General features: G+C 68.3%; 104 protein-coding genes, 3 pseudogenes and 1 riboswitch (1 of these 108 only partly in view). Of the genes and pseudogenes, 54 read left to right on the top strand and 53 right to left on the bottom strand.

Annotated elements, in window-relative coordinates; translation table 11 throughout:
• A partial coding sequence (locus SB786_RS04975) for an IS3 family transposase (RefSeq protein ID WP_410726464.1) occupies nucleotides 1-477 on the top strand: 477 nt, incomplete at its 5' end.
• Between the two features lie 253 nt (nucleotides 478-730).
• On the opposite strand, the gene SB786_RS04980 is transcribed toward SB786_RS04975, so the two are convergent.
• Nucleotides 731-1,309, bottom strand: a complete 579-nt coding sequence (locus SB786_RS04980; RefSeq protein ID WP_410726465.1) for an AidA/PixA family protein — start codon at nucleotides 1,307-1,309, stop codon at nucleotides 731-733.
• 472 nt (nucleotides 1,310-1,781) lie between these two features.
• Here SB786_RS04980 and rimO point away from each other — a divergent pair, with 472 nt between their 5' ends.
• The 4 genes from rimO (at nucleotide 1,782) to SB786_RS05000 (ending at nucleotide 6,099) form a co-directional block, all read left to right on the top strand.
• Nucleotides 1,782-3,143 (top strand): 30S ribosomal protein S12 methylthiotransferase RimO, encoded by a 1,362-nt coding sequence (rimO, locus tag SB786_RS04985; RefSeq protein WP_410726466.1) that lies wholly within the window; start codon nucleotides 1,782-1,784, stop codon nucleotides 3,141-3,143.
• A 3-nt stretch (nucleotides 3,144-3,146) separates the two neighbouring features.
• A complete protein-coding gene (locus SB786_RS04990; protein ID WP_410726467.1) occupies nucleotides 3,147-4,073 on the top strand; it encodes a sugar kinase in 927 nt (308 codons plus the stop codon).
• A gap of 187 nt (nucleotides 4,074-4,260) precedes the next feature.
• Nucleotides 4,261-4,803 (top strand): hypothetical protein, encoded by a 543-nt coding sequence (locus SB786_RS04995; protein WP_410726468.1) that lies wholly within the window; start codon nucleotides 4,261-4,263, stop codon nucleotides 4,801-4,803.
• Between the two features lie 111 nt (nucleotides 4,804-4,914).
• Nucleotides 4,915-6,099 carry a cystathionine beta-lyase gene (locus tag SB786_RS05000; protein WP_410726469.1) on the top strand — a complete coding sequence of 395 codons (1,185 nt, stop codon included), beginning with the start codon at nucleotides 4,915-4,917 and terminating at the stop codon, nucleotides 6,097-6,099.
• Between the two features lie 77 nt (nucleotides 6,100-6,176).
• Here SB786_RS05000 and serB read toward each other — a convergent pair whose 3' ends face one another.
• A complete protein-coding gene (gene serB / locus SB786_RS05005; protein WP_410726470.1) occupies nucleotides 6,177-7,022 on the bottom strand; it encodes a phosphoserine phosphatase SerB in 846 nt (281 codons plus the stop codon).
• A 188-nt stretch (nucleotides 7,023-7,210) separates the two neighbouring features.
• Complete coding sequence (locus SB786_RS05010; protein WP_410726471.1) at nucleotides 7,211-8,152, bottom strand: LysR substrate-binding domain-containing protein; 942 nt, start codon at nucleotides 8,150-8,152, stop codon at nucleotides 7,211-7,213.
• 123 nt (nucleotides 8,153-8,275) lie between these two features.
• Between SB786_RS05010 and SB786_RS05015 the strand changes: the two genes are divergently transcribed.
• Complete coding sequence (locus tag SB786_RS05015; RefSeq protein ID WP_334041739.1) at nucleotides 8,276-9,292, top strand: zinc-binding alcohol dehydrogenase family protein; 1,017 nt, start codon at nucleotides 8,276-8,278, stop codon at nucleotides 9,290-9,292.
• 160 nt (nucleotides 9,293-9,452) lie between these two features.
• Nucleotides 9,453-10,004 (top strand): DUF6013 family protein, encoded by a 552-nt coding sequence (locus SB786_RS05020; RefSeq protein WP_410726472.1) that lies wholly within the window; start codon nucleotides 9,453-9,455, stop codon nucleotides 10,002-10,004.
• Between the two features lie 161 nt (nucleotides 10,005-10,165).
• Here SB786_RS05020 and SB786_RS05025 read toward each other — a convergent pair whose 3' ends face one another.
• Both SB786_RS05025 and SB786_RS05030 read right to left on the bottom strand, forming a co-directional pair.
• Nucleotides 10,166-10,969 carry an ABC transporter permease gene (locus SB786_RS05025; protein ID WP_410726473.1) on the bottom strand — a complete coding sequence of 268 codons (804 nt, stop codon included), beginning with the start codon at nucleotides 10,967-10,969 and terminating at the stop codon, nucleotides 10,166-10,168.
• Nucleotides 10,966-11,667: an ATP-binding cassette domain-containing protein gene (locus SB786_RS05030; RefSeq protein WP_410726474.1), complete on the bottom strand. Its 702-nt coding sequence runs from the start codon at nucleotides 11,665-11,667 to the stop codon at nucleotides 10,966-10,968. The genes SB786_RS05025 and SB786_RS05030 overlap by 4 nt, the downstream gene beginning before the upstream one ends.
• Nucleotides 11,668-11,818: 151 nt before the next feature.
• Between SB786_RS05030 and SB786_RS05035 the strand changes: the two genes are divergently transcribed.
• Nucleotides 11,819-14,116 carry an AsmA family protein gene (locus SB786_RS05035; RefSeq protein ID WP_410726475.1) on the top strand — a complete coding sequence of 766 codons (2,298 nt, stop codon included), beginning with the start codon at nucleotides 11,819-11,821 and terminating at the stop codon, nucleotides 14,114-14,116.
• A gap of 131 nt (nucleotides 14,117-14,247) precedes the next feature.
• Here the strand turns inward: SB786_RS05035 and SB786_RS05040 are convergent, their stop codons facing one another.
• Nucleotides 14,248-14,700, bottom strand: coding sequence for a lipocalin-like domain-containing protein (locus tag SB786_RS05040; protein WP_410726476.1), 453 nt, complete (start codon nucleotides 14,698-14,700; stop codon nucleotides 14,248-14,250).
• Between the two features lie 168 nt (nucleotides 14,701-14,868).
• Between SB786_RS05040 and SB786_RS05045 the strand changes: the two genes are divergently transcribed.
• A complete protein-coding gene (locus SB786_RS05045) occupies nucleotides 14,869-16,461 on the top strand; it encodes an ABC-F family ATPase (RefSeq protein WP_410726477.1) in 1,593 nt (530 codons plus the stop codon).
• A gap of 75 nt (nucleotides 16,462-16,536) precedes the next feature.
• Here the strand turns inward: SB786_RS05045 and SB786_RS05050 are convergent, their stop codons facing one another.
• Nucleotides 16,537-17,583, bottom strand: coding sequence for a zinc-dependent alcohol dehydrogenase family protein (locus tag SB786_RS05050; RefSeq protein ID WP_410726478.1), 1,047 nt, complete (start codon nucleotides 17,581-17,583; stop codon nucleotides 16,537-16,539).
• 133 nt (nucleotides 17,584-17,716) lie between these two features.
• On the opposite strand from SB786_RS05050, the gene SB786_RS05055 reads away from it, so the two are divergent.
• The gene (locus SB786_RS05055) at nucleotides 17,717-18,181 is read left to right on the top strand and encodes an Lrp/AsnC family transcriptional regulator (protein ID WP_006753484.1); all 465 of its coding nucleotides are present in this window, start codon (nucleotides 17,717-17,719) and stop codon (nucleotides 18,179-18,181) included.
• Between the two features lie 34 nt (nucleotides 18,182-18,215).
• Here the strand turns inward: SB786_RS05055 and SB786_RS05060 are convergent, their stop codons facing one another.
• Nucleotides 18,216-18,581 (bottom strand): hypothetical protein, encoded by a 366-nt coding sequence (locus SB786_RS05060; RefSeq protein ID WP_006753485.1) that lies wholly within the window; start codon nucleotides 18,579-18,581, stop codon nucleotides 18,216-18,218.
• Nucleotides 18,582-18,815: 234 nt separating this feature from the next.
• Here SB786_RS05060 and SB786_RS05065 point away from each other — a divergent pair, with 234 nt between their 5' ends.
• From SB786_RS05065 to SB786_RS05075, 3 genes are all read left to right on the top strand, one after another.
• A complete protein-coding gene (locus SB786_RS05065; RefSeq protein ID WP_410726479.1) occupies nucleotides 18,816-20,252 on the top strand; it encodes an aldehyde dehydrogenase family protein in 1,437 nt (478 codons plus the stop codon).
• 127 nt (nucleotides 20,253-20,379) lie between these two features.
• Nucleotides 20,380-21,570 (top strand): NAD(P)H-dependent flavin oxidoreductase, encoded by a 1,191-nt coding sequence (locus tag SB786_RS05070; protein WP_410726480.1) that lies wholly within the window; start codon nucleotides 20,380-20,382, stop codon nucleotides 21,568-21,570.
• 65 nt (nucleotides 21,571-21,635) lie between these two features.
• A complete protein-coding gene (locus tag SB786_RS05075) occupies nucleotides 21,636-22,277 on the top strand; it encodes an OmpW/AlkL family protein (RefSeq protein ID WP_410726481.1) in 642 nt (213 codons plus the stop codon).
• A gap of 77 nt (nucleotides 22,278-22,354) precedes the next feature.
• On the opposite strand, the gene SB786_RS05080 is transcribed toward SB786_RS05075, so the two are convergent.
• Nucleotides 22,355-22,558 (bottom strand): DUF1289 domain-containing protein, encoded by a 204-nt coding sequence (locus tag SB786_RS05080; protein WP_410726482.1) that lies wholly within the window; start codon nucleotides 22,556-22,558, stop codon nucleotides 22,355-22,357.
• Between the two features lie 356 nt (nucleotides 22,559-22,914).
• Here SB786_RS05080 and SB786_RS05085 point away from each other — a divergent pair, with 356 nt between their 5' ends.
• From SB786_RS05085 to SB786_RS05100, 4 genes are all read left to right on the top strand, one after another.
• Entirely contained in the window at nucleotides 22,915-24,009 is a 1,095-nt protein-coding gene (locus tag SB786_RS05085; RefSeq protein ID WP_410726483.1) for a polyamine ABC transporter substrate-binding protein, read from the top strand.
• An 86-nt stretch (nucleotides 24,010-24,095) separates the two neighbouring features.
• Nucleotides 24,096-25,256 carry an ABC transporter ATP-binding protein gene (locus tag SB786_RS05090; protein WP_410726484.1) on the top strand — a complete coding sequence of 387 codons (1,161 nt, stop codon included), beginning with the start codon at nucleotides 24,096-24,098 and terminating at the stop codon, nucleotides 25,254-25,256.
• The gene (locus SB786_RS05095) at nucleotides 25,253-26,182 is read left to right on the top strand and encodes an ABC transporter permease subunit (protein WP_410726485.1); all 930 of its coding nucleotides are present in this window, start codon (nucleotides 25,253-25,255) and stop codon (nucleotides 26,180-26,182) included. The genes SB786_RS05090 and SB786_RS05095 overlap by 4 nt, the downstream gene beginning before the upstream one ends.
• A complete protein-coding gene (locus tag SB786_RS05100; RefSeq protein WP_006760064.1) occupies nucleotides 26,179-27,000 on the top strand; it encodes an ABC transporter permease subunit in 822 nt (273 codons plus the stop codon). Before SB786_RS05095 ends, SB786_RS05100 begins: the two co-directional genes overlap by 4 nt.
• 101 nt (nucleotides 27,001-27,101) lie before the next feature.
• Here the strand turns inward: SB786_RS05100 and SB786_RS05105 are convergent, their stop codons facing one another.
• Genes SB786_RS05105 through SB786_RS05115 form a run of 3 tightly spaced genes read right to left on the bottom strand, consistent with a single transcriptional unit; the run spans nucleotide 27,102 to nucleotide 30,564 of the window.
• Nucleotides 27,102-27,908 carry a sulfite exporter TauE/SafE family protein gene (locus tag SB786_RS05105; protein WP_410726487.1) on the bottom strand — a complete coding sequence of 269 codons (807 nt, stop codon included), beginning with the start codon at nucleotides 27,906-27,908 and terminating at the stop codon, nucleotides 27,102-27,104.
• A gap of 18 nt (nucleotides 27,909-27,926) precedes the next feature.
• Nucleotides 27,927-29,606, bottom strand: a complete 1,680-nt coding sequence (locus SB786_RS05110) for a TIGR01244 family sulfur transferase (RefSeq protein ID WP_410726488.1) — start codon at nucleotides 29,604-29,606, stop codon at nucleotides 27,927-27,929.
• A gap of 28 nt (nucleotides 29,607-29,634) precedes the next feature.
• Nucleotides 29,635-30,564: an MBL fold metallo-hydrolase gene (locus tag SB786_RS05115; protein WP_410726490.1), complete on the bottom strand. Its 930-nt coding sequence runs from the start codon at nucleotides 30,562-30,564 to the stop codon at nucleotides 29,635-29,637.
• A 204-nt stretch (nucleotides 30,565-30,768) separates the two neighbouring features.
• On the opposite strand from SB786_RS05115, the gene SB786_RS05120 reads away from it, so the two are divergent.
• The 5 genes from SB786_RS05120 (at nucleotide 30,769) to SB786_RS05140 (ending at nucleotide 34,400) form a co-directional block, all read left to right on the top strand.
• Nucleotides 30,769-32,166 (top strand): sigma-54 interaction domain-containing protein, encoded by a 1,398-nt coding sequence (locus tag SB786_RS05120; RefSeq protein ID WP_410726492.1) that lies wholly within the window; start codon nucleotides 30,769-30,771, stop codon nucleotides 32,164-32,166.
• 72 nt (nucleotides 32,167-32,238) lie between these two features.
• Nucleotides 32,239-32,766 (top strand): M949_RS01915 family surface polysaccharide biosynthesis protein, encoded by a 528-nt coding sequence (locus SB786_RS05125; protein ID WP_410726494.1) that lies wholly within the window; start codon nucleotides 32,239-32,241, stop codon nucleotides 32,764-32,766.
• Nucleotides 32,767-32,924: 158 nt separating this feature from the next.
• Nucleotides 32,925-33,485: a DUF2975 domain-containing protein gene (locus SB786_RS05130; protein WP_138847669.1), complete on the top strand. Its 561-nt coding sequence runs from the start codon at nucleotides 32,925-32,927 to the stop codon at nucleotides 33,483-33,485.
• Between the two features lie 8 nt (nucleotides 33,486-33,493).
• The gene (locus SB786_RS05135) at nucleotides 33,494-33,718 is read left to right on the top strand and encodes a helix-turn-helix domain-containing protein (RefSeq protein ID WP_011656947.1); all 225 of its coding nucleotides are present in this window, start codon (nucleotides 33,494-33,496) and stop codon (nucleotides 33,716-33,718) included.
• On the top strand, nucleotides 33,693-34,400 hold the full coding sequence (locus tag SB786_RS05140; protein WP_410726497.1) for a hypothetical protein: 708 nt from the start codon (nucleotides 33,693-33,695) through the stop codon (nucleotides 34,398-34,400). Before SB786_RS05135 ends, SB786_RS05140 begins: the two co-directional genes overlap by 26 nt.
• A 57-nt stretch (nucleotides 34,401-34,457) precedes the next feature.
• On the opposite strand, the gene SB786_RS05145 is transcribed toward SB786_RS05140, so the two are convergent.
• The 4 genes from SB786_RS05145 to SB786_RS05160 all read right to left on the bottom strand — a co-directional run bounded on the left by SB786_RS05145 (nucleotide 34,458) and on the right by SB786_RS05160 (nucleotide 41,457).
• Complete coding sequence (locus tag SB786_RS05145) at nucleotides 34,458-35,489, bottom strand: MerR family transcriptional regulator (RefSeq protein WP_410726499.1); 1,032 nt, start codon at nucleotides 35,487-35,489, stop codon at nucleotides 34,458-34,460.
• Between the two features lie 123 nt (nucleotides 35,490-35,612).
• The gene (locus SB786_RS05150; protein WP_410726501.1) at nucleotides 35,613-37,208 is read right to left on the bottom strand and encodes an efflux transporter outer membrane subunit; all 1,596 of its coding nucleotides are present in this window, start codon (nucleotides 37,206-37,208) and stop codon (nucleotides 35,613-35,615) included.
• A gap of 2 nt (nucleotides 37,209-37,210) precedes the next feature.
• Nucleotides 37,211-40,351: an efflux RND transporter permease subunit gene (locus tag SB786_RS05155; RefSeq protein ID WP_410726503.1), complete on the bottom strand. Its 3,141-nt coding sequence runs from the start codon at nucleotides 40,349-40,351 to the stop codon at nucleotides 37,211-37,213.
• Nucleotides 40,348-41,457 carry an efflux RND transporter periplasmic adaptor subunit gene (locus tag SB786_RS05160; RefSeq protein WP_410726505.1) on the bottom strand — a complete coding sequence of 370 codons (1,110 nt, stop codon included), beginning with the start codon at nucleotides 41,455-41,457 and terminating at the stop codon, nucleotides 40,348-40,350. Before SB786_RS05160 ends, SB786_RS05155 begins: the two co-directional genes overlap by 4 nt.
• Nucleotides 41,458-41,648: 191 nt before the next feature.
• On the opposite strand from SB786_RS05160, the gene SB786_RS05165 reads away from it, so the two are divergent.
• Nucleotides 41,649-42,269 carry a TetR/AcrR family transcriptional regulator gene (locus tag SB786_RS05165; protein WP_410726507.1) on the top strand — a complete coding sequence of 207 codons (621 nt, stop codon included), beginning with the start codon at nucleotides 41,649-41,651 and terminating at the stop codon, nucleotides 42,267-42,269.
• Nucleotides 42,270-42,341: 72 nt separating this feature from the next.
• Here SB786_RS05165 and SB786_RS05170 read toward each other — a convergent pair whose 3' ends face one another.
• Nucleotides 42,342-44,075 carry a ClcB-like voltage-gated chloride channel protein gene (locus tag SB786_RS05170; RefSeq protein WP_410726509.1) on the bottom strand — a complete coding sequence of 578 codons (1,734 nt, stop codon included), beginning with the start codon at nucleotides 44,073-44,075 and terminating at the stop codon, nucleotides 42,342-42,344.
• A 115-nt stretch (nucleotides 44,076-44,190) separates the two neighbouring features.
• Entirely contained in the window at nucleotides 44,191-45,267 is a 1,077-nt protein-coding gene (locus SB786_RS05175; RefSeq protein ID WP_410726511.1) for a YeiH family protein, read from the bottom strand.
• 113 nt (nucleotides 45,268-45,380) lie between these two features.
• Between SB786_RS05175 and SB786_RS05180 the strand changes: the two genes are divergently transcribed.
• The 8 genes from SB786_RS05180 (at nucleotide 45,381) to SB786_RS05215 (ending at nucleotide 53,220) form a co-directional block, all read left to right on the top strand.
• A complete protein-coding gene (locus tag SB786_RS05180; protein WP_410726513.1) occupies nucleotides 45,381-46,274 on the top strand; it encodes a LysR family transcriptional regulator in 894 nt (297 codons plus the stop codon).
• 163 nt (nucleotides 46,275-46,437) lie between these two features.
• Nucleotides 46,438-47,202: a sugar phosphate isomerase/epimerase family protein gene (locus SB786_RS05185; protein ID WP_410726515.1), complete on the top strand. Its 765-nt coding sequence runs from the start codon at nucleotides 46,438-46,440 to the stop codon at nucleotides 47,200-47,202.
• 28 nt (nucleotides 47,203-47,230) lie between these two features.
• A complete protein-coding gene (locus SB786_RS05190; protein ID WP_410726517.1) occupies nucleotides 47,231-48,223 on the top strand; it encodes a sugar kinase in 993 nt (330 codons plus the stop codon).
• Between the two features lie 160 nt (nucleotides 48,224-48,383).
• Nucleotides 48,384-49,664, top strand: coding sequence for an MFS transporter (locus SB786_RS05195; protein ID WP_006762032.1), 1,281 nt, complete (start codon nucleotides 48,384-48,386; stop codon nucleotides 49,662-49,664).
• Nucleotides 49,665-49,669: 5 nt separating this feature from the next.
• Nucleotides 49,670-50,635, top strand: coding sequence for a 2-hydroxyacid dehydrogenase (locus SB786_RS05200; protein ID WP_410726519.1), 966 nt, complete (start codon nucleotides 49,670-49,672; stop codon nucleotides 50,633-50,635).
• A 322-nt stretch (nucleotides 50,636-50,957) separates the two neighbouring features.
• Entirely contained in the window at nucleotides 50,958-52,001 is a 1,044-nt protein-coding gene (locus SB786_RS05205) for a LacI family DNA-binding transcriptional regulator (RefSeq protein ID WP_410726521.1), read from the top strand.
• A gap of 54 nt (nucleotides 52,002-52,055) precedes the next feature.
• Nucleotides 52,056-52,844, top strand: coding sequence for a YhfC family intramembrane metalloprotease (locus SB786_RS05210; protein WP_410726524.1), 789 nt, complete (start codon nucleotides 52,056-52,058; stop codon nucleotides 52,842-52,844).
• A 13-nt stretch (nucleotides 52,845-52,857) separates the two neighbouring features.
• Entirely contained in the window at nucleotides 52,858-53,220 is a 363-nt protein-coding gene (locus SB786_RS05215; RefSeq protein WP_410726526.1) for a DUF3022 domain-containing protein, read from the top strand.
• A 43-nt stretch (nucleotides 53,221-53,263) separates the two neighbouring features.
• On the opposite strand, the gene SB786_RS05220 is transcribed toward SB786_RS05215, so the two are convergent.
• Entirely contained in the window at nucleotides 53,264-53,695 is a 432-nt protein-coding gene (locus SB786_RS05220; protein ID WP_410726528.1) for a PGDYG domain-containing protein, read from the bottom strand.
• Nucleotides 53,696-53,823: 128 nt separating this feature from the next.
• Entirely contained in the window at nucleotides 53,824-54,366 is a 543-nt protein-coding gene (locus tag SB786_RS05225) for a Spy/CpxP family protein refolding chaperone (RefSeq protein WP_410726530.1), read from the bottom strand.
• Nucleotides 54,367-54,717: 351 nt separating this feature from the next.
• Here SB786_RS05225 and SB786_RS05230 point away from each other — a divergent pair, with 351 nt between their 5' ends.
• Nucleotides 54,718-55,182, top strand: a complete 465-nt coding sequence (locus SB786_RS05230; protein ID WP_175784545.1) for an Lrp/AsnC family transcriptional regulator — start codon at nucleotides 54,718-54,720, stop codon at nucleotides 55,180-55,182.
• Between the two features lie 436 nt (nucleotides 55,183-55,618).
• On the top strand, nucleotides 55,619-56,719 hold the full coding sequence (locus SB786_RS05235; RefSeq protein ID WP_006755042.1) for a saccharopine dehydrogenase family protein: 1,101 nt from the start codon (nucleotides 55,619-55,621) through the stop codon (nucleotides 56,717-56,719).
• A gap of 101 nt (nucleotides 56,720-56,820) precedes the next feature.
• Here SB786_RS05235 and SB786_RS05240 read toward each other — a convergent pair whose 3' ends face one another.
• Together SB786_RS05240 and cydX are read right to left on the bottom strand one after the other, a co-directional pair.
• A complete protein-coding gene (locus tag SB786_RS05240) occupies nucleotides 56,821-57,438 on the bottom strand; it encodes an AAA family ATPase (protein WP_410726533.1) in 618 nt (205 codons plus the stop codon).
• Nucleotides 57,435-57,581 carry a cytochrome bd-I oxidase subunit CydX gene (gene cydX / locus SB786_RS05245; protein ID WP_410726535.1) on the bottom strand — a complete coding sequence of 49 codons (147 nt, stop codon included), beginning with the start codon at nucleotides 57,579-57,581 and terminating at the stop codon, nucleotides 57,435-57,437. The genes SB786_RS05240 and cydX overlap by 4 nt, the downstream gene beginning before the upstream one ends.
• A 179-nt stretch (nucleotides 57,582-57,760) precedes the next feature.
• On the opposite strand from cydX, the gene corA reads away from it, so the two are divergent.
• A complete protein-coding gene (corA, locus tag SB786_RS05250) occupies nucleotides 57,761-58,738 on the top strand; it encodes a magnesium/cobalt transporter CorA (protein WP_410726537.1) in 978 nt (325 codons plus the stop codon).
• 9 nt (nucleotides 58,739-58,747) lie between these two features.
• Here the strand turns inward: corA and SB786_RS05255 are convergent, their stop codons facing one another.
• On the bottom strand, nucleotides 58,748-59,035 hold the full coding sequence (locus tag SB786_RS05255) for a YciI-like protein (protein WP_006759492.1): 288 nt from the start codon (nucleotides 59,033-59,035) through the stop codon (nucleotides 58,748-58,750).
• 451 nt (nucleotides 59,036-59,486) lie between these two features.
• Between SB786_RS05255 and SB786_RS05260 the strand changes: the two genes are divergently transcribed.
• The 8 genes and pseudogenes from SB786_RS05260 (at nucleotide 59,487) to SB786_RS05295 (ending at nucleotide 63,684) form a co-directional block, all read left to right on the top strand.
• Complete coding sequence (locus SB786_RS05260) at nucleotides 59,487-59,975, top strand: aminoacyl-tRNA deacylase (protein ID WP_006759493.1); 489 nt, start codon at nucleotides 59,487-59,489, stop codon at nucleotides 59,973-59,975.
• A 270-nt stretch (nucleotides 59,976-60,245) separates the two neighbouring features.
• Nucleotides 60,246-60,440 (top strand): annotated as a pseudogene (locus SB786_RS05265) (helix-turn-helix domain-containing protein); the annotation flags it as partial.
• A 7-nt stretch (nucleotides 60,441-60,447) separates the two neighbouring features.
• Nucleotides 60,448-60,779, top strand: a pseudogene (locus SB786_RS05270) (helix-turn-helix domain-containing protein); the annotation flags it as partial.
• A gap of 158 nt (nucleotides 60,780-60,937) precedes the next feature.
• Nucleotides 60,938-61,235 (top strand): annotated as a pseudogene (locus SB786_RS05275) (SDR family oxidoreductase); the annotation flags it as partial.
• Between the two features lie 349 nt (nucleotides 61,236-61,584).
• The gene (locus SB786_RS05280; RefSeq protein ID WP_410726539.1) at nucleotides 61,585-62,004 is read left to right on the top strand and encodes an organic hydroperoxide resistance protein; all 420 of its coding nucleotides are present in this window, start codon (nucleotides 61,585-61,587) and stop codon (nucleotides 62,002-62,004) included.
• A 67-nt stretch (nucleotides 62,005-62,071) separates the two neighbouring features.
• Nucleotides 62,072-62,398 (top strand): DUF4148 domain-containing protein, encoded by a 327-nt coding sequence (locus tag SB786_RS05285; RefSeq protein WP_410726541.1) that lies wholly within the window; start codon nucleotides 62,072-62,074, stop codon nucleotides 62,396-62,398.
• A gap of 72 nt (nucleotides 62,399-62,470) precedes the next feature.
• Nucleotides 62,471-62,800: a DUF4148 domain-containing protein gene (locus SB786_RS05290; RefSeq protein ID WP_410726543.1), complete on the top strand. Its 330-nt coding sequence runs from the start codon at nucleotides 62,471-62,473 to the stop codon at nucleotides 62,798-62,800.
• 140 nt (nucleotides 62,801-62,940) lie between these two features.
• The gene (locus SB786_RS05295) at nucleotides 62,941-63,684 is read left to right on the top strand and encodes a GNAT family N-acetyltransferase (protein WP_410726545.1); all 744 of its coding nucleotides are present in this window, start codon (nucleotides 62,941-62,943) and stop codon (nucleotides 63,682-63,684) included.
• 101 nt (nucleotides 63,685-63,785) lie between these two features.
• On the opposite strand, the gene SB786_RS05300 is transcribed toward SB786_RS05295, so the two are convergent.
• The 4 genes from SB786_RS05300 to SB786_RS05315 form a co-directional block, all read right to left on the bottom strand.
• Nucleotides 63,786-64,241, bottom strand: a complete 456-nt coding sequence (locus tag SB786_RS05300) for a MarR family winged helix-turn-helix transcriptional regulator (RefSeq protein ID WP_410726546.1) — start codon at nucleotides 64,239-64,241, stop codon at nucleotides 63,786-63,788.
• 134 nt (nucleotides 64,242-64,375) lie between these two features.
• Nucleotides 64,376-64,516: a hypothetical protein gene (locus SB786_RS05305; RefSeq protein ID WP_410726547.1), complete on the bottom strand. Its 141-nt coding sequence runs from the start codon at nucleotides 64,514-64,516 to the stop codon at nucleotides 64,376-64,378.
• Nucleotides 64,513-64,884 carry a GFA family protein gene (locus tag SB786_RS05310; protein ID WP_410726548.1) on the bottom strand — a complete coding sequence of 124 codons (372 nt, stop codon included), beginning with the start codon at nucleotides 64,882-64,884 and terminating at the stop codon, nucleotides 64,513-64,515. The genes SB786_RS05305 and SB786_RS05310 overlap by 4 nt, the downstream gene beginning before the upstream one ends.
• Before the next feature lie 180 nt (nucleotides 64,885-65,064).
• A complete protein-coding gene (locus SB786_RS05315) occupies nucleotides 65,065-66,165 on the bottom strand; it encodes an NAD(P)H-dependent flavin oxidoreductase (RefSeq protein ID WP_410726550.1) in 1,101 nt (366 codons plus the stop codon).
• Between the two features lie 212 nt (nucleotides 66,166-66,377).
• Between SB786_RS05315 and SB786_RS05320 the strand changes: the two genes are divergently transcribed.
• Nucleotides 66,378-67,511, top strand: a complete 1,134-nt coding sequence (locus tag SB786_RS05320; RefSeq protein ID WP_410726552.1) for a hypothetical protein — start codon at nucleotides 66,378-66,380, stop codon at nucleotides 67,509-67,511.
• Between the two features lie 287 nt (nucleotides 67,512-67,798).
• Here the strand turns inward: SB786_RS05320 and SB786_RS05325 are convergent, their stop codons facing one another.
• The 15 genes from SB786_RS05325 to SB786_RS05395 form a co-directional block, all read right to left on the bottom strand.
• Entirely contained in the window at nucleotides 67,799-68,011 is a 213-nt protein-coding gene (locus tag SB786_RS05325; protein WP_006757922.1) for a hypothetical protein, read from the bottom strand.
• A 123-nt stretch (nucleotides 68,012-68,134) separates the two neighbouring features.
• Nucleotides 68,135-70,717, bottom strand: a complete 2,583-nt coding sequence (locus tag SB786_RS05330) for an EAL domain-containing protein (RefSeq protein ID WP_410726554.1) — start codon at nucleotides 70,715-70,717, stop codon at nucleotides 68,135-68,137.
• A gap of 63 nt (nucleotides 70,718-70,780) precedes the next feature.
• Nucleotides 70,781-74,509: a response regulator gene (locus SB786_RS05335; RefSeq protein ID WP_410726556.1), complete on the bottom strand. Its 3,729-nt coding sequence runs from the start codon at nucleotides 74,507-74,509 to the stop codon at nucleotides 70,781-70,783.
• Between the two features lie 59 nt (nucleotides 74,510-74,568).
• A complete protein-coding gene (locus SB786_RS05340) occupies nucleotides 74,569-75,804 on the bottom strand; it encodes an ABC transporter substrate-binding protein (protein WP_410726558.1) in 1,236 nt (411 codons plus the stop codon).
• Between the two features lie 334 nt (nucleotides 75,805-76,138).
• A complete protein-coding gene (locus SB786_RS05345) occupies nucleotides 76,139-76,576 on the bottom strand; it encodes a hypothetical protein (protein WP_410726560.1) in 438 nt (145 codons plus the stop codon).
• 188 nt (nucleotides 76,577-76,764) lie between these two features.
• Nucleotides 76,765-77,688 carry an ABC transporter permease gene (locus SB786_RS05350; protein ID WP_410726562.1) on the bottom strand — a complete coding sequence of 308 codons (924 nt, stop codon included), beginning with the start codon at nucleotides 77,686-77,688 and terminating at the stop codon, nucleotides 76,765-76,767.
• Nucleotides 77,688-78,560, bottom strand: coding sequence for an ABC transporter permease (locus tag SB786_RS05355; protein ID WP_034176443.1), 873 nt, complete (start codon nucleotides 78,558-78,560; stop codon nucleotides 77,688-77,690). The genes SB786_RS05350 and SB786_RS05355 overlap by 1 nt, the downstream gene beginning before the upstream one ends.
• A 46-nt stretch (nucleotides 78,561-78,606) precedes the next feature.
• On the bottom strand, nucleotides 78,607-79,686 hold the full coding sequence (locus tag SB786_RS05360; protein WP_410726564.1) for an ABC transporter ATP-binding protein: 1,080 nt from the start codon (nucleotides 79,684-79,686) through the stop codon (nucleotides 78,607-78,609).
• Between the two features lie 49 nt (nucleotides 79,687-79,735).
• Nucleotides 79,736-80,902 (bottom strand): ABC transporter substrate-binding protein, encoded by a 1,167-nt coding sequence (locus tag SB786_RS05365; protein WP_410726565.1) that lies wholly within the window; start codon nucleotides 80,900-80,902, stop codon nucleotides 79,736-79,738.
• Nucleotides 80,903-81,188: 286 nt separating this feature from the next.
• Entirely contained in the window at nucleotides 81,189-81,764 is a 576-nt protein-coding gene (locus tag SB786_RS05370) for an RBBP9/YdeN family alpha/beta hydrolase (RefSeq protein WP_410726566.1), read from the bottom strand.
• Nucleotides 81,765-81,796: 32 nt separating this feature from the next.
• The gene (locus SB786_RS05375; protein ID WP_410726568.1) at nucleotides 81,797-83,125 is read right to left on the bottom strand and encodes an MFS transporter; all 1,329 of its coding nucleotides are present in this window, start codon (nucleotides 83,123-83,125) and stop codon (nucleotides 81,797-81,799) included.
• A gap of 162 nt (nucleotides 83,126-83,287) precedes the next feature.
• Nucleotides 83,288-84,343, bottom strand: a complete 1,056-nt coding sequence (locus tag SB786_RS05380) for a 3-keto-5-aminohexanoate cleavage protein (RefSeq protein WP_410726570.1) — start codon at nucleotides 84,341-84,343, stop codon at nucleotides 83,288-83,290.
• 116 nt (nucleotides 84,344-84,459) lie between these two features.
• A complete protein-coding gene (locus SB786_RS05385) occupies nucleotides 84,460-85,308 on the bottom strand; it encodes a TauD/TfdA dioxygenase family protein (RefSeq protein ID WP_410726572.1) in 849 nt (282 codons plus the stop codon).
• Nucleotides 85,309-85,318: 10 nt separating this feature from the next.
• Nucleotides 85,319-86,299 (bottom strand): quinone oxidoreductase family protein, encoded by a 981-nt coding sequence (locus tag SB786_RS05390; RefSeq protein ID WP_410726574.1) that lies wholly within the window; start codon nucleotides 86,297-86,299, stop codon nucleotides 85,319-85,321.
• A gap of 33 nt (nucleotides 86,300-86,332) precedes the next feature.
• Entirely contained in the window at nucleotides 86,333-87,274 is a 942-nt protein-coding gene (locus SB786_RS05395; RefSeq protein ID WP_410726575.1) for a universal stress protein, read from the bottom strand.
• Nucleotides 87,275-87,529: 255 nt separating this feature from the next.
• Between SB786_RS05395 and SB786_RS05400 the strand changes: the two genes are divergently transcribed.
• The 3 genes from SB786_RS05400 to SB786_RS05410 all read left to right on the top strand — a co-directional run bounded on the left by SB786_RS05400 (nucleotide 87,530) and on the right by SB786_RS05410 (nucleotide 92,513).
• Nucleotides 87,530-90,223 (top strand): LuxR C-terminal-related transcriptional regulator, encoded by a 2,694-nt coding sequence (locus tag SB786_RS05400; protein WP_410726577.1) that lies wholly within the window; start codon nucleotides 87,530-87,532, stop codon nucleotides 90,221-90,223.
• Nucleotides 90,224-90,478: 255 nt separating this feature from the next.
• Nucleotides 90,479-91,603, top strand: coding sequence for a porin (locus SB786_RS05405; protein WP_410726578.1), 1,125 nt, complete (start codon nucleotides 90,479-90,481; stop codon nucleotides 91,601-91,603).
• 205 nt (nucleotides 91,604-91,808) lie between these two features.
• Nucleotides 91,809-92,513: a glutathione S-transferase N-terminal domain-containing protein gene (locus tag SB786_RS05410; protein WP_410726580.1), complete on the top strand. Its 705-nt coding sequence runs from the start codon at nucleotides 91,809-91,811 to the stop codon at nucleotides 92,511-92,513.
• A gap of 227 nt (nucleotides 92,514-92,740) precedes the next feature.
• Here the strand turns inward: SB786_RS05410 and SB786_RS05415 are convergent, their stop codons facing one another.
• A complete protein-coding gene (locus tag SB786_RS05415; protein WP_410726582.1) occupies nucleotides 92,741-93,283 on the bottom strand; it encodes a MarR family winged helix-turn-helix transcriptional regulator in 543 nt (180 codons plus the stop codon).
• A gap of 130 nt (nucleotides 93,284-93,413) precedes the next feature.
• Between SB786_RS05415 and SB786_RS05420 the strand changes: the two genes are divergently transcribed.
• A complete protein-coding gene (locus SB786_RS05420) occupies nucleotides 93,414-94,610 on the top strand; it encodes an MFS transporter (protein ID WP_410726583.1) in 1,197 nt (398 codons plus the stop codon).
• 33 nt (nucleotides 94,611-94,643) lie between these two features.
• Here SB786_RS05420 and cobM read toward each other — a convergent pair whose 3' ends face one another.
• The 4 genes from cobM to cbiE are packed head-to-tail and all read right to left on the bottom strand — an operon-like array spanning nucleotide 94,644 to nucleotide 98,476.
• The gene (gene cobM / locus SB786_RS05425; protein ID WP_410726585.1) at nucleotides 94,644-95,372 is read right to left on the bottom strand and encodes a precorrin-4 C(11)-methyltransferase; all 729 of its coding nucleotides are present in this window, start codon (nucleotides 95,370-95,372) and stop codon (nucleotides 94,644-94,646) included.
• 43 nt (nucleotides 95,373-95,415) lie between these two features.
• The gene (locus tag SB786_RS05430; RefSeq protein ID WP_410726587.1) at nucleotides 95,416-96,156 is read right to left on the bottom strand and encodes a cobalt-precorrin-6A reductase; all 741 of its coding nucleotides are present in this window, start codon (nucleotides 96,154-96,156) and stop codon (nucleotides 95,416-95,418) included.
• Nucleotides 96,153-97,241 carry a cobalt-precorrin-5B (C(1))-methyltransferase gene (locus SB786_RS05435; RefSeq protein WP_410726589.1) on the bottom strand — a complete coding sequence of 363 codons (1,089 nt, stop codon included), beginning with the start codon at nucleotides 97,239-97,241 and terminating at the stop codon, nucleotides 96,153-96,155. Before SB786_RS05435 ends, SB786_RS05430 begins: the two co-directional genes overlap by 4 nt.
• Nucleotides 97,241-98,476, bottom strand: coding sequence for a precorrin-6y C5,15-methyltransferase (decarboxylating) subunit CbiE (gene cbiE, locus SB786_RS05440; RefSeq protein ID WP_410726591.1), 1,236 nt, complete (start codon nucleotides 98,474-98,476; stop codon nucleotides 97,241-97,243). Before cbiE ends, SB786_RS05435 begins: the two co-directional genes overlap by 1 nt.
• Nucleotides 98,477-98,680: 204 nt before the next feature.
• Nucleotides 98,681-98,873: riboswitch (cobalamin riboswitch) on the top strand.
• 106 nt (nucleotides 98,874-98,979) lie between these two features.
• Between cbiE and cobG the strand changes: the two genes are divergently transcribed.
• From cobG to SB786_RS05465, 5 genes are all read left to right on the top strand, one after another.
• Nucleotides 98,980-100,353 (top strand): precorrin-3B synthase, encoded by a 1,374-nt coding sequence (gene cobG / locus SB786_RS05445; protein WP_410726799.1) that lies wholly within the window; start codon nucleotides 98,980-98,982, stop codon nucleotides 100,351-100,353.
• Nucleotides 100,346-100,972 (top strand): precorrin-8X methylmutase, encoded by a 627-nt coding sequence (locus SB786_RS05450; RefSeq protein ID WP_175699839.1) that lies wholly within the window; start codon nucleotides 100,346-100,348, stop codon nucleotides 100,970-100,972. Before cobG ends, SB786_RS05450 begins: the two co-directional genes overlap by 8 nt.
• Entirely contained in the window at nucleotides 100,969-101,703 is a 735-nt protein-coding gene (locus tag SB786_RS05455; protein WP_006762425.1) for a precorrin-2 C(20)-methyltransferase, read from the top strand. Before SB786_RS05450 ends, SB786_RS05455 begins: the two co-directional genes overlap by 4 nt.
• A complete protein-coding gene (gene cobJ, locus SB786_RS05460) occupies nucleotides 101,700-103,436 on the top strand; it encodes a precorrin-3B C(17)-methyltransferase (RefSeq protein WP_410726593.1) in 1,737 nt (578 codons plus the stop codon). Before SB786_RS05455 ends, cobJ begins: the two co-directional genes overlap by 4 nt.
• A gap of 350 nt (nucleotides 103,437-103,786) precedes the next feature.
• Nucleotides 103,787-105,139 carry a chitinase gene (locus tag SB786_RS05465; protein ID WP_410726595.1) on the top strand — a complete coding sequence of 451 codons (1,353 nt, stop codon included), beginning with the start codon at nucleotides 103,787-103,789 and terminating at the stop codon, nucleotides 105,137-105,139.
• Between the two features lie 119 nt (nucleotides 105,140-105,258).
• Here the strand turns inward: SB786_RS05465 and SB786_RS05470 are convergent, their stop codons facing one another.
• From SB786_RS05470 to SB786_RS05485, 4 genes are all read right to left on the bottom strand, one after another.
• Nucleotides 105,259-106,002, bottom strand: coding sequence for an IclR family transcriptional regulator (locus SB786_RS05470; RefSeq protein WP_126227855.1), 744 nt, complete (start codon nucleotides 106,000-106,002; stop codon nucleotides 105,259-105,261).
• A gap of 60 nt (nucleotides 106,003-106,062) precedes the next feature.
• Nucleotides 106,063-107,229 carry an acyl-CoA dehydrogenase family protein gene (locus SB786_RS05475; protein WP_006755563.1) on the bottom strand — a complete coding sequence of 389 codons (1,167 nt, stop codon included), beginning with the start codon at nucleotides 107,227-107,229 and terminating at the stop codon, nucleotides 106,063-106,065.
• Nucleotides 107,230-107,323: 94 nt separating this feature from the next.
• A complete protein-coding gene (locus SB786_RS05480) occupies nucleotides 107,324-108,625 on the bottom strand; it encodes a CitMHS family transporter (protein ID WP_410726597.1) in 1,302 nt (433 codons plus the stop codon).
• Nucleotides 108,626-108,749: 124 nt separating this feature from the next.
• On the bottom strand, nucleotides 108,750-109,916 hold the full coding sequence (locus SB786_RS05485; protein WP_410726599.1) for a CaiB/BaiF CoA transferase family protein: 1,167 nt from the start codon (nucleotides 109,914-109,916) through the stop codon (nucleotides 108,750-108,752).
• 269 nt (nucleotides 109,917-110,185) lie between these two features.
• On the opposite strand from SB786_RS05485, the gene SB786_RS05490 reads away from it, so the two are divergent.
• Together SB786_RS05490 and SB786_RS05495 are read left to right on the top strand one after the other, a co-directional pair.
• A complete protein-coding gene (locus SB786_RS05490; RefSeq protein ID WP_410726601.1) occupies nucleotides 110,186-110,425 on the top strand; it encodes a hypothetical protein in 240 nt (79 codons plus the stop codon).
• A 162-nt stretch (nucleotides 110,426-110,587) separates the two neighbouring features.
• Entirely contained in the window at nucleotides 110,588-111,016 is a 429-nt protein-coding gene (locus SB786_RS05495) for an NUDIX hydrolase (RefSeq protein ID WP_175739854.1), read from the top strand.
• A gap of 27 nt (nucleotides 111,017-111,043) precedes the next feature.
• On the opposite strand, the gene SB786_RS05500 is transcribed toward SB786_RS05495, so the two are convergent.
• Together SB786_RS05500 and SB786_RS05505 are read right to left on the bottom strand one after the other, a co-directional pair.
• On the bottom strand, nucleotides 111,044-111,310 hold the full coding sequence (locus tag SB786_RS05500; protein ID WP_410726602.1) for a low molecular weight protein tyrosine phosphatase family protein: 267 nt from the start codon (nucleotides 111,308-111,310) through the stop codon (nucleotides 111,044-111,046).
• Nucleotides 111,311-111,367: 57 nt separating this feature from the next.
• A protein-coding gene (locus tag SB786_RS05505; protein WP_410726603.1) for an RNA-guided endonuclease InsQ/TnpB family protein crosses the window boundary here: on the bottom strand, nucleotides 111,368-112,254 show its 3' portion. 166 nt of this gene lie beyond the right edge of the window; 887 of the gene's 1,053 nt are visible here — the last part of the coding sequence; its start codon lies beyond the right edge, outside the window — the gene reads right to left on this strand; it ends in the stop codon at nucleotides 111,368-111,370.

Raw genomic sequence — 112,254 nt, forward strand, 5'->3', positions numbered from 1 at the left:
TGGACCGACGAGGGCTGGCTGTACTTGGCCGTGGTGCTCGACCTGTTTAACCGGGAGGTGGTGGGTTGGTCCATCAAGTCGCGTATGACGGCGGATCTCGTGACGGACGCGCTGACGATGGCCTGGTTTCGCCGCCGTCCCGCGCCGGGCGCACTCTGCCACTCGGATCGGGGCAGCCAGTATGCGAGTCACGAGTTCCAACGCAAACTGGCCGCCTACGGTATGCGCTGCTCGATGAGCCGCAAGGGAAATTGCTGGGACAACGCCCCGACGGAAAGCTTCTTCAACAGCTTGAAGAACGAACGGGTTCACGCCACGCGCTACCGGACGCATCAGGACGCGAAGGCCGATCTGTTTGAATACATTGAAGTGTTCTACAACCGCAGTCGTCGTCATTCGTCGCTCGGCTTTGTTTCTCCGGAGCGGTTCCTTCGGGACTGGATCAACGCTCAGCAGACCAAGGACGCCGCGGCATAACTCGGGACCGTTGGAAGGCGAAAAACCGAGGGAACCTCAAAGATCGCCAAGAAGCCATGTATTCATGACGCGTTAGCCGTCGTGCTTGGCAGAATCGCTGACCGTGCCCGCCGCGCCGCCGGCCGTATATGTGGCGCGACGACGCGTTGACGAACGGTTGCCGCCTGATCAGCGGTGTCGAGCGTGACGGTCCCCGACAGACGTGCCCACTCGATCGAAGTGAGCACGTGTCACGCAACGCGCAAGCTTCGGCTCACAGCTCCAAGGTGGTAATCGTCGGATCCCATTCGTAATAGCTATGAAACTTTTGCGTTTCCCCATCGGGCGCGAGCGTATACAAGGCAAACCGGATCCAGAAACTTTCCGTTCCGTTTCCAATGACGCGCGTGTCAAAGAGCGAGAACGACCTCGGAACATGGATCGCATCAAGTCCGTCCTTCGTCTCCGGATTGGGCTCTGCTGCTCGCGCCAACGTATAGCCGCGGTGCGTCAGCCCGATTCCCGGGCGCAAATCCAATACGTTATCGCCACTCTGATGGACGAGATCATAGACAATGACGGCGTAGCGTGAATTGGTGTGAATCGTTGTTCCGGTAAAGTTGACGGAATCGAATTTCTTTGCATAGAACTTGATATTCCATGCCCCTTGATTCTCGGACGGGCGATAGGGGTCGTCGCACAGCAGGTACTGGTGACTGTGCCCGACCTGGATAGGACGATCTTTTACGGACGACACTTTTCCATGTGCTTCCTCGATTACCTTTTCTGCATTAATAACCGAGAGTAACGTGATTTCCTGAATGCCGGCGTCAACGCTAGGTCCCTTGTACATTTCATTTCCTCAGGTAAGTTGATGGTTCGCGTTCCTGGTCGGGCGTGTATAAGCCCGTAATCCTGGATTTGCGGCGTGTTGTTCAATGCTCACGCACAACAAACGTACATGCAGGAAAACAGTAGATCCATTACGGGCAATTACGCGCGTGCGGCATCGAAACGCAGTGCAATTAGAAGCAGTTAAGGCGTCTCGATATTTCGACCCATTGCGCTATCTACATAACGGGAATGACACCATCCGAGCCGTCGCTTCGTGGGTTCGGGTCGGTTTTCTGTCCCCACTACCGTCTTTTTTCCCGCGTCGTCAGGTACGCTGGATACAGACCGTCCCTTACACGACCGTCAATGACGGGCACGGAGCTGACGAGCACCCGGCATGGGGCGCGCCGGCTGCCGCTGCGGGATTTTGGCTCGCCGACCCATAAATCGCTGTAAACTCACGCTTTTGCCGCCACGCCCCCACATTCCCGATGTCCCAATCCCCCAAAGTAGGGTTCGTATCCCTCGGGTGCCCGAAAGCCCTCGTCGACTCCGAACAAATCATCACGCAGCTGCGCGCCGAAGGTTATGAAATCTCCGGCACCTACGACGGCGCCGACCTCGTCGTCGTCAACACCTGCGGTTTCATCGACGAAGCCGTGCAGGAAAGCCTCGATGCGATCGGCGAAGCGCTGACCGAGAACGGCAAGGTGATCGTCACCGGCTGCCTCGGCGCGAAGTCGAGCGCGAGCGGCTCGAACCTCATCGAGGAAGTCCACCCGAAAGTGCTCGCCGTCACCGGCCCGCACGCGGTGGGCGAAGTGATGCAGGCCGTGCATTCGCACCTGCCGAAGCCGCACGACCCGTTCGTCGATCTCGTGCCGGCCGCCGGCATCAAGCTCACGCCGCGCCACTACGCATACCTGAAGATCTCCGAAGGCTGCAACCATCGCTGCACGTTCTGCATCATCCCGTCGATGCGCGGCGATCTCGTGTCGCGTCCGGTCGCCGAAGTGATGCTCGAGGCGGAGAACCTGTTCAAGTCGGGCGTGAAGGAACTGCTCGTGATCTCGCAGGACACGAGCGCGTACGGCGTCGACGTGAAGTACCGCACGGGCTTCTGGAACGGCAAGCCGATCAAGACGCGCATGACCGACCTCGTCGCCGCGCTCGGCGAACTCGCCGCGCAGTACGGCGCGTGGGTGCGCCTGCACTACGTGTATCCGTATCCGAGCGTCGACGAAGTGATTCCGCTGATGGCCGAAGGCCCGTTCAAGGGCCACGTGCTGCCGTATCTCGACGTGCCGTTCCAGCACGCGCATCCGGACGTGCTGAAGCGCATGAAGCGCCCGGCCAACGCGGAGAAGGTGCTCGAGCGCGTGCAGAAGTGGCGCGAGATCTGCCCGGACCTGACGATCCGCAGCACCTTCATCGCCGGCTTCCCCGGCGAGACGGAAGAGCAGTTCGAAACGCTGCTCGACTTCATTCGCGACGCGGAACTCGATCGCGTCGGCTGCTTTGCGTATTCTCCGGTCGAAGGCGCGACCGCGAACGAACTGGACGGCGCGCTGCCGGACGACGTTCGCGAAGAGCGCCGCGCGCGCTTCATGGAAGTCGCCGAGGAAGTGTCGGCCAAGCGTATCCAGCGCAAGGTCGGCAAGACCCTCAAGGTGCTGATCGACGAAGTCAGCGACGAAGGCGGCATCGGCCGCACGGCGGCGGATGCGCCGGAGATCGACGGCGTCGTCTATGTCGAGCCGGCGACGAAGGCGTCGAAGCGCTACAAGGTCGGCGATTTCGTGTCGGTGAAGATCACGGGCGCGGACGGCCACGACCTGTGGGGCGAGGTTTAAGCGATGACCGCCGCATTTCCGCAGATCCTCGCGCTCGGCGAGGCGATGATCGAATTCAACCAGTCGCAGCCGGGCCGTCCCGAGTTCCTGCAGGGCTTCGGCGGCGACACGTCGAACTTCTGCATCGCCGCGGCGCGGCAGGGCGCGTCGACGGGCTTCGTGTCGGCGATCGGTGACGATCCGTTCGGCCGCTTGCTGACCGGCATGTGGGCGGCGGAGCATGTGGACACGACCTACGTGCGGATCGACCGCGCGGCGCCCACCGGCGTGTATTTCGTCACGCACGGCGCCGCCGGCCACCAGTTCGACTATCTGCGCGCGGGCTCCGCGGCGAGCCGCTACACGGTGGCCGACCTGCCGCTCGACGCGCTGGCCGCGGCGAAGGCCGTGCACCTGTCGGGCATCAGCCTCGCGATCAGTGCGACCGCGTGCGACGCCGCGTTCGCGGCGATCGACCATGCGCGCAGCAACGGCGCGCAGGTCAGCTTCGACACGAACCTGCGCCTGAAGCTGTGGCCGCTGCCACGTGCCCGCGCGGTGATGCGCGAGGCGCTGCGCCAGACGGACATCTGCCTGCCGAGCTGGGACGACGTCACGGCGCTCACGGGCGCGAACGATCGCGATGCGATCGTCGATGCGATGCTCGAACACGGGCCGCGGGTCGTCGCGTTGAAGCTCGGCAAGGAAGGCGCGTATGTCGCGACCCCGAACGAACGGCGCGTGGTGCCGGGCTTCGCGGTCGAGGCCATCGACGCGACGGGCGCGGGCGACTGCTTCGGCGGCGCGTTCGTCGCGCGGATCGTCGCGGGCGACGATCCGTTCGCGGCCGCGCGTTATGCGAACGCGGCGGCGGCGCTGTCGACGACGGGCTACGGCGCGGTCGCGCCGATTCCGCACCGCGATGCGGTGGAACGCCTGGTGCAGGGCTGACGCGGATCCCGCGCGCCGGCCATGCGACGCACTCATTCGAACCTTCGGATGACGCGCGACCTGAGCGGGGGCGGGCGGCACGCGTACCACATCGGCGGCTGCTAAACGCTCGTGACGATGTGCATCGGCGACGAGCAACTCATCGCCGCGTTTTTCGAGCGAATCTGAAGCAAGGGAGCAACACAAGGTGGGTCGATATCTGGAATGGCAACGGGCGCTGGTAATCGCCGGCGCGCTGGCGGCGGGCCTCGCGATGCCTGGCGTGGTCGCGGCCCAGGCCGCCGCGTCGGGCGCGCAGCAGGATGAAGCGGCGCCCGTACGGCCGCTGCGGCCGAACCCGGAATTCGCCCGGCTGCCTCGCTACGAGGGCACGCTCGGCGACCGGCCGATCGTCGCGCATCTCGGCCCGAAGACGGACGAGGAAGGCGTGCACGGCGAATACCAGTTCACGGACACGGGCGAGGTGATCCTGCTCGCCGGCGATCGCGACGGCGACACGCTCGAAATCGAGGAGTCGAACGACGGCACGAACATCACGGGCGTGTGGATCGGGCGCTTCGATGCGACGGGCGAGCTGAAGGCCGACAGGATGAACTCGGACGAATCGGATCCGCAACCGGTCGTGCTGCGCGCGGCGCCGGGCAAGCGCGCGGCGCTGCAGGTACGCGACGGCCGCGTGCAGGAAATCGAGACGGTCGGCGGCATCTTCAATCTGCGCACCGACGACTGAGCGCGCTGGCTCGGTGCGTGCGGCGCGCATTGTACCGGGCCAACCGCGCCGAATTTGGCTAATCTAGCGACACATTCCGCAACCGAACGGCCTTTCCCCCGGCCTCCTGCCATGACTGCATCCACTCCGAAGCGCGCACTCCAGACCCGCATCGTTCAACCCGACGACGTCATTCCGGACGGCTTCCGTTCGTTCGTGCCGCCGGTTGCGCGTGCATCGACGGTCGTGTTCCCCGATCTCGCGACGATGCGCGCGCTGGTCTGGCACGACGACAACCAGTGGCGCTACGGCCTGCACGCGACCCCGACGTCGCTCGCGCTCGCGCAGCGCCTTGCCGAGATCGAGGGCGGCACGCACGCGCTGCTGCAGCCGTCGGGCCTCGCGGCGATCATGAACGTCTATTTCGGGATCATGAAGGCGGGCGACGACGTGCTGATCCCGCACAACGTCTACGGGCCGAACGCCGATTTCGGCAACTGGCTCGCGAAGGATTTCGGCATCACGGTGCGCTTCTACGACCCGCTCGTCGGCGCCGGGATTGCCGACCTGATCCAGCCGAACACGCGCTTGATCTGGATCGAGGCGCCGGGCTCGGTGACGATGGAAGTGCCCGACGTGCGCGCGATCACGACGGTCGCGCAGGCGCGCGGCATCGTCACCGCGATCGACAATACGTATTCGGCCGGGCTCGCGTTCAAGCCGTTCGAGCATGGCGTCGACATCTCGGTGCAGGCGCTGACCAAGTATCAATCGGGCGGCAGCGACGTGCTGATGGGCGCGACGATCACCGCGAACGCCGAACTGCACGCGCAACTGAAGCTCGCGCGGATGCGCTGCGGGATCGGCGTTTCGGTCGACGATTGCTCGCTCGTGCTGCGCAGTCTGCCGAGCATGCAGGTGCGCTTCGATGCGCACAGCAAGAGCGCGCTTGCGCTCGCGCAATGGCTGAAGGCGCGGCCGGAGATCGCGGCCGTGCTGCATCCGCAGTTGGCCGACTGCCCGGGACACGCGTCGTTCGTGCGCGACTTCACCGGCGCGGGCGGGCTGTTCTCGGTGATATTCGACGAACGCTACAGCAGCGAGCAGATCGATCGTTTCGTCGAGGCGCTCGAGCTGTTCGCGATCGGCTGGAGCTGGGGCGGCGCGTGCAGCCTCGCGATGCCTTACGACGTGGCGTCGATGCGTGCGGACTGGCCGCATCGCGGCACGCTGGTGCGTTTCTACGTCGGTCTCGAGGACGAAGCCGACCTGCGCGCGGACATCGAGCGCGCGATGCAGGCGACGCTCGGTCGATAACGCAACCGCAGCGGAAAAACACAACGCCGGCGCGAGGCCACCTCGCGCCGGCGTTTTTCATGGGCGGCTTGCGCGGATCAGAACAGCCGCAGCAGCCCGTCGAGGCCGACATGGTCGAATGCGACGGTGGCCGCACCGCGCACGACGGGCTTCGCGTGGAACGCGACCGACAGCCCGGCTTCGGCCATCATCTTCATGTCGTTCGACCCGTCGCCCATTGCGATCGCGCGGCTCGGCTCGATGCCGAGCGATGCACAGGTTTCGCGGAGCAGGCGCGCCTTCACGTCCGCGTTGACGATTTCGCCGAGCACCTTGCCGGTCAGCTTGCCGTCGACGATCTCGAGCGTGTTCGCATGCGCGTAGTCGAGGCCGAGACGTGCCTTCAGGCGCTCGGTGAAGAACGTGAAGCCGCCCGACACGAGCAGCGTCTTCAGGCCCGCGGCCTTCACGCCGGCGAGCATCGTCTCCGCGCCCGGCGACAACTGCAGCCGTTCCTCGTACACGCGCTCGAGCGCGTGCGCGTCGAGGCCCGCGAGCAGCGCGACGCGGCGCGTGAGGCTTTCGTTGAAGTCGCGGATCTCGCCGCGCATCGCCGCTTCGGTGATCTCCGCGACCTGCGTTTTCAGCCCGCAGAAATCGGCGATCTCGTCGATGCATTCGATCGTGATCAGCGTCGAATCCATGTCCATCACGGCGAGCCCGAAGTCGCCGAGCGTGCGGCCGGCTTCGACGAAGCCGAAGTCGAGCGCATGCGTGCCGCAGTACGCGTCGATGTCGAGACGCTGCGCGGGGTTCGCGTTTTCGATGCGCAGCGCGTGATCGTCGGTCTGCACGATGCGGGTGCCGCGCGACAGCGCGAGCAGCGGTTTGTGATGCGCGTCCGACAGCGGCGCGAGACTCTGGATGACGAGGTTGTGGGTCATGGCGGAATGATTGAAAGCGAATGAAACGCGTGCGCGGCCGGCATGCGACCGCCTGCGAACGCGGGCCCTGTCCGGCGTCGGGCCGCTGCGCCGCGGACGCGCCATTGTAGCCGGTTGGTTTCCGTTCGCGGCCGGATCGCCGCGGATGACGGCCAGCGCCGCCGCCAGCGCCGCTCACGGGCTGGCGTTCAGCGTTCGTCCGCGCGATCCCAGTAAGGCGGATCGCCGAAGTGTTCGGCCAGGAACGCGATGAACGCGAGCGTCTTCAGCGGCACGTGCGCGCGGCTCGGATAGACGGCCCAGATCGCGACGTCGTGCGCGAACGGGTAGTCGTCGAGCACGGTGACGAGCGTGCCGTTCGCGAGCAGGGGGCCGACGTCCCAGGTCGACTTGATCGCGATGCCGAAGCCGTCGACGAGCGCTTCGCGGATCGCCTCGCCGTTGCTCGCGACGAGCCGGCCGCCGACCCGCACGGTGAGCGGGCCCTGCGGCGTGACGAACGACCAGTCGCGCTGGTCGCCGAGGATCACGCATTCGTGCTGCGCGAGGTCGGCCGGATGGCGTGGCGTCCCGTGTTCGGCGAGATACGCGGGCGAGCAGCACAGCACGCGCCGGTTCGCGGCGAGCTTGCGCGCGACCAGCGTCGAATCCTTCAGCGCGCCGAGGCGGATCGCGACGTCGTAGCCGTCGTCGACGAGATCGACGATCTCGTCGGAGAGCCGCAGGTCCAGCGACACGGACGGGTAGCGGCGCAGGAACGCGGGGATCACGGGCGCGACGTGCTGGCGGCCGAACGACGACGACATCGACACCTTCAGCCGTCCGTACGGTTCGCTGCGGCCGTGGCCGACCGACGCCCGCGCGGCGTCGGCGGCCGACAGCAGCGCCTCGGCCCGGGCCATGAAGACTTCGCCGTCCTGCGTGAGGCTGATGCGGCGGGTGGTGCGATGCAGCAATCGCGCGCCGAGCTGACGCTCGAGCTGTGCGATGCGCGCGCTTGCGACCGCGGCCGACACGCCGAATTCGCGCCCGGCCGCCGTCACGTTCGCGAGCAGCGCGGCGCGCACGAACAGGCCGACGTCGAGCAGGTCGAGCGGCTTGTCCGGGGCCGGAATCGGATCGGAGCTCATTGTTCTGAAATTCCTGAAAATGTTTCAGGAAATATAGCGGTTTTATCGAAGGATCGGGCGGCCTACGATGGCATGCATGGGGCTGCGCCGCGGCCCGCCCGATTTCCCCGAAGGAGTTTCGTGATGAAAGCCGTTGGACTGACCCGCTACCTGCCGATCGACGACCCGCAGGCGCTGCTCGACGTGGAACTGCCGCAACCGGTGCCGGGCCCGCGCGATCTGCTCGTGAAGGTCGAGGCGATTTCCGTGAACCCGGTCGACACCAAGGTGCGCGCGCCGAAGGCGCAGGTCGAGGCGGTGCCGCGCGTGCTCGGCTGGGATGCGGCCGGCACGGTCGTCGCGGTCGGTGCCGAGGTCACGCTGTTTCGGCCCGGCGACGAGGTGTTCTACGCGGGCAGCATCACGCGCCCCGGCGCGAACAGCGAATTCCACGCGGTCGACGAGCGGATCGTCGCACGCAAGCCGCGCACGCTCGATTTCGCGGCGTCGGCCGCGTTGCCGCTCACCGCGCTGACCGCGTGGGAGGCGCTGTTCGACCGGCTGCGCGTGTCGCCGCAGGGCGCGGACGCGGGCAAGTCGGTGCTGATCATCGGCGGCGCGGGCGGCGTGGGTTCGATCGCGATCCAGCTCGCGAAGACGCTCGGCAAGCTGCGCGTGATCGCAACCGCGTCGCGTCCGGCGTCGGCCGAATGGGTGCGCTCGCTCGGCGCGGACGACGTGGTCGATCATTTCGGCGACCTGCCCGCGCAGTTGCGTGACATCGGCCATCCGGAGGTCGACTACGTGTTGATCTTCAACGACACGGACCATCATTTCCCGGCCGCGGCGGAAGTCATCCGGCCGCAGGGCGGCATCTGCACGATCGTCGAGAACGGCAAGCCGGTGCCGGTCGAACTGCTGAAGGCGAAGAGCGCGGCGTTTCACTGGGAATTCATGTTCACGCGCGCGATGTTCGAGACGCCGGACATGATCGAGCAGCACAAGATCCTGAGCGAGGTCGCCCGGCTCGTCGACGGCGGCACGCTGCGCACGACCGTTGGCGAACAGCTCGGCACGATCAACGCGGCGAACGTGCGGCGCGCGCACCAGTTGCTCGAGGCCGGGCGCGCGATCGGCAAGCTGGTGCTGAGCGGCTTCTGAGCCGGCGTCGCGCGTAAGGGAGGCTGCGTCGCGAACGCAAGCGGGGTAACACCCGATGCGTTTGCGGCGCATTGCATGCCGCTTGGCGGTAGACTGGCAACGCATCATGCATCGAAAACCGCGCGGCACGCGCGTGCCGCCGCATTACAAGGAGGTCAGCATGAGCCAACGCAGCTTGTCAGTCGCCGCATCGTGGTCGGCCGTGTTCGCGGCGGCGTGCGTCAGCGCGAGCGTATTCGCGGCGCCGCCGGTCAAGGGCAGCCTGAAGGGCGGCGGGACAGGGCAGCTCGAATACACCGTCAAGGTCGACTCGAAGACCTTCGGCAATACGCAGGAGACCCGCAAGATCCGCTCGGGCGAAACCGACGACTTCAACTGGAAGTCGGTGCCGCCGGGCGGCGCGGTGGCGATGCCGGACGGTTGCCCGAACGCCGACAATCTGCCGCGCGACGCGAACGGCGCGATGGTGCGCCAGACCCAGGTGCGGCTCGCGCCATCGGTCGACGCGAAGGGGATCGCGAACGTGCAGATGAGCTTCCAGGCGGCCGCGCCGAAAGGCACGCGCAACGCGAGCACGGGCGGCAAGTCGCTGCAGTGCCCGGACGTCGTGTCGGTGAGCCAGGTCAAGTGGGTATCGATTTCGACCAATGGCGGTTCGAAGACGGTCACGATGAGCGACGGCACCAAGGTGACGGTGTCGATCAAGCACTGAGCGCTGCGCGCGGGCCGGCCGCGGCCGGTGCGCGCGCAACCAATCGCGGTGCGTTGCAGAGCCGCGCGTGACGGCTGCGTTGCGTCAAGCCGTCGGAAAACGCCGCGCTGCCCGTTGATCGCACGCCGTGCGAAGGCCGCGTGCGTTGCGGCAGGCGTGCGTCACTGCGCGCGTTCCTCGAGCCGCGACGCGAGAAAGCGATGGTCGGCCGAGAACAGCCGGCGATACGTCATCAGCACCGCGCCGACGGTACCAAGGGCGGATGCCGCGGCGATCAGGAACATGATCACGATCTGGTAGCGCACGGCCTGCAGCGGCGACTGGCCGGCCAGCACCTGACCCGTCATCATCCCCGGCAGGCTCACGACGCCGACCACGGCCATCTGGTTGAGCGTCGGCAGCATGCCCGCGCGCACGGCCTGGCGCGCGGCGTCCTGCGCGGCTTCCCATCGTGTTGCGCCGAGCGCGAGTGCGGTCTCGACGCGGTCGCGCCGCGCGGTCAGTTCTTCCATCATCCGCTCGACGCCGAGCGACACGCCCGTCAGCGTATTGCCGAGGATCATCCCGAGGATCGGGATCGCATATTGCGGCGCGTACCACGGATGAATGCGGATCACGACGAACAGGCCGATCGCCGCGACGAACCAGCTGCTGAACCAGATCGACGCGATGCTGTCGACGCGTTGTCCGCGATACGCATGCTTGCCGCGACCGGCGCCCGCAAAGCCGGCGATCAACGTCATCAGCGCGGTGATCGGCAGCACGACGCTCCAGTGCGGGTGGCCGAACACCCAGCCAAGCACGTAGCCGATCGCGAGCAACTGCACGACGGTGCGCACGGCGGCGAGCGCGAGCTTGCGCCCGAGCCCGAGCGACAGCGCGGCCGAGATCGCGCCGTTGACCGCGACGAGCGCGGCCGCGATACCGACGTCGACGAGGCTCAGGTCCTGCAGCGATGGGCTCATTGCGCCGCCTGCGTCGCGCGCGCGGTGTGCAGCACGCCGGCCTGCATCACGAGCCGCATCGTGCCGATCCGCGCGGCCTGCGCCGGATCGTGCGAGATCCACATGTACGCGCGCGCGTCGGGTGCCGCGTCGAACCAGGCGCCGACGAGCGCTTCGATCGCGCGCGTCGAGTCGGGGTCGAGCGCGGACGTCGGCTCGTCGAGCAGCAGCACGTCGGGATCGAGCTGCAGCACGCGCAGCAGCGCGGCGATCTGCGCTTCGCCGCCCGACAGTTCGCTCGCCCGCTTGTCGAGAAAGTCGGCGCCGCGACCGGCGCGCGCCGCGAGCGCTTCGGCGCGCGCACGGTCGAACGTCGCGTCGCGATAGATCGCGAGCGAGTACGGATAGCGCAATTGCGCTTCGACGGTGTCGTCCATCTGCGCGGGCCGCTGGCGCACGTACGCGACACGGCGCCGGTAGCCCGGAATCGCACCGCGCCGGATGCGCTTGCCGCGCCACAGGATGTGACCGCCGTCGAGCGGATCGAGCAACGCGAGCGCGCGCAGCAGCACGCTTTTGCCGGAACCCGACGCTCCCGTGATAGCAATTCGCGATCCCGCGGCGAGGCTGAAGTCGGTCGGCGTCAGCAACGTCTTGCCGCTGCTGGCGTCGCGGCGCGTGATCTGTTGCGCTTCGATGAGGCCGGTGGGGACGGTCATGTCACAAATGAAAAAAAGCGTTAATGGCGCCGAAGCGTTGCCGCAGCGTGCGCCATAATACCGATTGAAAGCCGCCGGTGTCGTGTTCCGTTCACTCACGCAAGGGGCCCGACATGGCGCGCAAATTCTGCAGAACAACAACGGAACCGCCATGACGCTAGCTCGAGCCATTGGCAAGTCGGGTGCATGGATCGTCGGTATCGTCGCACTGGTCATCGCGGCAACCGGCATCTTCATTTTCACGTTCGACTGGAACCACGCGAAACCGTGGGTCAACGAACATGTGAGCACCGCACTTGGCCGTTCGTTTGCGATCCACGGCGATCTGAAGGTCGACTGGCATCGCCCGCAAGGCGAGACCGGCTGGCGCGCGTGGGTACCCTGGCCGCGCTTCTCGGCCACGCAGCTCGAGATCGGCAACCCCGACTGGGCGAAGGGCCCGAAGTTCGTCACGCTCGACGCCGCCCACTTCGATCTCGCGATTCTCCCGCTCTTCACGCACCAGATCGTCATTCCGTCGATCGACGCCGTCAATCCCGCAGTCGACCTCGAGCGGCTCGCCGATGGCCGCAACACGTGGACCTTCGAATTCAAGCAATCGGGCAAGCCGACGCGGTGGAACCTGCGGCTCGACAGCTTCGCGTTCGCGAAGGGGACCATCGTCTATCGCGACGCGATCACCAAGGCCGATCTCACGATCGCGGTGGATACGCTCGGCCATCCGATTCCGATCGGCGACGTGCTGAAGGAGCAGGAACAGACCTCGCTCGCGGCGTCCGCCCAGCATGTCGGCAAGCAGGGGGCCGCGCAGATGGCCGCGAAGGCGCATGCGGAGGCCGCGTCCGCCGCGTCGGGCGCATCCGCGGCGCAGGGCGCGAGCGCGGCGTCGACGGCCGTGGTTGCATCGGGCGCGGCGTCTGCCTCCGCGGCCAGGCCGGTCTCGTCAGCATCGACGGCCGTGCCGGCATCCGCCGCGAGCGGCGCATCCGGCGCCGCGGTGCCCGCGAAATCGGAGCCGACGTATGCGTTCGGCCTGAAGGTCGACGGCCGCTACAAGAACGTGCCGGTGACCGGCACCGGCAAGGTGGGCGGCGTGCTGGCGGTCGAGAGCGCGACGCAGCCGTTCCCTCTGCAGGCCGACGTGAAGGCCGGCGATACGCGGCTCGCGATCGTCGGCACGCTGACCGATCCGCGGCATCTCGCGGCGCTCAACCTGCGGCTGTGGCTGCAGGGCACGTCGATGTCGCACCTCTACCAGCTCACCGGCATCACGCTGCCCGACACGCCGCCGTATGCGACCGACGGACGGCTGATCGGCAACTTCAATCCGCCCACGAGCACGTTCCGCTACGAGAACTTCAAGGGCCGCGTCGGCGGCAGCGATCTGCACGGCACGCTCACCTGGGCGCAGCGCAAGCCGCGGCCGAAGCTGTCGGGCGAAGTCGTGTCGAACCTGCTGCAGTTCTCCGACCTCGCGCCGGTGATCGGCGCCGACTCGCCCGCCAGCAAGGCGAAGCGCGGCGACACGACGCGTCAGCCGCCGGACCGCGTGCTGCCGGTCGCGGCGTTCCGCACCGAGCGCTGGAGCGCGATCGACGCGGACGTGAAATTCACCGGTCGCAGGCTGATCAAGAGCCCGCAGTTGCCGATCACCAACCTGTACACCCACATCCTGTTGCATGACGGCGTGCTGACGCTCGAACCGCTGCAATTCGGCGTCGCTGGCGGTACGCTCGCGACGAATGCGCATCTCGACGGCAGCCGCACGCCGCTCAAGGGCCGCTTCACGCTGAGCGCGCGCCACCTGAAGCTCAAGCAGCTGTTCCCGACGCAGAAGGTGATGCAGACCGCGCTCGGCGAGATCAACGGCGACGCGTCGCTGTCGGCGACCGGCAACTCGCCGGCCGCGCTCGCCGCGACGTCGACCGGCGAGGTGAAGGCGCTCATCACGGACGGCCGCATCAGCCTCCTGCTGATGGAGGCGGCGGGCCTGAACGTCGCGAACGTCGTCTACGAGAAGCTGTTCGGCACCCGCGACGTGAAGATCAATTGCGCGGCGTTCGATTTCGTCGCGAATGACGGCATGCTCGAGCCGAAGGTCTTCGCGCTCGATACGGACGACGCGCTGATCAACGTCGACGGACCGGTCAATCTGCGCGACGAATCGGTCGACCTGAAGATCCATCCGCATACGAAGGGTTTCCGGATCTTCTCGCTGCGCTCGCCGCTGTACGCGAAGGGCACGTTCAAGAACCCGAAGGTCGGCGTCGAGGCGGGCGCGCTCGCGCTGCGCGCCGGCGCGGCGGTCGGGCTCGGGCTGATCAACCCGTTCGCGGCGCTGATTCCGCTGATCGCGCCGAGCAATAACCGCGACGTGCCGTGTTCGCAGCTGTTCGCGCAGATGAAGGCCAAGGCGGTGCAGAAAGAAGCGGCGAAAGCCGGCAAGTGACCCGCGACGGCGGTGCGGCACGCGGCACGGCGTCGCGCCGGCCGGCTGCGCTCGTTGCGCTCGTTGCGCCGCCGGCGCGGTCGCCCCGTCTGGTCCCGTCACCGTCGCGACGTGTCCTCAGCGGCCGCTGCTCAGCGGCGGGCGCGTACCCAGACGAGTACCGCGTCAACCTGCTGGCCGCGGATGACGACAGGCTCGGCGGTGCCGAGTTGCAGCCGGTCGCCGTCGATACTGACGACGCGCTGCTGAGCGTTGCCGATCCAGTTCGGATACAGGCTCACATCCATTTCATGGGTCAGCGTGCCGTTGTCGTCGACGCTAAAAGGGCCTGAATACGCGATGTAGCCGTGGGCGGCGGCGGCGCGTTCCTCGACGCTGCCGCCCTGCAGGTCGCCGTCCGCATACGGGGGCCGGCCGGACGCCATTAACTGCGCGGACATGTAGCCGTCCGGCGTGTACAGGATCCAGCCGCGCGCGTCGCGGCCGAGCGGGTAGGTGATGGTGCCGCCGTCGCGCGGGCGGATTTCGTAGGAAACGAGGCGCCATGCGCCGACGAGTTGTTCTCGAAGCTGGCTGGTTGGCATGCGGGGTTCCGGTGTGACGGCGATGGCGCGTATGCCGTCGTGTTGACGGGGCAGCCCGGCACCGGGCAACGACCGTACCACGGGGGCCGCGGCGGTGCGGTCGGCAGTTTCTCCGACACCTGCTAAAATACACGGTTTTCCGTCGATTTCTCTCTTACGGGACCTGCCGTGCTTTCTACTGCCAACATCACGATGCAATTCGGGCCGAAGCCCTTGTTCGAGAATATCTCGGTCAAATTCGGCGAGGGCAACCGCTATGGTCTGATCGGCGCGAACGGCTGTGGCAAGTCGACCTTCATGAAGATCCTCGGCGGCGACCTCGAGCCGAGCGGCGGCAACGTCGCGCTGGAGCCGAACGTGCGGCTCGGCAAGCTGCGCCAGGACCAGTTCGCGTATGAAGACGTGCGCGTGCTCGACGTCGTGATGATGGGTCACACCGAGATGTGGGCCGCGATGGCCGAGCGCGACGCGATCTACGCGAACCCGGAAGCCACCGACGACGACTACATGCACGCGGCCGAGCTCGAAGGCAAGTTCGCCGAATACGGCGGCTACGACGCCGAGGCGCGCGCGGGCGCGCTGCTGCTCGGCATCGGCATCGAGGAGAAGTTCCACAACGGCACGATGGCCGACGTCGCGCCGGGCTGGAAGCTGCGCGTGCTGCTCGCGCAGGCGCTGTTCTCGAAGCCGGACGTGCTGCTGCTCGACGAACCGACCAACAACCTCGACATCAACTCGATCCGTTGGCTCGAGCAAACGCTCAACGAGTACAACTCGACGATGATCATCATCTCGCACGATCGTCACTTCCTGAACTCGGTGTGCACGCACATGGCCGACATGGACTTCGGCACGCTGAAGGTCTGGCCGGGCAACTACGACGACTACATGCTCGCGTCGGCACAGGCGCGCGAGCGCCAGGCTGCGGCGAACACGCGGGCGAAGGAACGCGTGGCCGAGCTGCAGGACTTCGTGCGCCGCTTCTCGGCGAACAAGTCGAAGGCCCGCCAGGCAACGAGCCGCGCGAAGCAGATCGACAAGATCAAGATCGAGGAATTCAAGCCGTCGTCGCGTCAGAACCCGTTCATCCGCTTCGAGTTCGAGAAGAAGCTGCACAACGTCGCGGTGGTCGCCGAAGAGATCACGAAGAAGTACGAGCGCACGATCTTCCAGAACTTCAACCTGTCGGTGCAGCCGGGCGAGCGCATCGCGATCATCGGCGAGAACGGCGCGGGCAAGACCACGCTGCTGCGTTCGCTGCTCGGCGCGCTGCCGCTCGATCACGGCACGGTGAAGTGGTCCGAGAACGCGAATGTCGGCTACATGCCGCAGGATACGTACGAGGAGTTCCCGAACGACATCACGCTGATGGACTGGATCGACCAGTACCGCAAGGACGGCGATGACGAGACGATGGTGCGCGGCACGCTGGGCCGCCTGCTGTTTTCGTCGGACGACATCAAGAAATCGGTGAAGGTGCTGTCGGGCGGCGAGAAGGGCCGCATGATCTGGGGCAAGCTGATGCTCGGCCGCCACAACGTGCTGCTGATGGACGAGCCGACCAACCACATGGACATGGAGTCGATCGAGTCGCTGCAGATCGCGCTCGAGCAGTTCGAAGGCACGTTGATTTTCGTGTCGCACGACCGCGAGTTCGTGAGCGGGCTGGCGAACCGCATCATCGAAGTGAAGACGGACGGCACGCTGTTCGACTTCGGCGGGAATTATGAGGAGTTCCTGACGAGTCAGGGGCAGGAGTAAGTGTCCGGGCGGTCATGCCCGGCCTGATGTACCGGAAGCCCGCCAGGTGGAAGCCCGGCAGGCTTTTTCGTATCGTCAGCCCGAAAAATCCGTCACAACGGTCACACCGGCGCCTTCGAACCGGTTCATGTTCATCAGCGCATCAATCGACTGGCCGAGACTGATTTCCTTGCCGATCAACCGGTTCGGCGCGAGCGTGCCGGCGTGCACCATGTCGAGCATCGCGTCGTAACGATGCGCCTGCATCCCGTGGCTGCCGAGAATCTCCAGTTCGTGCGCGATGACCTTGCTCATCGGCACGGCCGGCGTCGCATGCTCGCCGAGCATCAGCCCGACCTGCACATGCTTGCCGCGGCGGCGCAGATTGCTGATCGAGTTGAAGCAGGTGGTCGGATGGCCGAGCGCATCGAGCGACACGTGTGCGCCGCCGCGCGTGATCTCCTTCACCGCATCGACCACGTCCGCGACTTGCGACGCATTGACGGTCGCCGCTGCGCCGACCGATCGCGCGAGCGCGAGCGCCTGGTCCGAAATGTCGATCGCGACGACGTTCGCACCGATCGCATGCGCGATCATGATCGCCGACAGACCGACGCCTCCGCAGCCGTGCACGGCCACCCACTGGCCGGCGGACGTGCGCCCCTGGTCGACCACCGCGCGAAATGACGTCACGAAGCGGCATCCGAGGCTCGCCGCGGTCGGGAAATCGAGCGCGTCGGGCAGCCGCACGAGGTTCAGGTCCGCGTGATGGATGCCGACGAACTGGGCGAACGAGCCCCAGTGCGTGAAGCCTGGCTGAAACTGTTGCTCGCATACCTGCTGGTTGCCGGAGTGGCATTCCGGGCAGTGTCCGCAGCCGCCGACGAACGGCACCGTGACGCGGTCGCCGGCCTTCCAGCGCGTGACCGCCGCGCCCGCCGCGACCACGACGCCGGCGAGTTCGTGCCCCGGCACATGCGGCAGCACGATGTCCGGGTCGTGTCCCATCCAGCCGTGCCAGTCGCTGCGGCACACGCCGGTCGCCTTCACTTCGATCACGACGCCGTCGGGTGCCGGCGCCGGATCGTCGACATTCATCAGCCGCGGCGTCGCGCCGAACGCTTCATAAACGACTGCTTTCACTATCTCCTCCTGGATCGAACCAATCTTTCAATATAGCCGGACGAAAGCGCATTTATCTTTCATTTTGCGATTGAGAAACGGGTATTCTTGAGATAGCCTCGCGAGGATCGGGCGCCTGGCGCAAGGAGCTTTCATGGAACAACTGGACAGGATCGATCGCGGCATGCTCGACATGCTCCAGCAGGACGGGCGCGTGTCGAATGCGCGGCTCGCCGAAGCATTCTCGCTGAGCGAGACGTCCTGCTGGCGCCGGCTCAGGCGGCTGGAGGAAGCGGGGTTGATCGCGGGCTATCACGCGCGGCTCGACCGCCGCAAGCTCGGGCTGGGCGTGATGGCGTTCGTGCAGATCGTCTGCACGCAGCACAGCGAGGAGGTGACGGCCGAGTTCGAGCGTCTGATTCAGGCGAGCCCGAACGTGCTTGCATGCGACAACACGACCGGCGAAGCGGATTTCCTGCTGCAGGTGGTGGCAGCCGACCTCGACGACTACAGTCATTTCGTCGAAAGGGTGCTGCGCAGATTGCCGGGCGTGCTGAGCATCCGCTCGAACCTGTCGCTGCGGCAGTTGAAGTCGACGCAGCGGCTGCCGATAGCGTGATGGCGCAAGCCGGTGCGCGCGCATGCGCGAGCGGTCAGTCGGCCAGCCGCTTGTCGGCGAGTGCCTTGCAGCAGTCTTCGTACACCCATTGCACGAGTTTCGCCCGGTAGTCGAGATCGTCGGTATCGACGATTTCCTCGACCGCGTCGCGCGCCCATGACGCGTCGACGAAGCCGGCGTGCCGCTTGGCGATGTCCTGCGCCAGCGCGGCCAGCTTCGCGATCGCGAGCCAGTCGGCCTGCCGGTGATGGCGGTCGAGCCAGCGGTGCGCGGCCTGCACCTGGAAAGACGCGTCCGGCCAGGATTCATTCAGATAAAACGCGCCGAGATTGCCGCAGGTGAGCCAGCACAGCAGTTCCAGGCGATCTTGCGAACCGAGGGTACGGGATGCGTCGGTCATGGCAGCGCTCGCGAAAGGCATCGACTTCGGGTGGCGCGGCCTGCAGCGGCCGGCGCCGATACTAAAAACATAGCACGATGCAGACCACGTCGTGCACCGGCGTGGCGTGGATGCCGCAGCCGCGGGAAGCGGGTGTACGGCGCACCGTCCGTCTGCGCTTGCGGCCGCGTTCGACGTCATCGCCGCGCCGCGCCGCACTCGTTAGAATGGCCGTTTTCCGGGAGACAGGAAGCGATGAAAATCTACGACCAGTTCTACATCGACGGCGCATGGCGCAAACCGGCCGGAACGGGCACGATCGACGTGATCGACTCGGGCACCGAGGCCGTGATCGGCCGGATTCCCGAAGGCGTCGCGTCGGACGCGCAGGACGCGATCCGCGCGGCGCGCGCGGCATTCGACGCATGGGCCGCGACGCTGGCCGCGACGCGCGCGGGCTATCTGCGCAAGATCGTCGAGCGACTGCAGGCGCGCAGCGAGGAACTCGCGCAGTCGATCACCGGCGAAGTCGGGATGCCGATCAAGCTGTCGCGCGCGATCCAGGTCGGCGGCCCGATCTACAACTGGAAGGCATACGCGAAGCTCGCCGAATCGTTCGAATTCGAGGCGACGGTCGGTAACTCGCTGGTCGTGCGCGAGCCGGTTGGCGTCGTCGCGGCGATCACGCCGTGGAACTATCCGCTCAACCAGGTCACGCTGAAGGTCGCACCGGCGCTCGCGGCCGGCTGCACGGTCGTCCTGAAGCCGTCCGAAGTCGCACCGCTCAACGCGTTCATGCTCGCCGAAGCGATTCACGAAGCGGGCCTGCCGCCGGGCGTGTTCAATCTCGTATGCGGTTATGGCCCGGTCGTCGGCGAGGTGCTGGCGACGGATCCGGACGTCGACATGGTGTCGTTCACCGGTTCGACGCGTGCCGGCAAGCGCGTGGCCGAACTCGCGGCCGCGGGTGTGAAGCGCGTCGCGCTCGAGCTGGGCGGGAAGTCGGCGTCGGTGATCCTCGACGATGCCGATTTCGCGACGGCGGTGAAGGGCACGGTCAATGCGTGCTACCTGAACGCGGGCCAGACCTGTTCGGCGCACACACGGATGCTGGTGCCGGAGGCGCGCTACGACGAGGCGCGCGAGATCGCGAAGAAGGCGGCCGAAGCGTATGTCGCGGGCGATCCGCGTGAGGAAACGACGCGCCTCGGCGCGCTCGCGTCGGCCGCGCAGCAGCAGCGCGTGCAGGCGTATATCCAGCGCGGGATCGACGACGGCGCGGAACTCGTGACGGGCGGCACGGGCCTGCCGGAAGGGCTCGCGAAGGGCTTCTTCGTGAAGCCGACGGTGTTCGGCCGAGTCGATCCGAAATCGACGATCGCGCAGGAGGAGATCTTCGGGCCGGTGCTGTCGATCATCACGTATCGCGACGAAGACGAAGCGGTGCGCATCGCGAACGATTCGCCGTACGGGCTCGGCGGCGCGGTGTGGGCGGGCAGCGACGAGCGCGCGATGCGCGTCGCGCGCCGCATCCGCACGGGTCAGGTCGACATCAACGGCGGCATGTGGAACGGCGCCGCGCCGTTCGGCGGCTACAAGCAGTCGGGACACGGCCGCGAGAACGGCGTGTACGGGCTCGAAGAGTATCTCGAGTACAAGTCGATGCAGCTCAAGCCGGCGAATCCGGCCTGAGCGTTTTACCCCGCATGACCCGAAACGGCACGCTCGCGTGCCGTTTTTTATTGACGGCCGTCAAGGTGCGCGCCGGTGGATCGTCGATCATCGCGTTTCCGATTTTCGATGTTTCGACGAGGTTCAGATGACCGCACGCACTTCCTTCCCGCCGCTCAAGATTCGCGGCCGCTCGTTGCTGCCCGTGGTGCAGGGCGGCATGGGCGTTGGCGTTTCCGCGCACCGCCTCGCCGGCAGCGTCGCGCGCGAAGGCGCGCTCGGCACGATCGCCAGCATCGACCTGCGTCATCACCATGCGGATCTGCTCGCGCGCTGCCGCGCGAATCCCGACCGCGCGACGCTCGAAGCCGCGAACCTCGACGCGCTTGCCCGCGAGATTCGCCTCGCGAAAACCTACAGCGAAGGGCGCGGGATGATCGCGGTCAACGTGATGAAGGCGGTGAGCGCGCATGCGGACTACGTGCGCGTCGCGTGCGACGAGGGCGCGGACGCGATCGTGATGGGCGCCGGCCTGCCGCTCGATCTGCCCGACCTCACGCAGGGTCACGACATCGCGCTGATCCCGATCCTGTCGGACAGCCGCGGCATCGCGCTGGTGCTGAAGAAGTGGATGAAGAAGGGGCGGCTGCCCGATGCGATCGTGATCGAGCATCCCGCGCATGCGGGCGGTCACCTCGGCGTCACGCAGATCGACGACATGCACGATGCGCGCTTCGATTTCGCGCGGGTGCTCGACGAGACCGCGCAGGTGATGGCGTCGCTCGGCCTCGCGCGCGACACGGTCCCGCTGATCGTCGCGGGCGGGATCAACAGTCACGACACGGTACGTGCGGCGCTCGCGGCCGGTGCGAACGGCGTGCAGGTGGGCACCCCGTTCGCGGTGACGGAGGAGGGCGATGCGCATCCGAACTTCAAGCGCGTGCTGGCCGATGCGCTGCCCGATGACATCGTCGAATTCGTCAGCGTGACGGGGCTGCCGGCGCGCGCGGTGAAGACGCCCTGGCTCGATCGCTACCTGCGCAACGAAACGCGCATTCGCGACAAGCTTGGCGCATTCCGGCAGCGCTGCCCGACGGCGCTCGAATGCCTGAGCGTCTGCGGGCTGCGCGACGGCATCGAGAAGTTCGGCCATTTCTGCATCGACACGCGGCTCGCGGCCGCGCTGCGCGGCGACGTCGCGAACGGCCTGTTCTTCCGCGGCCGCGAAGCGCTGCCGTTCGGCAACGCGATCCGCAGCGTGCGCGATCTACTCGATCTGCTGCTGACGGGCCGCGCGGCGGAGCCTGCGACAAACCGTCCGATGTTTACGCTGGCTTGACGAATATCAAGATGCTCGAAAGACCCTACAGGGAGAATGGAATGCATTCTTCAGGGGTCCGCACCATGCATAAAACGATTCGAACTTGTGTCACCGCCGCCGCCATCGCGGCCAGTCTCGCCGCGCTGCCTTCGCTATCGCACGCGGCTTCGCCGGGCGACGGTATCAACCAGGGTGACGTACTGGTCCGGCTGCGCGCGATCAGCATCCAGCCGAACGAACGCGCGAGCGACACGCTGGGCGCGATCAACACCGGCGTGAACAACGCGATCGTGCCGGAGCTCGACTTCACGTACATGATCCGCGACTACCTCGGCGTGGAACTGATCCTCGGCACGTCGCGCCACCAGATGACGTCGAGCCTCGGCAATCTCGGCGGCGTGGGCGTGCTGCCGCCGACGCTGCTGCTGCAGTACCACTTCAACCATGCCGGCAAGGTGCGCCCGTATGTCGGCGCGGGCCTGAACTACACGTACTTCTACAACAACGGGCTCAACGTCGGCGGCGAGGGCGTGTCGATCAACAAGAGCAGCTTCGGTCCGGCGCTGCAGTTCGGCGTCGACGTGCAGATCACGAAGAAGGTGTTCATGAACGTCGACGTGAAGAAGATCTGGATGAGCACCGATGCGACGCTCGGCGACAAGGGCATCGGCACGCTGCACATCGATCCGCTGATCGTCGGCGTGGGCGTCGGGATGAAGTTCTAGGCGCGTTCGGAAAAGAACAGAGTTGGGGTTGAAGCGGCATGGCAGTCGGCATGCCGCTCTTTTTTTGTGCGGCGGATTTACAGCTTGTCGTACTGGAAGCGCATCGCGGTGCCTTCACGCGTGATGCGCGCCCACACGGCCCGCTTTTCGTCTTCGCTCAGGAACACCCAGTTCGATACTTCGGCGGCCGTGCGGCCGCAGCCCTTGCAGACTTCGTCGAAGAGGGTCGAGCACACGCCGATGCAGGGGCTGTCGGGCAAGTCGTGGAGATTGGAGGCCATCGGAAGGTTTTGCGCCGTGAAATCGTCAGGGCGTCATTTTAATGCATGGAGGCCGGGCGGCCGGCCGGATGCCGGAGCGCCGCCGGTGCGCACGCGGTTTCGCCACCGCTTTCTTTTCCTGATGGACAGGCGTCGATTAACCGATAGAATTCCCCCGGAACGCCCCGCCGTGCGGGCCGCTCACGCGGCTCGCGACGGGAATCTGTTCCGTTTGCGCGACACGGGCATGATTTTTTTGTGACGGCGCGCGAATGATGGTAGCGTTCGGGGTTTTCGAGGGGCGGCGTGCCGGAATGCGCCGCCATGACGAGGCAGACGGCAAGCCGGACACGCGGTCCGGCCGGAGGGAGAACGGGATGAAAGCAAAGGTAGTGGGCCGGTTCGCAGCGCTCGCGCTGTGCGTGGGTGCGTCGGCCGCAGCGGCGAAGGATACGCAGCTCAATATCTATAACTGGTCGGACTACATTGCGAAGGACACGATCCCGAACTTCGAGAAGCAGGCGGGCGTCAAGGTTCGCTACGACAACTACGACAGCGACGACACGCTGCAGGCGAAGCTGCTGACGGGCAGTTCGGGCTACGACATCGTCGTGCCGACCAGCAACTACGCGGGCAAGCAGATCGCGGCCGGCATTTTCACGCCGCTCGACAAGTCGAAGCTGCCGAACCTCAAGCACCTCGATCCGCAACTGATGGCGCTCGTCGCCGGCGCCGATCCGGGCAACAAGTACACGGTGCCCTGGGCATACGGCACGACCGGTCTCGCCTACAACCTGACGAAGGCGCAGCAGGCGCTCGGCAAGGTCCCGCTCGACAACTGGGACATCCTGTTCAAGCCGGAAAACCTCTCGAAGCTGAAGACCTGCGGCGTGTCGGTGCTCGACGCGCCCGACCAGATGTTCGCGGCGGCGCTGCACTACATCGGCAAGGATCCGATGAGCACGAACCCGGCCGACTACAAGGCCGCGATGGAAGTGCTGAAAAAGATCCGCCCGTACATCACGCAGTTCAACTCGTCGGGCTACATCAACGACCTGGTCGGCGGCGACATCTGCTTCGCGTATGGCTGGTCGGGCGACGTCGTGATCGCGAAGCATCGCGCGCTCGAAGCGAAGAAGCCGTACAAGGTCGAGTACTACATTCCGAAGGGCGGCGCACCGGTCTGGTTCGACGTGATGGCGATCCCGAAGGACGCGAAGAACAAGGACGCCGCGCTGCAATGGATCAACTACATCGAGGATCCGAAGGTGCACGCGGCGATCACGAACGCCGTGTACTACCCGAGCGCGAACGCCGAGGCCCGCAAGTACGTGCGGCCGGACGTCGCGAACGACCCGGCCGTCTACCCGCCGGCCGACGTCGTGAAGACGCTGTTCCTGCTCAAGCCGCTGCCGCCTGAAATCCAGCGTCTGCAGACGCGTCTGTGGACCGAGCTGAAATCGGGCCGCTGACGCGAGCCGAAGTGAGCCAGCAGTCATGAAGCCCCTGGTGCCCCCGGGGGCTTTGTTCGTCAAACGCAGGAGAGAAGCAGCACATCATGAATAGCCAGTCGGGTGCGCCGGTTGCGAGCGCGCCGTCCTTCGTTCCTTCGTCCGGCGCGAATGCGCGCGCCGAGAACTTTGTCCAGATCGTCGACGCCGTCAAGAAATTCGGCGAGACCGAAGTGGTGCGCAGCGTGAACCTGACGGTGCGCCAGGGCGAGCTGTTCGCGCTGCTCGGCAGCTCGGGTTCCGGCAAGTCGACGCTCTTGCGGATGCTCGCGGGCCTCGAGACGGTCACATCGGGCAAGATCCTGATCGACGGCGAGGACCTCGCGCAGATGCCGCCGTACAAGCGGCCCGTGAACATGATGTTCCAGTCGTATGCGCTGTTCCCGCACATGTCGGTCGAAGCGAACGTCGCCTACGGCCTGAAGCAGGAAGGCACGCCGAAGGCCGAACTGAAGGAGCGTGTCGCCGCGGCGCTCGAGCTCGTGCAGATGAGCAAGTACGCGAAGCGCAAGCCGCACCAGCTGTCGGGCGGCCAGCAGCAGCGCGTCGCGCTCGCGCGTTCGCTCGTCAAGCGCCCGAAGGTGCTGCTGCTCGACGAGCCGATGTCGGCGCTCGACAAGCAGATCCGCCAGCGCACGCAGATCGAGCTCGTCAACATCCTGAAGAAGGTCGGCGTCACCTGCATCATGGTCACGCACGACCAGGAAGAGGCGATGACGATGGCGAACCGGCTCGCCGTGATGAGCGAAGGGCAGATCGTGCAGATCGGCTCGCCGAACGAAGTCTACGAATATCCGAACAGCCGCTTCTCGGCCGAGTTCATCGGCTCGACGAACCTGTTCGACGGCGTCACGGTCGAGGACGAACCCGACTACGTGTACATCGAATCCCCGGAGTTGCCGAGCCGGCTGTACGTGAGCCACGGGATCACGGGCCCGCTTGGGATGCCGGTCACGGTGTCGGTGCGCCCCGAGCGGATCGCGCTCACGCGCAAGCCGCCCGAAGGCGCGTTCAACTGGGCGCGCGGCAGGATCACCAACGTCGCGTACATGGGCGGCTATTCGCTGTATCACGTGAAGCTCGACGCGGGCAAGACGGTGATCGCGAACGTGTCGAGCCTCGCGATCACCGAGCTCGACACGCCGTCGCTCGGCGACGAGATCTACGTGCGCTGGAGCGCGACCGCAGGCGTGGTGCTGACGTCATGAACGCGTTCAAGTCCCTGCTCGCATGGCCCGTGCGGCGCTTCAACCTGACCGGCGGCTCGGCGGTCGTCGCGGGGCCGTACACCTGGCTCGTGCTGTTCTTCCTCGTGCCGTTCGTGCTGGTCGTGAAGATCAGCTTCGCGGAGCTGCAGCTCGGCATCCCGCCGTACACGGAGCTCGCGTCGTACACCGACGGCGTGATGCACATCGCGCTGAACCTGTCGCACTACGCGTTCCTGCTCACCGACAGCCTGTATTTCGCGACCTACGTGAATTCGGTGGTGGTCGCCGCGATCACGACGCTGCTGTGCCTGCTGATCGGCTATCCGATGGCGTACTACATCGCGCGTTCGAACCCGGCGACCCGCAACCTGCTGATGATGGGCGTGATGCTGCCGTTCTGGACGTCGTTCCTGATCCGCGTGTACGCATGGATCGGGATCCTGAAGAACAACGGGCTGCTGAACAACTTCCTGATGTGGATCGGCCTGACCCATACGCCGATCGAGCTGTACCGCACCAACTACGCGGTGTACATCGGGATGGTGTATTCGTACCTGCCGTTCCTCGTGATGCCGCTGTACGCGCACCTCGTGAAGATGGACCTGCGCCTGCTCGAAGCCGCGTACGACCTGGGCGCCAGGCCGTGGAGGGCGTTCGTGCAGATCACGCTGCCGCTGTCGAGGAACGGGATCATCGCGGGCTGCCTGCTGGTGTTCATTCCGGCGGTCGGCGAGTACGTGATTCCGGAACTGCTCGGCGGCGCGAACACGCTGATGATCGGTCGCGTGATGTGGAATGAGTTCTTCAACAACGCAGACTGGCCGATGGCGTCGGCCGTGACCTGCGCGATGGTGCTGCTGCTGCTCGTGCCGATGGCGATGTTCCAGCACTTCCAGGCGAAGGAGCAGGAGGGCCGCCGTCGATGAAGCCGAATCGCTACCTGCAGTTCGCGGCGCTGTTCGCCGGCTTCGCGTTCCTGTACATCCCGATCATCAGCCTGATCGTCTATTCGTTCAACGAGTCGAAGCTCGTCACAGTGTGGTCGGGCTTCTCGTTGCGCTGGTACTCGGCGCTCGTGGACGACGACGAGCTGCTGACGGCCGCATGGCTGTCGCTGAAGATCGGCGTGCTGACCGCGTTCGCGTCGGTGTTCATCGGCACGTGGGCCGGCTTCGTGCTCGCGCGGATGGGCCGCTTTCGCGGCTTCGCGCTGTTCAGCGGGATGATCAACGCGCCGCTCGTGATCCCCGAGGTGATCCAGGGCATCTCGCTGCTGCTGCTGTTCATCGAGCTGGCGAAATGGATCGGCTGGCCGGCCGAGCGCGGCGTGTTCACGATCTGGCTTGGCCACGTGATGCTGTGCATCTCGTACGTCGCGATCATCGTGCAGTCGCGCGTGCGCGAGCTCAATCCGTCGCTCGAGGAAGCCGCGCTCGATCTCGGCGCGACGCCGCTGAAGGTGTTCTTCACGATCACGCTGCCGCTGATCTCGCAGGCGCTGATCGCGGGCTGGCTGCTGTCGTTTACGCTGTCGATCGACGACCTCGTGCTGTCGGCGTTCCTGTCGGGCCCCGGTTCGACGACGCTGCCGCTCGTCGTGTTCTCGCGCGTGCGCCTCGGCCTGAACCCGGAGATGAACGCGCTCGCGACGCTGTTCATCGTCGCGGTAACGGCTGGCGTCGTGATCGCGAACTTCGTGATGCTGCGCCAGGAGCGCAAGCGGATGGCCGCGTTCGCCGTCTGACGTTCCCGCGCACAGGTTGCGCACGCAACGAAAAACGCCCGGTGCCGACGACGAGTCGGGCCGGGCGTTTTGTTTTGGGGCGCGCGGCGTCGGCGCGTGGCTTATGCGCCGAACGCAGCCTTCGCCAGCAACCCGCACGCGACGCAGACGAGCACGGCCGCGAAACCGGCCTGCACGTGCCGCGCGGACAGGCGCCGGGACGCGCTGCGGCCGACGGCCATCCCGCTCGCGGTCGCGACCGTGAACCACAGCATCATGTCGAGCGGCGCGCGCGTGCCCGACACGAGCGTCGCGACCACGCCGCCGGCGCCGACCAGCGCGATCACCATCAGCGACGTCGCGACCACGCCGTGCATCGACACGTTCGTGAACTTGCGCAGCATCGGCACGATCACGAAGCCGCCGCCGACACCCAACAGCCCCGTCATCAGTCCCGTCACCGCGCCGGTCGACGCGAGCGCGACGCCGACCGGCCACGACCATACGAGCCGGCCCGTATCGGGATTCACGCGACCGACGCACAGCGGCGATTCGGCCGTGTCGCCGGGCGCGTTGCGCAGCGCCTGCCGTAGCAGGCGGCCCGCGACGACCAGCATCGTCAGCGCGAACAGCGCCAGCAGCACGCGCTGCGGCAGCACGTGCGCGAGCCGCACGCCGAGCGTCGTGAGCGGCACGCCGGCCACGGCCATCAGCAGCGCCGCGCGATAGCGCACGAGCCCGCGGCGAAACCCTTCGAGCGCGCCGAGCGCGGCACTGCCCGCGACCGCGACGAGGGCGACGGGCGTGGCTTGCTGCATCGGCCAGCCCATCCCGGCGACGAGCGCGGGCACCGCGAGAATGCCGCCGCCCGCGCCGGTGAGGCCGAGCACGGCGCCGACGAAGCCGCCCAGTACGAGGGAAATCAGCATGATGTCAGCGGGTTCCGGTCAACGGGCGATCGCGGGCTTCGCGAGCCATTCGCGACCCTTGAGCATCGCCTTCCAGTAGAGCGGCGGCAGCACGCGCTCCTTGAGCAGCCACGCGAGCCGCGACGGACGCTTGCCGTCGATCAGCCACGCGGGGACGGTCGGCGCGACCTTGCCGCCGTACAGGAATTCGGCGAGCACGATCTTGCCGCGCTCGACGGTGAGCGGGCACGATCCGTAGCCGTCGTATGCGGCGTTGCCGAGCGCGCGGCCCAGCGACGCGAGCACGTTGTGCGCGACGACGGGCGCCTGCTTGCGTGCGGCCGCGGCGGTTTTCGCGTTGGTCGTGTTGGTGACGTCGCCGAGCGCGAAGATGTCCGCGAACCGCTGGTGCCGCAGCGTCGCCGGATCGACGTCGATCCAGCCGGCCGCGTCGGCGAGCGGGCTCGCGCGCACGAAATCGGGCGCCTTCTGCGGCGGCACGACGTGGATCATGTCGAACGCCCGCTCGACGGTTTCCGTGCCGCCGTCGGGCAGCGCGCGCGTGAACGTCGCGCGCCGCGCCGGCCCGTCGATCGCGACGAGGTTGTGGCCGAACGACAGCGCGATGTCATAGCGTTTCACGTACTCCATCAGCGCGGGCACGTAGTCGGCGACCCCGAACAGCGCGCCGCCCGCATTCAGGAACTCGACGTTCGCGGCGCCGAGGCGCCCCGTGCGCCGCCAGTGATCGCACGACAGGTACATCGCCTTTTGCGGCGCGCCCGCGCACTTGATCGGCATCGGCGGCTGCGTGAACAGCGCATTGCCGCCGCGGAACGCCTGCACCAGTTCCCACGTGTACGGCGCGAGATCGTAGCGATAGTTCGACGTGACGCCGTTGCGGCCGAGGGTTTGCGCGAGGCCGTCGATCGCGTGCCAGTCGAGCTTGAGCCCCGGGCACACGACCAGCCTGCGATAGCCGATGCGCCGGCAGCCGTCGAGCACGACCGTGTGTGCGTCGGGTTCGAAGCCGGCGACTGCCGCCTGGATCCATTTCACGCCGCGCGGCAGCAGGTCGGCCATCCGGCGCGCGGTCGTGTCGGGCCGGAACACGCCCGCGCCGACCATCGTCCAGCCCGGCTGGTAGTAGTGGGTATCGGCCGGGTCGATCACCGCGATATCGAGCGACGCGTCGCGCGCAAGCAGGCTCGACGCGACCGCGACGCCGGCCGCGCCCGCGCCGACGATCACGATGTCGTGCCGCGCGTCGACGGCCGGTGCGGCCTGATCGCCGGCCGGCGCGAGGCCATCCGCGAGACGCGGTGCGAGTGCGCCGAGGTCGTAGCCGGCCGCCGCGGCGAGCGCGACGATGTCGCCAGGCGGCCGCCGGCCCGCCTGCGACAGCGCCCACAGCGTCGCCGAACGGGTGCCGCTGCGGCAGTACGCGAGGACCGGGCCGGCGAGCGTCGTGACGAGCGCGCCGAACTGCGCGGCCTGCTCGTCGGTGACCTTGCCGGTATCGACGGGCAGGTAATGCACGGCGATGCCGAGCGGCGCGGCGGCGGCGCGGATCTCGGCGACGGTCGGCTGGTCGGCGCCTTCGCCGTCCGGACGGTTGCAGACGATCGCGCGGATGCCCGCCGCGTGCAGCGCGGGCAGGTCGGTCACAGCGATCTGGGGCGAGACCGACAGCAGGTCGGTCAGCGGGCGGATGGTCATGTCGGGGTTCTCCGGTCGGGGCGGCGGCTCAGATCGCGTCGAGCGGGATCTTCAGGTAGCGCACGCCGTTGTTTTCGGGCTCGGGCAGGTGGCCGGCGCGCATGTTGACCTGCACGGACGGCAGCATCAGCACCGGCATGTCGAGCGTCGCGTCGCGCGCGGTGCGCATCGCGACGAAATCGTCCTCGGTCACGCCGTCCTTCACGTGCACGTTCGCGCGGCGCTGCTCGGCGACCGTCGTCACGAACCGCACGTCGCGGCCGCCCGGCTGGTAGTCGTGGCACAGGTACAGGCGCGTATCGGGCGGCAGGCTCAGCACGCGCACGATCGAGCGGTACAGCGTGCGTGCGTCGCCGCCGGGGAAGTCGCAGCGGGCGGTGCCGTAGTCGGGCATGAACAGCGTGTCGCCGACGAACGCCGCGCGCTGCGTGGCGTCGTCAACGCAGTAGGTCAGGCATGCGGGCGTATGGCCCGGCGTATGCAGCGCGCGGATCGTCAGCGCGCCGAGCGCGAGCGTGTCGCCGTCGTCGAGCAGGCGATCGAACTGGCTGCCGTCCTGCGCGAAGCCGGGGCCGGCGTTGAACAGCGTGCCGAACACGTGCTGCACGCGGCGCACGTGCGAGCCGATCGCGATCCGGCCGCCGACGTGCGCCTTCAGGTACGGCGCGGCTGACAGATGGTCGGCGTGCACGTGCGTTTCCAGCAGCCAGTGCACGGTCGCGCCGAGTTCGGCGACGCGGGCGATCAGCCGGTCGGCGCTCGCGGTGCGCGTGCGTCCGGACTTCGGGTCGTAGTCGAGGACGCTGTCGATCAGCGCGCACGCGCGGCTCTCGGTATCGAGCAGCAGATAGCTGACGGTGTGGGTCGCCGGGTCGAAAAAGCCTTCGACCGACAGCAGGGGGGCATGGCTCACGGGATGTCCTCGATCGGGTTCTGCATAGGCAATCGGCAATTCCATGTTCAAGAAGCGTGCCAATCCGGGCCACGAGGCTGGGTGATCCGGCAGGTGCTTGATTTGGTTTGGATTTTCGGCGCGATCGCGATGCATCGCGGGCACGGCCGGCGAATGGCCGCCCGCGCGGACTGCCATGTCTGGCAGTGTCGTGGCAGAATTGGCAGTCCGCCTGGCAGTTCGTCGGGCCATCCGTTCTCCAGCCTCCCCATGAATTCGCACGACATCATTCCGATCGTTCCCGCGCCGTCGCGCGCCGTCATGCCCGACGTGCGCGCACTCGTCGCGTATCTGGAACAGGATCCGCAGCCGATGATCGTCCTCGATCCCGACTACCGGATCCTCGCGGCGAACGATGCGTACCGGCGCCAGTTCGGCGTGGCAGGCGTCGAGCACGTCGGCCGGCACTGCTTCCAGGTGTCGCATCACTACGACGTGCCGTGCGACCAGGCCGGCGAGCATTGCCCGATGAAGCAGGCGCTCGAGTCGCGCGGCCTGAACCGCGTGCTGCACATTCACCATACGCCGCGCGGCCCCGAGCACGTCGACGTGGAATTGCGGCCGATCTTCGACGCGCACGGAGACGTGATCGCGTACGTCGAGCGGCTGACGACGGTGCGCAGCGCGTCCGCGCAGCCCAGCGCCGAAGGGCTCGTCGGCGGCGCCGACGCGTTCAATGCGGCACTCGGCGCGCTGCAGCGCGTCGCGCCGTCGATGCTGCCCGTGCTGTTGCTCGGTGAATCGGGTACCGGCAAGGAATTGTTCGCGCGGGCGCTGCACGAGGCGAGCGCGCGCGCGATGGGGCCGTTCGTGGTCGTCGATTGTTCGGGCATCGCCGAGACGCTATTCGAGAGCGAACTGTTCGGCTACGAGAAGGGCGCGTTTACCGGCGCGAACCAGCGCAAGCCGGGCCTCGTCGAGACCGCGCAGGGCGGCACGCTGTTTCTCGATGAAATCGGCGACGTGCCGCTGCCGATGCAGGTGAAGCTGCTGCGGCTGATCGAGTCGGGGACGTTCCGGCGCGTCGGCGGCGTCGAGGCGCTGCGCGCGGATTTCCGGCTCGTCGCGGCCACGCACAAGCCGCTGCGCGAGATGATCGACGACGGCCGGTTCCGGCAGGATCTCTACTACCGGATCAACGCGTTTCCGATTCCGCTGCCGGCGCTGCGCGAACGACAGGGCGACGTCGCGCTGCTGGCCGAATCGATCCTGCGGCGCATCGCGAACGCGCGCGGCAACGCGGGCGACGCGAGTGCCCGGCCATTCGCGGCCCGGCCGTTCGTCCTGACCGAGCGCGCCCGCGCGTGTCTCGATGCGTATGCATGGCCCGGCAACATCCGCGAGCTGCGCAACGTGCTCGAACGCGCGTGCCTGTTCGCGGACGACGGCACGATCCGGGTCGAGCACCTGCCGGCCGAACTCGTCGCGGCGGCGGCGGCGCCGCAGGAGCGTGACGCGGACGCGCGCGGCCTGTCGGACGCGGAGCTCGTGCGCATCGCGCGCACGTTCGACGGCACGCGCAAGGCGCTGGCCGAGCACGTCGGGATGAGCGAACGGACGCTGTACCGGCGGATGAAGGCGCTCGGCCTCGGCTCGCGCGAGCGCTGAACCGTGGCGCGACGCTGGTGGTCGCACGCGGCTTTGTCGATAATGGCGCGTTCGATTCCCCTGCCATCGCCGATGAAAAGACGTTTCCTTTCGCGTTGCCTGTTGCTTGCAGCCGTAGCACTGGCCGATCCGGCCCGGGCCGCCGACTACACGTGGACCGATGCGGCCGGCGCGCATGCGGTGACGCTTGCCAAAAGCGCGTCCGGCGACGACGTCGAGCTCAAGGTGTCGGCGACGCTCGACGGCCGGCCCGACTGGACCGTGCGCGACTACGTGAAGGCGTGTCCGGTCGACGTGATCCTCGACGTCGTGCCCGCATCGATCGAGATGCGCGACCTGCTCGGCAATGGCCGCAAGCAGTTCCTGTTCGCCTACAGGATCGGCTGCCGCGGTGACGTCAGCGCCGACCAGGTCAAGTACTTCCTGATCGACGCCGGTACGAAATACGTGTTGCGCGGCGAGGAAACCGTCACGGTCAAGGGCAAGGTCGTGGACGGCGGCGCGGCGCCGGTGCCGAATGCGGACCTGAAGGCCCAGCCAGTGTTCCTGCGCTACATGACGAAGCACTGGCGTGCGATCAGCGTGCGCGACTACGACTAGGCGGCCGCCGGGCCGTTGCGCGTGATACGGGCGGGCGGCCGATACCAGCCGAGCATGCTAAACAATAAAAAATAACAATGTAACGACAATTAATTATCGTTTTACGATAACTATCGACGTACAATCGACGCTCGTTCATTCGACGTCGAGGATTTCTCATGCATTCCGATCGCATTGCCCGTATCAGCCAGCAGATGGCCACCGTCACGCTGGGGTTCATCGTCGGCATGCTGGTGCTCAACGCCGCGTGCTGGGCGTTTCCGTCACTGAACGGGGCCTCCGGGCCCGGCCTCGTGTTCGGCCTCACCGATTCGGTGATCTCGAACCTGCGCGTGGACGTCGCCGCCTTCCCGTGGTGGCAGAAGGCCGTCGGCATCCTGCTGTCGAGCGTGCCGCTGATTGCGCTCGCGAACGGCCTGCGGCATCTGCGCGCGCTGTTCCGCACCTATGCGCGTCGCGACTACTTCTCCGTGCAGGCGGCCGGCCACCTCGGCAAAACGGGGCGTGCGATCGGCCTGTGGGTGTTGCTGAGCCTGTTGTGCGAGCCGCTGCTGAGCATGTGGGCGACGCTGCGCGAACCGGTCGGCCACCATGTGGTCAGCATCGGCTTCAGCTTGCCGTACGTGGTCGCGCTGTTCACCGCGGCGTGCATCGCGGTCATCGCGCACATTCTCCGGCAGGCGAGCGAGCTCGACGCCGAGCATCGGCAATTCGTCTGAGGCGCGCGATGACGATCGTAGTCAGGCTCGATGTGATGCTCGCGACGCGCAAGGTGCGCTCGAAGGATCTGGCGGCCGCCGTCGGCATCACCGAACAGAATCTGTCGCTGCTCAAGCAGGGCAAGGTGAAGGGCATCCGCTTCGCGACGCTCGAGGCCATCTGCCGCTATCTCGACTGCCAGCCCGGCGACCTGCTCGCGTTCAGCGATGACGGTGTCGGCGAGCCGGACTGACACAGCGCCGCCGCGACGTGCCGAGACGGCGGGGTGCCGTCGCCCGCGCATCGTCGCGCTGGCCGCCGCAGTCTCCGTATCGATTCACCTGCTCGGATGGTTCGTGCTGCAACAGGCATCGACGGCTACCGGCCTGAAAGCCGGGGCGCCGCCCCGGATCACGCTGCGTGTCGAGCTGATTCCCGCGCGGCCCCTGCCCGGAGGGCGCGCGCGCGACGCCGGGCGAATCGGCCCGGTCGTGGGTGAGGGCGGAGTCGAGCGCGCCGTGCGATCGACCAAACGATCCGCCGCGGTTGCAACGTCGCGCATGACGATGCGGTCGACTTCGGAGGTGGCGGGCGTTTCGCATCGGCCACGCGAGACACCTGCCGGCGCAATCGCAAACCGATTTGAAAATCACTCCGAGACCGCATCCAGCCCCGACCTCGACTGGCGCCGCGATCTCGATGCAATCGGCTCGCGGCATGCGGCGGCGCGCAGTCCGGCGCAGGCGGCCGTCGGTGCATTGGGCGCGTCGTCCGGCGGCTCGGCTGCGAGCCGCGACCCCGTCGGCGCGAGACTGGCCGACGGCATGTCGGACGCCCGTCGCGCCGACTGCCGGCACGCCTATTCGGGCGCGGGCCTGCTCGCGTTGCCGATGCTCGCACTGGATGCGGTTCGGGACACCGGCTGCAAATGGTGAAACGGGCGGCATGCGGGAAACCCGCGTGCCGCCCGCACCTTCATGCGCTCAACACGCTCAGCGCGCAGGCACAAGCTGCGCCATCGCGTCGCGGACGAAACCGAGCAGCGTGTCGTCGGTCCACGAATCCTTCGTCAGCACCGGCTCCTTCATCAGCGCATGGCGAAATTTCGCGTGCGTGGCCGGATCGTGGCCCGCGTAGCTGCAGAACAGATCGAGCCAGCGCTGCGCGAGCGCGCGGCCTTGCGGCGAATCGGGCGTCGCGCCCGCGTCGATCGCGTCGCGCACATCGGCCATCAGTTGCGGCCATTCCATCGCACGTTCGCCGTAGTGCGTCCGCATGAAGCGGATCTCGTCCGGCGCGAGATACTTCTCGAAAATCCGCATTTTCGACTCCGCCGTCGCGCGCAGCACATAGTCGCGCAGCGCGGTCGAAATGCCGAGCTTCGACTGCATCGCCGGTTCGCGTTCGTGCATCAGGTTCAGCTTCGCGAGCAGCCGCGGGTCGTTGTTCGTGTCGCGCACGAGCAATGCCATCCAGCGCGCGGCGAGCGCGCGGACGCGCTCGTCCTCGGGCGGCACGCCCGCGTCGTACAGCGCACGGACCTCGTCGATGAGCGCAATCCATTCCGCGTCGCCCGCCTGGCTCTTCTGGTACATCGGCATGCGCGCGAGTTCTTCCTCGGAGAAATATTTGTCGTACACGGTCATCAACTCCAGTGTGGTGAGCCAATCGGCCAGTTCCGGCTCCGTGCCCGCCGCGAGCTGGGCGTGCAGGCTCACGAGCCGCTCGCGTAGCTGCGCGGTCTGCGCGAGCTGACGGTCGAGCAGCGCGATCTGCTTCGCGACGAGCTCGACGAGCGGAGTGGTGCCGGGCTGGTTCAGGTGGTCGCCGATTTCGGCGAGCGACAGTCCGAAGCGACGCAACGCCTGGATCTGGTGGAGCCGGGCGATGTCGTGGCGGTCGTACAGCCGGTAGCCGTTGTCGGCGCGCGCCGAAGGCGTCAGCAGACCGATTGCGTGATAGTGATGAAGCGTGCGGACGGTCAGCCCGCTGCGTTTCGCCAGTTCTCCCACTTTCAGTCGCATTCGTTCCTCCGTTTGGTGCGCACACTGGAGTCTCGAACGTTACGCTACGTGAGGGTCAAGCGAAAGATCGCGGATCGGCGCGCGGGATGGCTCCGCGCGCCGTGCGCCTGAAGGAAACCTGCGTTATTGCGGTGACGGCGGCGCGTCGGGCGCGGCCGTGCGCGCCTGGGTGGCGGCGTCGTCGGGGGCGTCGTGAGCCGCGTTGCCGGGATGGCCGGCCGTATCGGCTTTCCCGGTCTTGCCGTTGCCGTTGCCGTCGACCTGCGGCGTGCCCATCGCCTGGTAAAGCCGCGCGGTATCCGCGAACCGTGCGCCGGTCGCGCGAAGCTCGTCGAGCCGCGCATTGCGGTACTGCAGTTCGCTGGCGCGCGCGGCCGACGGGGGCAGCGCGCCGAGCCGCACGCGGGCGGCCGCGTCGTCGTACGCGCCGCGCGCCGACAGCGAGGCGCGCGACGACGCGTCGAGCGCCTCGGCATCGTGCTCGAGCGCCGCGAGCGAATCGGCGACGTTCTGGAACGCGCCGAGCACGGCCTGCTTGTACTGGTCGACCGCGGCCTCGTAGGTCGCCTTCGCCGCGCGGCGCTGGGCGAGCAGCGCACCGCCGTGGAAGATCGGCTGGCTCAGCGACGCGCCGACGTTCCAGATCGAGCCGGCGCCCGACAGCATCGTCGGCCAGCTGAAGCCGCCTTTACCCATCGCCGCCGACAGCGACAGTTGCGGGAACATCTGCGCGGTCGCGAGGCCGACTTCGGCCGCGGCGGCCTTCAGCCCGGCGTCGGCGGCCTGGATGTCCGGTCGGCTTTGCAGCAGGTCCGACGGCACGACCACCGGCACCTGCTCGGGCAGATGCAGATCGGCGAGCGCGAGATCGGCCGGCGGCCGGTCGGGCGTGCGGCCCACCAGCACCGCGAGCGCATGGCGGGCCGAGTCGCGTTGCTGGCGCAATGCGGGCAGGCTCGCGGCGAACGTATCGGCGCTTTGCCGTGCATTCAGCGCGTCGCTGCGCGATGCCGAACCGAGCGCATGGCGGCGTTCGGCGTCGTGCGCCTGCTCGTTCGCGAGCGCGACGAGCCGCTCGGTCGTGTCGATCTGCGCGTTGAGCACCGCCACGGTGATCGACGCGGTGACGATGTTCGCGGCCAGCGCGCGCCGTGCGGATTCGAGCTGGAACGCACTGACGTCGACGCGTTTCGCGAGCGCGCGGTTCCCGAAGCGCGACACGCCGAACAGGTCGACCGTGTAGCTCGCCTGCAATTGCCCGACGAACGTGTCGTACAGCAGCGTCGGTGCGCCGAGCGCGGGAATCGGCACGCCGAGCGCGCGCTGGCGCGTGGCCTGGGCGCCCGCGTCGATCGACGGCAGCATCGAGCTGCCGATCTGCGCGCGCAACTGCTCGCGCGCGGCATCCAGCGAATGCGACGCCGCGCCGAGCGTCGGGCTGTTGCGCAGCCCTTCGTCGACGAGCGCACTCAGCGCATCGGAACGGTACTGCTTCCACCAGTCAGGCACCGGCTGCGCGCCGACCTCGAACTGCTGCGCGACGCCTTGCGCGGATACCGTCTGCTGCACTTGGGGCGTGGCGCCGTAATGCGCGGGCGACGGCATCGCGGGCGGCTCGCCGCTCGGCGCGAACCATGCGCAGCCGGCGAGCGGCCCGGCGAGGCTCGCGGCCGCGAGCGCCCGCGCGGCCTTCGTTTTCAGGTTCATCGACAGTTCCATGGTCAGGCTCCCGACGGCGCGGCAGGCGTGCCGTCGCGTGGTTCGTGCGGGTCGCGTTCGTCGCGCTTCACGCGGAACCACGCGGCGTACAGCGCGGGCAGGTAGAACAGCGTCAGCACGGTCGCGCTCGTGATCCCGCCCATCAGCGCGGTCGCCATCGGCCCGAAGAAGTTCGAGCGCAACAGCGGGATCAGCGCGAGCACGGCGGCCGCGGCCGTCAGCGTGATCGGACGGAAGCGCCGCACGGTCGCGCCGACGATCGCGTCGAGGCGTCCGTGGCCGGCCGCGATGTCCTGCTCGATCTGGTCGACCAGAATCACCGAGTTGCGCATGATGATGCCGAACATCGCGATCACGCCGAGCATCGCGACGAAGCCGAACGGCTGGCCGAACAGCAGCAGCGTGCCGACCACGCCGATCAGCCCGAGCGGCGCGGTCAGCACGACCATCAGCACGCGCGAGAAGCTCTGCAGCTGGATCATCAGCAGCGTGAACACGGCGATCGCCATCAGCGGCATCTGCGCGTTGATCGACGCCTGCGCTTTCGCGCTTTCCTCGACCGACCCGCCAATGTTGATCTGGTAGCCGACCGGCAGTTGCGCGCGCAACGTATTCAGCTTGCCGTCGATCGCATGCGTGACGTCGATGCCCTGCGCGCCGGCCCGTACGTCGGACTGCACGGTGATCGTCGGCTGGCGGTCGCGCTCCCACACCACGCCGTATTCGAGTGCCGGCGTGAAGCGGCCGAGCGAGCCGAGCGGCACGGGGCCGTTCGGCGTCGGCAGCGCGAGGCCCGCGAGCTTCGCCGGGTCGACACGGTCCGCCCGCGGGGCGCGCAGGTCGACCGCGATCAGCTTGTCGCGCTCGCGATACTGCGTGACGATCGTGCCGGACAGCGTCATCGCGAGGAAGCTCGACACGTCCTGCGACGTCACGTTCAGCTCGCGCGCCTTCTTCTGGTCGAGCTCGAAGCGCACCGAGCGCTCGGCCGGCTCGTCCCAGTCGAACTGCACGTTCAGCGTGCGCGCGTCGCCGCGCATCGTCGCCGCGACCTTCTCGGCGATCGAGCGCACCGTCGCGATGTCGTCGCCGCTCACGCGGAACTGCACGGGGTAGCCGACGGGCGGGCCGTTCTCGAGCCGCGACAGGCGCCAGCGCACGGCCGGGAACTGGTCGCGCAGCGTGGTTTCGAGCCAGGTGGCGAGCTTCTCGCGATCCTTGACCGATTTCGCGGTGACGACGAACTGCGCGAAGTTCGGCAACTGCAGCTGCTGGTCGAGCGGCAGGTAGAAGCGCGGCGCGCCGCTGCCGACGAAGTTCACCGAATGATCGATCTCGGGCCGCTTGTCGAGTATTTTCTCGAGGCGCTCGGTTTCGCGCAGCGTCGCCGCGAACGACGCGCCTTCGGGCAATCGCACGTCCACGAGCAGCTCGGGACGATCCGAGCTCGGGAAGAACTGCTGCGGCACGAGCGAGAAGCCCATCAGCGCGACGATGAAGAGGGCGCCGGTGATCAGCAGCACGACGAAGCGCCGCTCGATGCACCACTCGACCCAGCCGCGTAGCCGCGTGTAGAAACGCGTGTCGTAGATGTCGTGCTCGTGATCGTCCGGCAGGTGGGCTTCGTGCGCGTGCTTCTTGCGCTCGGGCAGCAGGTGATAGCCGAGCAGCGGGATCAGCACGACGGCCGCGAACCACGACGCGATCAGCGCGATCGCCGACACTTCGAAGATCGAGCGCGTGTACTCGCCGGTGCTCGACTTGGCGAGCGCGATCGGCAGGAAGCCCGACACCGTGACGAGCGTGCCCGTCAGCATCGGGAATGCGGTGCTCGTGTACGCGAACGCGGCGGCGCGCGCGCGGCTGTAGCCCTGCTCGAGCTTCACGGCCATCATCTCGACCGCGATGATCGCGTCGTCGACGAGCAGCCCGAGCGCGAGCACCAGCGTGCCGAGCGACACCTTGTGCAGCCCGATGTCGAACAGGTACATGAAGAGGGCGGTCACGGCGAGCACGACCGGAATCGAGATCACGACGACCATCCCGGTGCGCAGGCCGAGCGACACGAGGCTCACGACCAGCACGATCGCGACGGCTTCGGCGACGGCTTCCAGGAAATCGTCGACCGAATGCGCGACCGCGTGCGGCATGCTCGACACCAGCGTCAGCTTGAGGCCCGCCGGCAGCTGCGCCTGCAGGTTCTTCGATTCGGCATCGAGCGCCTTGCCGAGCCGGATCACGTCGCCGCCCGGCTGCATCGTCACGCCGATGCCGAGCACGGCATGGCCGTTTGCGCGCATCTGCGTGACGACCGGATCGTCATAGCCGCGCTTCACCGTCGCGAGATCGCCGAGCCGGAACGTGCGGCCGTTGATCCGGATCAGCGTGTCGGCGATCGCCGCGACGTTGTCGAACTGGCCGCTCGGCCGCACGAACACGCGATCGTCGGCGGTCGTCAGCACGCCGGCCGACGAGATGTCGTTCTGCGCGTTGATGGCCTGCCCGAGCTGCTGCGGCGAGATGCCGAGGCGCGTGAGCTGCGTGTTGTCGGCCTCGATGAAGATCCGCTGGTCGGGGTCGCCGAAGTAGTCGACCTTGCCGACGCCCGGCACGCGCAACAGCACGGTGCGCAACTGGTCCGCATAGTCGTGGAGCTGCGCGGGCGTGAAGCCGTCGCCTTCGAGCGTCCAGATGTTGGTGTAGACGTCGCCGAATTCGTCGTTGAAGAACGGGCCCTGCACGCCGGGCGGCAGCGTATAGCCGATGTCGCCGACCTTCTTGCGGATTTGATACCAGGTCTCGGGCACGTCCTTCACGGGCGCCGCGTCCTTCATCGTGAAGAAGATCAGCGATTCGCCGGGCCGCGAATAGCTGCGCAGGAAGTCGATGGCCGGGGTTTCCTGCAGCTTGCGGCCGATCCGGTCGGTCACCTGTTCCTGCACCTGCCGCGCGCTCGCGCCGGGCCAGAACGTGCGGATCACCATCACGCGGAACGTGAATGGCGGGTCTTCGGATTGCGCGAGCCGCGTGTACGCGAGGATGCCCGCGAGCGTCGCGAGCGCGATCAGGTAGACGACCAGCGCCTGGTGGCGCAGCGCCCATGCCGACAGGTTGAACCGGCCTTCTTCGCGGGGGCCGCTCATGACGCGAAGTCCTGCGGGTGCAGCGGCGCGACCGGCCGCACCTTCTCGCCCGCGCTGACCGTATGCACGCCCTGCAGCACGACGCGTTCGTCAGGCTGCAGCCCGTGCGACACGGTGACGGTGCGTTCGTTGAAGCGCGCGACGTCCACGCGGCGCAGTTCGAGCGTGTCGTCTTTCGTGCGCACGACCCACACGGCCGGATGCGGGCCGTCGTGGAACAGCGCGGTCGCGGGCAGCGTGATGCTCGGCGCGTTGCCGGCAACCGGTGCGCCGTCGAACGCGACGTTCGTGGTCATCCCGAGGCGCACGGCCGGATCGGGCGCGGCGAGCGTGAGCTTTACGCGATAGGTGCGGCTCTGCGGATCGGCGGCTGGCGCGATCTCGCGCACCTTCGCGGCGAACTGACGGCCCGGCAGCGACGGCAGCGTGACACTCGCCGCATGACCGGGCGTGAGCTGCGCGAGCGCGGCCTCGGGCACGTCGCTGACGACGTCGACGTCGCCCGACCACGCGAGCTGGTAGACGGCCTGGCCGGCCGATACGTTTTGGCCAGTGTCGGCCTGTTCCGCGGTGATGGTGCCCGCGTGATCGGCGACGAGCGTCGCATAGCGGAGTTGGTTTTTCGCGAGCGCGAGCTGCTGCTGCGCCTGGTCGCGCTGCGCGAGCGCCGACGTGTAGCTGTTCTGGGTCTGTTCGAGCTGCGCGGTCGCGATCAGGTTCTCGCGCGCTTGCGCACGGTCGCGCTCGAGCTGCTGCTTCGCGAACGCGAGGCTGTGCGTCGCGGCATCGAACTGCGCCTGCGCACTCGCGGCATTCTTCTCGACGTCGGACGGATCGAGCAGCGCGACGACCTGGCCGGCCTTGACCGTATCGCCGAGCCGCACCTTGCGCTCGACGATCTTGCCCGCGATGCGGAACGACAGCGGCGTCGCATAACGTGGCTGGATCTCGCCGGGCAGCGTGGCCGCGACCGCGACGCCGTCGGCGTGCGCGGGCAGCGCGACGACCGGGCGCGGCGCGGGCGGCGCGGCTTCCTTCGGGTGACAGGCGGCAAGGACGAGCGCGGTGCCGATCAGCAGCACGGCGCGGGAACCGGAGCGATTCACGAAACCCCCAGATCAGGTGACAGCGGAGCGAAGCCGGCAAGCGCGGCGGGCGCTTGCCCCGAGTGGCGCCGGCCCGGCGCGCACGGACAGTGCCGAACGAAGTCGTTCGGAAACTGCGGCGAATTCTAATACACACCTGTATCTGAATGCAAAGATGAATCCGAAAGGGGGTTGATGCTAGACTGCGCGCCATGAAACCACAGCGCTTAACTCGCGAGCAGAGCCGGGATCAGACGCGCGAACGTCTGCTGAAAGCCGCGCACCGGATTTTTCTGAAGAAAGGCTATGTCGCCGCGAGCGTCGAGGACATCGCGGCCGCCGCCGGCTATACGCGCGGCGCGTTCTACTCGAATTTCCGCAGCAAGTCGGATCTGCTGCTCGAGCTGCTCGAGCGCGACCATGATTCGGTGCGGGCCGATTTCGAGGCGATCTTCGAGGAAGGCGGGCCGCGCGAGCAGATGGAGTCGATGGCGCTCGCGTACTACCGGACGCTGTTTCGCGACGACGAGTATTCGCTGCTGTGGGGCGAGGCGAAGCTGCAAGCGGCGCGCGACGCGAAGTTTCGCGTGCGCTTCAACCAGTTCCTGCACGGCAAGCGGCTGCAGATGGCCGAGTTCATCCAGCGCTTCGCCGAGCGTGCGGGCACGCCGCTGCTGCTGCCGGCCGACACGCTCGCGTTCGGGCTGATGTGCCTGTGCGACGGCGTGCAGTCGTACTACACGGCCGATCCGCAGCACGTGTCGGCCGATGCGGCCGAAGCGGTGCTGGCGGGGTTCTTCGCACGGGTCGTGCTGGGTCGCGCGCCGGGCTGAATGCTCGGGCGGCGGGCGGCGCGGCGATCGGGGATGCGGCGGCGCCGCACCGCGCGCCGCGCACCTTGACCGTCAGCGCTCGCCGGTCATGCGCCGGTACGCGTCGAGCAGCGACGTCTTGTAGACGACCCCCGCGAGCGTCGGCTCGGCTTCGCTTTCGATCACCGGCAGCCGTTCGCCCTGAAACGCCATGAAGCGTTCGAGCGCGGTCGCGAGCGGCATGTCGGGCGTGAGCAGCGGAAACGGCGTGTGCGCGTAGTGCGCGGCCGTCTTGTCGGTCGTGTCGCGCTTGTCGAGCAGGTCGGACGTGATGTCCTTCAATGCGACCGCGCCGCGGAAGCGCCCGGCGTCGTCGGTCACGTACAGATACTTCACCGGATATTCGAGAAACACGCGCGTCATGTCGGCGACGCTCGCGGTGAGCGGCACGACCGTCTGCGCGGGCTGGATCAGTTCGCGCATCTGCGTGGTGCGCAGCCGCAGGCGCTCCTGCGCGTCCTGGTGGTGGCGCAGCGTGATCTCGTACATCGACGTCGTGCCGGTCGCGCGCGCGACGAAATATGCGAACACGCACGACACCAGCAGCGGCAGCACGACCTGATAGCTCAGCGTCATCTCGAAGATCATCAGGATCGCCATCAGCGGCGCCTGCGTGGCGCCGGCCATGAACGCGCCCATTCCGACCATCGCATACGCGAAGTACGCGGACGTGTGGCCGGGCCACAGCGCGTTCATCGCGAGGCCGAACAGCGAGCCGAACACGGCGCCGACGAACAGCGTCGGCGTGAACACGCCGCCGACCGCGCCCGAGCCGGCCGTCGCGGCGGTCGCGATCACCTTGAACACCAGCACGGCGACGAGCGCCTGCCAGGTCCACGGCGCATGCAGGATGTGGTTCACGACGCTGTAGCCGTTGCCCCACACGTCCGGAATCCACACCGAGATCACGCCGACCACGAGGCCGCCGAGCGCAAGCCGCACCGGCAGCGGCACGGGCAGCCGCTTGAACTGGTTCTTCGATGCATCGAGCAGATGCAGGAACTGCGGCGCGAGCACGCCGCACAGCGCGCCGAGCACGACGAACAGCAGCACCTCGGGGCCCGTCACGGCCGGGAACACGGGCATCTCGTACGGCGGCCGGTAGCCGGCGAATTCCCGCATCACGATGTTCGCGACGACCGAGGCGACGACCATCGGCCCGAAGCTCTCCATCGCGATCGTGCCGAGCACGATTTCGGAGATGAAGAACGCGCCGGCGATCGGCGCGTTGTACGCGGACGTGATGCCGGCCGCCGCGCCGCATGCGACGAGCAGGCGCAGGCGCGGCGGGTCGAAGTGCACGAAGCGGCCGACCAGCGACGCGGCGAGCGCCGCGAGCTGCACCATCGGGCCTTCGCGGCCGATCGAGCCGCCGCTGCCGATCGTCAGCAGCGACGACACGCTGCGCCACAGGCTCTGGCGCACGGGCACGACGCCGTCGCCGAGCGCGACGGCTTCCATGTAGTCGGTCTTGCCGGCGTTGCTGTCGCCGCGCGTCGCGAGCAGCAGCACGCAGCCGGCCAGGAAGCCGCCCGCGGCCGGCATCCAGAAGCGCACGTACCACGGCAGGCTTCTCGCCATCTGCACGAAGCTGCCGCTGTGCCCGGAGATCAGGTGCTGCATCAGGTCGATGCCTTCGCGGAACGTCATGGTGGCGAAGGCGCCGCCGACGCCGACGACAGCCGACCAGATCAGCATCGTATGGGCGTCCGACAGGCGGAACAGCGTCTGGGCGCGAGTGCGCAGCTTCAGCAGGAACGAGAGCACGGCTGAAAGAGATTGATGAAGAGGGCGAAGGAAAACGACGCGAAGCATAGCACTGCGCCGCGCCCGCGGGACCTTTCCGTCGGGCGCGGCGCGTGTCGCGGCGTGGGCGCGCGGCTCAGCCAACGCAGCGCTGCACGGCCCAGGTGATCCCGTAACCGCCGGCGATCAGCCAGACGTACAGGATCAGGCCGGTGGTCAGGGCGCGCGGGCCGGCCTCGCGGATCTGCGACACGCGGGTCTCGATGCCGAGCGCGGTCATTGCCATGGTCAGCGCGAAGGTGTCGAGCAGGTTCAGCGTATGCGTGACGTCGGCGGGCAGCACGTTCAGCGAATTGACGATCACGAAGCCGAGGAAGCCGAGCGCGAACCACGGCACCGCCACCTTGCGCTTGCCGTGCGCGCCGTCGGCGCTCGCGCTGGCCGAGCGGGCGGAGCGGGCGAGCCACCAGCCGAGCGCGAGCAGCACCGGCACCAGCAGCATCACGCGGGTCATCTTCACGATGGTCGCGACGTGCGTGACCTGCGGGCTGATGTCGCTCGCCGCGCCGACCACCTGTGCGACCTCGTGGATCGTGCCGCCGAAGAACAGGCCGAGGCCGGTCGGGTCGAGACCGAGCAGGCCGGCGTGATACGCGAGCGGGTACAGGAACATCGACAGCGTGCCGAACAGCACCACGCTGCCCACGGCCATCGCGCTCTGGTGCGGCTTCGACTGCAGCGTCGACTCGAACGCGAGCACGGCGGCCGCGCCGCAGATCGCGCTGCCGGCGGCGGTCAGCAGCGCCGCGTCGCGATCGAGCTTCATCACCTTCATGCCGACCCAGGTACCGATCACGAGCGTGCTGACGACCACCAGCACCGATACCGTCAGGCCCGGCAGGCCGACCTGCGCGATTTCCTGCAGGCTCACGCGCAAGCCGAAGAACGCGACCGCGATGCGCAGCAGCTTGCGCGCGGAAAAATTGACGCCGGCCGCCCAGCTCGCGGGCATGCCATCGCGCAGCGCGTTGCCGTACAACGCGCCGGCGACGATCCCGACGATCAGCGGCGACAGGCCGAGCCCGGCGATCGCCGGCAGTTGCGACAGGCTCGTGACGGCGGCGGCGAACAGCGCGACGAACAGCACGCCGTTCAACTGGCCGCGCATCGACGGCGCGGCGTGGCTGAGAGGGGCAGTCGGGGCAGTGGACATGTGGGGCACCGTGGCGAAGCAGGTTGCGATGGCTTAATCCTAATTTGGATATATCGATATGAAAAATTGTGATTTGTGACGTAAACTATCCGGAAAGCCGATAATTCACCTCCATGACCCCGGACCAACTGATAACGTTCGCGGCCGTCGCCGAACATCTGAACATCAGCCGCGCTGCCGTGGCGCTGCATCTGTCGCAGCCGGCCGTGTCGGGCCAGTTGCGCCTGCTGCAGGACGAATTCGGCGAGCTGCTGTACCAGCGCGACGGGCGCGGCATCCGTCTGACGCCGGTCGGCGAACAGCTCGCGGAGTACGCCAGGGCGCAGCGCGACACGTTCGCGCAGGCGCGCGCGTTTCGCGACGCGGTGCGCGGGCTCGACGCCGGCACGCTGCGAATCGGCGCGAGCACGACGCCGGCCAGCTACCTGCTGCCGTACCTGATCGCGGCGTTCCAGCCGCGCGTGCCGCGGGTGACGATCCAGACGATGAGCGGCAATACGGCCGACGTGGTCGCCGCGCTCGCGTCGCTCGACATCGCGATGATCGAAGGGCCGCCCGGCGAGGCGCTGCCGCCCGGCACCGCCGTGCATGCGTGGCACGAGGACGAGATCGTCGCGGTCGTGCCGGCCGGGCATCCGCTCGCCGCGCCCGAGTACGAAGCCGGCGTCACGCTCGACGCACTCGCCGCGCATCCGCTCGTGCTGCGCGAGGAGGGCTCCGGCGTGCGCCAGCTCGTCGAACGCGCGTTCGCGCACGGCGGCGCGCCGATGCGCGTCGCGTTCGAGATCGCGGGCGTCGAGGCCGTGAAGGAGGCCGTGCGCGCGGGGATGGGCGTCGGGTTCGTGTCCGCGATGTCGCTGCGTCACGAGCAGGCGACGCTCGTGCCGCGTTCGCTGGCCCCGGCGCCGCTCACGCGCCATTTCTCGATCCTGGTGCCGCACGGCGCCGCGCCGTCGCGCGTGGCCGCCCGGTTCCTCGACATGAGCCTTACGTACGACGCCGGATAAGGCGCCGAACCCTTGCCCGGAACGCCGCACGCAGGTGCGCGGCCCATCGGATTCGCGCGGTGGCCGGCCTTAGGGATTTCCTCTATGGTGCGCACCCACAGCGAAGCGCACCATCCGTCTCAAGCACATGGAACCGGTTCCATTCCGGTAAAAAAGGGCAGAAATGGCAGACATCGTGATCGTGGCGAGTGCATTCGGGATGGACCGGGTGCGCCAGGAGGGCCACCGAGCATTTCTCGCGACCACGGCGGCGTCCGGCGCGACCGGCTTCGAGGTGCGCCGCGAGCTGTTCGCATCCGACGACGACGCAACGCCCGCCGCGCTGGCCGAGCTCGGCACGGCACTCTCCGCACACGGGCTGTGGTCGGTCTATTCGACGCCGGCCACGTTGTACACGGAAGCCGGCACGCTCGACGCCGACGCGCTGCGCGACACGCTCGCGCACGCCGATGCGCTCGGCGCGCGCTTCGTCAAGTTCCAGCTCGGCGGCTTTGCCGGCGACGCGCATGCGGCGCAAATCGTTGCGCTGTCGCGCGGTGCGCGTGCCCGCGTGGTGGTCGAGAACGGCCAACTGCCGGTGGGCGGTGCGCTCGCGCAGTTCCGCGGGCTGTTCGATGCGCTCGCCGAAGCCGGCACGCCCGATGCACTCGGCATGACGTTCGACATCGGCAACTGGCAGTGGCCGGGCGAAGCGCCGCTCGCGTGCGCGCACGCGCTCGCGCCGCATGTGGAATACATTCATTGCAAGGCCGTCGTGGGCGACGGCGCGCGCCGCTTCGCGGCGGCGCCCGCGCCGGGCGATCCGCTCGTCACGGGCGTGCTCGCGGCGCTGCCGCAAGCGGTGCCGCGCGGCATCGAGTTCCCGTTCGATGCGGCCGACCTGGCGGGCGATGCCGGGCGGCGCGTCGCGTGGCTCGCCGCCGCGTGACGCCGGAAGGATACGGAGGAATGCACTCATGAAAGCAGCACTCGATGTCGTGACCTACGGCGAAGCGATGGCGATGTTCGTCGCCGCCGAGCCGTGCCACCTCGCGCACGCCGCGCAATTCACGAAGCGGATCGCGGGCGCGGACCTGAACGTCGCGATCGGCCTGTCGCGGCTCGGTTTCCGGGTCGGCTGGATGAGCCGGGTCGGCCGCGATTCGTTCGGCAGCTACGTGCTCGACACGCTCGCGCGCGAAGGCATCGACGCGTCGTGCGTGACCGTCGATCCGCGCTATCCGACCGGCTTCCAGCTGAAGTCGCGCAACGACGACGGCAGCGACCCGAGCGTCGAATATTTCCGCAAGGGCTCGGCCGCGAGCCACCTGTCGTGCGACGACTACGTCGCCGATTACGTGCTCGGCGCGCGGCACCTGCACCTGACGGGCGTCGCGCCGGCGATCTCCGCGACGTCGTGCGAGCTCGCGTTCCAGTTGGCGCGCGAAATGCGCGCGGCCGGCAAGACGATCTCGTTCGACCCGAACCTGCGCCCGACCCTGTGGCCGTCCGCCGACGTGATGGCGAAGACGCTGAACGCGCTCGCGACGCTCGCGGACTGGGTGCTGCCGGGGCTCGCCGAAGGGCGGCAGCTCACCGGGCACGACACGCCGGCCGACATCGCGGGCTTCTATCTGGCACGCGGCGCACGCGGCGTGGTGATCAAGCTGGGCCCCGAAGGCGCGTATTTCCGCACGGCCGACGGCCGCGCGGGCACGGTGGCGGGCGAGCGTGTCGCGAAGGTGGTCGACACGGTCGGCGCCGGCGACGGCTTCGCGGTCGGCGTGGTCAGCGCGCTGCTGGAAGGGCGCTGCGTCGAGCAGGCTGTCGCGCGCGGCAACCGCATCGGGGCGCTCGCGATCCAGGTGATCGGCGATTCGGAAGGCCTGCCGACCCGTGCGGCACTCGATCAACTCGAAAACGTCAGCAATCGCGCCGATCGCTTAGAGGAAACCGTCACCGCGCAATGAGAGGCCGGACACGGCACAATCCGCGGACCCATTTCGTGCTTCACGCACGGTTTTGCATGAGGCCGGACGAGGCGACCAGACGCCGAGGCCGGTCGATTCCCGACAGGACGGGAGCGGAGCCAGGCGACTCGCCACTCCAACCTATCTAGGAGACATTCTGATGGCAGCCAATCTCGCAGTCCGACGCTGGTGGACGATCATGCCGATCGTCTTCATTACCTACAGCCTTGCCTACCTCGATCGCGCGAACTACGGGTTCGCGGCGGCGGCCGGCATCAACCAGGACCTCGGGATCAGCAAGGGTCTGTCGTCGCTGATCGGTGCGCTGTTCTTCCTCGGCTACTTCTTCTTCCAGATTCCGGGCGCGATCTATGCGGAGCGTCGCAGCGTCAAGAAGCTCGTGTTCGTCAGCCTCGTGCTGTGGGGGGCGTGCGCGGCGCTCACGGGCGTGGTCGCCGACATCCCGTCGCTGATGGTGATCCGCTTCGTGCTCGGCGTGGTCGAGGCGGCCGTGATGCCGGCGATGCTGATCTACATCAGCAACTGGTTCACGAAGAGCGAGCGCTCGCGCGCGAACACGTTCCTGATCCTCGGCAACCCCGTCACCGTGCTGTGGATGTCGATCGTGTCGGGCTATCTGGTCCACGAATTCGGCTGGCGCCACATGTTCATCGCCGAAGGCGCGCCGGCCGTGATCTGGGCCGTGTGCTGGTGGTTCCTCGTGCAGGACAAGCCGGCCGATTCGCCGTGGCTCACCGCGCAGGAAAAGCGCGACCTCGACGCCGCGCTCGCGGCCGAGCAGGCGGCGATCAAGCCCGTGCGCAATTACGGCGAGGCGTTCCGTTCGCCGGCCGTGATCAAGCTGTGCGCGCAGTACTTCTGCTGGAGCATCGGCGTGTACGGCTTCGTGCTGTGGCTGCCGTCGATCGTGAAGAACGGGTCCGAGCTCGGGATGGTCGCGACCGGCTGGCTGTCGGCGCTGCCGTACCTCGCGGCGACGATCGCGATGCTGGTTGCGTCGTGGGCGTCCGACAAGGTCGGCTCGCGCCGCGGCTTCGTATGGCCGTTCCTGCTGATCGGGGCGGCCGCGTTCGCCGCGTCGTATGCGCTCGGCTCGTCGCATTTCTGGATCTCGTATGCGCTGTTGGTCGTCGCGGGCGCCGCGATGTACGCGCCGTACGGCCCGTTCTTCGCGATCGTCCCGGAACTGCTGCCGAAGAACGTCGCCGGCGGCGCGATGGCGCTGATCAACAGCATGGGCGCGCTCGGCTCGTTCGTCGGCTCGTATTTCGTCGGCTACCTGAACGGTGCGACCGGGTCGCCCGTCGCGTCGTATGCGTTCATGAGCGCCGCGCTCGTCGCCGCCGTGATCCTCACGCTGTCCGTCAAACCCCAGGCGCGCGATGCGCACTCGCTCGCGGCGCCGCTGCAAGGAAAATGACAACAATGAAGCCTCGTATCGTCGCGTACAAGCCATTGCCCGATGATGTTCTCGCGTACCTGCGCGAGCATGCGGAGGTCGTGCCGGCCGACGGCCCCGACGCGCTCGCCGACGCGTTGGGCGACGCGCACGGCGCGATCGGCGCGAGCCTGAAGGTTACGCCGCAGATGCTCGATCGCGCGCCGAGGCTGAAGGCCTGGTCGACGATTTCGGTCGGCTACGACAACTTCGACGTCGCGGATCTCACGCGGCGCGGGATCGTGCTCGCGCATACGCCCGACGTGCTGACCGAGTCGACCGCCGACACCGTGTTCTCGCTGATCCTGGCGTCCGCGCGGCGCGTGGTCGAACTGGCGGAGTGGGTGAAGGCCGGCCACTGGCATCGCAGCATCGGCCCCGATCTGTACGGCACCGACGTGCAGGGCAAGACGCTCGGCATCGTCGGGCTCGGGCGGATCGGCGGCGCCGTCGCGCGCCGCGCGGCGCTCGGTTTCCGGATGCAGGTGCTGTACACGAACCGTTCCGCGCACGCCGAAGCCGAGACGCAGTACGGCGCGCGCCGCGTGACGCTCGACGAGTTGCTCGCGCAGTCGGATTTCGTGTGCCTGCAGGTGCCGCTGTCGCCGCAAACGCATCATCTGATCGGCGCGGCCGAATTCACGAAGATGAAGCGCGGCGCGATCCTGATCAACGCGTCGCGCGGGCCGGTGGTCGACGAGGCCGCACTGATCGACGCGCTGCGCGCGGGCACGATCCGCGGCGCGGGGCTCGACGTGTTCGAGAAGGAGCCGTTGCCGGCGGATTCGCCGCTGCTGCGGATGAACAACGTGGTCGCGCTGCCGCATATCGGCTCGGCGACGCACGAGACGCGCCATGCGATGGCGCGCTGCGCCGCGGAAAACCTGGTCAGCGCGCTGGCCGGCACGCTGCGCACGAATCTCGTCAATCCCGACGCGCTCGCGCACGCTTGAGCGGCGCTGGCTGGCGGGCGGGGCTGCAGGCGCGGTTAGAGTCGATGATCTTGGTGCGGGAGGGCAGGCTGCGTTATGATCGCCCGCTCGTTGCATCGATGACCCGGCCACGCGGCCGGCAGCGTTCGGCGACGGGCATCCGTGCCAGGTCCGGTGCGGCCGATCGCCGTGCGTGCCAGGCGACCGGGGCGGGCGCGAGTGCGCCGGCTTCGGGCGCGCGCGCGGCACGGGATCGGCGGCGTCCGCCCGGTGGCTTTCGTTTCCAACAACAAAGGTCCGTCCGCACACGAAGCGGCGCGGATCGTACGTCGCGAGGCACGACTTGAGCGATTCGCAACCTTCCACGCAGCGTCCCGCGACGATCAGCGACGTCGCACGCGAAGCCGGCACGGGCAAGACCAGCGTTTCGCGCTATCTGAACGGCGAGACGCACGTGCTGTCCGCCGATCTGCGCCAGCGGATCGAGACGGCGATCGCGCGCCTGAACTACCGGCCGAACCAGATGGCGCGCGGGCTGAAGCGCGGCCGCAACCGGCTGCTCGGCATGCTCGCGGCCGATCTGACCAACCCGTACACCATCGAAGTGCTGCAGGGCGTCGAGGCCGCGTGCCACGCGCTCGGCTACATGCCGCTCATCTGTCACGCGGCGAACGAAGTCGAGATGGAACGGCGCTTCCTGCAGCTGCTCACGACCTACCGGGTCGAAGGGCTGATCGTCAACGCGCTCGGCGCCGAGGAAGACGTGCTGCGCCCGCTGCGCGGCGCCGGCATCCCGGCCGTGCTCGTCGACCGGACGGTCGAGGGCTTCGAGGCCGACCTGATCGGGCTCGACAACACCGATGCGATCGAGACGGCGCTCGCGCACCTGATCGCGCGCGGCTTCGATGCGATCCATTTCGTCGTGCAGCCGTTCGCGCGCGTCAGCTCGCGGCGCCTGCGCGAGGCCGCGTTCCGCGCGGCGCTCGGCGCGCGCGGGCTGGCGGTGCCGCCGACGGTCGTGCTCGACCTGAACGAGCCTGCGGCGGCTGCCGCGGCGCTCGCCGACCTCGACGCGCGCCTGGACGACGCGACGCGGCGCGGCGTGCGGGCGGCGCTGTTCGCCGCGAACGCGCCGGTCGCGCTCGCGATCGCGCGCCACCTGCGCGCGCGTTTCGGCGCGGCGTGGCAGGAAAAGGCCGCGCTGCTGTCGATCGACGATCCGGAATGGGCCGAACTGATCGGCATCACGACGATCCGCCAGCCGACCTACGAGATCGGCTACAAGGCCGTCGAATTCGTGCACGAGCGCATCGACGGCGCGGCCGGCGACGTGCGCGTCGCGATGCTGCCCGGCGAGCTGATTGCGCGCGCGTCGACCGCAAGCTGAGTATCATTCGGGGCACGCAGCGCGCCAGGTGCGCTGCCCCGAACAAGGAAATTCATGACTGTCGCTCCCGTCACGCTGGCGGTGCTGATCGCCGCCACGCTGATCATCGCGCTACTGCCGTTCGTTCTGTTCCGTATCCTGCGCAAGCCGCTTGCGCTCGACCGCCGCGACACGATCGTCGGCGTCGCCGTCTTCACGCTGTTCGCGATGATCGTCGAACGCGCGTTCCATGGCCTCGTGCTGAGCCAGACACCGGCCGGCGGCTGGCTCACGCAGCCGCTCGCGTTCGTCGCGTACAGCGCGCTCGCCACCGCCGTGTTCGAGGAAGTCGGCCGCTATCTCGGGATGCGGATCCTGAACCGCCGCTACGGCGCGCCGGCCGGCGACGGGCGCGGCATCGGCTACGGGATCGGCCATGCCGGCGCCGAAGCGTGGTTCGTCGGCGTGCTCGTATGGGGCCAGTGGTCGTATCTCGCGTGGCTCGCGAGCCGCGGGCAGCTCGAGACGCAGCTCGCGGATCTCCCCGGCGATACCGTCGTGCGGCTGCACGTGATGCTGGCGACGCTGTCGGCACAGTCGATCCTGCTGTTGCTGCTCGAGCGCTGCGCGGCGTTCGTGGTGCAGCTCGCGCTGTCGGTGCTGGTCTGGCGCGGCGTGCGCGCCGGCCGCGCGGGCGTGCTGCCGCTCGCGATCGTGCTGCATGCGCTGGCGGTCGCGCCGGCGCTGCTGTATCAGGTGCGTGTGCTGCCGCCTGCCTGGGTCGAAGCCGGGTATTTCGTGCTGGCCGCGATCCTGGTTGTCGCGCTGGTGAAGGCGTGCCGGCCGTCGCGTACGGCTGCCTGACGGGAGAGACAGGATGGACGACTATCTGATCGAGTGCCGGAGCGCCGAATTCGACGCGCTCGCGCGCGTGATCTGCGATCTCTTTCCGGAGCAGACGCGCTTTGCCGAAGGCAGCGACGCGCGCGGGCGGTTCCTGTCCGTGCACTGGCTTGCGATGCGTTTCGGCTCGGCGCCGAAACGGATGACGCTCGACATCCGCATCGTGCCGCCCGCACTGGCGCGCTATCTAGCGCTCAAGCCGATGCAGCGCGCCCGCAGCCATGCGGTGCTGCATGCGTACACGGAAGCGATGCTGGGCTCGCTCGAGGAGCGCCACGCGGCCGGCGAGGCCGTCGAGCGTGACGCGGAACTCGAACTCGACGAAGACTTCGCGTGAACGTGAGCGCGCGCCGGCGCGATGCCGGCGCCCCTGCGGTGCGTCACGCGTCGCGGTAGACCTGCGCGAACCTCTGCGCCTGCACGACACCGTAGTCGCCGGGCGCATACTGCATCACCCAGTCGCCGGCGACGCCGCGCAGCGTGTCGCCGTTTTCCGAGCGGGCGATCGTGAACGGCTCGTCCATGCGGCGGGCGAGCACGACGGCCGGCCGGTTCCGGTACGCGCCCGGCGCGCCGTGCGCGAGCGCCGGGTCGGCGGGCAGGTACTTCGCGTCGAAGCGTGCGCGCGACACGACCCAGCGGTCGCCGGTCGAGCCGGTGATCAGTGCGTCGCCCGCGACATAGCGATTCGGACCTTCGAGGCTCATCAGTTCGCCGTCGGCAGCCGCGAAGGCGACCGTGACGGTTTCGTCCTTGACGACGTGACGGGCCTGCGGGTCGGTACGCAGATCGATGTGCTTGAGTTCGAGCATGGCGGGGGAAGTGCGGGAAAAGCCGGGAGCTTATCCCGAATTCGGCGCGCCGTGTGACGCGCCGAATTCCCGCGGGACGCGCGACGCCGTTCGCCCGTCCGGGCAACGCGGCGTCGGCGAGGCGGACGTCAGGGTTGCGCGGGCGCGCTGGCGGCCGGCGCGGCGGCTGCCTTGCCTTCCTTTTTGGCCTTGCCCGAGCCGCGGCGTTCGCCGCCATGGTGCAGCCAGCTGCGGAACGTCGTGTCGGCCAGCGCCTTCTGTTCGGCCGGGAAGCTCTGGTACAGCGGCGCGAATGCGTCGGCGAGCTTCTTCGCGCCGTCCGCGTTCGCCTGCGCGAGTTCCGCGTACTGCTTCATGTCGTCGACCGCGGACACGTTGTGGTTTTCCATCCGTGCGCGATACAGGTGGCCCATCGTTTCACCGTTCTCGCGCATCGCGTCGGCGAACGTCTTCCATTGCGGCTCCTGCGCCGACGTGATCTTCAACTGATCGTGCAGGTACTTGATGCGCTGCTCGATGCGCGCTTCGTGGCGTGCCGCGCGTTGTTCGGCGCTCGGCGCGGATGCGGCCGCTGCGGTCGAGGGCGTCTGCGGTTGCGGTTGCGGCGGCGTTTGCGCGAATGCGCTTGCTGCAACGGCGAGCATCGCGAGGGTGAGCGAGATTTTCTTCATGGTTGGCTCTCCGGGGTGGTGTCGTGCGAGCGGGCGCCGCGGCCTGTGCCGCGAGCACGCATCTCGCGTCGCCTGCTATTAGTAGCACGTTGCGTGTCACGCGGCAGTGAAAGCGACACTTGCTTACATCCGAAACGACTCGAAATTGAAAGGAAACGGACATCGCGGATGGGCGGCGCCCGATGGCGTTGGGTGTGTGTATCGGCACGCCGGGCGTCGCACGCGAGCGAGCAGCGCGGTGCGAACGCGTGAGCCCGCGAACGCGTGTGACGCCGTTTGGGCGCACCGGCGTTCGGCGCTATCATCGCGTCACGTTCCATTTCGCCGGCGCGCTGCCGCCGGCCCAGCCTCATGCGTCCACCTCGCCTCGACCAACTCGACGACCTCGACCGGCAACTCGTTGCCCTGCTGCAAGCCGATGCGCGCGCAAGCGTTGCCGATCTCGCGCGGCAGCTCGACGTCGCCCGCACGACGGTCGTCGCGCGCATCGCGCGGCTCGAGCGCACGAGCGTGATCGCCGGGTACAGCGTGCGGCTCGGGCAGGACGTGCTCGATGCGAGCATTTATGCGTATGTCGGCATCATCCTCACGCCGAAGTTCGGCAAGGACGTGTTGCGCAGGCTCGACCGGATGCCCGAAGTGCAGCTGCTGTGCGCGGTGAGCGGCGAATACGACTATGTCGCGTGGCTGCGTGCCGATTCGCCGGAGCGGCTCAACGACCTGCTCGACCAGATCGGCACGCTCGAAGGCGTCGAGCGCACGACGACGTCGATCATTCTGTCGCGCAAGATCGATCGCGGCACGATCGGCGGGTGATGCGCCGCATGCGGCGTCGCGCGTGACGCCGCGGCGCGATTCGTCGCGCAGGTTGTTCCTCCTTTCCCTTCCGTTGAACCCCCGCCGTTTGCGTTTGCCGCAGGGCGGGGCGTCGGCTCGCGCATCGTCACGCGAGCGCCGTCGCGTCGAATACCCGCCCGTACGCGCGTAACGATTCCTTCGCTTGGCGCCTGTCGCCGCTTTGCTCGTTTCTTCCTGTCCGTCCAGACGCATCGATGGGCGCCCGTTTGCGCCGCATCGTATACGCAATTTTTAGGCGATTTGGTCGTTACGACGAAATACATCGTCATTTCGTCGAATTTCCAGGTCGTTTCGCATCATTCTTCGTCTTGGAACTGATTTTGCGCGTCCCTAGACTGTGTTCATGGCTCGACGCCGTACACCAACACCAAACCCATCATCAGGAGATAAGCGCATGAAAATCGCCATCGTCGGCGCAGGTCTGATCGGTCACACCATTGCTCACATGCTGCGTGAAACGGGCGACTATGAGGTCGTCGCGTTCGACCGTGACGCGGATGCGCTCGCCAAGCTGTCGCGTGAAGGCATCGCGACGCAACGCGTCGATTCGGCCGACGCCAATGCGATTCGTGAAGCCGTGAAGGGCTTCGATGCGCTCGTCAACGCGCTGCCGTACTACCTCGCGGTCAACGTCGCCGCGGCGGCCAAGGCGGCCGGCGTCCATTACTTCGACCTGACCGAGGACGTGCGCGCCACCCACGCGATCCGCGAACTGGCCGACGGTTCGGACCGTGCGTTCATGCCGCAGTGCGGCCTCGCACCGGGCTTCATCGGCATCGCCGCACACGAGCTCGTGAACGGCTTCAGCGAAGTGCGCGACGTGAAGATGCGCGTCGGCGCGCTGCCCGAGTATCCGACCAACGCGCTGAAGTACAACCTGACGTGGAGCGTCGACGGCCTGATCAACGAATACTGCCAGCCGTGCGAAGCGATCCGCGACGGCCGCAAGCAGTGGGTGCAGCCGCTCGAAGGCCTCGAGCACTTCTCGCTCGACGGCACCGAATACGAGGCGTTCAACACGTCGGGCGGCCTGGGCACGCTGTGCGAGACGCTGTCGGGCAAGGTCGAGACGCTCGATTACAAGTCGGTGCGCTATCCGGGCCACCGCGAACTCGTGCAGTTCCTGCTCGAGGACCTGCGCCTGTCGAGCGACCGCGACACGCTGAAATCGATCATGCGCCGCGCGGTGCCGTCGACCAAGCAGGACGTCGTGCTCGTGTTCGTCACGGTGACGGGCGTAAAGGACGGCCAGCTCGTGCAGGACGTGTTCACGCGCAAGATTTTCGCGAAGGACGTGTGCGGGATGCACATGAGCGCGATCCAGATCACGACGGCCGGCGCGATGTGCGCGGTGCTGGATCTGTTCCGCGAAAAGAAGCTGCCGCAGAGCGGTTTCATTCCGCAGGAAAAGGTGTCGCTGAAGGCGTTCCTGTCGAACCGTTTCGGCAAGCTGTACGAAGGCGGCACGATGGAGCGCGTGCACGAAGTCGCCTGACGGATCTCCGGCACGAGGGCCAACGCCGGGAGCGCAACAGCGCTTCCGGCGTTGTTTTTTGAGGCGGGCCGAAGCGGGAAGGAGCGGGCGGTGCGTGCCGCTCAGGCGGGCAGCGGCGGAACGAGCGTGGCCTGCGGCGCCGGCGGCACGATGCGGTACAGCAGCGCATCGATGTCCGCGTCGGACGGCGCGGTGTTGTCGAACATCACGATGCCGTCGCATTCATGGCCGGTCGGCACGAAGCGGCGTTGCCGGTATTCGTCCCAGTGCGCGAGCTTGTACGCGTCGTTCGGGTTGCCGCGCGCGACGATCCGCTGGTGCGCGACGTCTTCCGCCGTATGCACCCAGACGACCGTCAGCGCGATGTCCGGCCCGATGCCGAGCCACGCGCGGTCGAGGATGCGCCGGTCACGCACTTCGCGCGACAGCGGGCCGACCACGAGCGCGCCGATGCCGAGCGCGAGATTCTCGCGGGCCGTGTCGAGCAGGCCCTGATATTCGGGATCGCGCAGATGCTTCAGGTAGAGCGGGCTGTCGCGATCGTTCGGATCGGAGGTGAGGGCGCCCATCGCGGCCGAGCTGTAGCGGCCGTAGAGCGTGTCCTTGTCGAGCAGGCAGAAGGCCTCGCCGGTCGCGCGCATCAGCGGCCCGATCAGCCGCTTCGCGAGCGTGGTCTTGCCGGTGCCGGCATGACCACAGAAGAACACCAGGTGTGTCACGAATACCGGCTCCCCGAGCTCGCGCGCGACGCGTTGGTGCGCTTGTCGTCGCGCGGGAACACTTCCGCCTCCAGCCACATCACGTTGATGATGCCGAAGCCGAGTGCCACGCCGATGCCGAGTATCCACGAGAAATACCACATGGGCCTGTCTCCTTGAGGGTTGGGCCGCACGGCCGTGCCGTGCATCTGCCGAAGCGGTGCCGCGCCGGTGCTGCGACGCAGGCAGCCCGATCATGACCAATATCGGCGCGCCGCGCAAGCCGGGCCGCCCGCGCGTCAAACCGGTAAACTGATGCGCAAACCGCAACATTACAGACACCATGCTGATCAATTGTGCTGCATACCAGGACGGCCGCAAGCTGGCCGACATCGATATCGACGCCATCAGCGACTACGTGTCGAAGCCCGAGTGCTTCGTGTGGGTCGCCCTGAAGGATCCGACACCGGAAGAGATCGACCTGATGGGCGAGGAGTTCGCGCTGCACGAGCTCGCACTCGAGGATGCCCGCAAGGGGCATCAGCGCCCGAAAATCGAGGAGTACGGCGATTCGCTGTTCGCGGTGCTGCATACGGTCGAGCTCGATGAAGACGGCGAATTCAATGTCGGCGAGCTGAACGTGTTCGTCGGCCCGAACTACGTGCTGTCGATCCGCAACCATACCGAGCAGGACTTCCGCGCGGTGCGCAAGCGCTGCGAGCGCGAGCCGCATCTGCTGCAGGAGGGCTCGGCGTTCGTGTTTTATGCGTTGATGGACCAGGTCGTCGACCGCTATTTCCCGATCCTCGAGACGCTCGGCACCGAGCTCGAGGAACTCGAGGATCGCATCTTCGCGAAGGCCACGCTCGCGTCGTCGCGGGCGATCATCGAGGATCTCTATTCGCTGAAACGCCGGCTCGTGATGCTGTACCAACACACGGCGCCGCTCATGGAGCCGCTCGCGAAGCTCACCGGCGGCCGCATTCCGCAAGTCTGCAGCGGCATGCAGCATTACTTTCGCGACGTGTACGACCACCTGCAGCGGATCGTGAAGACGATCGAAGGGCGGCGCGAGATGGTCGTGACCGCGATCCAGGTCAACCTCGGGATGATCTCGCTCGCGGAGAACGAGGTGACCAAGCGGCTCGGCTCGTTCGCCGCGCTGTTCGCGATCCCGACGATGATCGCCGGCATCTACGGGATGAACTTCGCGAACATGCCCGAACTGCACCTCAAGTACGGCTTCTACGGCTGCGTCGCGGTGATGGTCGCCGCCGATCTCGCGCTGTGGTGGCGCTTCAAGCGGGCGGGGTGGCTGTAGCCGCGACGCCTAGTGCGGTGCGTGCTTGCCGACCACGACGCGCCACGGCCGCACGCGCCACGACTTGACGAGGCCGTTCTGCACGTACGGATCGGCGCGCGCGAACGATTCGGCGGCTTCCGGCGAATCGCCTTCGAACACGAGCACGGCCTGGTCGGCCGGATCCTGCAACGCGCCGGCGAGTACAAGCTCGCCGCGTTCGGTTGCCGCCTTCGCGAGCGCGAGGTGCTCGGCGCGGTATTGCTCGCGCCGGGACAGGTAATCGTCGACGAGTTCGTAGATCAGCTGGTAATGCATGGTCGCTCCCGGAATCGGCCGCCGCGGGATGGCGGGCGCTTGGGGTCAGTATAGAGCGCGGGCCGGTCTTTGTCGGGGCGGCTTGCGGCGGATTGCCGAACCTCGGCGGCTGTTGGGGATGATTTCGGCATGCCGATCCGCTTCTCTTAAGTGCAACTAACGGTCTAATGCGAGGCCACCGTCGCATGAGTTTGCGTCATCGCGACGCATGGCGCATCACATGTTTGGTCTTCAGGGAAGGTGGGTTCGGCCGGCGTCTGGACGCGCATTCCGGGCCCGAATTTCACCCGCCGGCGAGGGCGGTCGCGTGATCGGAAAAGGGGTCGAAGCCGCGGCTGGGCCGTCCGTACGGGGTGCCACGCGAGGGCGTTTCCATTGGCCGCAATGCGACCTATGCTGAACAAATCCGGAGCGAACTTCGTTCGCCCGATTCGCCCAGACGAGGTGTGCCATGCCTGTATCAGCCACCCTGCAGGATTGCCTGCGCCAGAAGTCATCGCGGTACGAAGTCGTGTACCACCCGTATAGCCATACCAGCATGGAGACGGCCGCCGCCGCGCATATCCCCGGCGATCGCCTCGCGAAAACCGTGCTGCTCGAGGACGACGAAGGCTACGTCGCCGCCGTGTTGCCGACGTCGCACGCGGTGCGGCTGTCGGACCTCTGGGTCAAGACCGGCCGCCATCTCGTGCTCGCCAGGGAAATCGAACTGCGCGAACTGTTCAAGGATTGCGACCTGGGCGCGTTGCCACCGGTGTGCATGGCGTATGGGATGAAGACATTCCTCGAGGAGCAGCTCGCGCAGCAGCCGGAAGTGTATTTCGAGGCCGGCGACCACGAAGCGCTGATCCATATGACGCAGGACGAATTCCTGTCGCTGATGGAAACGGCCGAGCGCGCGCATTTCTCGCACAAGATGCAGGGGATGTGGGTTTCCTGATTGCGTTGGTGTGGGGTGTCGTGAGTCAGAACGGCGTCTGCGCGGGCGCCGTCGGGGCGTTGCGGCTGTCGATCTAGGGGCGTCGGGTTGGGGGTTGCGGTTGAAGTTCGCTATGTTTTCGGCTTGATTTCGTATTTGACATAATCAACATTATCAACCCGGAAGATTGTAGGGGCTAGATAGAGATGTCCGCTTTTGGCTACATAGAGATGTCCGCTTTCGGGCCGCGTAAGCTGACCGGCCGCCGGTTGTCCGGCGCCGGAGGCTGCGATGGCTGCAACGGAGCGGATCACGATGACGATGCGCGAGCTGGACCGATTCAAGGTCATTCAGGACGTAGCCGACGGCAAGCTCAAGCCATGGCGTGCGGCAGAACGGCTGGAGTTGACGACGCGGCAGGTTCGTCGGCTGGTCGCCCGGCTACGTGAGCACGGCCCGGCGGGATTGGTGTCGGGACACCGAGCTGATCACCATGAGCATGCGGGAGTTGGATCGTCTGAAGGTCGCGGAAGCCGTGATCGAACAGCATCTGATGCCTTGGCGAGCCGCGCAGCGGCTTGGGTCGGGATCAGTCGACGGCAGATTGAACGATTGGTCGCCCGGTATCGGGCTGCTGGCCCGGCCGGGCTGGTTTCGCAGCGACGTGGCCACGCGAGCAACCATCAATTGCCCGAGGATCTCGCTCATCGTGCCTTGAGCCTGATTCGGGAGCGCTACGCCGATTTCGGGCCGACGCTGGCTTGCGAGAAGCTCTACGAGTGTCACGGCATCCAGTTGGCTAAGGAAACGGTGCGGCAATGGATGAACGCACCGGATTGACTGCGTGCATGCGCTTCTTCTCTGCGCTCGGTGGCCGGAGCTCCTCGTCAGACGCATTCTGGAACGAGTGAGTTTGTCTCTTTAATCGGGCTATTGTGATAAGAAAAGTTATCCGGATAGCGTTGATAAATTGTCGAAGTGCCCATACGGCGGTCGACTATGCGGCCATCACCCGCGTGAACCTGGACAGCTTCTTCCACGTCACGCAGCGGGCGATCGCGGCACGGCGGCGGACCCGTGGTCAGCATCACGACGAGTCTCGTCGACCACGCGAACAGCGACGTGCCGTCGGCACTCGTGTTGCTGACGAAAGGCCGACTCAATGCGGCGACGCAGCCGCTCGCGATCGCGTATGCGAAGGCCGGTATCCCCGTGAACGCGGTGTCGCCCGGCATCATCAACGCGCCGTTGCATGCGCGCGACGCGCATGCAACGCTCGCTCGGCCTTTTCTAGCGCCACTTGCCTGCCGACGCGGCCGTGATCCTTGTCGTGATCGCCGAAATCCATCCGACGTAACCGCGTTGCCGCTGCCGTGACAGCGACCATTCCGCCATGCATCTGCCCTGCCCGCCGTGAAATTTCCCCTCCGCATCGCCTTTTCAATACAAGGGATGGATCGCTGAAAGTCCTTGCACCACAAGGCGGAACACGATCCGGATACATTGAAATACAAAATATCGTACACGATTTAATCGAATGCGCTTGACGTGAAGCGGCGCCTCGCCGAAACTGCATCGCATGCGATCGAATCGCATCTGAAAAAAACCTTCAAACCTGACGGAGTGAATGATGAGCAAGATCGAAAAAGTGCTGTACACGGGCAAGACGCACACGACTTCCGGCGGCCGCGACGGCGCGGCTCGCAGTTCCGACGGCCGCCTGGACATCCAGCTGTCGTCACCGGGCAGCGCCGGCACCGGCACCAACCCGGAACAACTGTTCGCGGCCGGCTGGTCGGCCTGCTTCATCGGCGCGATGCAGCTTGCGGCGCGCGCGGCGAAGGTGACGCTGCCGCCCGATCTCGCGGTGGACACTGAAGTGGACCTGGGCATGGGCGGCAACGCGTACTTTCTGCAGGCCCGCCTGAACGTGAGCGTGCCGGGGCTCGATCGCGACGTCGTGCAGCACATCGTCGATACCGCGCATCAGACCTGCCCGTATTCGAAGGCGACGCGCGGCAACATCGATGTCGAGATCCGCATCGTCTGATGCATTGCATCGGGCGGCCAGGCGCCGCCTTCACGAATCTCCCACCCTATTCTTGTCGAGGTAAATGATGAAAACCCAACTGATCGCTGCCCTGCTCGTTGCCGTGTCCGCCGCCGTTGCAGCCCCGGCCTTTGCCAGTGAAACCGTCGTGACGCGTGCACAAGTGCGTGCCGAGCTCGTCCAACTGCAGCAGGCCGGCTATGTGCCGGGCCGCGCGAACGATCCGCACTATCCGGACGACCTGCAGGCCGCGCTGACGCGTATCCACGCCAACGGCACCGTCGCGGCCGATACGGCGACGTCCGGTTATGGCAGCGACGCCGCAGCCGTCACGCAGTCGGGCAGCCGTGCCTTCACGCATGTCGCCGAGCGTTCGATCTATTTCGGCCATTGAACGAAACCGCGACCGACCTTGATTGCCGGCGTGCCCGGACAACCCTGAATACGCTCCTTTCTACCGAGGTGAATGATGAAGACTCAACTGATTGCAGCCCTGCTCGTCGCCGTGTCGGCTTCCGTTGCCGCACCGGTTTTCGCTGCCGAAAGCACCGTGACGCGCGCGCAGGTGCGGGCGGAGCTGGCCGCGCTCCAGCAGGCCGGCTATCTGCCGAATCGCCCGAACGATCCGAACTACCCGGACAACCTGCAGTCCGCGCTGAAGCGGGTTCGTGACAACGGCGCGACAGCGGCCGACACGCAGGCAGCCGGTTATGGCAAGAACGCCGACGGCGCGACGCAATCCGGCGGCCGCGGCACGATTCGCATGGCCGAGCGCTCGATCTATTTCGGTCATTGAAGGTCACGACGAAATTTGCGATACCGTCCGTCAAGTAAAGCGCACGCGATGTAATCGCATGCGCTTTTGTTCGTCTGCAACCTGTGTGACCGATCGCGTCTATGCTGTGCGGCGGACGGCGTTCAATCAAGGAGCACGCGATGCGGGAAGCAAGGACGGGACACGAAGAAGGCGGATCGCATCCGCTCGACAACGCCGTGTGGCACGCGCTCGCCGGCGAGCAACACCGTTTCGCGCTCGGCGACGCGCGTGCGCGGCGGTTTCCGCCGGCGCTCGCGCCATTTGCCGGCATGGCCGACCGCAGCCCGGCCGCTTTCGACGCGCTGCGCGGACTGATCGACGCATACGGGCCGGCAGCACTGTTCTCGCCGGACGAGATCCCGACGCCGGCCGGTCTTTCGGTGGTCCGGCGCGCGACGCTGCATCAGATGATCTGGCAGGGAACGCTCAGCGCCGCCGATCCTTCGGACCATGTGCCGCTGACCGAAGCCGACGTGCCGGAGATGCTCGCGCTGATCGCGGCGACGGAACCCGGCCCGTTCGGTCCGCGCACCGTCGAATTCGGCGGCTATATCGGTGTGCGCCGGCACGGCCGGCTCGTCGCGATGACCGGCCAGCGGCTGAGGGCCGGCGGCCATGCGGAGATCAGCGCCGTGTGCGTGGATGCCGCGTTTCGGGGCCAGGGCATCGCGGCTGGACTGATCCGGTCATTGATCGCGACCATCCGCGCGCGGGCGGAAACGCCGTTCCTGCACGTACTCACGTCGAATCACGTCGCGATCGAGCGCTATCGGGCACTCGGCTTCGTGACGCGCCGCGACATGCATTTGCTGGTGCTGGAGCGTGAGGAGACCCGGACGGGCCAGCGGGAGAGCCGGCCGTAACAGCTTGGTCGCGGCGGTGCGTCGGCCCCGATCGCCGGAAATGTGTGGAAATTGCGGAAATTGCGGCAATGGCCGGCGGCAGGTGCGCCGCCGGCTCGTGTCTATTCGTCGATCGAATCGATCAGGTTGCCGCGCAGCGTGACGATCGCCTTCTGCATCTTCGCGAATTCGTCGGGCTTCAACCCGGTGGCTTCGACGAGGTCCATGTCGAGCCCCTTCTCGCGCACGCGGCGGCCGCTTTTCGTCAGGCTCACGAGCACCTGGCGCTCGTCCGACGGATCGCGGTGCCGCTCCAGATAGCCCATCGCCTCGAGTTTCTTCAGGATCGGCGTCAGCGTGTTCGATTCGAGGAACAGCTTTTCTCCGAGTTGCCCGACCGTCTGGTTGCCCTCCTCCCACAGCGCAATGATCGTGATGTATTGCGTGTACGTGAGGCCGAGCTCCTGGAGGATCGGCTTGTATGCCTTGCCGAACGCGAGGTTCGTCGAATAGATCGCAAAACACAGGAACTCGGACAGTTTCGGCGTGGCGGGCGATGGTGCTTCAGTCGGTTTCATGAGCGTCCTCCCTCGACACGGGATCGTGTCGCAGATGAACCGATTATATATCGCATGCGATCTTATCGGCAGCATGATTATCGTTTCTGATCAACAGCATGTGGTCCGCGTGGCGCCCGCCGGCGCCTGCATGTTCAGTACTGGCCGTCGTTCCGACCGCGGCGCGTGCCGGCTCGCTGGCGGCTGATCGACAGCAGCGAACACTGCACGGGATGGGCGATTTCGGTCGCGAGGCCGCCCGCGGCGAACAGCAGGATCATCAGCCAGCGTTTCATGCGTCCTCCACGACGGAAAGACTCGCGCCGTCGGCGACTGTCGCGTCGAGCGCGTACGGATCGACACCTTCGAGACAGCCGAGATTGACGCGCCAGCACGCGGGATCCTTGCGAGTCTGGTGGAACGGATAGATCCCGCACCGGCTGCAGAAAAAGTGGTGGGCCGTGCGCGTGTTGAACCGGTAGCTGGTCAGCGCGCCCTCGCCTGCGACGATCTTCAGCTCGCTTGCATCGAACATCGGGCTCATCAGCGCGCCGCGGCGGCGGCAGAGGCTGCAGTCGCAGCGAACCGCCGGCGCAAGCGCGGTCCGGACTTCGAATTTCACGGCGCCGCAATGGCAGGATCCGTTGAACCATGTGGCAGACATGTCGTGCTCCTCAGGAGGTCATGTCCGCTTTATAGCGGGCCCGGGCCAATGCGTTGTATCGCGCTGTATCCGTGCGGCGCGCGGATACAGAACATTGCAATCTTGTGCCCGGCGCCGCGCGTTGCGGTGGCATTGCGGCGCATTCGCCCAGCCCCGGTGCGCGCGGTGCGGGCCCGGGAATCAGTCCAGCACGTGCTGCAACCGCGCGATGGCCGCTCGCGTCTCGCGCTCGAGCGTCGCGAACAGCTCGGCCGCCGGCAGCGACCGGACGAGCGGCGCCGCCTGCCCGGCCCACTGCGCACCGTAGCCGAACTCGCCTTTTGCCTTCGCGGCCGCATGCAGTGCCTTGCCGGCGTCGTACGCGATCGGATAGGCCGGCGTGGCCGGTGCGTGCGGATCGTCGCCGAGCGCGGTCAGCCGGTTCGCGATGCCGCGCGCGATTCGGCCGGAGATCGCGCTCGTGAACGTCGTGCGACGCGCCGCGTCGCCGAGGATCGCGCGGCGATAGCCGTCGTCGATCGATGTTTCCGGGCACGCAACGAAGGCGGTGCCGAGCTGCGCGGCCTGTGCGCCCAGCGCGAGCGCCGCGGCGATGCCGTCGCCGTCCATGATGCCGCCCGCGGCGATCACCGGCAGCGCGCATTCGCGCACGATCAGGCGCGTGAGCGCGAACGTGCCGAGCCGATCGTCGTGCACCGTCGAGTCGAACACGCCACGGTGCCCGCCGGCCTCGATGCCCTGCGCGACGATCGCATCGATGCCGGCCGCGGCGATTTGCCGGGCTTCGTCGGGATTCGTCGCGGCCGCGAACAGCGTGACGCCCGCACGCTTCAACATCGCGATTGCCTCGTCGGACGGCAACCCGAAATGAAAGCTCACGACGGCCGGTTTTTCTTCGACCAGCATCGCGAGCATCGCATCGTCGGCGACGAAGCTCGTATAGATCTCCGACAGCGACGCCGGCGGCGTCGCACCGTGCTCGCGGAATACGGGCGCGAGCCAGTCGAGCCATGCGCGCTCGACGGCTGCGTCGGCACGGGCCGGCTGGTGGCAGAACAGGTTGATGTTGAACGGCCGGTCGGTGAGCGCGCGCGTGTCGCGAATCATCTTGCGCGCGCCGTCGGCGTTCGTCGCACCGACGCCAAGCGAGCCGAGCCCGCCCGCGTTCGACACGGCTGCCGCCAGCGCGGGCGTGCTGACGCCGGCCATCGGCGCCTGGATGATCGGGGTGCGGATGCCGAGCGTGCGCAACAGCGTCCGGTTGTCGGTCGAGGGAATCATGTGGTGCGTCTCCTGTGGGCGGCGCGAACGCAAACGGGAAGCGTGCCGCGGGTGGCACGCGAGGCGGCCGGCGGGCCGGCGTTTCAGGAATCCAGCGCTCAGGATAGCGGACCGGGAAACCGCCTCCAAGTCTGCCGAACGGCAGATGCCCCGCGCCGCCGCTTCGTGAAATACTGCGGCCACGTGTCCTTCCGGAACCCGAGATGACCGACATGCCCGCCGTACCCTCGTTCCTTTGCCTGGTCACGCGTTGCGCAGCCGCGTGCATTGCCGCGTTGCTGGTCGTCGGGCCGGTGGCGGCCGCGTTTGCCGCGGACGTGCCAGCGGCCGGCGCCCCGCAGCGCATCCTGTTCGTCGGCGACAGCCTCACACACGGCCGTTACGCGCCCGTCCGTTCGTACGGCGCAATGCGCGCCGGCAGCCACGGCGTCGCCGGCACCGCGCAGGTCATCGACGAAAACTTCAGGCGGACCGATGCCCGTGCGGAACGCGAGCCGGGCCCGTGGGGCGGAATTCCGGGTATCTTCGCGCGCCTGGCCGTCGAAGCCGGGCTCGACTACGACGTGCATCTCGAGGCGATGTCAGCGACGAGTCTCGCGAAACATGACCGCGTTGCATCGGACGTGATCGCTCGGCCCACGTGGGATGCGGTCGTCCTGCAGGAACTGAGCGCCAAGCCACTGCCGTTCGCGCTCACGCACAGCCGCGCGAGCGATCCGGCCGGTTTCTGTGCGAGCGTCGCGAAGCTGGCGCGCGGCATTCGTGCGGCGGCGCCGCAAGCGCGTGTCTATCTGTATGAAACCTGGCCGCGCGCCGATCTCGCGAAAGCGCTCGCGGGCGAGCCGGGCAGCAATGGTTTTCACGCACGCTACGTCGAGCGTCTCGCCGCGATCGTCTCCGCGTATCGCGATGCATTTGATCGCGCGCGCCGCACCGATCCGTCGATCGCCGCAGTCGCGCCGGTCGGCCGCGCGTGGCAGCGTGCATGGGCGACCGGCGTTGCCGATCCCGATCCGTATGAGCCGTCCGGCGGGCCGCTGCTGTGGTACGGCATGCGTGCGCGGAACGACCCGCCGATCTCGCGGCCCGATTATCTGCATCCGGGCGCGCCGGGCGCTTACCTGAGCGCGCTCGTACTGTTCCAGCAGATCGCCGGCGTCGACGTCCGCACCTTCGGCCCGCGCGAGCAAGCAGCCGCGCAACTCGGCATCGCGCCCGACTTGGCGGCAAGGTTGCAGGCTGTTGCGTCCGATACGGTCCGGGATGAACGGGGCGGCGCCGAGGTCGATGCCGGGGCCGGTACGACCGCGACGGCCGGACGGTCCGATCCGTGCGCGTCGCCATGAGCGCAACGTCGTGCGACCGGGCCCGCAACGTCGGCCGCGAACGGCCGGGCCTCGCGCCACGGCAAATCGACAATCGGAGAGACGATGCTCAGAGGACGCGCGGCCCGAACCGGTGCGCGCAGATGCGCGATGCGCGACGCCGACGCGAATCGGCCATCGGCCGCGCGTCGGCGGGAATCAGTGTGGCGCTGTCAGCGGACGGCCGGCTTCAGGGAATCAGTGTGGCGCTGTCAGCGGACTGCCAGGCTTCAGGGAATCAGTGTGGAGTTCTCAGCGGACGGCCGGATTCAGTAAGCGGACATCTCGACGCAAGGATCGACCTTGGACGGCGAGCAGATGACCGAATACTTGGCGCTTTCGCGCATCAGCGCTTCGCCTTCGTGCAGCGCGATCTTGATCTCGGGGTGACGCTCGTACGCCAGGAAGGCGGAGCAGACGACCGCGGACATCACGACCAGGGAAAACATAAATTTTTCAAGGGGTTGGAAACGTTCTGGCATGGTTCGACCTTTCTTCTAGGCCGATATTATAAGCCAGAGATAAGGGTTTTCCCTATATCCATGTCGGCATACCAGATATCGCTCAAGTCGTACCCCGTTTTATCCGTCGCTTGCGGCCGCCCTTCAGGTCCGGCCGGGCGATTGCGCCACGTCGACGGCCCGCAGCGGAGACGGATGAATGCCGAGATGGCCCGCGCCGAGGCCCGCCCGGCCGTGCAGCGAGCTGTGCTCGAACCGCTGGAACGACTCGGCAATATGCTTGCGCAGCAGCGCGACATCCCACGGCTTGATCAGCAATTTCTGGATGGAGCCATTGCCGGCCGCGTCGGCGATCGACGCCCCTTCGCCGTAGCCCGACAGCAGGATGCGCACGATATCCGGGTACAGCGCCTTCACACGCTGCAGCAGGTCGATGCCGGACAGGCTCGGCATGCGGAAATCCGACACGATCACGCCGACGCGATGCTGCGCGAGCAGGACGAGCGCTTCGTCGGGATCCGTGGTGTCGAGAATCTCGTAGCCGTCGCGGCCGAGCGCCCGCCTGAGCATGTGCAGGACCTCGCGGTCGTCGTCCACCAGCAGCAGCGTCCGGTGCAGCAATTCGCGCTGCCGGCAGTGCTCGGGAAGCTGCGAGCCGGCGGACAGCATGTCGGAGATTTCGTCGCCGGTGACCGGATGGCTGAAGTAGTAACCCTGCATCGCATGGCAGTGATGCCGGTTCAGGAACGACAGCTGCGCTTCGGTCTCCACGCCCTCGGCCACCGTCTCCATGTGCAGCGACTCGGCCATCGCGATGATCGAGCGCGTCAGCGAAGCACCTTCGGCGCTGGTGGTGACGTCGTCGAGGAACGACCGGTCGATCTTGACGACGTCGATCGGCAGGTCCTTCAGGTAGGACAGGCTCGAATAGCCGGTGCCGAAGTCGTCGAGCGACAGCACGACGCCGAGCGCCTTCAGTTCGCGCAGCGTGTGCGCGATCGCGTCGCAGTCCTGCATCAGCACGCTTTCGGTGAGTTCGAGTTCGAGCGAGTCCGGCGCCAGACCGGTCTCCTCGAGCGTCGCGCGCACCATGGCGGCCACGTCCTGCTGCCGGAACTGGCGCGCCGACAGATTGACGGCGATCCGGATCGGCGGATGCCCGTCCCGGCGCCAAGCGACGGCCTGCATGCACGCGGTGCGCAACACCCACTCGCCGATCGGCAAAATCAGCCCGCAATCTTCGGCGATCGGGATGAAACGGTCGGGCGGAATCACGCCGATACCCGGGCGCCGCCAGCGAATCAGCGCCTCGACGCCGCTGATCTGGCCGGTCTTGAGATCGACCTTCGGCTGGTAGTACAGCTCGAGCTCGTGGTTCGCGACGGCCTGATGCAGCGCGTTCTCGAGGATGGTCTGCTCCTCGACGCGCGCACCCAGCTCGCGCGTATAGAAGCGGTAGCAGTTGCGTCCGTGTTCCTTCGCCGCATACAGCGCGGCGTCGGCCGTTTTCAGCAGCGTTTCGGCGTCGGCGCCGTCGGTTGGACAGAGGCTCACGCCGACGCTGGTCGTCACGTGCAGGTCGTGTCCGTCGAGCGTGAACGGCTCGACGAACGTGTCGAGGATCTTGCGGGCGATCGCGTCCGCGTCCGATTGCGTCGCCAGGTTGACCAGCATCACGACGAACTCGTCGCCGCCGAGCCGCGCGACCGTGTCGCCGTCGCGCACGGAGCGCTTCAGCCGCGCGGCGACGACGCGCAGCAGCCCGTCGCCGACCGAGTGGCCGAAACTGTCGTTGATGTGCTTGAAGCGGTCCAGGTCGAGCACCATCACCGCGACCAGCTGCCCGGTGCGGCGCGCCTGCGACATCGCCTGCTCCATCCGGTCGCCCAGCAGGTTGCGATTGGGCAGGCCGGTGAGCGCATCGTGGTTGGCAAGATATTCGATGCGGCCCTGCTGCATCTTGCGCTCGGTGATGTCCTGCACGATGCCGCGCAGGATGATCGCGTGGTTCGGATCGCGCCCCGACTCGGCCTGATGCAGCACGCAGTGCTCGGTGCCGTCCGCGTGAACGAGCCGATGCTCGAGCGAGAACGGCACGCCTTCGGTACGCAGGCTCGTGAACGACTGCACGAGCAACGGCTGTTCGTCGGCCGGCACGGCCTGCAGCAGCCGCTCGAACGTCGGCGGCGCATGCGCTGCGTCGAGCCCGAGGATGCGGTACAGCTCCGGCGACCAGTAGCCGTCCGTGCGGCCCGCCTGGAATTCCCAATTGCCCAGATGCGCGAGCGCTTGCGCATGCGTCAGGCTGACCTCGGTGGTCGCCAGCTTTTCGACCGCCGCGGCGGCGCGCAGCAGATACCGGATCCGGTAGCCGAGCAGCTTCCATCGCATCGGCTTCGATACGAAATCGGTCGCGCCGGCGTCGAACGCGCTGGCGATCGATGCGTCGTCGTCGTTGCCCGTGAGCATCACGATCGGCACGCGGCGGCCTTCCGGCAATGCGCGCAGCGCGCGGCAACAGTCGAAGCCGTCGCCGCCGGGCATCTCGACATCGAGCAGCACGACGGCGGGACGATGACGCAGGAACGCGTCGATGCCTTCCTGCGGCCCCGTCGCTTCCTCGACGCGGAAACCGTCGGGCTCCAGCGTTTCCACGACCAGCAGCCGCGTCATCGCGTCGTCATCGATGATCAGAATCGCCGGCAAATCGGCATGTTCGTGGTTCACGACCGTCCTCCTGTTCCTGTATCTGTCGCTTCGCGATCGCAGTGGCGATCGGCGGGCGGCCAGTCAACTTTCGACGCGCTCCGCGATCAGCGCGGCGTGCGCGTGCTCGAATTCCGCATCCGTGCCGGCGACGAGCTCGACGGCCGAACTCACGTCGGCGGCGCGCGCCAGCCGCTCGATCTCGCGGCAGCGGGCCGACAGCAAATGCGCGCCGACGTTCGCGCTGCTCGATTTCAACGTATGGGCGGCAAGCTTCAGCGCGTCGGCATCGCCCGCTTCGACCGCCGCGTGCATGTCGCGGATCAGCCGCGGCGCGTCCATCGTGAATTGATCGATGATCCGGGTCAGCACGTCCGGGCGGCCGGGCCGCTGGAGCGCGCGCAATGCATCGAGCGCCTTGCGGTCGATCACGTTCGCGTCTTCGTCCGGGTCCGGGTCCGCGGCCGCTGCCGCGCTCGTTGCGGGACTCGCGTCGATGCTCGCTTCGATGTCCGTTTCGATGCCGGTCCGGGCCACCGTTTCCGCGTTCTCGTTCGCCGCGGCCGGCACGTGCGCGCCTCCACGAACATGGCGCGCGAGCATTTGCAGCAGCGCATCGCGGCGGAACGGCTTGCCGAGATAATCGTCCATGCCCGCGGCCAGGCAGCGCTCGCGGTCGCCGCTGAGCGCATTGGCCGTCAATGCGATGACCGGCAGGGGCGGCGCGCCGGCTTCGGCTTCGCGCCGCCGCAGCCGCCGCGTCGCCTCGAAGCCGTCCAGCAGCGGCATCTGACAGTCCATCAGCACCACGTCGAACGCGTCTTGCTCCAGCATCTTCAATGCTTGCTCGCCGTCGTCGGCCACGGCTACCCGATAGTCGGTGTCTTCGAGCATCGCGAGCGCGATCTGCTGATTCACCGCGTTGTCCTCCACCAGCAGCACGCGCGCGGCGATCTCGTCGAGTGGCATGCCCGGGCCTGGCCCGGCTTCATCCGACACCGGCGCTGCCGACGCCAGCCGGGGTGGCATCACGTGCACCGCCGCCGCGATCGCCGTATAGAGATCGTTGCCATGGAGCGGCTTCGTCAGGCGGGCGGCGATGTCGAGTTCGTGCGCGACCTGGATGCTGTCCATCATCTCGAACGCGGTCAGCGTGATGATCCTGAGCGCACGCAGCGACGGATCGCGGCGGATGTGCTGCACGAGCGAGATGCCGTCCATGCCCGGCATCCGCACGTCGATGATCGCGAGGTCGAACGGCGCACCGTCGGCGACGGCGGCCCGCAACTGCGATAGCGCATCGTCACCGCCGATCGCCGTGGCGACGCACAGGTGCCATTCGATCGCATGTTCGAGCAGCACGCTGCGATCGGTCTCGCTGTCGTCCACGATCAGCACCCTCAGGCCGGCGAGCGACGGCCTGGCGTGCGCCGCGACGCCGACCTCGCCGGACGCCGGCTCGAACGGCGTCGTCACGGTGAATACCGAGCCCTTTCCGGGCGTCGAGTCGAGCGTGAGCGTGCCGCCCATCATCTCGGCCAGCTGGCGGGAAATCACGAGCCCGAGGCCGGTTCCGCCGTATTTGCGCGCGGTCGAACTGTCGGCCTGCTGGAACGGCCGGAACAACTGCGCGGAGACATCGGGCGGGATGCCGATGCCGCTGTCGGCGATCGTGAACACGATGCGGCCGTCGTCGGAATACGACGCGCTCAGCCCGACGTGCCCGTGCTCGGTGAACTTGATCGCATTGCCGAGCAGGTTCGTCAGGATCTGGCGCAGGCGGACCGGGTCGCCGCGCATCCGCTGCGGAACGGAATCGGCGCGCTGGTACATGAGCTCGAGCGCCTTGCGCCGTGCATTGGGCTCCAGCAGCGCGACGACGTCGTCGAGCAACTGATGCAGGTTGAAATCGATGCGCTCCAGCGTCAGCTTGCCCGCCTCGATCTTCGAAAAATCGAGAATGTCGTCGATGATGACGAGCAGCGTCTGGCCGGATCGATACACGGTGTCGACAAACTTGCGTTGCTTCGACGTCAGCCGTGTGCGCTGCAACAGCTCGGTCATGCCGAGCACGCCATTCATCGGCGTGCGGATCTCGTGGCTCATCCTCGCGAGAAACTCCGATTTCGCCGAATTCGCGGCTTCGGCCGTCGCGATCGCGGCCTGCAGATCGACGTCGCGCCGCTCGATTTCGTCGAGCATCACGTTGAAGCCGGCGATCAGCGCCGCGATTTCGTCGTTGCCTTTGTGGGACATGCGCAGCGACAGGTCGCTGCCGCTGCGGATGCGCGCCATCGTGCGCGTCAGGCTCGACAGCGGGCGCGCGATCGACGTGCCGAGCCGATGACTGATCACGAACCCGCCGATCGCGAGCAGGAACGATACCGCCACGATCATCAGGAACGCGCTCGTCACGGCGCGGTACACGTCCGACACGATGCCGCGCTGTTGCAGATCGACGCGCACGGCCTCCTGTTCCGTATAGGCCGCGAGGCGATTGGCGGTGGTGTCGACGTCCGCGACGATGCGCTGCATCGCCACGTCGTTGGACAGCATGTCCGACTTCACCGCGAGGATGCGGCGCGCGGCGCCCGCGAGTTCCGTGGTGAGCGCAACCACGGCCTGCGCGCGGTTCGCGTTGCCCTGCCCGTCCGTGACGAGGGCGTCGCGCAGTGCGCTCGCGGACCCGGCGAGCGCGCCGGCAAGCTTGTGCAGTTCGGCGTCGGCGTGCTTCAGACGCTCGGCCGTCTCGCTTTGCGCGATCATGTGCAGGTCGAACGCCAGTGCGTTGATGCCGCCGTTCACGGCGGCCGACAGGGATGCAATCCGCGCGGCTCGCCCCCGGAACGCGATCGCTTCGTCGAGGCGCTGGCGCGCATCGACGATCCGCAACGCGAACGGATCGGCGATCTCCGCGAGCTTCACATCCAGCGCGTCGAGCGATCGCAGGACCTCGTCCTCTTTCGCGCGGTAGTGCGTCGTGACGGATGGTTGCGCGAACAGGCGGGCGCGCAGCGCGACGAGCCCGTCGTTGCCGTCGAGGATGTCGGCCGCCACGCGCCCGAGCGCGCTCGTGACGCCCTGCGCGGTCGCGGCATCGAGGTTCGGCGCCGCGATCGCGAGCGCGTTGCGCGCGCCGTCGATGGACGCCTGCATGCGCTCGCGCAGCGGCGCGAGCCGATATCGGTTCGGCGCGACGTCGACGCGGCCGGCCACGGTGATGACGTCCTTGACGTTCGTACGGGCCTGGTCGAGCGAGTGAATCGTGCGGTTGTACGCGGTATTGGCCGCGAGCGCGTCGTTCACCCGCGCATCGGCGTCGGCGCCCAGCCGTTCGGTTTCCTTGCCGATCTCGCTCAGCAGCGTGGTGCCCCGTGCCTGCACGCGTTCGATCAGCTGGCGTTCGGCGACGAGTTGCGCGTCGCCCCGCAGGCGCTTGTCGACGCCTTCGTTCATCGATCCGAGCATGGTGCGCAGATCGGCGGACGGCTCGTCGATGCCGCCGTGCCCGTCGATCGCGCGCACGGCCGCCGTGATGCGCGCGATGCGCTGCAATTGCGTGTCGATCTCGGACGACGACTGCTCGCGCTCCGACGCGTCCTGCGCCCGCTCGAGCCGGCCGAAATCCACCGCGAGTTCCGCGTACGCGCGTTGCAGCTCGTTGCTGTGCATCTGCAGCGGCAGCGATTCCGTCGTCAGCGTGCGCACGCCGGATGCGATACCGTGCACGGCGATCAGGCTGGTCGTGGCAATCGCCACCGCGCCGAGCAGCATCAGGCTGGTGCTGGTGACGAGCTTCGCCTTGATGTCCATGCAGCCCTCCAGGATCGGGATGGCCCATCGGGGCGGCCAGCGCGCGGCCGTCCGGCCGGTTATCTGGCCGGTGCGTCGAGCGGCGTGACGCGGCCGTGTGCGATTTCGGTGAGGAACACGTCGTTGAGCGCCTGATGATCGTCGGGATTCAGGTTGGCCACCAGGCCGCCCAGGTCGACATGCCGGATCGATTCGAGCGCCTGTTTCAGCGTTGCGCGGGTTGGCGTCGGGCCCGCGCGTTCCAGCCCGATCAGCGCGACCTTCGCGTCGAGGCAGCCTTCGATGTGCACCACACCGACCGGTTCGCCCGGAAAGCGCTGCTCGATCAGCCGGACGCAGTCGCGGATGACGGGGCGTTCATTGCGCGGAAGCGGCACGACCTGCGAGATCAGCGTGCCGTTTCCTTCTTCGCCGAGCAGGCGCAGCAAGTCGTCGGTGCCGACGAACGACACCGACGCGAGCCGCGCGTTCAGCCCTTCGCGGTGCGCCGCGCGAATGAACGCGGCCACCGGCGTATACGGGCCGACCATGATCACGACGTCCGGGCGCCCTTCGAGCACGGCCGCAAGGCCGGTGTCGACGGCCGTGGTGCCGCGACGGAACGTTCCCGTCGCGACGACGTCGAGGCCATGGCGCTGCAGCGCGAGCCGCGTGCCCGCCAGCACCGCGAGCCCGAAGCCGTCGTCCTGGTAGAACACCGCGAAACGCTTTGCGTGGTCGTGCGCGAGCAGATGCTCGACCAGGGCGCGCGTTTCGTCTTCGTAGCTCGCGCGGATGTTGAATACCTCCGGCGTGACCGGCCTGCGCAGCGCCATCGCGCCGCTGAACGTGCCGACCAGCGGAATGCCGGCGTCCCTGACGATCGGCAGCACCGCGGTGGTCGTCGGCGTGCCCACATAGCCGAACAGCGCGAGGACGTTGCGCCGCTCGATCATCTCCAGCGTGTCGTCAACCGTCCGCTCGGGCTCGTAGCGATCGTCGGCGACCACGAGCTCGATCTTCCTGCCGTGCACGCCGCCGCGCGCGTTCGCATCGTCGAATACGGCCTGCGCACCCATCAGCAGCCCGCGGCCGAGCCCGGCGGAATTGCCCGACTGCGCGTTGACCATGCCCAGGCGGATCGTGTCGTTGCTCACGCCGGGCTCCGCCCCGACGCACGCGCCGGACCAGGCCATCGCGGCGCAGCACGCGACGAGCGCAAGCGTGCGCCGGCAGCCGCGACCGGCGAGCCCGTGCAACACGTTCGAACACCGGGTACCCCAACACATCGGTGCGACAGACACGCTCTCGTCCATGCTGGGTTCCCCTTCCGGCATCGGTTTTGTCGATTCGATGGTGCGCCGCGCCGCTGCCGTGGTACGCGTCAATTAGTCATATATATAGGTTGCATCCCTTAGGACTGCAAGGCACAGGCGCGAACGACGCCGTTCGTGGCGGACGGTGCACCGCAGCAACCCGGCGCGAGCTGGCCGCGGCGGCGCCGCATTGTGCTTTGCGGAATTTCGATACAGTGGTCAATGCGCCGCGTCGTTTCCGGAAACGGTTCGCGCGGGCCGGCGGCCGTCGTGTTGCGGAATCGGAAAATTCGGGAGAAGGCGCGTGAAGGCGCGAAGCAGCGCGACGGACGACTTACCGCGGCGCCGATGCGCCGCTGGCCGCATTGCCGGGCCATGCGTTGCCGATCTTGTCGATCAGCGATTTGGCGGCGCCGGTCGCGATGGCCGCGTCGACGCCCGACGTCTGCCACGACCCATCGGCGGCCTGCACGAAGGTCAGGTTCGCTTGCGACGGCGCGTAATCGGTGTTGCGCCACGTGAGCACGACATCGCACGTGTAGGTGCGTTCGCCAGCCTTCCTGCAGTCGCCTTCCGGCTTCGCGGAAATCACGTCGGCCGACACGGGCAGCGGCCGGCCGAACAGCGCGTTCAGGCCGCCGTGGTTTTCCGCTTCGAGCGCGCGGCGCACGGCGGCGTCGACGTCGCTCGATCCGGGACCATCGTGGATCAGGTTGCAGGCGGCAAGCAGCGTGGCCGCACAGCCGAGCGTCAGCAGCGTGGGAAACTTCATGGAACTCCGTGAATCGGGTGAGCGTCGGGCGGCATGCGGCGATGCCGTTGAATGCATCGCCGGGCCGGTACGCTGCGTAGTCTGCAACGTCGGGGCGTCGTTCGCGGTATCCATTTGTAACGAATTGCGCGCCGGCAGGCGCAAGCACGGACGGCCGCACGTCACTCCCCCGCCGCTTTCCTCCGCGCTTACTGCCGCTCCTGCTTCACGCGGCTGACGAGCTGCGTCGGGCTCACGAACTGCAGCGCGATCACGACCCATATCAACGTGATGGCCATGTAGATCATCGCCATCGCGTCGATCGACTGCGGCGCGCGCACGCCGGTCGAGAACACCGCGTAATACAGCGCGACGACGAGCGTCTGCGTGCTCGGGCCGGCGGTGAAGAAGGTCAGCTCGAACATCCCGATCGTGCGCACCAGCACGAGCAGCGCGGCCGCGAGCATGCCGGGCACCAGCAGCGGCAGCAGCACGTAGCGGAAATAGCGCCACGTGTTCGCGCCGAAGATGCGCGCGGCGGCCTCGAGATTCGGGTCGATCTGCTCGATGAACGGCGTCATCACGAGGATCACGAACGGCAGTGCCGGCACGAGGTTCGCGAGGATCACACCCGACAGCGTGCCGGCGAGCCCGACCTTGTACATGACGGTCGCCATCGGGATCCCGTAGGTCACGGGCGGCACCATCAGCGGCAGCAGGAACACCAGCAGCGCGAAGCGCTTGCCGCGGAACCGCACGCGCGCGAGCGCATAGGCGGCCGGCACGCCGAGCGCGACCGACAGCAGCACGACCGCGCCGACCACTTCGACCGTCACCCACAGCACGCTCGCGAGCTGGAAGTCTTCCCACGCCTTCGCGTACCAGTGCAGCGTGAAGCCCTGCGGTAGCGGCGTGCCGAACCAGCGCGTCGCGACCGAGTTCACCGCGACGGTCGCGATCAGCAGCATCACGTTCAGCAGGAAGAACGCCATCAGCCCCCACACGAGGGCTTTCCATGCCCGGCCGGCGAGGTTGCTTCTCATCTTTTGCGGTGTCCTCGCGTTGACGGGGCGGGCATCGGGCGCGTCCTGCTTCGGCGGCCAGGCCGGTGCGGCATGATTGTCGGTCGCCATCAGCCCTTGCCCCCTGTCACCGGCCCCGTATAGAAGAAGCGGCGCGCGCCGAGCATCGATGCGACCACCAGCAACTGCACGAAGCCCATCACGATCGCGATCGCCGACGCGAGCGAATAGTCATAGCTCTCGAACGCGGCTTCGGCCGCCGCGATCGAGATCACGCGCGTCGGCCCGGCCGGCGCACCGAGCAGCACGGCCGACGGGAACACGGAAAACGCCTGCACGAACGACAGGCACGCGGCCATCGTGAGCCCCGGCACGAGCAGCGGCAGGTAGATCCGCCGAAACTGCTGCCACGGGTTCGCGCCGAGCGTGGCCGCGGCGCGCGCGAGCGTCGGGTCGATGCCGCTGATGTACGACAGCATCAGCAGGAACGCGAACGGAAAGCCCGACACGATCAGCGACAGCAGCACGCCCCAGTAGTTGTGCGTGAGGCGCACTTCGTCCGTGTACAGATGCAGCCCTTGCAGCGCCTGCGGGAACCAGCCGTTCGGGCCGAAGTACGTGAGCATCCCGTCGGCCACGAGCACCGTGCCGAGCGTGACCGGAATCACGAGCAGCGTCGTGACGAACTTCTGGTACGGCGAGTTGCGGCGCAGCGCGAACGCGACCGGCACCGAGATGCCGACGTTGAGCAGCGTCGCCGGCACCGCGAGCTTCAGCGTGACGAGCACGGTCGGCCACATCGCGGTGTCGGTGAAGAACTGCACGTAGTTCGCGAGCGCGCCGCCGCCGTTCATCGGCTGGAACGACAACACGAGGCCGTAGGCGAACGGATAGATGAACAGCGCGACGATGAATGCGAGCGCGGGCGTGACGAGCCACGCCTTCGCGTCGCGCGGTGTGGCGCCGGTCGCGAGCGTGCTCATGCGGCCGCCCGCCGGCGCGCTGCCGCGCATGGGGCGCGCGGGCCATTCATTGTGCGTCTCCCGCATAGACGAGCGTGCGCGCCGGCGCCACGCGCAGCCGCAGCCGCTCGCCTTCCTCGAATTCGCCGGCGACCCGTGCCCAGATCGGGCCGAACGGCGTGATCGCACGGATCAGCGAATCGCGGCCGCCGTACTCGACCGTTTCGACGGTCGCGTCGAACGCGTTGTCGGCGCCGGCTTGCGCGCGCTCGATGTCGTCGGGACGCAGCGCGACCACGACGTCCTTGCCGTCGAAGCCGGCCATCGGCACGCCGGTGATGCGCACGCCGGCGGCGGCGACGTTCACGTAGTCGCCGGCCATCCCTTCGAGCGTGAATGGCAGCACGTTGCGATAGCCCATGAAGCGCGCGACGTGCAGGTTGTGCGGGCGCGTGTACACGTCCTTCGGCGACGCGACCTGCTGCACGACGCCCTCCTTCATCACGACGATCCGGTCGGCCATCGACAGCGCCTCGTCCTGGTCGTGCGTCACGTAGATCGTCGCGCGTTCGAGCTGCGTGTGGATGCGGCGGATCTCGGCGCGCATCTCGATGCGCAGCTTCGTGTCGAGGTTCGACAGCGGCTCGTCCATCAGCACCAGCGGCGGCTCGATGACGATCGCGCGCGCGATCGCGACGCGCTGCTGCTGGCCGCCCGACAGCTGCCCGGGCAGCTTGCCCTCGTGGCCGACGAGCTGCACGAGCTCGAGCGCCTGCTGCGCGCGCCGCCGCGTTTCCTGCTTCGGCACGCCGCGCATCTTCAGCCCGAAGCCGACGTTGTCGAGCACCGACATATGCGGAAACAGCGCGTAGTTCTGGAACACCATCCCGAAGCCGCGGCGCTCGGGCGGCAGCACGTCGATGCGCGTGTCGTCGAGCCAGATGCCGCCGCGCGTGAGCGGCTGCAGGCCGGCGATGCAGTTCAGCGCGGTCGACTTGCCGCAGCCCGACGGGCCGAGCAGCGCGACGAACTCGCCGCGCCGGATGTCGAGATCGAGCCCGTCCAGTGCGGCGACCTGAGCCCCTTCCGCATTGGTGAAGCTGCGGCACACGCCGTCGAGCCGCAACCGTTCGAAACTGTGCTTCATTACGCGAACTCCGTCGGCGCGGGCGCGGCAGCGCCCGCGGGTTCATGCGTCATTTCGACTTCTGCGAACCGATCTCGCGGTCCCACTTCTGGAACGCGGCGACCATCGCCTGCGCACTGAGCGGCTGCACATGCGGACGTTCCGCGAGCAGCTTCGCGTACTCGGGACGGCCGAACTTCCTGATCACCTCCTGGCTGTGCGCGGGCGCCATCTCGAGCGTCACGCCCTTCACCGCCGGGCCCGGATAGAAGTAGCCGTCGTCGTAGGTCATCGCCTGCTGGGCCGGTTCGAGCAGGAAGTTCATCAGCTTGAACAGCACGTCGAGCTTCTCCTTCGGCACGCCCTTCGGGATCACCATGTAGTGCGCGTCGTTGACCCACGTCATGTCGTCGAATGCCTGGATCCGGAAGTCGGCCGGCACGATGCCGAGCGCGCGCGGGTTGAGGTCCCAGCCGGTGACGGTCACGGTCATGTCGCGCGTGCCCTCGCCGAGCTCCTTCATCACGGCCGACGTGCCGCCCGGGTAATACGGGACGCAGTCGTTGAGCTGCTTCAGGAACGCCCAGGTCTTGTCCCAGCCGTTGATTGGATCCTGCGGATTCTTGTCGCCCAGCACGTACGGCAGCCCCATCAGGAACGTGCGGCCGGGGCCCGAGTTCGCCGGGCGCGCGTAGATCAGCTTGTTCGGATGCGCCTTGCACCATGCGAGCAGTTGGGCGGGCGTCTTCGGCGGATCGCTGACCTTCGCCGGGTTGTATTCGAGCAGCGGGCCGGCCGGCATGTACGTGACTTCGAGGCCGAAGCCCTGCGCGACATCCTGCATCTTGCGCGGGCCGGGCGCGTACTTGTCGAGCACGCCGGGGAAGGCGCCCGCGTTGTCGGGCAGCAGCTTCATCCACAGGTTCTGCTCGATGCCGGCGGCGAGCGCGTCGGTGCCCGTCAGCACGAGGTCGATGTCGGAGCGCCCCGCCGCCTGCATCGCCTTGATCTTGCCCGGCAGCTGCGGCGCGGGCGCGTTCGTGAACGTGACGTTCGATACGAGATTCGGGTTCTTCTCCCTGAACGCCTCGATGGCAGCGCGCGTGAGCTGCAGGTTGCCCGCGACGTCGACGACGTTCAGCGATACGGGGGCCGCGACGGCGGCCGCGGCCGACAGCGTCAAGCCCAGCGCCAGGGTGATCCGGCGGACACGGCGCGCGATCGTGGTGGTGTTCATGTCTCCTCGCTTCGGTCGGTGGATGGGACCTTTCTTTCGGGGAATCATGACGGCGTTATACGATGTCGGTCAACAAAAAACCGAGCGGCGCGGGGCGGGATTTTCCCTGACAGAAAGCTTCCGTTCGCCAATGATTGGCTGATTGAGCGATTTCGCGGCGCGACGGTGCAACGGCCAAGCGGCGTGTTAGGACGTCGTATATCGATAGACGGTGAAATGGAATCGGTTCACGCGGACGCTCAGGAATGAAAATCCTGCGCGCCGTGTTTCGACGCGTTGTAGGCGCTCAGGCCACACGGAGCGCGATCACCTCCCCGATCAGCCGCTCCGCATCATGCCACTCGCCATACCCCGACGCCGGGTTCAGGTGCCCGACCTCGCCGAGATCGACGAGCTTGCTGCCCCACTCCGCCGCGAGCGCCTCGGCGCGTTCGAAGCGCGCAAGCGGATCGTTGCGGCTCGCGGCCACGATGCTTGAAAACGGCAGCGGCCGGGTCGGCACAGGGGTCCAGCCGTGCGCGTCGAGCGCGTCGGGTGTCGGATAGCCTGCGGGCATCGGCGTATCGAGATCGGCCGGCGCGGCGAGCAGCGCGCCGTCGATCGCACGCGTGGCCTGCAGCGCCCAATGCGCGACGATCATCACGCCCGCGCTGTGCGCGACGAGAATCACGGGGCCGTCGATCGCGGCCAGCGCCGCCTCGAGCGCCGCGACGCGCGCGGCGCGGCTCAGCTTGTCGGCTTCGAGCGGCGCGACGGCGCGCGCGTTCGGCAGGCGTCGTTGCAGATGCGTCTGCCAGTGGTCTTCGACGTGATCGCGCAAGCCGGGCACGATCAGGATGGTGGGCGCGGTCGCCAGGGTCATGCAGCCTCCAGGAGGGTTCGGTTCAGGAAGGTTCAGGAAAGACGCGATGCGCGCCGTTCGCGTTCGACGCGCGCGATATCGGCCGAGTAGCTCGCGCGTCCGATCGTGAACAGCACGGCGGCCGCGAACGGCACGGCGGGAATCCATTGCAGTGCGCCGACGAGACCGGCGCGATCGGCGACCCACCCCGTCAGCAGCGGGCCCGGCGCCATGCCGAGCAGGTTGTTGGCAAGCGTGAGCGTCGCGAACGCCGACGCATGGATCGCGGACGGCGTCAGGTTCGCGACCATCGCGCCCGACGCGCCGGACGCCCCCGCGCCGACCAGCATGCCCACGCAGATCAGCGCGAGCTGCAGCAGACCGGGCGGCAGCCGGAACGCGATCGCGAGGCACACGCCCGTCAGCACGCAATACGCGATCGCGGTCAGCCATTTGTGCGCGCCGTCGGCACGCCCGACGCGATCGGTGACGATCCCGCAGCCGACCATCCCGACGCCCGACAGCAGCACGAAGCCGGCCGCGAGCACGGCGGCGCGGTCGGGCGCCATCGCGTAATAGCGGTTCAGGTAGCTCGGCAGCCACGCGAACAGCGCGCCGGGCACGAACAGGTGCAGCCCGCTGCCGACATACGCGCAGATCACCGAACGCGACGCGAACAGCCCCGACATCAGCACGCGCACGCTGCCGCGCAGGTCGCGCGGCGCATCGGGATGGGGCCGGCACGGTTCGACGCGGCACGCTGCGAGCCGCCGTTCGGTCACCACGCAGCGATACGCAATGAGCAGCACGATGCCGAGCGCGGCCATCACGCCGAACGACCAGCGCCAGCCGAGATGCGCGCCGACCAGCCCGCCGAGCGCCATCCCGAACACCGAGCCGAATGCGCCGCCGGCCATGAACGCGCCGGTCAGCGTCGCGCGCAGGCGGGCCGGAAAGATGCTGAGGATCAGTGCAACGCCGACGCTGCCGTACGCGGCTTCACCGAGCCCGACGAGGCCGCGCGCGACGAGCATTTCGGCGTAGTTGGTGGACAGCGCGCAGCCGAGCGTCGCGACGCTCCACAGCGCGGCCATCAGCACGATGCTGCGCACGCGTCCGAAGCGGTCGGCGAGCACCGACAACGGAAACGTCAGCAGCCCGACCAGCAGCGCGACGACGCCGGACAGCGAGCCGAGCTGCGTGTCCGACAGCCCCCACGCATGCTTGAGCAGCGGAAACACGGCGTTGAGCACCTGACGCGACATGTAGTCCGACAGCAGCAGGCCGACGGTCAGCCCGAACACGAGCCAGGCATAGGCCGGCGCGCGCCGGCCGGTGGCGGCCGCCTCCTGCAGCGACGGCTCGACGTGATGAATCAGCATGCGTGTCTCCTCCGGCACCGGAGCGGTCGTGCTCCGGCGCGGCTTGCGTGGCCCCGCTCCGTTGACCGGAGTCAGCCCCCGCGCCGTGCGCAGGGGTGGGTGCCACGCCACAACGATCGGCGGGCGGCGGCCACCAAGGCCGCTACCCGGATGCGCGGCGCGTCAGGCCGCGCGCAGCGGCACGCTCGCCTGGCCCGGCCGGCGGTTCGGCGCCATCCCGAGCTGCGCGAGCGTCTCGTCGACGCCGTCGTACTGCACGCCGATCTTGTAGATCGCCTTCGCTTCCTTGCCGGTCGCGATGTCGCGGCCGAGTTCGCGCGCGATCCGCACGCACTGCTCGACCTGCTGCACGGACGTCATCCGGTTGCCCTTCTGGTCGATGATCGTGTCCTCGATCCCGCAGCGCGGATGCAGCCCCAGCGCCATCGCGACCGTGTTGATCGGCAGCACGTTCTTCATCAGCGATTCGAGCGTGATGCACGCGCCGTCCGGGCAGCGCCGCACGAATTCCATGAAGTTGTACGGATTGGGGCCGTCGAAGCCGCCGCCGATGCCGACCCACGTGACGTTCAGCGGGCCGCGATAGACGCCGCGGCGGATGATCCGTTCGAGCGTCTCGAGCGCATGCATGCCGGTGAGCTGGAAATGCGGCTGGATGCCGGCCGCCTGCAGCCGGCGCAGGTGTTCGTCGACCCAGCCGGGGCCGGCCGGCACCGTCATCTCGCGGTACGCGTCCCACAGTGCGGCTTCGTTCAGCGACGTGCCGGCGATGTCCTGGCGGTTCATCAGCTCGGTGATGTTCATCTGCACGGTGTTGATCGCGACCGTCACCTGGTCGGGCTTCGGCGTCAGTTCGGCGAGCATGTGGCGCGTGTCGTCGGACAGCCATTTCGCGTCCGCGCCGTCGCCTTCCGGCGCGAACGAGATCGAGCCGCCGACCTGCAGGATCATGTCGGGCACCACCTCGCGCAGCCGGCCGAGCAGTTCGTTGAACTTCGACAGCCGCTTGCTGCCCTTGCCGTCGAGTTCGCGCACATGCATGTGCAGCACCGTCGCGCCCGCGTTGTAGCAGTCGACGGCCTTCTGCACGTGCTCGTCCATCGTCACCGGAATGTCTTCCGGAAAATCGGCGGGCATCCATTCGGGGCCGTACGGCGCGACCGTGATGACAACCTTGTCCTGGTTTTCCGGGTGCAGCGAATCGTCGAAAAATTGCATGTCGTCCTCCAGTGGAAATCGTTGTGTTCGGGCGTACGGGCGTGCGTATCCCGCCGTGCCGGGTGGCGAGCCCGGCGCGTTGTATCGGTTGCGGACCGGTTACGGTGCGCTCGTGCTCAGAACGGCACGTCGCCGACGATGCCCGCCCGCTCCATCCGGCGCACGCACGGCGGGTAGTCCATCACCGCGTAATGCTGGGTGGCGCGGTTGTCCCAGATCGCGACGCTGTTCTTCTTCCAGCGCCAGCGCACCTGGTATTCGGGGATCGCCGCCTGGCTGATCAGGTAGTGCAGCAGCTGGCCGGCGCCGGGGTTCGCGTCCTGCCCGAAGCGCACGCGCGCGGGCGTGTGGAAGTTCGTGAAATGCGTCGTGAACGCATTCACGTACAGCACCTTCTCGCCCGTTTCGGGATGCGTGCGCACGACCGGATGTTCGGCGTCCGGATACTGCGCCTTCAACGCGAGGCGCTTGTCGATCGGCATCGCCGCGCCGAAGCTCGCCTCGATGCTGTGGCGGGCGCGCAGGTCCGCGATCTGCTGCTTCACGTGGTCCGGCAGGTTCTCGTACGCGAGCACCATGTTCGCCCACATCGTGTCGCCGCCAACCGGCGGACCGTCGATGCAGCGCAGCACACAGCCGAACGGCGGCGCCACGCGCCAGCTCGCATCGCTGTGCCACGCATTCTCGTAGCGGTCGTTCGGCTGGTCGGGCGACTTGTAGATCCGCACGAGCCCCGGATGCTCCGGGTCGCTGCCGGCGACCGGGTGATCCTCGAGTTCGCCGAAGCGGCGCGCGAACGCGACGTGCTCGGCACGCGTGATGTCCTGGTCGCGCAGGAACAGCACGCGATGGCGCAGCAACTGCGCGCGGATCTCGGCGAACAGGCCGTCGTCGTGCACGGCATCGGCGAGGCTCACGTCCAGCAGTTCCGCGCCGATCGCACAGGTCAGGGGTTCGACTCGCATGCGCGTCTCCTCAGACGATGAATACCGACGAGCCGGTCGTCTTGCGCGACTCGAGATCGCGGTGCGCCTGCGCCGCGTCCTGCAGCGCATAGCGCTGGTTGATTTCGATCCGGATGCGGCCGGCCGCGACGTGCGCGAACAGTTCGCCGGCGAGATCGTTCTTCTCCGCCGGATCGGCGATGTAGTCGGCCAGCGCCGGGCGCGTCAGGTACAGCGAGCCCTTCATCGCGAGGCGCTGCGGATCGAACGGTGGGATCGGACCCGACGCGGTGCCGACGCAGACCAGCAGCCCGCGCCGCTTCAGCGAATCGAGCGAGCCTTCGAAAGTGTCCTTGCCGACGCTGTCGAACACGACGTCGACGCCCACGCCGCCGGTCAGTTCGCGCACACGCTTCGCGACATCCTCGCGGCTGTAGTCGATCGTGTGGTCGCAGCCGTGCGCGCGGGCAACCGCCGCCTTGTGTTCGCTCGACACGGTGCCGATCACCGTGAGCCCGAGCAGCTTCGCCCATTGCGACACGATCAGCCCGACGCCGCCGGCTGCCGCATGCAGCAGGATCGTGTCGCCCGGCGCGAACGCATGGATGCGGCGCAGCAGGTAGGCCGACGTGAGCCCGCGCATCGTCATCGCCGCAGCCGTTTCGCATCCGATGCCGGCCGGCAGCCGGACGAGCGGAGCGGCCGCGATCAGCCGCTCGGTGCTGTACGCGCCGAGCGTGTTCAGGAAGCCGGTGTAGGTCACGCGGTCGCCCACGGCGACGTTCGTCACGTCGGGACCGACGGCCTCGACCACGCCGGCGGCCTCGACGCCGATGCCGGCCGGCAGCGCGACCGGATACAGGCCGCTGCGGAAATACGTGTCGGCGAAGTTCAGGCCGACCGCCTCGTGCCGCAGGCGCACCTGGCCGGGGCCCGGCTCGCCGACGTCGACTTCTTCCCAGCGCAGCACGTCGGGGCCGCCGGTTTCGTGGAATCGCACTGCATGTGCCATCTTGTTCTCCGTAGGTATTCAGTCGGATGCGCGTCACGCATCGTCGGGTTCGTCCGTGCCCGGCGCCGTCGCGCTTGCGCCGCTCGCCGGGGGCGCGTCCAGTTCGTTCCAGTCGGCGTCGACCAGATAGCGCCGCGCGGCCGGGAAAATCACGCCTTCCATGCGTCCCATCTGCTCGAATGCCCCACGCGCATAGACGGCGAGCGCGGCATCGAACGCGGCCGACGGCAACCCGTCGGCGGCGAGCCGCGCCAGCGCGCCGAGCGCGTGCGCATCGCGGCGCCGCTGGCGATCGAGTTCGTCGAGTTCGGCCGCGGTGCTCTCCGCCCGCCTGCGCAATGCCGCGCAGAGACGGGCTTCGGCGCAGGTGCCGAAGCGTGCGTGCTGCAGCGCCGCGAGCGATGTCAGCGCGGCCAGCGTGCCGGGCGCGTCGGCCATCGGCCGACCGTCAGCGTCGGGGCCTTCGCTCGCCATCATCAGCGCCGCCAACCGCGCGCCGAGCGCATGATGCGCGGCGAGACAGCGGGCCATCACGCGCGCCTCGGCCTGCCCATGCCGCGCCGGACACACGAGCACCGGCACGTCGCTCGTTGCGAGCAGCGCCCGCCGTTGCCTGACCGCCGCGGCATCGGCGTCGTGCGGCAGCGCCGCCACGCCGATCAGGTCGCAGCCGAGTTCGCCAGCAAGCGTGGCGGGCGACGTGTCGCCAGCCGCCGGATGGCCGGCCCCCGGATGGCCGGCCCGCGGATGGCCGCCCCCCGCGATCACATGGGACAGGCCCTGCGCCCGCGCGGCGGCTTCCACTTTCGCATCGTGTCGCGGCATCCGCGCTCCGGATAAACGCGAGTCGGGCACGGCGCCCGACAGCACGAACGTGACCCGCGCGCCGACCGCTCGCGCCAGCTCCAGCGCATGGCCGATCGCGTCGATGCCGCCGGGCACGCCGTCGACCGTCACGAGCAAATGACGATACATCGTGCCGCTCCGCTTATCCGGCGCTCGGCACGCTGGGTCGCGCGCCGGTCGATATGATGTTCATGGCCCCCTCCTCGTTGCATGGGTAAGTTGCGTTCGTCACGCTTCGGAACCCATGCTATCGACCACGCGGCGGCGCGGCCCCACTCGTCGCGGGGGGGATTGACGCGCGAGCGCGGTTCGGCCGATCCTTCCCCCCACGCCCACCCCGGACGCTGGCCTGCACGGCATCGCCGGATTCCCACTGCTGCCCCGATGGCCCACCCACCCGATCGCGCCGACGCGCCCCCCACCGAACTCGTGCTGAAGACGACCGCGCCGCGCGTGCCGGCGCAGTTGCTCGCGCGTGCGCGGCTGCGCCTCGCCGCGCCGGCGTTCGACGCCCGGCCCGTGATGCTCGTGCAGGCGCCGGCCGGCTACGGCAAGACGTCGCTGCTCGCGCAATGGCGCCGCGAATCGCTCGCGCTCGGCCGCGCGGTCGTGTGGCTGTCCGCCGACGAGCGCGATGACGCGCCGCGCCTGCTGCAGGGACTCGTGCAGGCGGTGCGCACCGGTTGCGCGCGGCCCGGCTTCGGGCGCCTGATCGCGGGCGGTGCGGCGCGCGCGCTGGAGGGGCTCACCGCATGGCTCGCCGAAGTCGCGCAACTGTCGATCGACGCGCTGTTGATCGTCGACGACGCGGAGCGGCTGCCGGCCGCCGGCCTCGACGCGCTGACCTATGTGCTGCACAACGCGCCGCAGAACCTGCGTGTGATCGTCGCGGGCCGGCGCGGGCTCGATCGCGCGGCCGGCGACCTGCTCGCCGGCGGGCAATGCACGCTCGCGGGCCCCGAATGGCTGCGCTTCACGCTCGACGAGACGATCGCGCTGGTCGGTGCGCGCTTCGCACAGCGGGTCGACGCCGATGCGTGCGCGCGGCTGTTCGAGCGTGTCGACGGCTGGCCGCTCGGGCTGCAGCTCGCGATGGCCGCGATGGCGCGCTCGGCCGATCCGCGCCAGGCAGTCGACGCGCTCGCCGCGCGCATGGACGGCACCCGCGACCGGCTCGTCGAGCTGCTGCTCGCGAACCTGTCCGCCGACGACACCGCGTTCCTGACGCGCACGAGCATCGCCGACCGCCTGCATCCGTCGCTGTGCGCCGCGCTGCTCGACGACGCGGCTGCGCCCGACCGGCTCGCACGCCTCGCGCGTGATACGCCACTGTTCATCGCGTCGGATGACTCCGACTGGTGCCGGCTGCATCCGCTGGTGCGCGATACGCTGCGCGACCGCCTGGCGGCGGGCCCGGTCGCGGAGCGCAGCGCGCTGCATGGACGTGCGGCCGCGTGGCTCGATGCGCACGGGATGACGGAGGAAGCCGCGCGTCATGCGTATGCGGCCGGCCAGGTCGAGACCGCGTACGCGCTCGCGCAGCGCTGCCTCGAGGATGCGATCAAGCAAGGCCGAATCAACGACGTGCTCGACTGGCTCGCGCTGCTGCCCGATGCGGAACTCGACAAGCGTCCGACGCTGCGGATCGCGGTCGCGTGGGCGCTGGCGCTGGGGGAGCGTCATGTGGAGGCGCAGCGCCAGATCGCCGGCATCCTCGCCGACGCCGCCACGCCGGCCGCGATGCGCTACGAATGTGCGCTGATCCTCAGCGCGGCGGCCTATTACGCGGACGAAATCGACCGTTTCGTCGAGCTGTTCGAGCCGTGGGCCGACTTCACGCCGCCCGCGGCGACATGGCTCGCGCAGATGCACGCGAACCGCCTGTCGGCGCGCGCGATCATCGTCGGCGAACCGGCACAGGCGCGCCGCTACCAGCAGGCCGCGCCGCGCGGCGGGACTGCTGCCGGGTTCGGCTACGTCGCGCGCTGGGGCGAGCTGATCACCGGCCTGAGCTACCTGTGCGAAGGCCAGATCCGGCTCGCGGACGACGCGTTGTCGCCGGCACTCGCGCGCGCGGAAGCCGACCTCGGGCGCCGCCATCCGCTGACCTGCATGTTGGCTGCGATGTGCGCGGCGATCGCATACGAGGCCGATCGCGTCGACCAGGCCGCCGCGCTGCTCGCGAACCGGCTCGACGTGCTCGAGCACGCGGGCACGCCCGACACCGTGCTGCTCGGCTATCGGACGGCCGCGCGCATCGCGCTGCTGCGCGGCGTCGAGCATCGCGCGATCGACCTGCTCGTGGCGCTCGACGCGATGGGCGTCGCGCGCCGGCTGCCGCGGCTGTCGGTCGCAAGTCTCGCCGAGCAGGTGCGCATTCACGCGGCGCGCTATCGCGAGGCGACCTGCCATGCGCTCGTCGAGCGGATCGATGCGATCGCCGCGGCCGAGTTTCCGTCGCACGGCCCGCTGTGGCGGCGCCCCGTCGTGCTGCTGCAGGCGATCGCGCATGCGGGCGCCGCGCTTGCCGCGCGCCGCTGGGACGATGCCTGCGCGGCGCTCGACGAAGCGGCCGTGCTGGCCCGGGAGATGAGCGTCGGGGGCGCGCGCATCGAGATCATGGCGCTCGGTGCGTTCGCGCTCGAACAGTCGGGGCACGACGGCCGCGCGCGACTCGACGAGGCGATGAACCTCGCGGACATGTTCGGCCTGACGCGCACGCTCGCGGATGCGCATCCGGCCGTCGCCGACTGGGCGCGCCGCATCGGCGACGAGGCGATCGAGCGCGACGGCCCGGCAAGGTCCGCGCAACCGCAGCCGCGCATCGTGCCGCCCGCGCCCCGCAGCACGGCCAGCCCGCGCGCGGTGCCGAGCGTCGTGCTGACGCCCAAGGAGCGCGCGATTCTCGAGCTGCTCGCGCGCAGCCTGTCGAACAAGGAGATCGCGGTGGCGCTCGCCGTCGGCGAAGAAACCGTGAAATGGCACCTGAAGAACCTGTTCGGCAAGCTCGACGCCAGCTCGCGCAAGCACGTCGTGCGCCGCGCGCTGGTGCTCGGGCTGCTCGAAAGCGCGCCTTGATCGCCGCGTGTGCCGGCGCGGCCGGCTGTTGCATCTGTCGCGACTGTTGACGCAGGCATCGGCGTCGATCCCCTTTCGATTCTCCGCAACCCTGCCCCCCGCGCATGGGGGGGAGCGGCCGTGCGCCGTTGCGTAGTCTTTCCGCACGGCTCGCACCGGCGTCGCCTCGCGCGCCTTCCCGCCTGCCTCGATGCTGCCCCGCTTCACCCGCACCGGCTCGATCCCGTGCGGTCCATTACGATCCTGGAGACTTCGATGAAGACGAAACTGGCCGCGCTCGCGGTGCTTGCCGGCTGTTCGGCGCTCGCGCATGCGCAATCCTCCGTCACGCTGTACGGCGTGGTCGACACGGGCCTGCTGTACCAGAGCACGTCGGCCGCTTCGTTCAGCCCGAGCGCGCCGAACACCGGCAAGGTGTTCCGGATGAAGGACGGCGGCATCTACTCGAGCTTCTGGGGCATCAAGGGCAGCGAGGACCTCGGCGGCGGCTACAAGGTCAACTTCAAGCTGCAGGGTTCATTCGACAGCGGCACCGGCCGGCTCCAGCTGAGCGACACGCCGGGCGCCGTCGCGATCTTCAACCAGATTGCGTCGCTCGGCGTATCGGGGCCGTTTGGCACTGTGACGGCCGGCCGCCAGATCGTGCCGATGATCTACGCGATGGCCGACACCGACGTGCGCAACGCGCAGTTCTTCGTCAGCGTGCTGACCGCGTGGCTCGGCCTGAACACCGCGGCCGGCTGGCCGGCGACGAGCACCAACGGCGCGATCGGCGCGCTGTACGACAGCAATGCGCTCGTGTATCAGTCGCCGACGTTCGCGGGCGTGTCGCTCGCGCTCGAATACGCACCCGGCGGCGTCGCCGGACAGTTTCAGGGCGGCACGCGCGAATCGGTCGTGCTCAGGTATTCGAACTACGGGCTCAATGCATCGGCCGTCTACTACAACGGCCACGACACGAATCCGGCACCGGGTGTCGCGCCGACCGGCGTCGACAACAACCGCTTCGTCTACGTCGGCGCGAAATACACGATCCGCGATTTCTCGGTGTCGGCGTCGTACGGCAACGGCCGGAATCCCGCGCATGCGGACCGGGTGAACCTCGACATGCTGTCGGCCGGTGTCGGCTATCGCTTCACACCCGCGCTGCAGGTCGCCTCCGCCGTGTACTACCTGAAGGACCGCAACCGCGCCGCGAACCGGTCGACGGCCGTGGTGCTCACGGTCGACTACAGCCTGTCGAAGCGGACGATGGTCTATGCGCAGGCCGGCCACGTGAACAACCGCGGCACGATGGACCAGATGCTCGTGTACGGGCAGCCGGTCGCGCCCGGGGTCGGCACGACGGCCGCGATGGTCGGGCTGCGGCACAACTTTTGACGACGAAGTGACGCGCGGCGGCGCTTGCGCGACCCGCGGCGGCCGTCTGCAACGATCGCGGGGATCGGCTACAGTGGGCGTTTTCGGCGCGGCCCGCCCGCTTGCCGATGCGCTCGTCCCGCCCCTGCCGCCGTGCCGGGGGGCGCTCCGTGGCGCACGGCCGGCCGGCGGATCGCGGATCCTCCACGTTGACGAGCGAATCTCCATGCCCGACCTGTCCGCCTTCCCGATCACGAAAAAATGGCCGGCCCAGCATCCCGACCGTCTCCAGCTGTACTCGCTGCCGACGCCCAACGGCGTCAAGGTGTCGATCATGCTCGAGGAGACCGGTCTGCCGTACGAGCCGCACCTCGTGAGCTTCGGCACGGACGACCAGCTGTCGCCCGAATTCCTGTCGCTGAACCCGAACAACAAGATCCCGGCGATCATCGATCCGAACGGCCCCGACGGCCGGCCGTTGCCGCTGTTCGAATCGGGCGCGATCCTGCTCTATCTCGCCGACAAGACGGGCCAGCTGATCCCGAAAGATGCCGCGGGCCGCTACGAGACGATCCAGTGGGTGATGTTCCAGATGGGCGGCATCGGCCCGATGTTCGGCCAGGTCGGCTTCTTCCACAAGTTCGCCGGCCGCGACTACGAGGACAAGCGTCCGCGCGACCGCTACGCCGCCGAATCGAAGCGCCTGCTCGCCGTGCTCGACGCGCATCTCGCGAACCGCAAGTGGATGATGGGCGATACGTACACGATCGCCGACATCTCGATCTTCCCGTGGGTGCGCAACCTGGTCGGGTTCTACGAAGCGGGCGATCTCGTCGGCTTCAGTGAATTCCGCAACGTCAAGCGCGTGCTCGACGCGTTCGTCGCGCGGCCGGCCGTCGCGCGCGGGCTCACTATTCCGGCACGCGGCTGATCCGCGGCAGCGGGCGCGCCGGGTGCGGCCCGCTGCGTGACCGGCTCGCCGCCTGTCCGGCCCCGCCTTGCGCGGCGGACGGTTTGCAGGTTACCGTTCTGCTTTCCTGCTTTCCTGCTTTCCTGCTTTCCTGCTTTCCTGCTTTCCGGCGTTTCTGCGTTTCTGCGTTTCTGCGTTTCTGCGTTTCTGCTTGCCGCGCGTCGCGCGTCGCGCGTCGCGCGTCGCGTTCAGCGTGACTCAGCGTGAGATCCGCGCCGCTGCTTTTCGGCCGGCGTCGGCTTCCCTTCCTCCAATCCCGCCAGCAGCTTTTCCAGCAGCGCCGACAACTGCGCCTGCTCCGCCTGCGACAGCACGGCCAGCATCGCGCGCTGATTGTCGACGTGCGCGACCACCGCCTCGTCGATCAGCGCGCGGCCCGCGTCCGTCAGCGCGACGAGCGTGCCGCGGCCGTCGGCCGGATTCGGCCGGCGCTCGACCCAGCCGGCCTTGTGCAGCCGGTCGATCCGTGCGGTCATCCCGCCCGACGACATCATCAGCGCGTCGTACAGCGCGGTCGGCGTCAGCGCGAACGGCGCGCCGCTGCGCCGCAGCGTCGCCAGCACGTCGAATTCGCCCGGCTGCATCCCGTAGCGCGCGAACAGCGGATTGAGACCGTCGCGCGCGATCACGAGCGCGGCCTCCTGCAGCCGTCCCATCACGAGCATCGACGACGCATCCAGATCCGGGCGCTCGACGCGCCATTGCGCGAGCGCATGCGCGGCTCGATCCATTAACCCTCCTCGGCTCACCAGTTATCTTGACGTCGAGATAAATGCCGATTTATCTTGATGTCGAGATACTTTACACGAAAACGCACGCCGCCCCCCCGCAGGGGCCGTGCACCGATCTCGAGGGTCTTCCATGAATCGCTGCATTTCCCCCGGCTGGCGGCTTGCCGCCGTCGTGCTGGTCGGACTGAACCTGCGGCCGGCGCTCGCCGCAATCGGTCCGCTGCTCGACATGATCCAGCGCGCGACCGGCATCGGCGACGGCGCGGCGAGCCTGCTGACCACGATCCCGATCCTGCTGATGGGCGTGGGTGCACTGAGCGCGCGGCGGCTGCAACGCGTGACGGGGATCGCGGGCGGCGTGTGGCTCGGCGTCGTGCTGATCGGGTTCGCCTGCGCGTCGCGCGTTGGCGCGCGGCACGCGTGGGTGCTGCTGGCAAGCGCATGCTGCGCGGGCATCGGGATCGCCATGGTGCAGGCGTTGCTGCCGGGGTTCGTGAAGACGCATTTCGCGACGCGGATCGGCGGCGCGATGGGCGTCTATTCGACGTCGATCATGGGCGGCGCGGTGCTCGCGAGCGTCGTCGCGCCGTTCGCCGCGGCCCGCTGGGGCTGGCTCGCCGCGCTCGCGGGCTGGGCGCTGCCGGCCGCCATTGCAGCGCTCGCGTGGCCGCTGGCCAGTCGTGACGGCGACGCGCCGGCGTCCGGCGCGATGCCGGCGTCGGCCGCGACATCGGCGGCGCATGCGCGACCGTCGCGCTCGCCGCGCGCATGGCGGCTCGCGGTGTTCTTCGGGATCGCGACGGGCGCCTACACGCTCGTGCTGGCGTGGCTGCCGCCGTACTACATGCGGCTCGGCTGGTCGCCGACCGCGGCCGGCAGCCTGCTCGGCGGCGTGACGCTCGCGGAAGTCGTCGCGGGGCTGACGATCTCCGCGACGATCGACCGCCTGCCCGATCGCCGGCCCGCGCTGCACGCGGCGATCGCGTCGCTGCTCGCGGGGCTGCTGGTGATGCTGGCCGCGCCGCAGGCGCTCGCGTTGCCGGCCGCGCTGCTGCTGGGTGCGGGCATCGGCGCGCTGTTTCCGCTGTCGCTGATCGTCACGGTCGATCATGCGGCGACGCCGGCCGATGCCGCATCGTTGACGGGGTTCGTGCAGGGCGTCGGCTATCTGGTCGCGGGGCTGTTTCCGTTCGCGGCGGGCGTCGTGCGCCAGCATCTCGCGGATCTGTCGCCCGCGTGGGTCGCGATGGCTTGCCTGTGTGTCGTGTTGTTCGCGCTGGCGGCGGGTTTCGCGCCGCGGCTTGCGCCGCGCGTCGCGCGTGCGTAGAGCCGGCCCGCATCGCGTTTCGCTTACGCGCAATCAGCCGCCGCTCGCATACAACGTCGAATCCGCGAACCCTTCCGCATCGAGCACGCGCCCGACCAGAATCAGCGCGGTGCGTTCGATCTGCGTGCCCCGCACCTTGCCGACGATGTCGGCCAGCGTGCCGGTCACGCGTTCCTCGTCGGGCCAGCTCGCACGATAGATCACCGCGACCGGGCAGTCGGGCCCGTAGTGCGGCAGCACTTCGTCGACGATCCGCGCGAGATGGCGCACGCCGAGATGGATCGCGAGCGTCGCGCGGTGCGCGGCGAGCGCGCCGAGCGCTTCGCCTTCCGGCATCGTCGTCTTGCCGGCGAAGCGCGTGAGGATCACCGTCTGCGCGATACCGGGCAGCGTCAGCTCGACGCCGAGCGTCGCCGCGCACGCAGCCGCGGCCGTCACGCCCGGCACGATTTCATACGGAATCCCGAGCGCTTTCAGCCGGCGGATCTGCTCGCCGATCGCCCCGTACAGCGACGGATCGCCCGAATGCACGCGCGCGACGTCCTGCCCTTTCGCATGCGCATCGGCGAGCAGCGCGACGATCGCATCGAGATCGAGCTCGGCGGTATTGACGACCTGCTCCGCGCGATGGCCGTCGAGCACGGCCGGCGGCACGAGCGAGCCCGCATACAGGATCACCGGGCACGTGCGCACGAGGCGCTGGCCCTTCACCGTGATCAGTTCGGGGTCGCCAGGGCCCGCGCCGATGAAATACACCGTCATCCAGAAATCTCCATCCAGTCATTGGGCAACCGGTCGCGCGGCATCATGTGCGCGCGGCCGGGTCGAGCGTATCGAGCGCCTCGAGCAGCGCGGCGGTCGAGTCGAACGCGCGGTCCGCGTCGGGCAGCGGCGGCCGGCGCAGCATCACGACCGGCAGCCGTCGTTCGCGCGCGACGTCGAGCTTGGCTTCGGTCGCGGCGCCGCCGCTGTTCTTGCTGACGACGACGTCGATGCCCGCGAGCGCGAACAGCGCGCGTTCGCCGTCGAGCGTGAACGGCCCGCGCGTCGCGACGATCTGCGCGCGCGCGTTGCCGGGATGCGCATCGAGGCAGCGCACCAGCCAGAACTGGTGTGGCGGGATCTCGTCGAGATGCGCCAGCGGTTCGCGCCCGAGCGTGAACAGCGGCCGCCGGAACGGCGCGAGCGCGGCCGCGATCCCGGCCCAGTCGTCGACCATCCGCCAGTCGTCGCCGGGGCGCGGCGTCCACGGTGCGCGGCGCAGCGCCCACAGCGGCACGCCCGCGTCGCGCGCGGCGGCCGACGCGTTCGCGCTGATTTGCGCGGCATACGGATGCGTCGCGTCGATCACGAGACCGATGCAGGCGCCGCGCAGATAGGCGGCAAGCCCCGCCGCGCCGCCGAACCCGCCGACACGCACGTCGCAGCGCAGGTCGTCGGGCACTTTGCCGAGACCCGCGAGGCTATAGACATGTCGCGGGCCGAGCGCGCGCGCGATCGTCAGCGCGTCGCCGGTGCCGCCGAGGAGCAGGATACGTACGCTCATCGCGCAGTTCCGACGAAACGGCCCTGCCGGTCGATCGCGAACATCTCGACGGCTACCGTTGCCGGCACGATGTCGCGCGCGACCCGCAGCGCGTGCGCACAGACGAGGTCGCCGAGCGGCACGCCGTCCGCGTGCGCGAGCTTCAGCGCTTCCTGGCTCGTGTTCGCCGCGCGCATCGCGGCCTGCAGCGCGTCGCTCGCACCGGCCTCGGCCGCCCACTGCGCGAGCAGCGGCAGGTCGATGCTCGAATGGCGGCTGTGCAGGTCGAGATCGCCGGCCGCGAGCTTGCTGAGCTTGCCGAAGCCGCCGCACATCGACAGGCGGGAGACCGGCGCGCGGCGTAGGTGCTTGAGCACCGCGCCCGCGAAATCGCCCATTTCGATCAGCGCCATGTCGGGCAGGCCGTAGTGCGCGCGCATCGCATCCTCGCTCGTGTTGCCGGTGCACGCGGCGATGTGCGCGATGCCGTTCGCGCGTGCGACGTCGATGCCCTGGTGGATCGACGCGATGTACGCCGAGCACGAGAACGGCCGCACGATGCCGGTCGTGCCGAGGATCGACAATCCGCCGACGATGCCCAGGCGCGGGTTCATCGTCTTCAGTGCGAGCGCGTCGCCGCCCTCGACGCCGATCGTCACGTCGAAGCCGCCTGCATAACCGTATTCGGCCGCGAGCGCGTCGAGGTGCGTGGTCATCATCTGGCGCGGCACCGGATTGATTGCCGGTTCGCCGACCGGCAGCGTGAGCCCCGCGCGCGTGACCGTGCCGACGCCCGGCCCCGCATGAAAACGCACGCCCGGCGCGGCGGACAGTGCGACGCGCGCGAACACCAGCGCACCGTGCGTGACGTCCGGATCGTCGCCGGCGTCCTTGACGGTGCCGGCCTCGGCGCCGTCGGCGGTGGTCCGGCAGAACTCGAGCCGCATCATCACGCGCTGCCCCTTCGGCAACACGATCTCGACCGCGTCGTCGGCGTGGCCCGCGAGCAGCAGGCGCGCGGCGGCGAGCGACGTCGCGGTCGCGCAGCTGCCGGTCGTATAGCCGAACCGCAGCGGCGCCGGTCGTTCCGGGGTTTCGTCGCGCATCACGCGAGGTCCGTGAATGCCGTTGCCGCGGGATCGGGCTTGCGCCCGTCGTACAGCGTGACCGGCAACGGCTGCCGCCACGTGTCGAAGCGGCCGAGCGGCTCGGCATGCGCGAGCGACACGCGCGTGAGCGTGCCGCCATGTGCGTCGCGCCAGGCCGCGAGCGCCAGTTCGCCCTGCAGCGTGACCGCGTTCGCGACGAGCCGGCCGCCGGGCTTCAGCGCCGACCAGCACGCATCGAGCACGCCGGGTGCGCTCGCGCCGCCGCCGATGAAGATCGCGTCGGGCGCGGCGAGCCCCGCGAGCGCGTCGGGCGCGCGCCCCGCGACGAGCTGCAGCCCCGGCACGCCGAGCGCGTCGCGGTTGTGTTCGATGAAGCGCTGACGCTCCGCATGCGACTCGATCGCGATCGCCTGGCACGATGGATGCGCGCGCATCCATTCGATGCCGATCGAGCCGCTGCCCGCGCCGACGTCCCACAACAATTCGCCCGGTGCGGGCGCGAGGCGCCCGAGCGTCAACGCGCGCATGTCGCGCTTGGTGAGCTGGCCGTCGTGGCGGTACGCGTCGTCGGGCAGGCCGGGCGTGAGCGCGCGGCGCGGCGCATCGGGGCCGGCCCGGCAGTCGAGCGCGATCAGGTTGAGCGCGGCGGTTTCGGCGACGGGCCAGTCTTGCGCGAGGCCGTCGAGACGCCGCTCGAGCGGCCCGCCGAGATGTTCGAACACGCTGATGCGGGTCGGGCCGAAGCCGCGCGCCGTGAGTTCGGCGGCGACCGTGGCCGGCGTGCGGCCATCGGCGCTGAGCACGAACAGGCGCCGGCCCGGCAGCAGGTGGCGCGCGAGCGTCGCGAGCGGCCGGCCGACGAGCGACACCGCGCCGACGTCCTGCAGCGCCCAGCCGAGCCGTGCGGCCGCCAGCGACAGCGACGACGGGGCCGGCAGTACGCGCCATTCGTCAGCGGATAGCTCGCGCGCGAGCGTCGCGCCGACGCCGAACAGCATCGGGTCGCCGCTTGCCAGCACGCAGACGGGCGCGCCGCGCCGCGCGAGCAGGCCCGACACGTCGAACGGCGACGGCCATGGCTCGCGCGCGGCCCGCAGCCGCGCGGGCAGCATGTCGAGGTGCCGCTTCGCGCCGACGACCCGCGTGGCGTCGAGCAGCGCGCGCCGCGCGCTGCGCCCGAGCCCCGCGTAACCGTCGTCGCCGATGCCCACTACCGTCAGCCACGCCGTCATGCACCCTTCCCCATCATCCGATTCCATCGAGTCGCCGCACGGCGGCCGTGAAGGCGCCGGTGCGGCCGTCCGCGTTGCGAAAGTCGGCATGGTACCGTGTTCCACCGCACGTTTCACCTGCGGGGCTGCCCGCGTCGGGCCGCGTTTCGCTTCGGTCACGGCGCCCGCTCGGCGGTCCCGAAGCGCCGGTGAAATCGGGTATCCTACGGCCGTTCGTTCGCCGGTGCCCTTCGGGGCCGAAGAGGGAACACAGGGCGCGCATCGCGCCGCTGTGGCTGCCCCCGCAACTGTAGACAGCGAGCCGATCTCCCCCCTCATGCCACTGGTTTCACCGGGAAGGCCGGGAGCCGGCGCCGACCTGTCAGCCAGGAGACCTGCCGGCCTGAAAGTGCGTGCGTGCCAGTCGGCGTCGGGCGGGGTGTACCGATGCGTTGGCCGCGGCGCCACACTGCCCCGGTATCCCGTTGAATTCCGCCCCCGTTTCGATTCCTGCGTTGCCCGTCGTGCGCCCGTCGGCTTGCCCGGGGCTCGTGCGCGTCGTCGCGGCCGCCGACGGCGGGCTGTGCCGGATCAAGCTGCCGGGCGGCCGGCTCGACGCGCGGCAGGCGCGCGCGATCGCCGCCGCGGCGCGCAGCTACGGCTCCGGCGCGATCGACGCGACCAATCGCGCGAATCTCCAGTTGCGCGGCATTCGCGACGGCGCGGCCGATCCGCTGGCCCGTGCATTGCTCGACGCGGGCCTCGGCCCGCGCGCGAGCGCCGGCGATGCCGGCGATGTCGCCACCGACAGGGCCGCGCTCGCCGCAAGCGACGACGTCCGCAACCTGATGCTCAGCCCGCTCGCCGGGCTCGATCCCGCCGCGCTGCTCGACAGCCGCGCACTCGCACGGCCGTTGCTCGACATGCTGACGCATGAGCCGCGCCGCGGCGAACTGTCGCCGAAATTCTCGATCCAGCTCGACGGCGGCGAATCGGTCGCGGCGCTCGATCATCCGCACGACATCTGGCTTGCCGCGCGGCGTCGCGACGACGGCGCGCTGCGCATCGCCGCGGGCCTGGCCGGCTGTCCGCCGGTCGCGTCCGACGATTCGCCCGCTTCGTTCGACGTCGCGCCCGACCAGGCCGTCGCGCTGGTGCGCGCGTTGCTGCTCGCATTCCTCGATCTCGCGCCGGCCGACGTCACGCGGATGCGCGCATTGCTCGCGACCGGCGGCGAACTTGCGTTGCGCGAGCGCGCGCGGCACTACGCACCCTTCCCGCTCGAGGCCGATCCCGCGTTGGCCGGCTGGCGGCGCATGCCCGCGGACGCCGCGCTGCGTTTCGGCGTGCGGCCGTCGCTCGACGCGACGCGCTGCAGCGTCGGCGCGCAGTTCGTGCTCGGCCGGCTCGACGCGACGCAACTGGAACGGCTCGCGGCACTCGCTGAAACCGAAGGCGACGCCACGCTGTCGATGACGCCGTGGCAAGGCGTGTTCGTGCACGGCGTGCGGCGTGAACGGGCGCGGGCCGTGCTCGATGCGCTCGCGTCGCTCGGTCTCGTGTGCACGCCATCCGACCCGCTGGCGGCGCTGGTGGCCTGCACCGGCAGCGCGGGCTGCGCGAAGGCGCGCGCCGATACCAAACACGATGCGCTCGCGCTGGCCGCGCGCGTCGGCCATCCGGTCGACGTGCACCTGACCGGCTGCGAGCGCCACTGCGCGCTGCCGCATCCCGCGACGTACACGCTCGTCGCGGTTGCGCCCGCCCGCTACGACCTTTACCGGCGCGACGCCGCCGCGGGCCTCGGCGCCCCGCTCGCGCGCCATCTGACGATTGACCAGGCCGCGGCCCGATTGACGGGCACGCGGCACAGCCAGGACACCACCACCGATGCTTGACTACATTCGCGACGGGCAGGAAATCTACCGCCAGTCGTTCGCGACGATCCGCGCCGAGGCCGACCTGTCGCAGGTTCCGCCCGATCTCGAGAAGCTCGCGGTGCGCGTGATCCACGCGTGCGGGATGGTCGATGTCGTCTACGACCTGCGCTTCTCGGCCGGCGCCGGCACCGCGGGCCGCACGGCGCTCGCGGCCGGCGCGCCGATCCTGTGCGACGCGCGGATGGTCGCCGAAGGCATCACGCGTGCGCGGCTGCCGGCCGGCAATCGCGTGATCTGCACGCTCGGCGAACCGGAGGTGCCCGACCTCGCGCGCCATCTCGGCAACACGCGTTCGGCCGCGGCGCTCGAACTGTGGCGCCCGCATCTGGCCGGCAGCGTCGTCGTGATCGGCAATGCGCCGACCGCGCTGTTCCACCTGCTCGACATGATCGACGCCGGCGCGCCGCGCCCCGCGCTGATCCTCGGCTTTCCGGTCGGCTTCATCGGCGCGGCCGAATCGAAGGCGCTGCTCGACGCCGAGAGCCGCGGCGTGCCCTACGTCACGCTGCTCGGCCGGCGCGGCGGCAGCGCGATGGCGGCGGCCGCCGTCAACGCACTCGCGACGGAGGCCGAATGACGGCCCCGCGCGGACGCCTGTTCGGGGTCGGCGTCGGCCCCGGCGATCCTGAACTGATGACGATCAAGGCGCTGCGCGTGCTGCAGGCCGCGCCGGTGGTCGCGTATTTCGTCGCGAAGGGCAAGAAAGGCAATGCATACGGGATCGTCGAAGCACACCTGCTCGACGCGCAGACGCAACTGCCGCTCGTCTATCCGGTGACGACCGAGGCGCTGCCGCCGCCGCTCTGCTACGAGACGGTGATCGCCGACTTCTACGACACGGCCGCCGAGATCGTCGCGTCGCATCTCGACGCCGGGCGCGACGTCGCGGTGATCTGCGAAGGCGATCCGTTCTTCTACGGTTCGTACATGTACCTGCACGATCGCCTCGCGACGCGCTACGACACCGAAGTGATCCCGGGCGTGTGCGCGATGCTCGGCGGCACGGCCGTGCTCGGCCAGCCGCTCGTCTATCGCAACCAGAGCCTGTCGGTGCTGTCCGGCGTGCTGCCGGAGGACGAATTGCGCGTGCGGCTCGCGCAGGCCGACGCGGCCGTCGTGATGAAGCTCGGCCGCAACTTCGACAAGGTGCGGCGCGTGCTCGACGAACTGGGGCTCGCGAAGCGCGCGCTGTACGTCGAGCGCGCGACGATGGCGGCCCAGCGCATCGTGCCGCTCGACGAAGTCGACCCGATGGCGTCGCCGTATTTCTCGCTGCTCGTCGTACCGGGGGAAAAATGGCAAGGATGACGACTCCGCCCGCGATCGTGATTCTCGGCGCGGGCGCGCTCGACACCGCGCGGCGCATCCAGGCGCGTTATCCGGGCTCGCGCGTGCATGGGCTCGCGTCGCGCGTCGAGGCCGACGTGCCGTTCGACGAACTCGGCGCGCACCTGCGCGAGCTTTACGCGCGCGGCCTGCCGATCGTCGCGCTGTGCGCGGCCGGCATCGTGATCCGTTGCGTCGCGCCCGCGCTGGCCGACAAGGGTGTCGAGCCGCCGGTGCTCGCGGTCGCGGAAGACGGCTCGGCCGTCGTGCCGCTGCTCGGCGGACTGACGGGCGTGAACCTGATCGCGCGCGAAATCGCCGCCTGCCTCGGCGTCGTCGCACCGGCGATCACGACGAGCGGCGAACTGCGCTTCGGCGCGTGCGTACTCAATCCGCCCGACGGCTATGCGCTCGCCGATCTCCAGCAGGGCAAGCGCTTCGTGTCCGACCTGCTCGCGGACGCGGCCACGCGCATCGACGGCGCGGCGCCGTGGCTCGACGACGTCGCGCTGCCGCGCGACGACACGGCCGCGCATGCGATCCGCGTGACGCCCGATGCGTGGCGCGGCGCGCGCGACGAACTCGTGATCCATCCGCGCAGCGTGGTGGTCGGCATCGACGCGCGCGGCGTGCAGGCCGACGCATCGCCATCGCTCGCCGAACGCATCGATGCGCTGCTCGATGCATACGGCCTTGCGCGGCTGGCGCTCGCCGCGCTCGTCGCGCCGGCGACCTTGCTCGGCGATGCGCGGGTCGAAGCGGCGGCGCACACGCTGGGGGTGCCGCTGCGCTTCGGCGATGTCGAAGGCGAAGGCGATGTCGAAGGCAATCGCGACACCGATGCCGCCGCACTGCTCGGCCGCACGTTGCGCGTCGCGCACACGCTGCGCGCAACGTCCGACGGCCTCGCGTGCGCGGTCGCGGCGCAACCCGTCGATCCCGCTACGCTTGGCCGGGCGCGCGGCCGCCTGACGGTGTTGGGCCTCGGCCCGGGCGATGCGGCATGGCTCACGCCCGCCGCGCGGGGCGCGCTCGCGGAAGCCACCGATATCCTCGGCTATACGACCTACGTGACGATGGCCGGCCCGTTCCGCGCGGACCAGCGCGTACACGGCACCGACAATCGCGAGGAAATGCAGCGTGCGCGCCATGCGTTCGAACTGGCGGCCGAGGGCCGGCGCGTCGCGGTGGTGTCGTCGGGCGATCCGGGTGTGTTCGCGATGGCCGCGGCCGTGCTGGAAGCGCTCGACGAAGCGCGCGACCCGCGCTGGGCGGCGGTCGAGCTGCGCGTCGAACCCGGCGTATCGGCGTCGCTCGCGACCGCCGCGCAGGCCGGCGCGCCACTCGGCCACGATTTCTGTGCGATCTCGCTGTCGGACAACCTGAAGCCGTGGGACGTGATCGAGATGCGCCTGCGGCATGCGGCGCAAGCCGATCTCGTGATGGCGTTCTACAACCCGATCTCGCGTGCGCGGCCGTGGCAGCTCGATCGTGCGCTCGACGTCGTGCGCGCGCACCGCGCGGACGACACGGTGGTCGTGCTCGGCCGCGATATCGGCCGGCCGGGCGCGACGCTCGCGACGACGACGCTCGGTGCGCTGCGCAGCGAGCAGGTGGACATGCGCACGATGGTGATCGTCGGTTCGTCGACGACGCGGCGTTTCGCGATCGGCGACGGCCGCGAGTGGGTGTATACGCCGCGCTGGTATCGCTGAAGGCCGCTGCACATCGCGGCGCGTCCGCGCCCAGCATGCCGGCCGTCGTCGCCGGTGCGCCGAACCCGACCATGCCCGCGTCGACTGCGCCGCGGGGGCACCGGTCGAGCGTCCGGCGCTTCCGCTTCATCGCGTGATCGAGCGGACAAATCCCCCACGTTACGTTTCGACATGCGCTCGAATCGGCAGGATTGTTAATTCAAAGTGATGCAATAATAAAAATAACGCGCAACCATTCATTATTCGAAACTAATCCTTCAAGATGTGCATGCCGCCGGGCGGGGATGCTCCGCCGCCCGCACGGCAGCGATACGCGGGCCAGCGTATCCCTCTTCCACTTGGAGAAAACAATGAACAACGTGTTGTCGCGATTCAACCCGCGTGCGCTCGTCGCGGGCGGCCTGCTCGCCGTCGCGAGCGTGTCCCATGGCGCCGGCGTCTACGCGCCGTTCGTCGACGTGACGCTCTACCCGACGCCGCTCGTCGACCGGATCGGCGTCCAGCAAGGCATCCAGCAGTTCACGCTCGCGTTCGTGATCGCGGGCAACGGCTGTGTGCCGTCCTGGGGCGGCGTGCAGCCGATCGGCAACGGTGCGAGCGGCGATCTGCTCACGTCGCTGTCGACGTCGATCGCGAGCTATCGCGCGAAAGGCGGCGAGATCGCGGTCTCGTTCGGCGGCGCGAACGGCACGCCGCTGATGCAGGCGTGTTCGACCGTCCCCGCGCTCAAGACGGCCTATCAGACCGTGATCGACACCTACGGCCTCACGCATGTCGACTTCGACATCGAGGGCGCATCGCAGCAGGACAGCGCCGCCGTCGCCCGCAACTTCCAGGCGCTCGCGCAGTTGCAGTCCGACTACGCGGCGAAAGGCCGGCCGCTGCACGTCACGCTGACGCTAGCGACGATGCCGACCGGACTCACGCAGGATGGCGTGAACGTCGTGACCGCGGCCATCGCGAACAAGGTCGCGTTCGACGCCGTGAACCTGATGACGATGGACTACGGCCCCGCGAACATCGACATGGGCGCAGCGGCGATCAGCGCCGCGCAGGCGCTCTACGCGCAGCTCGACACGGCGTTCAAGTCGGCCGGCCAGCCGAAGACCGGCGCGCAACTCTGGCAGATGGTCGGTGTCACGCCGATGATCGGGATGAACGACGTGCAGGGCGAAACCTTCACGCTCGCCAATGCGCAGAGCGTGCTGAATGCGGCGATCAACAACGGCTACGGTTTCTTCGGCAACTGGTCGGTCGGCCGCGACCAGCCGTGCCCGAACAACGGCGCGTATGTGGCGCCGACCTGCTCGGGCATCGCGCAGCAGCCGTACGCATTTGCGTCGATCTTCCGGAAGCTCGACGGCAAGTGGGGCGCGGGCGTCACGCAGGATCCGAACTATGGAGGCGGCTCGAACGGCGGAACGCCGCAGCCCGGCGCGCCGTGGTCGGCCGGCCAGGTCTATACGGCAGGCACGACGGTCACCTATCAGGGCACGACGTATCAGGCGCAATGGTGGACGCAGGGCGACGTGCCGGGCCAGGCGAGCGTGTGGAAAGCGATCGGCGGCGGCACGGCGACGTGGTCGGCAACGACCGCGTACCAGGGCGGCACGTGCGTGATGTATCAGGGCGCGAAATACTGCGCGAAATGGTGGACGCAAGGCGACAACCCGAGCGCCGGCGGCGTGTGGGCAAAGTCGTGACGTCGTGAAGTCGTGACCGTCGGCGCGTGACAGGCCGGCCGCGGCCGTTCCCCCGGCGCTGTCCGGCGCAGCGGCGAACGGCCGCGAAGCAGGCGCGGCGCCCTGCTTCGCGGCCCTTGCTACCCGCGCCCCTGCTCGGCCAGCAACCGCGCCTTCGCGTCGACCAGCAGCGCCGCATGCGTGTCGCGATGCTGGCGGATCCGCTCGGTCGGGCCGACGACCGACAGCCCGTACCAGTCGCCGTCGAGCGTCAGCGCGACCGCGATCGCCGATAGCTCGGGCGCGCTTTCGCCGAAGTTCTCGGCCCAGCCGAGTTCGCGAAACCGCGCGGTTTGTGCGACGAGCGCCGGCAGGTCCGCGACGCTCGCGTCGGTGAAGCGTTCGAATGAAAGCTGCGCGCCGAGCGCCTGCTGCGCATCGCTCGCGAGCTCCGCGAAGATCGCCTTGCCGATCGAGTTCGCATGCAGCGGGCGCAGCTCGCCCGGCTGGCGCGTATAGCGGATCGCCTGCTCGGATTCGACGACGTCGAGATACGTGACCGACGCGCCCTGGATCTTGCCGAGCACGGCCGTCTCGCGGCTCGCATCGCGCAGCGCGACGAGATGCGGATGCACGATGTCGACGACCGGATCGGTCGCATCGATCGCGGCGGCGATCGTCTGCAGGCGCCGCGTTGGGTAGTAGCCGCCGCGCTTGCGCACCTCGTACAGATAGCCGCGGCTCACGAGCGTGCGCGCCATCGCCAGGCAGCTCGACGCCGGCACATTGAGCAGGCGCGCGAGTTCGGTGAGCGGCAGCGGCCGCCGTTCGGCGGCGAACAGCTCGAACAGGTCGAGCGTGCGGGCAACGAGTTTGACGTCCATGACGAGCGCTTGATTCGGAACGGGAAGCCGCGCGCCGGGCGAGCCGCCGGGCCGGTACGGTCAGTACGACTTCGGCAGCCCGAGCACCTTCTCCGCGATGTAGCACAGGATCAGTTGCGGACTCACGGGCGCGAGCCTCGGAATCATACACTCGCGCAGGTAGCGCTCGACATGGTATTCCTTCGCATAGCCCATCCCGCCGTGCGTCGCGATCGCCGTCTGGCACGCGTGGAACGCGGCTTCCGCGCCGAGGTACTTCGCGGCGTTCGCCTCCGCCCCGCACGACTGCCCCGCGTCGTAGCGCGTCGCGGCCTTCATCACCATCAGCCACGCGGCCTCGAGCTGCATCCACGCCTGCGCGAGCGGATGCTGGATCGACTGGTTCTGCCCGATCGGCCGGCCGAACACGACGCGCTCGCACGCATACTGCGTCGCGCGCCGCAGCGCGGCCTGCCCGAGACCGATCGCCTCGGCGGCGATCAGGATCCGCTCGGGATTCAGCCCGTGCAGCAGATAACGGAAGCCGTCGCCCTCGTTGCCGATCAGGTCGTCGCGCGGCACGCGCAGGTTGTCGATGAACAGCATGTTCGAATCGACGGCCTTGCGGCCCATCTTCTCGATCTCGCGCACCTCGACGCGCGACCGGTCGAGGTCGGTGTAGAACAGGCTGAGCCCGTCGGTCGGCTTCGCGACCGCGTCGAGCGGCGTCGTGCGCGCGATGATCAGCATCTTGTTCGCGACCTGCGCGGTCGAGATCCAGATCTTGCGCCCGCTCAGCACGTAGTGGTCGCCGTCGCGGCGCGCCTGCGTGCTCAGGTGCGTCGTGTCTAGGCCCGCGTCGGGCTCGGTCACCGCGAAGCAGGCCTTGTCGCGCCCGGCGATCAGCGGCGGCAGGAAGCGCGCCTTCTGCGCGTCGTTGCCGAACACCTGCACCGGGTTCAGCCCGAAGATGTTCATGTGGACGGCCGATGCGCCCGACAGGCCGGCGCCCGACGCGCTGATCGTGCGCATCATCAGCGCGGCCTCGGTCATCCCGAGGCCGGCGCCGCCGTGGGCCGGGTCCATCGCGATGCCGAGCCAGCCGGCCTCGGCGAGCGCCGCGTGAAAGTCGGACGGAAACCCGCCCGCGCGATCGCGTTCGAGCCAGTAGTCGTCGCCGAAGCGTTCGCAGATTTTCTCGATCGCGCTTTCGATCGCGCGCTGGTCGTCGGTCAGGTCGAACTGCATGGATTGCTCTCCTGGAAAACGTGAGCGGCCGCGCCGCGCCCGATGCCACGCGGGGCTCTGGGGTGCGTCGTCGGCGCGACGGCGACGCGGACGCTCACAACGGAAACACGCCCGTCGCGACCGCGGCGAACACCATCAGCACGGACGCGGCGAACAGGAACGGAATCGTGAATTTCTGGTGCTCGGCCAGCTCGACGCCGGTCAGGCCGACGATCAGGAACGTCGCCGGCGTGAGCGGGCTGACCGGAAAACCGGTCGTCATCTGGCCGAGCAGCGCGGCCTGCGCCATCTGGATCGGCGGCACGCCGAGCAGCTTCCCGCTTTCCGCGAGCACCGGCAGCACGCCGAAGTAGAACGAATCGGGATCGAACAACAGGCTGAGCGGCATCGACAGCAGGCCGAGCACGAACGGCATGTGGCGCGCATGTTCGACCGGCACGTGCGCGACGACGACCTCGGCCATCGCCTTCAGCATCCCGGTGCCGGACATGATTCCGGTGAACGCGCCGGCCGCGAGCAGCACGCTCGCCATCATCAGCGCGGCCTTCGCATGCGCGTCGATGCGCTCGCGCTGCGCCTGCACGTCCGGATAGTTGATGACGAGCGCGGCGACCGTGCCGAGCATGAACATCACCATCGGGTCGACGATGCCCGACACCAGCGTGCCGAGCACGACGAGCGTCAGCGCCAGGTTGATCCGGAAGCGCCCGGGCCGGCGCAGTGCGCGTTCGGCGTCGGTCAGCTCGCGCGGCGCGATCGCGAGCGACGCCGCGCCGGCGCGATCGAGCCCGAGCCGCTTCGCCTCGCGCACGCCGAGCACGTACGCGGTGCCGAACACGAATGCGAGCCCGACGATCTGCACCGGGATCATCGGCATGAAGATCGCCGAGCCGGGCATATGCAGCGCCGCGGACGCGCGCAGCATCGGCCCGACCCACGGCAGGAAGTTGACGCCGGCCGCCATCGACGCGACGCACGCGAGAATTCGCCGGTCCATCCCGAGCCGCGTATAGAGCGGCATCATCGCGGGCAGCGTGACGAGAAACGTGACGGCGCCCGAGCCGTCCAGATGGATCAGCAGCGCGAGCAGCGCCGAGCCCATCACGATGCGCGGCGGATGGCAGCCGATCACGCGCAGCACGCCCGCGATGATCGGGTCGAGCATCCCCGCGTCGGTGAGGATCCCGAAAAATAGAATCGCAAAAACGAACATGCCGGCGATCGGGCCGATGTTCTGCACGCCGTGCACGATGAACTTGCCGGTCGAGAGTCCGAAGCCGGCCGCGAGCGACGCGGCCACCGGCACGACGATCAACGCGACGAGCGGCGACAGCCGCTTCGTGATGATCAGGCCGAACAGCGCGACGATCGCGATCGCGCCGATCCATGCGAGCATGATGTGTCTCCTCTGGCGCCGGCGCGCGTCGGGCGCGTCGCGGCGTGATGTCCAAAGCGGCGTGAGGCCGTGCGGCGGCGTGCGACGCCATCGCGTGGCCGCCGGCCGCCCGCCGCGATGCGTGTCAGTTGCCGGGCTTGCCGGGGTCGTCTCGTTGCGCGTCGGCAAACACCTGCGCCGCGTGTTCGTTCAGCGCGGGCGGCGGCCGCCGGTACGAGGCCGGCGTGCGGCCGAGCTTGATCGGCGACGCGATGCCGCGGTGCCGGCCCAGTTCGACCTTCATCCGTCGATGCGCGACGTGCGGATGGTCGAGCGCCGCGTCGAGCCCCAGCACGGGCGCGCACGGCACGCCGCGGCGCATCAGCTGCTCGGCGAGCGCCGCGCCGTCGTGTGCGGCCAGCGCCGTTTCGAGCAGCGCGCGCAACGCGGAGCGGTTCGCGCTGCGCGCGCGGTTGTCGGCGAAGCGCGGGTCGTCCGGCCAGTCGCGCGTGCCAAGCACGTCGCACAGCGCGGCGAACTGCCCGTTGTTGCCGACCGCGAGAAAGATGTCGACGCTCGCGGTCGGAAAGCTGTCGTATGGCGTGATGTTCGGATGCGCGTTGCCGGTGCGCGCCGGCGCCTTCCCGGAGTGGAAGAAATTCGGCGTATGCGGGTGCAGGATCGACAGCGCGCAGTCGAACAGCGTCGATTCGACGAACTGGCCGCGCCCGCTCGCATCGCGTTCGCGCAGCGCCATCAGCACGCCGAGCGCCGCGTTCAGCCCGGTGACGAGATCGACGATCGGCACGCCGACGCGCAGCGGCGCGCCCCCCGCTTCGCCGTTCACGCTCATCAGCCCGGCCAGCGCCTGCACGGCCGCGTCGTAGCCGGGCAGCCCGCCGAGCGGGCCGTCCGCGCCGAAGCCCGACACGCGGCAATGGACGAGGCGCGGAAAGCGCGCATGCAGCGCGTCGAAGCCGAGGCCCCAGCGTTCCATCGTGCCGATCTTGAAGTTCTCGACCAGCGCGTCCGCGTGCTCGAGGAGCCCGAGCAGCCGCTCGCGATCGTCCGGCTTCGTCAGGTCGAGCGCGATGCCGAGCTTGTTGCGGTTCACGCCGAGGAAATACGACGCGGTGTCGCCGTCAAACGGCGGGCCCCAGGTGCGCGTCTCGTCGCCCGACGGCGGTTCGACCTTGATCACCTCGGCGCCGTGATCGGCGAGAATCTGTGTCGCGTACGGGCCGCCCAGCACCCGCGACAGATCGATGATGCGCAACCCCGCCAACGCGCCCTGCTGCTCCAGCTCCGCCATGCGTCTCGCTCCTGCTTCCGGTTGATCGGACCGCCGGTTCCGCCATGCCAACCCTGCGGCGCGGTTTTCCTGGCTTGAATAATAATTCGTGTGTGTGAATTTATATTCACACCGGGGAATTTTGTTGTCAAGCCGGATATACGCGGGCAACACTGCGGGGACGCAGCAGCCTCCCAGTGAGGACGACGCCGAACGCGCGCCGGTTGCGGCGCAGGGCTGCGGTTCGCTAAGCTGCGGACGGTGCTCATCTGAACCAACGCGGAGATTTCATGAAACGCATGCTGCTCGCGGCCCTCGTGCTGGCGTCGACGTTGGGCGTCGCCCGCGCGCAAACCCAGACCTTCCATTTTGGCGAGGGACAATCACAGCCGCGGGCCGCCGCGCCGGCGGCACGGCCCGCGCCCGCGCGTCGGCACGTGACGCCGCCGCATCACCGACATGCGCTGCACAAGCGGCGCCATGCGCGCTCCGGCAAGCCGGCACGCCCGGTGATCCAGACGCACGCGTGACGCGATGCGCGTGGCGCCCGGCGACGCACGGAACTGTCACGAACGGCCGGTATGATCGGCGCGGCGGCTTTGCACGCCGTCGTGTCAGCCTATCGGGCGACTGGCCGGCAACGCCGGTCGACGTGCATTTCACTCCACGATTCAGTACCTGTTTTGCCGAACATGAATACCGGGCCGGATACCGTCGCCAGCATCAAGGAACGCGCCACGATCGTGTGCCGCCAGCGCAGCAGCGTGCTGCTGGTCGCGCGCACCGCGGCGCGCTGGACGCTGCCTGGCGGCACGATCCGGCGCGGCGAGACACCGCTGGAGGCCGCGCAGCGGGAGCTGGCGGAGGAAACGCGGCTCGAAGGGCTCGCGCTCGACTATGCGGTGCAGTTCGGCGGTCTCACGAAGCTCCATCACGTGTTCGTGGCCGAGGTGCCGAAACATCTGGTCCCGCGCGCGAGCAACGAGATCGCGCGCTGCAAGTGGTTCGACGTCGAACGCCTCGAGACGCTGCGCGCGAGCGTGCCGACCCGCAAGATCATCGAGCTGCTGCACCTCGACCGCTTTTCCCCGCTCGCGGACGGCCCGCTTCGTCTGCGCTGAAGCGGCCCCGCGCCGATCACGCCCCGGTCATGCGGGCAGCAACGGCCCGGCCTTGCGTTCGAGCAGCGCGACCAGCTCGGGCTGCATGTACGTGTAGCGGTCGGGAATGTCGAGGCAGACGATCTTCTTGTGCTTCAGTCGGGCGCCGAACCGGGCGGCCAGCCTCGCCTTGTGCGCGCGCTCCATCACGAACACGATCTCGGCCCATTCGAGCTGCTCGACGCACACTTGAGTGTCGGCGTCGGGCGCGAGCCCCGCGGAGTCGGTTTCGACACCCGGCCATCCCGCGAACACCGCCTCGGCGGTCGGGGTGCGCCGCCGGTTGCGGCTGCAGTTGACGTCCTCACCCGCCTAAAGGCAGGTGATTCCCACACCTGGCGATGCACGTCCGCATCGGAGAATGTTCAGCGCAGCGTTGATATCACGATCATGCACGACACCACATCCACTGCAGGCCCACTCTCTTACTCGCAGTCCTGCGATACCTTTCGGCCGCGTCGTGCTGTCTTTCGATCCGCACGCCGAACAGGACTGGGTAGAACCGCTTTCGTCGACTTCCTCGAACGTGGCTCCGTGCGCGATCGCTTTGTAGCGGAGCTTGTTTCGGAAGGACGACCAGGACGCGTCGTAGACGCTCTTCGCCATCCTGGTTCTGGCGAGCTTCGCGGCCGACACGTTGCCAACCGCGATGTAATCGAAGCGTCGCACCAGATCGAGCGCGAGCTTGTGCTGGAAATCGGCGCGGGCATTCGCGACCTTGGCGTGCAGCTTCGCGATATGCCGCTTGTGCTTTCGCGCCCGTTGCGCTTTCGCGAGCTTTTCCGCCGCGCGTCGGCCGAACCGATCGTTAGGCAGCTTCTCGCCGGTCGAAAGTGTGGCGAAGTCTTTCAGGCCGAGATCGATGCCGACGCCGGAACGGATCGGTCGGGCCTGAACATCGGGTATCTCGATCACGATGTTGAGAAACCAGTTGCCACGCGCATCCTGCGCAAAGTTGGTCCCGTCCTTGATCTTGCCTTCGGGAAGCGGTCGGCTGTTGAATACGCGGAAGGTATTGCCGGCGAAGCGAAACGCGTCACCCTCGCGCTTCAGGTCGCGCCCCTTCAGCGGCACCCAGCCCAGCGATTTCTTGCCGCGATAGCGCAGGTAGGGCCGACGGTGCTGACTGCGCGATTTCGCATATTGCTCGCACGTCGCGTTGATCGTGCCGGAGTGGATGCCGAGTTCCTTGCTGCTCC

This window comes from Burkholderia sp. SIMBA_062 (genome assembly GCF_046534765.1).
Lineage (GTDB): Bacteria > Pseudomonadota > Gammaproteobacteria > Burkholderiales > Burkholderiaceae > Burkholderia > Burkholderia ambifaria.

Coding starts and splice junctions, on each gene's coding strand:
- SB786_RS05490 (WP_410726601.1), top strand. CDS start 110,186: ATGAAACGCATGCTGCTCGCGGCCCTCGTGCTGGCGTCGACGTTGGGC.
- SB786_RS05405 (WP_410726578.1), top strand. CDS start 90,479: ATGAAGACGAAACTGGCCGCGCTCGCGGTGCTTGCCGGCTGTTCGGCG.
- SB786_RS05255 (WP_006759492.1), bottom strand. CDS start 59,035: ATGCATTACCAGCTGATCTACGAACTCGTCGACGATTACCTGTCCCGG.
- SB786_RS05020 (WP_410726472.1), top strand. CDS start 9,453: ATGAGCCAACGCAGCTTGTCAGTCGCCGCATCGTGGTCGGCCGTGTTC.
- SB786_RS05360 (WP_410726564.1), bottom strand. CDS start 79,686: ATGAAGCACAGTTTCGAACGGTTGCGGCTCGACGGCGTGTGCCGCAGC.
- SB786_RS05095 (WP_410726485.1), top strand. CDS start 25,253: ATGAACGCGTTCAAGTCCCTGCTCGCATGGCCCGTGCGGCGCTTCAAC.
- SB786_RS05290 (WP_410726543.1), top strand. CDS start 62,471: ATGATGAAGACTCAACTGATTGCAGCCCTGCTCGTCGCCGTGTCGGCT.
- SB786_RS05335 (WP_410726556.1), bottom strand. CDS start 74,509: ATGGACATCAAGGCGAAGCTCGTCACCAGCACCAGCCTGATGCTGCTC.
- SB786_RS05140 (WP_410726497.1), top strand. CDS start 33,693: ATGACGGTGTCGGCGAGCCGGACTGACACAGCGCCGCCGCGACGTGCC.
- SB786_RS05480 (WP_410726597.1), bottom strand. CDS start 108,625: ATGCTCGCATGGATCGGCGCGATCGCGATCGTCGCGCTGTTCGGCCTG.
- SB786_RS05090 (WP_410726484.1), top strand. CDS start 24,096: ATGAATAGCCAGTCGGGTGCGCCGGTTGCGAGCGCGCCGTCCTTCGTT.
- SB786_RS05015 (WP_334041739.1), top strand. CDS start 8,276: ATGAAAGCCGTTGGACTGACCCGCTACCTGCCGATCGACGACCCGCAG.
- SB786_RS05375 (WP_410726568.1), bottom strand. CDS start 83,125: ATGCTGATTCATCACGTCGAGCCGTCGCTGCAGGAGGCGGCCGCCACC.
- SB786_RS05365 (WP_410726565.1), bottom strand. CDS start 80,902: ATGAACACCACCACGATCGCGCGCCGTGTCCGCCGGATCACCCTGGCG.
- SB786_RS05130 (WP_138847669.1), top strand. CDS start 32,925: ATGCATTCCGATCGCATTGCCCGTATCAGCCAGCAGATGGCCACCGTC.
- SB786_RS05420 (WP_410726583.1), top strand. CDS start 93,414: ATGAATCGCTGCATTTCCCCCGGCTGGCGGCTTGCCGCCGTCGTGCTG.
- SB786_RS05235 (WP_006755042.1), top strand. CDS start 55,619: ATGAAAATCGCCATCGTCGGCGCAGGTCTGATCGGTCACACCATTGCT.
- SB786_RS05000 (WP_410726469.1), top strand. CDS start 4,915: ATGACTGCATCCACTCCGAAGCGCGCACTCCAGACCCGCATCGTTCAA.
- SB786_RS05320 (WP_410726552.1), top strand. CDS start 66,378: ATGCCCGCCGTACCCTCGTTCCTTTGCCTGGTCACGCGTTGCGCAGCC.
- SB786_RS05455 (WP_006762425.1), top strand. CDS start 100,969: ATGACGGCCCCGCGCGGACGCCTGTTCGGGGTCGGCGTCGGCCCCGGC.
- rimO (WP_410726466.1), top strand. CDS start 1,782: ATGTCCCAATCCCCCAAAGTAGGGTTCGTATCCCTCGGGTGCCCGAAA.
- SB786_RS05220 (WP_410726528.1), bottom strand. CDS start 53,695: ATGCTCGAACTCAAGCACATCGATCTGCGTACCGACCCGCAGGCCCGT.
- SB786_RS05190 (WP_410726517.1), top strand. CDS start 47,231: ATGAAAGCAGCACTCGATGTCGTGACCTACGGCGAAGCGATGGCGATG.
- SB786_RS05400 (WP_410726577.1), top strand. CDS start 87,530: ATGGCCCACCCACCCGATCGCGCCGACGCGCCCCCCACCGAACTCGTG.
- SB786_RS05390 (WP_410726574.1), bottom strand. CDS start 86,299: ATGGCACATGCAGTGCGATTCCACGAAACCGGCGGCCCCGACGTGCTG.
- SB786_RS05415 (WP_410726582.1), bottom strand. CDS start 93,283: ATGGATCGAGCCGCGCATGCGCTCGCGCAATGGCGCGTCGAGCGCCCG.
- SB786_RS05300 (WP_410726546.1), bottom strand. CDS start 64,241: ATGAAACCGACTGAAGCACCATCGCCCGCCACGCCGAAACTGTCCGAG.
- SB786_RS05395 (WP_410726575.1), bottom strand. CDS start 87,274: ATGTATCGTCATTTGCTCGTGACGGTCGACGGCGTGCCCGGCGGCATC.
- SB786_RS04990 (WP_410726467.1), top strand. CDS start 3,147: ATGACCGCCGCATTTCCGCAGATCCTCGCGCTCGGCGAGGCGATGATC.
- SB786_RS05465 (WP_410726595.1), top strand. CDS start 103,787: ATGAACAACGTGTTGTCGCGATTCAACCCGCGTGCGCTCGTCGCGGGC.
- SB786_RS05155 (WP_410726503.1), bottom strand. CDS start 40,351: ATGAGCGGCCCCCGCGAAGAAGGCCGGTTCAACCTGTCGGCATGGGCG.
- SB786_RS05410 (WP_410726580.1), top strand. CDS start 91,809: ATGCCCGACCTGTCCGCCTTCCCGATCACGAAAAAATGGCCGGCCCAG.
- SB786_RS05150 (WP_410726501.1), bottom strand. CDS start 37,208: ATGGAACTGTCGATGAACCTGAAAACGAAGGCCGCGCGGGCGCTCGCG.
- SB786_RS05055 (WP_006753484.1), top strand. CDS start 17,717: ATGGAACAACTGGACAGGATCGATCGCGGCATGCTCGACATGCTCCAG.
- SB786_RS05060 (WP_006753485.1), bottom strand. CDS start 18,581: ATGACCGACGCATCCCGTACCCTCGGTTCGCAAGATCGCCTGGAACTG.
- SB786_RS05435 (WP_410726589.1), bottom strand. CDS start 97,241: ATGCGCGACGAAACCCCGGAACGACCGGCGCCGCTGCGGTTCGGCTAT.
- SB786_RS05210 (WP_410726524.1), top strand. CDS start 52,056: ATGACTGTCGCTCCCGTCACGCTGGCGGTGCTGATCGCCGCCACGCTG.
- SB786_RS05285 (WP_410726541.1), top strand. CDS start 62,072: ATGAAAACCCAACTGATCGCTGCCCTGCTCGTTGCCGTGTCCGCCGCC.
- SB786_RS05120 (WP_410726492.1), top strand. CDS start 30,769: ATGAATTCGCACGACATCATTCCGATCGTTCCCGCGCCGTCGCGCGCC.
- SB786_RS05385 (WP_410726572.1), bottom strand. CDS start 85,308: ATGCGAGTCGAACCCCTGACCTGTGCGATCGGCGCGGAACTGCTGGAC.
- SB786_RS05175 (WP_410726511.1), bottom strand. CDS start 45,267: ATGTCCACTGCCCCGACTGCCCCTCTCAGCCACGCCGCGCCGTCGATG.
- SB786_RS05380 (WP_410726570.1), bottom strand. CDS start 84,343: ATGCAATTTTTCGACGATTCGCTGCACCCGGAAAACCAGGACAAGGTT.
- SB786_RS05450 (WP_175699839.1), top strand. CDS start 100,346: ATGCTTGACTACATTCGCGACGGGCAGGAAATCTACCGCCAGTCGTTC.
- SB786_RS05125 (WP_410726494.1), top strand. CDS start 32,239: ATGAAAAGACGTTTCCTTTCGCGTTGCCTGTTGCTTGCAGCCGTAGCA.
- SB786_RS05200 (WP_410726519.1), top strand. CDS start 49,670: ATGAAGCCTCGTATCGTCGCGTACAAGCCATTGCCCGATGATGTTCTC.
- SB786_RS05110 (WP_410726488.1), bottom strand. CDS start 29,606: ATGACCATCCGCCCGCTGACCGACCTGCTGTCGGTCTCGCCCCAGATC.
- SB786_RS05495 (WP_175739854.1), top strand. CDS start 110,588: ATGAATACCGGGCCGGATACCGTCGCCAGCATCAAGGAACGCGCCACG.
- SB786_RS05010 (WP_410726471.1), bottom strand. CDS start 8,152: ATGAGCTCCGATCCGATTCCGGCCCCGGACAAGCCGCTCGACCTGCTC.
- SB786_RS05225 (WP_410726530.1), bottom strand. CDS start 54,366: ATGAAGAAAATCTCGCTCACCCTCGCGATGCTCGCCGTTGCAGCAAGC.
- SB786_RS05100 (WP_006760064.1), top strand. CDS start 26,179: ATGAAGCCGAATCGCTACCTGCAGTTCGCGGCGCTGTTCGCCGGCTTC.
- serB (WP_410726470.1), bottom strand. CDS start 7,022: ATGACCCACAACCTCGTCATCCAGAGTCTCGCGCCGCTGTCGGACGCG.
- SB786_RS05310 (WP_410726548.1), bottom strand. CDS start 64,884: ATGTCTGCCACATGGTTCAACGGATCCTGCCATTGCGGCGCCGTGAAA.
- SB786_RS05475 (WP_006755563.1), bottom strand. CDS start 107,229: ATGCAGTTCGACCTGACCGACGACCAGCGCGCGATCGAAAGCGCGATC.
- SB786_RS05280 (WP_410726539.1), top strand. CDS start 61,585: ATGAGCAAGATCGAAAAAGTGCTGTACACGGGCAAGACGCACACGACT.
- SB786_RS05340 (WP_410726558.1), bottom strand. CDS start 75,804: ATGGACGAGAGCGTGTCTGTCGCACCGATGTGTTGGGGTACCCGGTGT.
- SB786_RS05195 (WP_006762032.1), top strand. CDS start 48,384: ATGGCAGCCAATCTCGCAGTCCGACGCTGGTGGACGATCATGCCGATC.
- SB786_RS05215 (WP_410726526.1), top strand. CDS start 52,858: ATGGACGACTATCTGATCGAGTGCCGGAGCGCCGAATTCGACGCGCTC.
- SB786_RS05305 (WP_410726547.1), bottom strand. CDS start 64,516: ATGAAACGCTGGCTGATGATCCTGCTGTTCGCCGCGGGCGGCCTCGCG.
- SB786_RS05080 (WP_410726482.1), bottom strand. CDS start 22,558: ATGGCCTCCAATCTCCACGACTTGCCCGACAGCCCCTGCATCGGCGTG.
- SB786_RS05070 (WP_410726480.1), top strand. CDS start 20,380: ATGACCGCACGCACTTCCTTCCCGCCGCTCAAGATTCGCGGCCGCTCG.
- cydX (WP_410726535.1), bottom strand. CDS start 57,581: ATGTGGTATTTCTCGTGGATACTCGGCATCGGCGTGGCACTCGGCTTC.
- SB786_RS05105 (WP_410726487.1), bottom strand. CDS start 27,908: ATGCTGATTTCCCTCGTACTGGGCGGCTTCGTCGGCGCCGTGCTCGGC.
- SB786_RS05370 (WP_410726566.1), bottom strand. CDS start 81,764: ATGACCCTGGCGACCGCGCCCACCATCCTGATCGTGCCCGGCTTGCGC.
- corA (WP_410726537.1), top strand. CDS start 57,761: ATGCTGATCAATTGTGCTGCATACCAGGACGGCCGCAAGCTGGCCGAC.
- SB786_RS05185 (WP_410726515.1), top strand. CDS start 46,438: ATGGCAGACATCGTGATCGTGGCGAGTGCATTCGGGATGGACCGGGTG.
- SB786_RS05325 (WP_006757922.1), bottom strand. CDS start 68,011: ATGCCAGAACGTTTCCAACCCCTTGAAAAATTTATGTTTTCCCTGGTC.
- cbiE (WP_410726591.1), bottom strand. CDS start 98,476: ATGACGGCGTGGCTGACGGTAGTGGGCATCGGCGACGACGGTTACGCG.
- SB786_RS05135 (WP_011656947.1), top strand. CDS start 33,494: ATGACGATCGTAGTCAGGCTCGATGTGATGCTCGCGACGCGCAAGGTG.
- SB786_RS05145 (WP_410726499.1), bottom strand. CDS start 35,489: ATGCGACTGAAAGTGGGAGAACTGGCGAAACGCAGCGGGCTGACCGTC.
- SB786_RS05030 (WP_410726474.1), bottom strand. CDS start 11,667: ATGACCGTCCCCACCGGCCTCATCGAAGCGCAACAGATCACGCGCCGC.
- cobM (WP_410726585.1), bottom strand. CDS start 95,372: ATGACGGTGTATTTCATCGGCGCGGGCCCTGGCGACCCCGAACTGATC.
- SB786_RS05430 (WP_410726587.1), bottom strand. CDS start 96,156: ATGAGCGTACGTATCCTGCTCCTCGGCGGCACCGGCGACGCGCTGACG.
- SB786_RS04980 (WP_410726465.1), bottom strand. CDS start 1,309: ATGTACAAGGGACCTAGCGTTGACGCCGGCATTCAGGAAATCACGTTA.
- SB786_RS05470 (WP_126227855.1), bottom strand. CDS start 106,002: ATGGACGTCAAACTCGTTGCCCGCACGCTCGACCTGTTCGAGCTGTTC.
- SB786_RS05025 (WP_410726473.1), bottom strand. CDS start 10,969: ATGAGCCCATCGCTGCAGGACCTGAGCCTCGTCGACGTCGGTATCGCG.
- SB786_RS05260 (WP_006759493.1), top strand. CDS start 59,487: ATGCCTGTATCAGCCACCCTGCAGGATTGCCTGCGCCAGAAGTCATCG.
- SB786_RS05115 (WP_410726490.1), bottom strand. CDS start 30,564: ATGGAATTGCCGATTGCCTATGCAGAACCCGATCGAGGACATCCCGTG.
- SB786_RS05035 (WP_410726475.1), top strand. CDS start 11,819: ATGACGCTAGCTCGAGCCATTGGCAAGTCGGGTGCATGGATCGTCGGT.
- SB786_RS05350 (WP_410726562.1), bottom strand. CDS start 77,688: ATGGCGACCGACAATCATGCCGCACCGGCCTGGCCGCCGAAGCAGGAC.
- SB786_RS05295 (WP_410726545.1), top strand. CDS start 62,941: ATGCGGGAAGCAAGGACGGGACACGAAGAAGGCGGATCGCATCCGCTC.
- SB786_RS05040 (WP_410726476.1), bottom strand. CDS start 14,700: ATGCCAACCAGCCAGCTTCGAGAACAACTCGTCGGCGCATGGCGCCTC.
- SB786_RS05485 (WP_410726599.1), bottom strand. CDS start 109,916: ATGGCGGAGCTGGAGCAGCAGGGCGCGTTGGCGGGGTTGCGCATCATC.
- SB786_RS05065 (WP_410726479.1), top strand. CDS start 18,816: ATGAAAATCTACGACCAGTTCTACATCGACGGCGCATGGCGCAAACCG.
- SB786_RS05315 (WP_410726550.1), bottom strand. CDS start 66,165: ATGATTCCCTCGACCGACAACCGGACGCTGTTGCGCACGCTCGGCATC.
- cobJ (WP_410726593.1), top strand. CDS start 101,700: ATGACGACTCCGCCCGCGATCGTGATTCTCGGCGCGGGCGCGCTCGAC.
- SB786_RS05180 (WP_410726513.1), top strand. CDS start 45,381: ATGACCCCGGACCAACTGATAACGTTCGCGGCCGTCGCCGAACATCTG.
- SB786_RS05165 (WP_410726507.1), top strand. CDS start 41,649: ATGAAACCACAGCGCTTAACTCGCGAGCAGAGCCGGGATCAGACGCGC.
- SB786_RS05230 (WP_175784545.1), top strand. CDS start 54,718: ATGCGTCCACCTCGCCTCGACCAACTCGACGACCTCGACCGGCAACTC.
- SB786_RS05355 (WP_034176443.1), bottom strand. CDS start 78,560: ATGAGCACGCTCGCGACCGGCGCCACACCGCGCGACGCGAAGGCGTGG.
- SB786_RS05075 (WP_410726481.1), top strand. CDS start 21,636: ATGCATAAAACGATTCGAACTTGTGTCACCGCCGCCGCCATCGCGGCC.
- SB786_RS05345 (WP_410726560.1), bottom strand. CDS start 76,576: ATGAAGTTTCCCACGCTGCTGACGCTCGGCTGTGCGGCCACGCTGCTT.
- SB786_RS05085 (WP_410726483.1), top strand. CDS start 22,915: ATGAAAGCAAAGGTAGTGGGCCGGTTCGCAGCGCTCGCGCTGTGCGTG.